Source organism: Streptomyces sp. NPDC047042 (assembly GCF_040644035.1).
Lineage (GTDB): Bacteria > Actinomycetota > Actinomycetes > Streptomycetales > Streptomycetaceae > Streptomyces.
In genome coordinates, this window is the sequence record NZ_JBEYVP010000001.1 from 225,029 (window position 1) to 340,371 (window position 115,343).

Below are 115,343 nucleotides of genomic sequence, written 5' to 3' on the forward strand. Positions count from 1 at the left end.
GTGATCAAAAAGCAGGTGCGCCACGGCTGAGGCCGGCCGGACCCCACAGGCTGCGCGTGGACGGGAAAGAGGTTGTCCTCGGACGGGCCTGAACGAGGTTGCGGTCAGAGAGAGCCTCCGGCGGGGGCGCTCAGACTCTGGGATGGACGGGGCGCCGTTCGCGAGTGCCGGTCCGTAGTGGTGTACGTGGGGAGCTTCCATCCCGACCACCATCGACCCAGGCAGAGCCGAGCAGACGAGGCCCAGGGCGTCAAGGTCGTTCGTACAGTGGCGCGCTCCACCTTGACGCCCTGAACCACGCCCGCTCCACGGTGTGTGGGTCGACGGCGGACGGGATGGAAGCTTGGGGTGAGTGGTGAGTTGCGGCGCGGTTGGATCCTGCTGGGATGTTTCACGTGAAACCGCCCTCGCCCGCAAACAGATCGATCCTGGTCAAGTTGCCGCGACTCAGCCTCGTTAAAGCGAGCTAGGTTGCACCCGTTCCTGACGTATCGCCACTTACTTCTATGCGCCTGACCTGCGGAAATGACGTGACTTCCGATGTTGTCAAAGGTGACCGGTAAGATGAGCGCAGCTACATCGCGAAGCTCTCATTGGAACTGCTCTTTGGGGGAGACGAGTTCACCGTCTCCGGCCCATGGCGGGTCGGTCTGGAGAGCAGAAGGATGTGGCTAGATGAACGAGAGCCCTAAGGCGCGCCGACGCAGGTGGACCGGCCCAGAGAAGTGGCAGGTTGGCTTGGCGGCTGTGGCACTGGTGTTCACGATCGTCGAGCGAGCGGGTTGGTTTTCCTGACCCGACAGGCAGCCGGTCGGAGGCGACACGTGATGAGCTGTGAACGCAGCGAGTCCGGTCGGTTTCAGCTCGACCGGACTCGCTAAGGCAAGGGGTTTGGTCCTGGTTGGCGCCGGGGCCAAACCCCCTCTGTCTACGGTAGTTACTAGAAAAGCCCTGATCAGGGCCCTAGCCGGAGACAATCTGTCTACTACAATACCTCCGCTTTGACCTGACTGGCCAGCCAAGACGGTCCCCCGTGTAGCTACAGCCGTACGGATCTCTCTCCAATTAAGCAATCATCAGTGAAGCGTCCAACTTGCCTGGTGTCCTCGCAGGTGCTCGTTTACGTCCATGGCGTGCACCCTTGTCTTGGAGGGACAGAGCCCGGTTTCGTCAAGGCCGGGAGGGTGGGCTGACATCAGTGGCTGACACCAACAGGCGCGGACAACGGCGACCGACACCGGACCTCAGCGGACGATCGGCCGATGTGCAGGAGTACTTGGCCGACGTCGACGGCCCCCCATGATCGACCTGATAAGGATGAGGCCACAGGTTCAAATCCTGTTAGCCCCACAGTGAAAAGGCCCCCAGCCAGTGATGGTTGGGGGTCTTTCGTCTGTCCTGGTGCTTCTCCTTGTGGCTTTGTACGCAAGTTCGCCGCTACGGGGGAGGGGAGGCGCTGCAGGGTCAGGGGGAAGGGGTGCGGGGTGGCGCCGGAGGGTCAGGAGAGCGGCTGGGGCGCTCTCTCCGCGTCCGTGTCGGTCTCCGGGGCGGCTTCCGTGTCCGCGTCCGTGTCCGCGGGTGAGCGGTGGCGGCAGCTCGGGGAGGAGCCGTGGGCCTCGGCTCCGATGCGCTGCTTCATCGTGGGGGGCAGGGACCGGGCGTAGGACCAGGCCCAGTCGGCTGTCGGTGGCAGCGCCGGGGATGCGGTGCAGTTGCGCGCCGGCCGGCTCTCGGCTACCGCCGTGTTGGCGGTCGTCGTGATCAGGCCGAGGGCCGTGCACAGCGCCAGGAAGGCGGTGACGACGACGTTCCACAGCTTCATGACCTTGTTCTGGGCCATGGCCCCTCACTTTCGGGTTGGGCGATTTGCGTACTTTCCTCATGATGTGTATGGCGGCCGGTAAGTGGTGGACCAACGCCCATGGCGCGTCGATCTTCTGATGAACACCACTCGGATGGGTGCAATGGAGCAGAAAAGGGGAACCCTGGGAGCAGAAGAGAGGATTTGTGGCGAAAAATCACTGAACGTGGAGATGTGATCACCCTCCGATCGGAGCGGTGTCGTCCACTTCTACTGCGTTGCTCCCGGCGGGAGTTGGCGACCGGCGTAGGTCACCGATCGGTCTCGGCCGGAGGGTATAGTCGGGCGCCAGAGGTCCCCTACGTCAAGGAAAGACGAGGTCGCACGGTGAAGAAGCTTCTCCTGGTCGCACTGGCCGCCATCGGCGGGCTCCTCGTGTACCGCCAGATCCAGGCGGATCGCGCCGAGCAGGATCTGTGGACGGAGGCGACCGACTCCGTGCCCACGGGTTCCTGAGTATCGACAGCAGTCTGTGAACAGACCCCGGCCGCCGACGCGGTCGGGGTTTTGTGTTGTCCGCGACGGCGTGGTTCACCGGCGTGAAGGAAAACCTTGCTGGGGCAAATCGGGGTGCCTCAGGGGCGCCTGTTTCGGGCGGTCGTGCGAATTGTGCGGTGGCGGGGCGGTCGGCGGGGCAGGATGAGGCGGCGGTCCGGGCACAGATCGTGCCCGGCCTGGCAGGGCCTCGCGGACGGCCGGGGCGGCGAACAGGACGAGGGGGGCGCGTGATGGGGCGGCGCACGGTACGGGGCGCGGTCGTGGCGGCGGTGCTGTGCGCGGTGGTGGGTGCGGGCGCGGGCCCGGGATCCGGCTTCGAGGCGGTCGCCGCGCCGGATCCGTACGCCTACGACTTCGCCGACGGCGCCCGCACCGTCGAGGGGGCCGCGAGCACCACGGACGCCGCGGGCCTGGAGCCCGGCGGCGTCTACCGCAGCACCCTCCCCGTCAACGGACAGCTGTACTTCCGCCTGGCACTGGACGCCACGTCGAACGCGTACGTCTCCGCCACCGCCGTCCCCCGGCAGGGCGCGACGGTGGCCTCGACCGACGGCGTCAAGGTGTCCGTGCAGGACACCGACGCCCGTTCCTGCTCCTACGACAGCACGCGCTTCGGGCCGTCCCGCAGCCCGCACCCCGTCGCCGCCTGGGCGTCCCGGGTGACCGACGGCGAGACGACGGCCTGCCAGAGCGCGGGTACGTACTACGTCGTCGTGGAGCGCATCGACTCGCCGGGCTCGTCGTCCGACGACTGGGACCTCGAGCTGACGTATGTGTCGGAGCCCAGCCTCGTGAACAAGAGTTCGACAGTGGCGCCCGAGTCCCCCGGGTCCGACGAGGCCTGGGGCTCCGCCTCGCCCGACCCGCTCACCGGCGACGCGGTCCGCCGCCCGGGAGGCGCGGGCTTCGCCACGGCCACCCCGGTGGGCAAGGGAGTCTGGCGGGACGACATCACGCCCGGCCGGACGCTGTTCTACCGGGTGCCGGTCGACTGGGGGCAACAGCTGTACGCGGTCGCCGAACTGGGCAGTTCCGGCGTCGATGCCGGCGGTGGCGGCCGGCACGTCAGCTCCGCGCTCGTCATGTCGCTCTACAACCCCGCGCGCGGGTACGTCGACGACGAGAGCCTCCTCTACGACGGCCGCCAGACCTCGGCCGCCCTCGATCCGCTGCCACCGGTCGCGTACGCCAACCGCTACGGCTCCGGCGACCGCGTGAGCGGAATGCGGTTCGCCGGCTCGTACTACCTGGTCGTCCATCTCGGCGAGCAGATGACGGAACGATTCGGCCCGGGGCCGTACGGGCTGACGCTGAGGGTGCAGGTGACCGGCGCGGCGCAGGACGCGCCCGCGTACCTGGGGCAGTCCGTGCCCCGGGACACGTTCGCGGTCACGGACCGGGACCGGGAGGCGGCCGCCGGGTGGGCGGACGTCACGGGGGAGGACCAGGGCGTCGCCGCCGGCCACGGCGGGGGGAGCGGCGGGGATGGTGACCCCGCGATGCGGGTGGTCGCGGTGAGCGGGATCGGCACGGGGAGCCTGCTGGTGCTGGGGCTCGGGCTGTGGACGGTGATCGCCCGGCGCCGGTCCTGGCGCGTGTAGTTCAGATCCGGAACAGGGCCCAGAAACCCACGGCGTAGCAGGCCAGGGCAAGGAACAGGACCGGTATCGCCACCTTCGCGGACGGCCCGGGACGACGCTGCCGCCGACGCCGGGCGCGGCGCTGCGGCACCGCCTGGGGGGACTGCTGGACCTGCGGCGACCGTTCGGCGTACGAGGAGGAGGCGTACGTGTCCTGCGGCAGCCTCGGAGTGGGGGTCGCGGTCGGGGTCTGCGTCTGGGTCGGCGCCTGGGTGGCGGTCCGGTGCGTGTGGGCCGTATGGGCTGGGTGGGGCCGGAGGGCCAGCGCCGGTGTGGGCTCGAACGGCTGGGCCGCGAAGGACGGTACTTCGTAGGGCGGGGGTACGTGGGGCGCGGCGGGCGCCGGGAGCGGGACGGCCGCGGGGGGAGTGGCGGCGCCGGTGACCTGGGGAGGGGGCAGATGGAAGCTGCCCGTGTCCGACATGCCGGACGGCTGGGGCGGGACCGCCGCCGGCGGGTGAGTGGGGCGCGGCGGCGCGGTGTCCGGGCGGGGCGGGATGCCGTTGCGCTGGGCGGACTGCGGGGCGGGGCGGCTCGCCGCTGAGTCGGCTCCGGGCCCCGTCGGGGTGGCGCCGGCAGGCTGCCACGGTTGGTCGGTGGCGGAGCCGGAGTTTGCGGGCTCGGGGGCCTTGGCGGGTCTGGAGGGTATGGAGGGTATGGAGGGTACGGCCCCCGGGCCTGGTACGGGCGGTGGGGAAACGTTTCCTGGAGGCGGCGGAGGGCCGGGCACGGGCCCCGGTGTCCGACCGGGCCACGGCCCCGGCGCCGAACCCGGCATCGGACTGGGCCCCGGCCCCGTGTGCGTACCGCCGGTCGCGGGCCCGGTGGGCGTGCCGTCCGAGTTCGGTTCGCGGTACGGGTCGTAACGGCGGACCGATCCCGGGCCGGTGTGTGTGCCCGTGTGCGAGTCCGAGTGTGAGCCGTGGTGTGAGCCGGTGTGCATGCCGTCCGGCTCGCCGCTTCCCGCGCCCGAGGCCGGTCCGCCCGCTGCTCCCGTGCCCGTCGCCGTGCCGGCGCGCGAGCCGCTCGTGGTCACGTCGGGGGACTGTTTGAGGGGGCCGGTGGGGGCGAAGCCTCCCGGCAGGGGGCCGAGTTGGTCGAAGATCTCGATCAGCTCGTCGTCCGGGCCCGGCTCGGGCAACAGTTCGGCGGCCTGGGCGAGGGCCTTGCGCGCGCCTGTGGCGGTGCGGAACCGTGCCTGCGGGTCCGGCTGCAGCAGCGTGGCCACGACCTGCCACAGCGGCTCCGGTATGCCCTGCGGCGCGCTGGGCGTGCCGTGTTCCACGAAGTACTCGATCAGGGCCTTGGAGTCCGGCTTGGCGCCCTCCAGGAGATACAGGGCGACCAGGCCCACGGCGAACAGGTCGGACGGGAAGTCCGGGTCCGCGCCCAGCATTTGCTCGGGGGCGAAGTAACCGGGCGTGCCCACCACGTAGTCGGTCTCCGTCAGCCGGGGCTCGCCCAGCCGCATGGCGATACCGAAGTCGGACAGCCGCAGCCGCGGGCGGCCCGTGCCGGTCGCCTCGAGCAGCACGTTGGCGGGCTTGATGTCCCGGTGGACGACACCCTCCGCGTGCACGGCGGCCAGGCCCGAGAGGAGCTGGTCGAGCAGGGTGCAGACGAACGTGGGCGGCAGCGGGCCGTAGTCGGCGATCAGATGGACGAGCGAGCCCCCGGCGACCAGATCCATGGTGAACAGGACCTTGTCGTCGTCGGCGGCCCAGCTGGCCGGGGCGAGGACATGCGGGTGGTCGATCCGCAGCGCCTGTTCGCGCACGAAGCGCAGCAGTGAGTGGGCGTCGCTCTGCTGCAGGACCTTGGCGGCCACGTACCGGCGGCGTCGGTGGTCCCAGGCGCGCCAGACGGCGCCGACTCCCCCGCGCCCGATCGGGTCGGCCAGTTCGTACCGGCCGGCGAAGACCTCACCCATGGCTCTGCGTCGATCCCCCTTCGGATCCCCGCTCGGTCGGTTCCGGACCGGCGGGTGGTACGGCTCCTCCTACCCCGCTCCGGAGCCCCCTGTCACCCCGCTCCTCCAGAACCTGTCTCCGTACCTGTTTTCCCCCAGGTGTTCTCCGTCTCCCCCGCCCCCCTGTGTGCTGAGCCGTAGCCCGGCCGCCGAACCCCCGGTCGGCGGCCGGGCCGGCGGCTCAGCTCTGGTGGGACTGGTAGTGCGTCACGGCGTCGGACGTGCGGCCCGCGCCGTACACCCGGAGGAACTCTGCCAGTTCCGGGTGGCTCGGGGCGAGAGTGTCAGCCGCCTCGATGATGTCCCCGGCGGCAGCCACCGAGCGCAGCAGTGACTGGATCTCGCGGACCACACGCTTGACCGTGGGCGCCCCCGAACTCGTCGTCGACTGCGCGGTGTTGCTGAGCACCGACCCCCCCTGCGACTTCTTGATCTCATCCATCCGCTCGGTCGCCTCGGCGGCGCTGACGCTGCCGTCCGCGACCTGGCCGGCCAGATCCTGCAGCAACTGCACACGCTGCACCACTGCCGGATTGCCGATCTTGGCCCGCTGGCCACTCATCAGCTGTGACAGCATCGGCGCGGACAGACCCAGTACCCCCGCGAGACGAGCCTGGTTGAGACCAAGATCGTCGATGAGCTTACGGAAGAGCGCCCCCAGCGGCTCCCCGTACCAGTTCCGCTGAAGCTCCCGCGCTCTTGCGGTTGCTTCCTGCTGTGCGGCATCCATTGCGTCTCCCCATCGCTTCCCCAAATACCGCGGTTCGCTGTCGCGAACCACGTCGAGCATCTTACGGAGAGTGGTCGTCCACGGGGACCCCAATCCTTTTGCGAGATACCGGGGATGAACCGGTACTCTGGTCTGCGGCGCCCACCAGTACCTGGTTGTTCTGGGCGGACGCCTCCCTTTCGGGGCCTTAGCTCAGTTGGTAGAGCGCTGTCTTTGCATGGCAGATGTCAGGGGTTCGACTCCCCTAGGCTCCACCCCCGAAATGCCCTCTGAACTGCGGAAACGCAGTCCGGAGGGCATTTTTTGCAAGGGTCGGCACCCGAGTGCGCCCGTGCTCACGGCGCGTGTTGTGCCAGGCCTGATCCACGACGCCGGCCCTGGCAGGTGGCGAGGGTGGCGTTGGGCCCTGCGGTGGCGGTGAGGCTCGAGAGGAGGTCGAGGACAGGAATCAGGGCACCTCGGTCCGGGCCGTAGTGCCGTACGGCTTCCTGTGAGATGCGCTGTTTTCGGTCAACCCGGCCGGAACGCGCACGGCCACGCCCCTCCGAGGTGCGGAGGGGCGTGGCCGTGAGGGGCGCCGCCGATGATGGCGACCTTCTAAAGCACGCTCACCTTGCCGATGTTCTCGTCGAACCGGCGGCGCAGATCGTCGGAGGGGAAGTTCCGCAGCCCCTCGTTCGTCGCGATGAGGTGGGCCACGCGCTGCCGCTCCGCCGGGTCGATCGTGCCGTCGGCCGCAACGACCAGGGCGGCGCACATCGCCGTGCTGGCGTTGCCCGTCGCCCTCCCGCTAGCCCTCTTCCTCTTCTCCCTCGTCGTCCCCCTCGAAGAAGTCGCCCACCTCGTCGACGACTTCGGCCGCCACCATCCCGCCGACGACACCGACAGCCAGCCCGGCCGCGCCCGCCGCGACGACCGTCCCCATGCCCGGCCCCGACGAACCATGCTGCCCGTACTGGTGCCCCTGAAGCCCGTACTGCCCGTATGCGTCCCGCCGGTGCTCGACCAGTTCCCGGACCCAGCCGTCGACCAGTGCGGTCCAGTCCTGGTGGGCGGCGACCTCGTGGGAGACGGTGAAGCGGGCCAGCGGGTCGTCGCCGTGAGAGGTGTGAGAGCCGCCGAGGCCGCCGTGGTCGCTGTACGCGCCGTACGGGGTGCGCTTGTCGGCCTCCAGGATCACTTCCATGCCGGACGCCGTGGCCAGGAAGGTCAGCTCGATCTCGTTGACCGCGTGCGCGTACTGCGGGGCCGGGGTGAGCTCGAGCTCCTGGTAGAAGGGGAGCCGCTGGCCGGTGCCGCCGATGCGCCCGTACTCCAGATCGGCGGACCTGAAACCGAAGCCGAGTTGGCCGAGGGCCTCCAGAATCGCCTCCTGTACGGGCAGCGGGGCCACGGCCAGCGGGTCGAGGTCGCCCTTGTCACGGGCGCCCGCGACCGACAACTCCGTGCGCAGACCGAGGACGATGCCCAGACCCTGCCCGTACAACTCGGTGATCGGCGTCTCCCACGGCAGGACCACGCCGAACGAGACGCTGAGCTGCTCACCCTCGGCCAGCCGGAAACCGCCCCCGACGACGAACCGCTCGAAGGCGACGGCACCCTCGCTCTCGCCCTCCGCGTGCTCGGCCTCGACCCTGGCCACCAGCTCCAGCGTGATCTGTTCGACGTCGAAGTCGGCCCCGCCGCCCCGGAGATGGACCTGCCCGGACAATGTGCCCCCGGGGCGGACCGGGCCAGGGTCCAGGACCGTGTCCACCGTGGGTCCGCCCACACCGAGCGATCCGAGCAGCCTTTTGAACACCATCGTGGCGTCCACTCCTTCATGTTCCGCGTCACCGATCCGCGTTCCTGATCCGCGACCGAGTGCTTCTACCAGTGCTTCTACGAGCACGTAGAAGGCTATGGGCGCGCCGGAACAGCGGGCGCGGGCACCGATCACATACGGCCAACTCCCCCGTCCGGTCCGTAGCGCCTCCCGGACCCCGAAGGTAGGGCTGGCTACACCCCCGTTCCGGGAGTACACGTCATCGTTTCCCCGAGCCCACGACGGCATCGTTGGACCCAGCCGATCCCCGTGATCCACAGAGGTTCACAGCCCGCCGCCCGGAAGGAAACCGCCGTGAAGTCGCTGCTCCCGTCGAACCCGAGGACGACCGGCGCGGCGCTGTCCGCAGAGGCGGCCGGAGTGACGGCCGGAGTGACGGCGACAGCCGGCGCCGCTGCCGCTCCCGGACCGCTCTCCTCCTTCGCGCGATTCGTGCTGTGCGGCGGTGGCGTCGGGCTCCTTTCCAGTGGAGCCGTCGCGCTGCTCGCCGTGACGATGCCCTGGGCGCTGGCGAACGCGCTGATCACGGTCGCCTCGACCATCCTGTGCACCGAACTCCACGCCCGCTTCACCTTCGGCGCCGGCCAGCGCGCCGGATGGCGCCAGCACTGGCAGTCGGCAGGCTCGGCCACCGCCGCCTACGTCGTCACCTGCCTCGCGATGCTGGTGCTGCACCTGGTCCAGCCCTCGCCCGGCATGCTGACCGAGCAGATCGTCTACCTCAGTGCCTCCGGCCTCGCCGGCATGGGACGCTTCCTGGTCCTGCGCCTGTTCGTCTTCGCTGCCGACCGGAACAGGCCCGCCCACCACGGCATTCGCCAGGCCCCGGCGCTGAAGGGGCTGGGCGGCAGCCTCAGGGTGAGCCCGCGGCTGGCCGTCGCCTGAGGTGTTTCACGTGAAACACCGCTCGAGACGCGCGGACATCGTCGCGGTGCCATGTTTCACGTGAAACATGGCTGTGGGGCGGGAAGCGCTCAGGCCTCCCGCCCCACGGCGGCATCACACGCAGGCATCACAGGTGACACCGCGCACGAACCACCACACACAAACCGTCAGCGGCGGTTCTCGTCGTCATCCGCCGACTCGGACTCGGCCTCCTTCGCCTGGACCTCCGGGTCCAGAACCGACTGGCCGGTGCCGTCCACCGACGTCAGACGGCCCGTCTCCGGGACCTCGGTCGCCGCAGGCGGCTCGACCAGCCAGTCGGGGTTGGCCTGCTTGTCCCACCACTTCCAGGCGGCGAAGGCGCCACCCGCCAGGATGCCCAGCGCGGCCAGCCCCTTGGCGAGCCGGCCCGCCCGCGCCCGCCGCTGGTGCTTACGGGCCAGTTTCCTGATCTCCTGCGGAGTGACCTGACCCCGCAGCGCGGCCAGCGCGGCGGCACCGCGAGCCGCCGCCTCCTCTCGTACGGGACCGGCCGCCGCGACCGCCCGCTCCACACGCGGAGCGGTGTACTCGGCGGCCTGCCGGGCGGCCTTGGCGGTACGGACGGCGGCTTCATGGGCGGCATGGTCGACCTTCGGCGGCACATGCGTACGGGCCTGCTCCAACCGCGGCGCGAGATGCGCGCCGTACTGGACACGGGCCTGTTCCGCAGCCTGGGACACCCTGGGCGCAAGCCGTACGCGTGCCTCGTGTGCGTACAGAGTGGCCTTGTCCTTGGCCGTGTCGGCGTAGGGCGCCACCACGTCCGCGGCGTGCAGGACGCTGTCCTTCGCCGAGCCGGTAGCGGCGCGCACGCTTTCAATGCGGGTCACGGGATCTCCTCCTCCTCGGTGGCGTACGGTATTCGACTCTCCACCCTTTTACGGATCATGCCCCGCAATACGCCGCGAGGCATGCGCGGGCGGGCATCCGGGTCATGGACGGGCCGGTCACGCGAAACCGAGGGCACCGAACCGAGCACATGAGACAGCGGATGACGATCACATGTAATAGCGCTGCAAACAGGGCAAGGGGAGCTTGTGGTCGACAATGCCACGGATCGTCGCCTCGCGCCCCCGTCCCGTACCCACTCGACCGGTTTCCTGGGAGCGGCCGCGCGCAAGCGAAAGCGCCGGATTTCCCTCGGAGGAGGGCGTCGGGCGACGGACGTTCGTGGACCGTGCGAGGATCGGGGCGTCACAAGAGGACAACGGAAGGCAGACCGTGGCCGAGCAGCTTTACGCCACCCTGAAGACCAACCAAGGCGACATCGAAATCCGGCTCCTGCCGAACCACGCGCCCAAGACGGTCCGTAACTTCGTCGAACTCGCCACCGGCGAGCGTGAGTGGACCAACCCGGAGACGGGTGAGAAGTCCACCGACAAGCTCTACGACGGCACAATCTTCCACCGGGTGATCAGCGGCTTCATGATCCAGGGCGGTGACCCCCTCGGCAACGGCACCGGTGGCCCCGGCTACCAGTTCGAGGACGAGTTCCACCCGGACCTCCGCTTCGACAAGCCGTACCTGCTGGCCATGGCCAACGCCGGCCCGGGCACCAACGGTTCGCAGTTCTTCATCACCGTCTCGCCGACTGCCTGGCTGACCCGCAAGCACACCATCTTCGGTGAGGTCACCGACGCGGCCAGCCAGAAGCTCGTGGACGCCATCGCGACCACCGCGACCAACCCGCGCACCGACCGCCCGGTCAACGACGTCGTCATCGAGTCGGTCGTCGTCGAGACCCGCCAGGCCTGAGACCAGCCAGGCCTGAGACCAGCAAGGTCTGAGACCCGCGAGAGCTGAGCCCGGTAGCCCTTCCGCAGGGAACCAAACGCCCCGCTCATCCGTAAGGATGGGCGGGGCGGTGCGTTGCATTGCACAAGACGACGGATTTGACCGACTTAGGGGATCTCATGGATCAGGCGCCAGGCAGCCCACAGGGCCCGCAGGACGCCCAGGCCCTGCCCACCTGCTACCGACACCCGGACCGCGAGACAGGCATCCGCTGCACCCGCTGCGAACGCCCGATCTGCCCCGAGTGCATGGTCAGCGCCTCCGTCGGCTTCCAGTGCCCGGAATGCGTGCGCAACGGCTCCGGCACAGGACACGCGCCGGACGCCACCACCCCCCGCACCCTCGCCGGCGGCACCATCACGGCCGACCCGCGGCTTCTCACCAAGATCCTCATCGGCCTCAACGTCGCCCTCTACTTGCTCCAGATGTCGCTCGGAGACGAGTTCACGGACCGTTTCCAACTCATCGGCAGCGCCTTCGTACCGAGTCTGGGCTCGATGGAGGGCGTCGCGGAGGGGCAGTGGTACCGGCTGCTGACGTCGATGTTCCTGCACGCCAGCCCCATGCACATCATCTTCAACATGCTCAGCCTGTGGTGGATCGGCGGCCCTCTGGAAGCAGCCCTCGGCCGCGCCCGCTACCTCACGCTCTACCTGGTCTCCGGACTCGCGGGCAGCGCACTGACGTATCTGCTCGAGTCCCCGCTCCAGCCCTCGCTCGGCGCATCCGGTGCCATCTTCGGCCTCTTCGGCGCGACCGCCGTGCTGATGCGCCGCCTGAACTACGACATGCGTCCGATCATCGCCCTGCTGGTGATCAACCTCATCTTCACCTTCGGGATGAGCAACATCGCCTGGCAGGCCCACATCGGCGGACTGGTCGGCGGAGTCGTCATCGGCTACGCCATGGTCCACGCCCCGCGTGAGCGCCGGGCCCTGGTCCAGTACGGCGTGTGCGGCGTGGTTTTGGTGGCGGTGGTCGTCATGACCCTGATCCGCACGGGCCAGCTCATCTAGCCGCCCCCACGATCACCAGGTTCCCCTGACCCCGCGTGACCTGTCACTGAGTGCCTGTTGTCCACAGTCCGTGGCGCCGCCTGTGCACAGTGTGCGAGAACAACTGTGCCCCCTGTCACCGACCGGAGTTTTCCCAGGTCAGACAGGGGGCGAACAGGCTTGCGATTGCCAGTGTGTCAGTCGTACCGGTGTCAACGCTCGATGAGTTATCCACAGATCGTCGTCTTTTCCCCAGGTGGGGTGTGGAAAATCAACCACGGCTGTGGATAACTCAGCGGAAAGCCCTGGGCAAAGCCCTACTTCCACTGAGTCGAGACACCGAACCCCGCGGCGATGAAGCCGAAGCCCACGACGATGTTCCAGTTGTCCAGTGAGTCGATCGGCAGCGTGCCGTCGGTCACATAGAAGAGGACGATCCAGGCCAGGCCGATGAGGAACATGGCCAGCATGACCGGTGCGACCCAGCCGCGGCTGTTCAGCTTGATGGCTGTCGCCTGCTTGGCGGGCGGCGGCGTGTAGTCGGCCTTCTTGCGGATACGTGACTTCGGCACGAGGGTCTCTCCTGTCGATGCGCTGCGTGGCCGCGCAGGGAACTGATTGGGGCTCCGGAGCAGCGTACAAGGGGACACTCAGCACTCCCCCGGGCGTCCGTTAGCGTAGTGCTTCCGCGGCGCCGAAGGAGATAAGGGTACGTTGAGCAATTCTGCCGACTCTCCCGGGACGGATTCCAGTCCGTCCCGTAACCGCCGTTTCCGCCCGGTGCGGGTGCTCACCGCGGGGGTCTTCGCCCTCGCGGGGCTGATCTTCTTCACGAGTTTCGACACGGCCAAGGGCACGAACATCCGCACGGACTCCTCCTTGCTGAAGCTCTCGGACCTCATTCAGGAGCGCAGTCACAAGAACGGCCGGCTCGACGAGTCCAACGCGACCCTGCGCGACGACGTCGAGGCGCTCGCCGAGCGCGACGACGGCAGCACCGTGGCCGAGGACGCCAGGCTGGCGGCGCTGGAGAAGGCCGCGGGCACCCAGAAGCTCAAGGGCGAGGCCCTCACGGTCACTCTCAACGACGCTCCGCCGAACGCCACCGCGAAGCTCCCTGGCTATCCGGAGCCGCAGCCCGACTATCTGGTCATCCACCAGCAGGATCTGCAGGCCGTGGTGAACGCGCTGTGGCAGGGCGGGGCCAAGGGCATCAAGGTCATGGACCAGCGACTGATCTCCACCAGCGCGGTCCGCTGTGTGGGCAACACCCTGATTCTGCAGGGACGCGTCTACTCGCCCCCGTACAAGATCACGGCTATCGGTGACCCGGAGAAGCTGAGGAGCTCGCTCACGGCGTCCAAGGCGATCCAGAACTACATGGTGTACGTCTATGTCTACGGGCTCGGTTGGCAGGTCGACGAGGACGGGACGGTGACTCTGCCCGGCTACTCGGGCACAGTGGACCTGCACTACGCGAAGCCTGTGGAGTAGCTGGGACAGCTGCTGAAGCAGCCGGTAGCTCACCGCTGGGGGGCCTGTGTCGGGGCGCGTGATCATCAGGACGGTCAGCGAGCTGTGCGTCACCGTGGGCACGGTGATCGTGCTTTTCGTCGTGTACGTGCTGTTCTGGACGGGCGTGAAGGCCGACAGCGTCATGGACGACCAGATCCACCAGTTACAGGAACAGTGGTCCAAGGGCGGCGACGCGGTGTCGCAGGGGCCGCCGTCGACACCGGCCACCCCGGCGAGCACCACGAGCCCGAGCAGCCCCACCGGCCCGAGCGGCCCGAAGCCCCCCGGGCCCTACACCTCGGGCAAGCCCTTCGCGATCATGTACATCCCGCGGCTTGGTTTCACGTGGAACAAGCCCGTGCTCGAAGGCACGAGGACGAGCACCCTGAAGAAGGGCCTCGGTCACTACGCGACCACCGCGCGGCTCGGCCAGGAGGGCAACTTCTCGGTCGCCGGCCACCGTCGCACGTACGGCGATCCGTTCAAGGACTTCCCGAGGCTGCGCCGGGGGGACGCGGTGGTGCTGACGGACGGGACGACGTGGTTCACGTATCGGATCGACAAAGGGCCTTACAAAACCGTGCCCACGGACATTGAGGTGATCGATCCTGTGCCACGTAAGAGCGGGTACACGCGTTCGGGCCGTTATCTGACCCTGACCACGTGCGATCCGGAGTGGGGACACAGTCATCGGCTGATCGTCTGGGCGCACCTGGATTCCACACAGCCTGTGGAGGCCGGGAAACCCGCGGCGTTGCGCCGTTAATCTGGTGAGGTACGGCGTGAGTCCGGTGCCGCGAGTCGGGTGCCGTGGGCGACGGAAGGGACGGCATGTACGGCTGGATCTGGCGGCATCTGCCAGGGAACGCGTGGGTGAAGGCGTTGCTTTCCCTCGTGCTGGCGCTGGCGGTTGTCTACGTGCTCTTCCAGTACGTCTTCCCGTGGGCCGAGCCTCTTCTCCCCTTCAACGATGTGACGGTGAACGACCAGTGAGCGCCCGGATTCTCGTTGTCGACAACTACGACAGCTTCGTCTTCAACCTGGTCCAGTACCTGTACCAGCTGGGTGCGGAGTGCGAGGTGCTGCGCAACGACGAGGTGTCGACGGCGCACGCGCAGGACGGCTTCGACGGTGTGCTGCTGTCGCCGGGCCCGGGTACGCCCGAGGAGGCCGGCGTCTGCATCGAGATGGTCCGCCACTGCGCGGCCACCGGGGTGCCGGTGTTCGGGGTCTGCCTGGGCATGCAGTCGATGCAGGTGGCGTACGGCGGTGTGGTGAATCGTGCGCCCGAGCTGCTGCACGGCAAGACGTCCCTCGTGGAGCACGGCGGCAGGGGTGTGTTCGCCGGCCTGCCGAGCCCTTTCACGGCGACCCGCTACCACTCCCTCGCGGCGGAGCCGGAGACGGTCCCGGCCGAGCTCGAGGTGACCGCGCGTACGCACGACGGCATCATCATGGGCCTGAGACACCGTGAGCTGCCGGTCGAGGGTGTGCAGTTCCACCCCGAGTCGGTGCTGACGGAGCACGGCCACCTGATGCTGGCCAACTGGCTGGCGGAGTGCGGCGACCCGGGTGCCGTGGCGAGGTCGTCCGGGCTCGCCCCGGTGGTGGGCAGGGCCACGGCGTGACCGCCCTGCGCCCCGAGCGCGAGTCCGGCTCCGCGTACGGAGACACCGGCGACCAGGCAACCTCGTACGGGCAGCAGCAGCCGTACGAGGTGCCCGGCGCGTTCGAGGCGGCGGTGGACGGCCTGGCGGACCCGCTGAGCGACCCGCTCCCCGGGCAGCGGAACGATCCGCCGCCGGTCCGCGCGCGCGGGCGGCGCAGCCGGCGCAGTCACGCGCGCCCGTACGACGCCTCGGCTGAGCGGGGGGCGGCGGAGCACCGGGACCCGGGCCCCGAGTCCGGGTACGAGTCGCGGGGGTACGCGCAGGACTGGCAGGTGGGGGTGTACGAGGAGCAGGCGCCGTATGTGCCTCCCACGGCGCCTGCGGAGCCTTCGGCCGCCGCGGCTCCTACGGCCCCGGCGCCCGTGGCCGCTCCCGCACCGCCCACCGTTGTCCTTCCGCCCATCGACGAGGAGACGGTGGCGCTCCGGCTGAAGGATCTGCCGCCCGATCTGCGTCCCGAGGCGCCGCGAATAGGCGATGAGGGCTCGACTTCCGCGGCCTCGGCCGTCACAGGGGCCACAGGCGCCTCTGAGGGCGCCTCGGTGGTCGGGGGGCGTGCGGCGCGCCGGAAGGCCGCCAAGGCCCGCCATGGCCGTCCTGGGGGCCCGCAGGAGGCATCGGAGGACGCGCCCGCCGAGTCCGCGGCGGCCGGAGCGCCTCTTTCGCGGATGGCGGCGCGGCAGGCCGCACGGGCGCAGAAGCCGGGCATGGCGGTGATGGCGAGCCGTGCGATCGGCGAAGTGTTCATCACGACCGGCGTGCTGATGCTGCTGTTCGTGACCTATCAGCTGTGGTGGACGAACGTACGTGCCCACGCGCAGGCCGGGAGCGAGGCGAGCAGCCTCCAGGACGACTGGGCGAGCGGGAAGCGTGCGCCGGGGGTGTTCGAGCCGGGGCAGGGTTTCGCCATTCTCGACATCCCCAAGCTGGACGTGGTGGTGCCGATAGCGGAGGGCACCAGCAAGAAAAAGGTGCTGGACCGGGGCATGGTCGGCCACTACGCGGAGGGTGGCCTCACCACGGCGATGCCGTCGGCGGCGACCGGCAACTTCGGGCTCGCGGGCCATCGCAACACGCACGGCGAGCCGTTCCGGTACATCAACCGGCTGAAGAAGGGCGACGCGATCGTCGTGGAGACGCAGGACAAGTACTACGTCTACAAGATGGAGTCGATCCTGCCGGTCACGTCGCCGAGCAACACGAGCGTGCTGAACCCGATTCCGAACGGTTCGGGGTTCACCAAGCCCGGCCGGTACATCACTCTCACGACGTGTACGCCCGAGTTCACGAGCAAGTACCGGATGATCGTGTGGGGCAAGATGGTCGAGGAACGGCCGCGCAGCAAGGGCAAGCCGGATGCGTTGCTGTAGTGGCGGCGATGGCGGCGGGCTCGCGCAGTAGCAGTTAGGGCAGATGAAGAGTGGCAGCGACGACGGACCACGACGAGCAGACCGCCGGCGCCCCGGTTTCCCCGTCGCAGGCCCGGCCGCGGCGCACGGGCGGCAAACTGGCCGCCGCGGTGAGCCTGTTCGGGGAACTTCTCATCACGGCGGGTCTGGTGCTGGGGCTGTTCGTCGCGTACTCGCTCTGGTGGACGAACGTCGTCGCGGACCGTGAGGCGAACAAGCAGGGTGACCAGGTGCGCGACCACTGGGCCGACGGCGACACGGACACGGGTCCGGGCACGCTGGACACCAAGGACGGCATCGGCTTCCTGCACGTCCCGGCGATGAAGAACGGCGAGGTCCTGGTCAAGAAGGGCACGTCGTCGAAGGTCCTGAACGACGGGGTCGCCGGGTACTACGTGGACCCGATCAAGTCGGCGCTCCCCGAGGCGAAGCAGGGCAATTTCACGCTGGCGGCGCACCGGGACGGCCATGGCGCCAAGTTCCACAACATCGACAAGCTGAAGAAGGGCGACCCGATCGTCTTCGAGACGAAGGACGACTGGTACGTCTACAAGGTCTACGACATCCTCCCGGAGACCTCGAAATACAACGTCCAGGTGCTGTCGGCGGTCCCGAAGGAGTCGGGCAAGCGCAAGCCGGGCCGCTACATCACGCTGACGACCTGCACGCCGGTGTTCACGTCGGAATACCGGTACATCGTGTGGGGGGAACTGGTGCGGGTGGAGAAGGTCGACAGCGCCCGGACCCCACCGAAGGAACTGCGCTGAAGGCCGCGCCTACTCCAGGACCTTGAGTGGTTCGCCCGCACTCCACTCCTCCAGCACCCCACGGTGCACGGCGGTGATCCCGGCCTCGGAGGCGATGCTCAGCGCCTCAGGCGTGAAGGGGCACGTCGCCACGTAGAGCGCGACTTCCGCGCGGTAAAGCACCTTGGCGGACCCCACGAACTTCTGGACGTCGGGGCTGGTGATGTTGAGGTAGGGCGCGAACCTCTTGCACTGGACGACGAGGCGCCGCCCGTCGGCGGTGAGCGCGATGATGTCGACGCCACGGTCTCCGTGACCGCCCTGCACGACGACGTTGGTACAGCCGTCGCGGCGCAGCAGTTTGGCGATGTGGTGCTCGAACGTGCGGCCGTTCATGGCGTCCATGGCTGCCATGACGCCGACGGCCGGCCGGTCGTCTCGCGTCCCTTCGAGCCGTTGCAGGCGGGCGTGGTGCTGGTGGAGCCGTCGTTCGATGCGTTGGACTCCGGCCCGCAGGGCGGTCAGCTCCTTGCGGTGATCGCCCGAGGTTTCGATCAGCGCGTTGAACATAGGGACGACGGTTTTGCCGAGGACGTGGGTGATGCGCTGGTCGATGCGGGCGTTGAGGGAGGATGTGTCGGGGGCGACGGGGGCTTCGGCAGGTTGTACGCGTGCCAGGTACTCCATGTCGAGCAGGTAGGTGCGTACCTGGCGGGCGATGTCGCTGTCGCGCAGGAGCATGGCGACGTTCAGGACCGCTCGGCGGGAGTAGACAGTGAGGCTACGACGGGCCTGTGGATAACATCCCAGCGAGAGTGACATGTTGTCACTCTCGAATTCCTGCAGGTCAGCGCCGCGCAATACCGACAACCCGTTGGCCGTGAGTTCTTCGCGGTGGCGCTTCGTCAGCTGCCGAACGGCCTCGACGAAGATGTGGTCGGACTTCGTACACGGGTATGGGTGAGCCCCGGTGCCTGGGAAGGCGCCGGGGCTCACTCGTGTGACAGACAGACGGTCAGCCGAAGGGGTTGCCGTCGTTTCCACCGTTGTTTCCGCCGTTGTTGCCGCCGCCGAAGTTGATGGTCTGCAGCGTGATCTGGGTGCTGCCCGGATCCTCGACCTCGTTGCCGTTGTTGCCCTGCGGATCCTGGGCGATGACGATGGCGGTGTCGCTCTGGTCGCTGCCGTTGGCGAACTGGATGTTGTTGAAGCCGGCCCCCTGCAGGATCTGCCTGGCCTCGCCCACGGTCTTCCGGGTGACGTCCGGGACGGGGGTCTTCTGGACCTCGGCCTTCTTGCCGATCTGGATGGTCACGGTGTCGCCCGGGTCGGCCTGGGTGCCCGAGTTCGGGACGGTGGAGATGACCTTGCCGACCTGGTTGTCGTCCTGGGTGTCGATCTCCGTGCACTCGCCGACGAGGTCGTTGGCCTGCATCTGCTGCTTGGCGGTCTCACAGTCCTGGCCGAGGACCGCCGGGACCGTCGACTTCTCCTCTTCCTTGGCGACGGTGAGGGTGATCGTCGTGCCCTTCTCCACCTCGTCGCCGACGTCCAGGGACTGTTCGAGGACCTTGCCCGGGTCCTCGGGGGACTCCTTGGTCTCCGTCTTGACGTCGAGCTGGTACTTGTCGCTCTCGAGTTCCTTGGTGGCGTCGTCCACCTGCTCGCCGAGCACGCTCGGTACGACGACCTTCGGCGCCCCGGTGGAGAGCACCAGCGCGATGGTGTCGCCCTTTTTCACGTCGGCGCCGGCTGCGGGATTTTGGGAGCAGATGTTGCCCTTGGGCTCGTTCTCGCAGGCCTTGGGGGTGAACGTCAGTTTCAGTTCGACGTTCACCGCCGCCTTCTTGGCGTCGTCCTCTGTCTGGCTGACGAAGTTCGGGTTCTTGAGGGTGGTGTCCTTCACACCCTGCCCGTCGAACACCCACTTGCCGATCAGGATGGCGCCGACCAGCACCAGTGCGCCCGCCACGGCCAGCAGGATCGTCGAAGTGTTCGACTTCTTCTGCTGCTGGCGTCGTCGGGGGCCCCGGTCGTCGTAGCCGAAGCCGCCGTCGTCCGGGCTCATCGGGGGGAGCATGGTGGTCGCGCCGGCGTCGGAGCGCAGGGCGGTGGTGGCCTGGTCGTCGGGGTAGCCGTAGGCGCCGTAGCCGACCGAGCCCATGGCCGCGGTGGCCGCGACGGGCTGGCCGTCGAGGCAGGCCTCGATGTCGAGGCGCATCTCGTCGGCGGACTGGTAGCGGTAGTCCGGGTCCTTGACGAGGGCCTTGAGGACGATGGCGTCCATCTCGGGGGTGATCTCGGGGTCGAACACCGAGGGGGGCTGGGGCTCTTCCCGTACGTGCTGGTACGCCACCGCGACCGGGGAGTCCCCGATGAACGGGGGCCGGACGGTCAGGAGTTCGTAGAGCAGGCAGCCGGACGAGTACAGGTCGGACCTCGCGTCCACCTGTTCGCCCTTGGCCTGCTCGGGCGAGAGGTACTGGGCCGTTCCTATGACCGCGGACGTCTGCGTCATCGTCATGCCGGAGTCGCCCATGGCGCGGGCGATGCCGAAGTCCATGACCTTGACCTGGCCGTTGCGCGTGAGCATGACGTTGGCCGGTTTGATGTCGCGGTGGACGATGCCGCTTCTGTGGGAGTACTCCAATGCCTGGAGGATCCCGATGGTCATCTCCAGCGTCCGCTCGGGCAGCAGCTTGCGGCCCGAGTGGAGGAGCTCGCGGAGGGTCGAGCCGTCCACGTACTCCATCACGATGTACGGGATCGACGTCCCGTCGATGTAGTCCTCGCCGGTGTCGTACACGGCGACGATCGCGGGATGGTTGAGCGAGGCGGCCGACTGGGCCTCCCGGCGGAACCGGGCCTGGAAGGAAGGGTCGCGCGCGAGGTCGGCGCGCAACGTCTTCACTGCCACGGTGCGGCCCAGGCGGGTGTCATGTGCGAGGTAGACCTCTGCCATGCCACCACGGCCGAGCACGTGACCCAGCTCGTACCGGCCGCCGAGGCGACGCGGCTCTTCCATAGCTTCCTACCAGCCCTCTCCGTCGGTCCCGACCGCACCTGTGTGTGGTCCGGCTGTGCCGTCCGGGCATACGGTACCCGGGTTCATTTGTGTGACCTGGCCAAGCCCGTCAGCCGATACCGGACCGGTATCGCAACGTGCACCGATGTGAAGGGGACGTGACGGGGCTCTCACCGCTTGCTCTGGATGACCGCCTCCATCACGCTCTTGGCGATGGGCGCGGCCAGACCGCCGCCCGAGATGTTGTCGCGGACGGCTCCCTCGTCCTCGACGACGACCGCGACGGCGACCGGTGAGCTGCCGTCGGGGAGCTTGGCGTAGGAGATGAACCAGGCGTAGGGCTTCTCGCTGTTGTCGACGCCGTGCTGGGCGGTGCCGGTCTTGCCGCCGACGGTCACGCCGCTGATCTGCGCCTTCTTGCCGGTGCCGTCCTTGACGACCGTCTCCATCATCGACTGGAGGGTCTGGGCGTTCTCGGTGGACAGGGGCTGGCTCATTTCCTCGGGCTCGGTCTGCTGGAGCACGTCGAGGTTGGGGGCCTGGAGCTTGTCGACCATGTACGGCTTCATCAGCTTGCCGTCGTTGGCGATCGCGGAGACGACCATGGCCATCTGCAGCGGGGTCGTCGCGGTCTCGAACTGGCCGATGGAGCTGAGCGCGGTCTGGGGCCTGTCCATCTTCTCGGGGAAGTTGGAGGCGGCGGCGCGGACCGGGATGAACTGCTCCTCGTTGAAGCCGAACTTCTTGGCCTCATCGAGCATCTTGTCCTTGCCGACGTCGACGCCCATCTTGCCGAAGACGGTGTTGCAGGAGTACTGGAGGGCGACGCGCATGCTCGCGTTCTCGCAGGGGATGTTCCCCTCGTTCTTCAGCTCGGTCCTGGTGTCCGGGAGGATGTAGGGGCGCGGCGAGTTCGTCTTCTGGTCGGCGTCCGTGTACAGGCCGTTCTCGAGGGCCGCCGCGGCCGTCACGACCTTGAAGGTGGAGCCGGGGGGGTAGATGTCGCGCAGGGCCCGGTTGAGCATGGGGTCGTTCGGGTCGGCCTTCTTCTGGAGCTTCTGCCAGGCCTCCGAGTCCTTGTCCGAGTTCCCGGCGAACGTCGAGGGGTCGTACGAGGGGAAGGAGGCCAGGGCCAGGATCGCGCCGGTGGACGGGTCGATCGCGGCCACGGCGCCCTTGCCGCGGCCCTTGAGGCCGTCGTACGCGGCTTTCTGGGCTGCGGCGTTGAGGGTGGTGACGACGTTGCCGCCCTGCTTCTTCTTGCCCGTGATCATGTCGAGGGTGTTGCGGAAGAAAAGCCGGTCGTCGTTGCCGGTGAGGATGCCGTCGTCGATGGACTCGAGCTGCGTCGCGCCGAACGCCTGTGAGGCGTAGCCCGTGACGGGGGCCCACATGGGGCCGTCCTTGTAGCTGCGCTTGTACTCGAAGTCGCTGCTGCTGGACGCGACGGAGCCGGTGATGGCATCTCCGTCGACGATGATGTTGCCGCGGGGTGTGGCGTACCGCTCGATGGCGACCCGTCGGTTGAGCGTGTCGTTCTTGAGGGCGTCCGCCCGGACGTACTGGATCCAGTTGTCGCGGACGAGCAGGGCGAGTACGAGCAGCCCGCAGAAGATCGCGATCCGGCGCAGGGGCTTGTTCACGGTCGGACCACCTGGGTCATCTCGGCGTCGGGGTTGGGGGCCGGGGCGGGCGCGGGACGGCGTGCGGTGTCGCTGATTCTGAGCAGGATGGCGATGAGGGCCCAGTTGGCGATGACGGAGGAGCCACCGGCGGCGAGGAACGGCATCGTCATACCGGTGAGCGGGATGAGGCCCATGACGCCGCCGGCGACGACGAAGACCTGGAGTGCGAAGGCACCGGACAGGCCGATGGCCAGCAGCTTGCCGAAGGGGTCGCGGGCGGCGAGGGCGGTGCGGACGCCGCGTTCCACGACCAGACCGTAGAGGAGCAGGATCGCCATGACGCCGGCCAGGCCGAGTTCCTCGCCGAAGGTGGCGAGGATGAAGTCGGAGTTGGCGGCGAAGCCGATGAGGTCGGAGTTGCCCTGGCCGAGCCCGGTACCGAGGGTGCCGCCGGAGCCGAAGGCCCACAGGGCCTGCATGGACTGCTCGGTGTGGCCGTAGACGCCCTTCTGGCTGAGCAGGTATTCGTTCATCGGGTCGAGCCAGGCCTCGACGCGCTGCTGGACGTGCGACTCGAAGCTGGCGACGCCGACCGCGCCGGCCGCCGACATCAGCAGACCGAAGACGATCCAGCTGGTCCGCTCGGTGGCGACGTACAGCATGATGATGAACATTCCGAAGAACAGCAGCGACGTACCGAGGTCGGTCTCGAAGACCAGGATCAGGATCGAGATGATCCAGACCACGATGATCGGACCGAGGTCGCGGCCGCGGGGCAGGTACAGGCCCATGAAGCGGCGGCTGGCCAGGGCCAGCGCGTCGCGTTTCACCATCAGATAGCCGGCGAAGAAGACCGCTAGGGCGATCTTCGCGAACTCGCCGGGCTGGACGCTGCCCAGGCCGGGGATCCTGATCCAGATCTTGGCGCCGAAGTTGTCGAAGCCGAGGCCCGGGACCAGCGGAAGGACCAGCAGGACCACGGCTCCGGCCATGGAGATGTAGGTGTAGCGCTGGAGGATGCGGTGGTCCTTGAGGAGGACCAGCACCGCCACGAACAGGGCGACGCCCAGTGCGGAGTTCAGTAGCTGGCGGGGGGCTGCTTCGACGTAGTTGGGAAGCCGCTGGAGCTTCGGGGACTGGTCCAGTCGCCAGATGGCGACCAGCCCGATGCCGTTGAGCAGCGTGGCCAGGGGCAGCAGCAGTGGGTCCGCGTACGGGGCGAACTTGCGTACGACGAGGTGGCCGACGCCGGCGATCAGGCCGAGGCCGAGGCCGTAGCTGAGGAGGCCCGCGGGGATCTTGTCGTCGATGGCCAGGCCCACGTTGGCGTAGGCGAAGACCGGGATGACGACGGCGAACGCCAGGAGCGCCAGTTCGGTGTTGCGACGGCTAGGGGTGCCGATCGCGCCGATCGTGGACGTGTGGTGTTGCGAGGTGTTGGTTGTACTGCTCATCGTATGAAGTGGCCCCTCACGGCTTGCCTACTGCTTACCGCACAGCGAGACCAGCTTCTGCTCTTCCTCGGAGAGGCTGGGGCCGGGTGTGGGAGTGGGTGCGGTTGCGGACGGGGACGCCGATCCGGACGGCGTCGGGCTCGGCGTTGCCTTGGACGCGGCGGCGTTACGGGTGGTTCCCGTGGTGCCTCCGGCCTCGCCCTCGCCGGTCTTGGCGTTGTTCGCGTTGTCGGCCGCGCGCCGTTGTTCCTGCTTCTTGCATGCGGAGGCCTGGGTGGCCAGTTCGGAGATCTTCGACTGGGCGTCCTTGAGGCCGCCCTCCGTGATGGTGCCCTCGACCTGCTTCTGCTGGTAGGCGGGCAGGTACTTGAGTTCGATCTCGGGGTGGTCCTTCTCGACCTTCGAGAGCGAGATCCAGGCCAGGTCCTGGTTGATGCCCCGGTACAGCGCGACGTGGTCGTCGCTGGCGCCGACGTAGTACTGCGTCTGGGTCCAGCGGTAGCCGCCGTACAGGCCTCCGCCGATGACGGCGAGGGCGAGGGTGATGTAGAGGGTTCTCTTGAACCACCTGCGGCCGGCGCTGGGTTTGACGAAGTCGTCGTCGCTGTAGCCGCCGAAGCTGCCGGTCTGGATGTAGCCGGTGGTGTCGCCGGAGCCGGGCGGGCCGAACTCGCCGCCGCCGCCGTGCGCGGGCCGCTGCCGGCCGAGCCCGGAGGCGCGTCCGGCGGGCGTCTGCATGGCGCCGCCGTCGTGCAGGTGGTGCTGGTTGTGCTGGTTCTCGGCGACCGCGCCGACGACGACGGGTACGTCTGACAGCTGGCCGGCGAGGGTGTCCCCGGTGTCGAGGTCCAGGACGTCGGCGATGATCACGGTGATGTTGTCGGGGCCGCCGCCGCGCAGCGCCAGCTCGATGAGCTGCTGCACGGTCTCCTGGGGGCCCTGGTAGCTGGCGAGGGTGTCCTCCATGGTCTGGTGGGACACGACCCCGCTCAGCCCGTCGGAGCAGATCAAGTAGCGGTCGCCGGCGCGGACTTCGCGGATGGAGAGGTCGGGTTCGACATGGTCGCCGCTGCCCAGAGCGCGCATGAGGAGCGAGCGCTGCGGGTGGGTGGTGGCCTCTTCCTCGGTGATGCGTCCCTCGTCGACGAGGCGCTGCACCCAGGTGTGGTCCTGCGTGATCTGGGTGAGGACGCCGTCCCGGAGGAGGTACGCGCGTGAGTCGCCCACGTGTACGAGGCCGAGGCGCTGGCCCGTCCACAGGAGGGCGGTGAGCGTGGTGCCCATGCCCTCCAGCTGGGGGTCCTCCTCGACCATCATCCGGAGCTGGTCGTTGGCCCGCTGCACGGCGGTGCCGAGCGAGGTGAGGATGTCGGAGCCGGGGACGTCGTCGTCGAGGGCGACGATCGTGGAGATCACCTCGGAGGAGGCGACCTCACCGGCGGCCTGGCCGCCCATGCCGTCGGCGATGGCGAGGAGGCGGGGACCGGCGTAGCCGGAGTCCTCGTTGCCCTCGCGGATCATGCCTTTGTGCGATCCGGCGGCGAAGCGCAGTGACAGACTCATGCGCACCTCGCCCGTCGGCTCCGGGTACATCCGCACGGTGCCCACCCTCCGGTCGGGAGCGCGCCGGGGCCCTTCGCATGGACCGCCGCCGCCTGCTCGCTCCGCTCGCGCCTATTCATGATGCAGCACTACTTCCGCAGCTCGATGACGGTCTTGCCGATGCGGATCGGCGCGCCCAGCGGAATCGGTGTCGGAGTCGTCAGCCGGGTCCGGTCGAGGTAGGTGCCGTTGGTGGACCCGAGGTCCTCGACGATCCACTGGCCGTCCCGGTCCGGGTAGATCCTGGCATGCCTGCTGGAGGCGTAGTCGTCGTCCAGCACGATGGTCGAGTCGTGGGCCCGGCCGAGGGTGACCGTCTGCCCCTGGAGGGCGACGGTGGTGCCCGTCAGGGTGCCTTCGGAGACGACCAGTTTGCTGGGGGCGCCCCGGCGCTGCCTGCCGCCGCCGGACGGCTGCTGCTGGCGCTGCTGGGGTGGCGCGGCGGTCTGCCGGGCGGTCGCCTGCTGCTGGCGGCCGCTGTCACGCCTCGACCCGCGCTGGGTGACACGCGTACCGAACAGATCGCTGCGGATGACCTGCACGGCCACGATCACGAACAGCCACAGTACGGCCAGGAAACCCAGCCGCATGACCGTGAGGGTCAGCTCTGACATTGCCCCCGCTTCACCCTTCGGCTTGCCGGTAAATGATGGTGGTGCTGCCCACGACGATCCGCGAGCCGTCGCGGAGCGTAGCGCGGGTGGTGTGCGTCCCGTCCACCACGATGCCGTTGGTGGACCCGAGGTCCTGGATCGTCGGGGGCGTTCCGGGCCGGATCTCGCAGTGCCGGCGGGAGACGCCGGGGTCGTCGATCCGGACGTCTGCCTCGGTGCTGCGGCCCAGTACGAGGGTGGGGCCGGAGATCTGGTGGCGGGCGCCGTTGATCTCGACCCAGGAGCGCAGTCGGCCCGCGCCGGCCGTGGGCCGCTGGCCCATGGGCGGGCCCGCCGGGGCGGCGCCGGGGCGTCCGCCGGGCGGCGGTGCGGCCGGCATCGGGGGCGGTGCGACGGGCGGATAGCCGTAGCCGCCGGCCGCGGGCCTGCCTCTGGGCGGGGCCGCGGGGGCGGCGGGGCCGGGTCCGCCGGGGGCCTGCTGGTTGGTGGAGGAGGCGAGCGTACGGCTGCGGACCCGGTACAGGCCGGTGTCGAGGTCGTCGGCCTTCTCCAGGTGCACCTTGACGTTGCCCATGAAGGTGTACCGCTGCTGCTTGGCGTAGTCCCGCACCATCCCGGCGAGCTCGTCGCCGAGCTGTCCGGAGTAGGGGCTGAGGCGCTCGTAGTCGGGTGCGCTCAGTTCCACGATGAAGTCGTTGGGTACGACGGTCCGGTCGCGGTTCCAGATGGTCGCGTTGTTGTCGCACTCGCGCTGCAGTGCGCCCGCGATCTCCACGGGCTGGACCTCGGACTTGAACACTTTGGCGAAGGTGCCGTTGACCAGACCTTCGAGACGCTGCTCGAACTTCTTCAGGACTCCCATGGGGCACCTCCTCCAGGTTGCTGCTCTGTCTGAGCCGTGCGTGCCGTGCCTGTCTTGCCTGTCGTGCCTGTCGTGCCTGGTACTGCTTACTGATCGTATCCACGCGCGGGGAAAACGGCTGGTTCCCCCTGTCAGCCCGGTCGACAGGTGTCGACGCCTGACGAAGTTCCCTGTGAAGCTCCCCTTCGAACTCCTCGGGCCCTACCCAGATCGTAGAGGCGGCGCCAAACCAGTGTCCCGCACCTGACTGTGCACCTTGCCCGCCTCCATAGGAGATGGGCTTGACCGGTACGAGGTTGATACGTGAACAGGCTCGTGTTGATACGTAGTCGCAGCCGGTCCGGCTTGGTCGGCGGGTCCGGGGTGGGTTCTGGGTGGGTTCGGGGTGGGCGGGGGCGGAGGGAAAGGGATGTGAACCCACCACCTCCAGCGTGCTAATCTTCTCGATGTCGGAAGGCCCCAGCACCGCAGGGAGCAGGGCTAGAGGACACACCCAATGCGCGGGTGGCGGAATAGGCAGACGCGCTGGATTCAGGTTCCAGTGCCCGCAAGGGCGTGGGGGTTCAACTCCCCCCTCGCGCACAAGTGAACGGCCCTCATCGTGATCACGATGAGGGCCGTTTCTCGTTGTGCTCGCGTCTTGCTCGTGGACCTCGTTGTGCGCGTGCATCTCACCTCGCCGTCGCGAGGATGTGAGGTCTCTCTCATATGAGGTGCGTCCACGGGCTGCCCGACTTATCCACAGGGTCTGACCTGATGGGGATGTGTGGCGGTACGGTCGTCGCCAGTTGATGTTGGTGGCGGTGCGGGGAGTGGGGAAGGCGGTCGCGATGACCGAGGTCAGTACGGAGTCGGCGGGGGCCACGGTGGTGCGCAGCCGGGCGCGGGAGCTTCCCCGGGTGCCTGGGTTCGCTCAGTGGGAGGCGGAGGGTTCCTCCCCGAAGGAGGAGGGGAAGGCGCTGCGGCAGCGGGTTCCGCGCGGCTCGCACGCCTTGTTCGACGCGGGAGCGGACGGTTCGCGTCCGGACGCGGAGACGGCGGTCAGGGAGTCCAACCGTGGTCGTATCCCCGAGTTGACCCCGATAAGGGTGGGCAGGATGGCGGCGACCCCGTTCGCCTTCCTGCGGGGTTCGGCGGGCCTGATGGCGTACGACCTGGCGCGTACGCCGATGACCAGGATCGGCGCGCAGATCTGCGGCGACGCCCATGCGGGCAACTTCGGTCTCTACGGTGACGCGCGTGGCGGTCTGGTCATCGATCTGAACGACTTCGACGAGACGGTCCAGGGCCCCTGGGAGTGGGACCTCAAGCGGCTCGCCGCCTCGCTGGTGCTCGCGGGCCGGGAGGCGGGCGCGGACGAGGACATCTGCCGCAAGGCGGCGCACGGCGCGGTCGGGGCGTACCGGCGGACGATGCGGCTGCTGGCGAAGCTTTCGGTGCTGGACGCGTGGAACGCTATCGCGGACGAGGAGCTTGTCTCCTACACGGACGCCCATGATCTGATCGGCACGCTCGAGCGGGTGTCCGAGAAGGCGCGGGGCAACACCAGTGGGCGGTTCGCGGCCAGGTCGACGGAGGTCACCGAGGACGGCGGGCGGCGCTTCGTCGACGCTCTTCCGGTGCTGCGGCGGGTGCCGGACGCGGAGGCCGCGGCGGTGGCTGCGTCCCTGGAGGAGTACGCGGGCACGCTCTCGGAGGACCGTCTTCCGTTGCTGGAGCGGCACTCGGTGCACGATGTGGCGTTCCGGATCGTCGGCACGGGGAGTGTGGGTGCGCGGTCGTACGTCGTTCTGCTGCTGGATCACAAGGGGGAGTCGCTCGTCCTTCAGGTGAAGGAGGCCCGTCCGTCGGCGCTGGTCCCGCATCTGGCGACCGCCGGCTGGGACCCGGTGGAGGCGGCGGGCGCGGTGCACGAGGGGCGCCGGGTGGTGCTCGGGCAGAAGCGGATGCAGGTCGTCAGCGACATACTTCTGGGCTGGACGACGGTCGAGGGACTGCCTTTCCAGGTGCGGCAGTTCCGCAACCGCAAGGGCAGCGTGGACCCGGCCGCGCTGTCCGCCGACCAGATCGACGACTACGGGCGGATGACGGGCGCCCTGCTGGCCCGGGCCCACGCCCACAGTGCCGATCCTCGTCTGATCGCCGGGTACTGCGGCAAGAGCGACGAGCTGGACGAGGCGATGGCGACGTTCGCGACGGCCTACGCCGACCGTACGGAGGCGGATCACGCGGTGCTGGTGGCGGCGGTGCGGGCGGGGCGGATCGCCGCGGAGATGGGGGTGTGAGGGGGGTTGGGGCGACCGGTTGCTGGGCCGGGTGTGAGGGCTGGGTCGGTGATCGCTGGGCCGGAATGCGCGGGCCGGGTCGGTGATGGCCGGGGCTGAGTGTGCGGGCCGGGTCGGTGATGCGCGGGGCCGTGGTCGTCGGGGCGGAGTGTGACGGGTGTGGGGTGACTTCGGGGTCTGTTCGGTGACCTTGGGTGGGCGCCGGAGCCGTGGCCTACGCTTGGGCGGGTGACGACCCCGGAAGCTGAGCAGTCCTCGTCCGTGCCCGAAGCCGAAGGGGCGCGGGAGTCTCCTGACGCGCCTGAGGCGCAGGCGGAGGCCGGTGCGGGCGGCCAGGCCGAGGGTGCTCGGCCCGAGGAGCGGTTGGAGCGGGCCGTACGGGTCGCCGAGCAGGCGCTCATCGAGTACGAGATCGCGGTCGAGACGTTCCGTATCGAGGTCGAGAACTTCTCCCGGCTGCACCACCAGAAGCTCGGCCCGATGTACACCCGCCTCGACGAGCTGGACGCCGAGATCGCCGAGGCGAAGGCCGCGCGCAGCGGTGACCCGGAGGACGCGCGGGCGGCGCGGGAGGCCCGGGCGCGGGTCATGCCGATGCCCGGCGTCGAGGAGCTGTTCCACGGCTGGATGGACTCGGAGGGACTGTTCCCGGAGGCCGCGGCGATGCTCACCGAGCAGCCGGTGCGGCCCCCGCAGCGGGTCCGCCCGAGCGACGAGGCCCGGAAGGTCTACCGGGAGCTGGTGCGCAAGGCCCATCCGGACCTGGCGCAGGACGAGGCGGAGCGGGCGCGGCGCGACGAGTTCATCGCCCGGGTCAACACGGCCTACGGGCGGGGCGACGAGGTGGCGCTGCGGGAGCTGGCCGAGGAGTGGGCGGCCGGTCCGGCGCCCGCCGAGTGGCAGCCGAGTCACAGCGAGGAGCTCTACGCGCGCCTCGAGTGGCTGGCCCAGCGCAAGGAGCTGCTCACGCTGGTCGCGAGGGAGCTGGAGGAGGGCGCGATCGGCGCGATGCTGAAGCTCGCTCCGGACGACCCCGACCGTCTCCTGGAGGAGATCGCGGAGCAGTTGCTGGCGCAGGTCGCGCAGCGTGAGGCGGAACTCGCGGCGCTGCTCGGGCGGTGACGTGGGTATCGTCGGGGCATGAGTTTCGGTTCTGGTGTGCCCACGGTCGAGGTCGCGGACCTCAAGGACGACGACTTCCTGCTGGATGTCCGTGAGGACGAGGAGTGGCAGGCGGGGCATGCCGAGGGGGCGTTGCACATCCCCATGAGCGAGTTCGTCGCGCGCTTCGGCGAGTTGACGCAGGCGGCGCCGCAGGACGGTCGGGTGAACGTGATCTGCCGGTCCGGGGGCCGGTCGGCGCAGGTCACGAACTATCTGGTCCAGCAGGGCATCGACGCCGTGAACGTCGGCGGCGGTATGCAGGTGTGGGAGGCGGCGGGCCGCCCGGTCGTCACCGACGAGGGTGCGCCGGGCTTCGTCGCCTGAGCCGAGTCCGGGGTGGGTGAGGGCTCGGCGCCGGTTTCAGGCCAGTTGGTGGGCCGAGAGCAGGTCGCCGAGTGTCTCCTCGTGTGCCGCCGCCGGGCCGAGGGACAGCTCCAGGTGTTTGGCCCAGGCGTGGTAGCGGTGCAGCGGATAGTCGGTGTCGGCGCCGAAACCGCCGTGCAGGTGCTGCGCGGTCTGCACGATCCGGCGTACGCCTTCCGAGGCCCAGATCTTGGCGACGGCCACGTCTCCGGAGACCGGCAGGGCGCCGCTCGCCCCGGTGCTGATGCGCCATGCCGCCTGCCAGAGTGTGGCCTCCATGGCGCGCAGGTCGATGTACCGGTCGGCGGCCTGGACGGCGACGGCCTGGAACGTCGCCAGCGGGTGCCCGAACTGTTCCCGTTTGCCGGTGTAGTCGCTGGTCATGCCCAGTACGGCGGTCCCCAGTCCTAGGGCCTGTGCGCAGGTGCCGACGGTGAGCAGATCGCGCAGCCAGGGCCAGGCGTCCTCGGTGTCGAGGACGTGGTGGTCCGGTACACGTACGGAATCCAGGCGTAGCTCGGCGAGCCGTTCGCCGGCGGTGGAGATCTGCTCGGCGAGGATCAGGCCGTCGAGCGGGGCGCCTTCGTGGAGGCGGGGGACCAGGGCGAGGACGGTCCGTTCGGTGCCGGTGCGGGCGGGTACGAGGACGAAGTCGGCGTTGTGCGCCCAGGGCACCGCCGTCTGTACTCCGTCGAGTACCCACAGGTCGCCGTCCCGGTTCGCGGTTACGGCGAGTTCGGCGGCGTCGTGGCCGGTGCGGCCGTGTGCGGCGACGGTGAGGACGAGGTCGCCGGTCCCGGCCCGGCGCAGCACCTCGTCCCGCAGTTCCCCGTCGCCGAATGCCTGTACGGCCGCGGCGGCGGCGCAGCTCTCCAGCAGGGGGACCCGGGCCAGTACCTTCGCGGACTCGCGCAGGACGAGGCACAGGGCGATGGCGTCGAGGCCGGCGCCGCCGAACTCGTCGTCGAGCAGCAGGCTCAGCAGGTCAGCACCGGCGAGCCTCTCCCACAGGGCGCGGTCGAAGTCGTCGGCGACGGCACCCGGGACGAGCGACGGGCTGGGTACGCCGTCCGGTGCGACCCCGCCGAAGACCGCCCGGGCCGCCTCGACCGCCGCCTGCTGCTCCTCGCTGAACCTGAAGTCCACGGTGCTGTCCTCTCGGCCCGGGGGCGGGTGACCTGACGGGGCGTCAAGATAGAACAGGTTCTAGAAGAAGGGAACGGATGGGACCGCGGGGTGCGCGGCGACGGCAGATTGTTCGATTTGTTCGAATCGGTGCTCCAACGGTGGGCCGTAGGGTGTCAGCGGGCTGTCCGGGCACCGTGCACGGCGTGTGCGGGTGTGCGGAGGGGGCTGCGCCGGGCGGGCGGCCCTGAGTACCGTGCCCGTGCGCACGCCGTGGTGCGATGGGACCGGGTAGCGGGAGGCGGGGCGCAATGGACGCGTACGAGGCAGACTCGACCGCCCGACACGGGCGCGACCAGCCCGGCGAGCCTGACCAGCCCGGCGAGGTCGGCCAGGTCGGCGAGCCCGGTGAGGCCGGTGAGGTCGGTGAGGCCGGAAGCTCCATGCTCGGCGGCACCCCGCCACCGCCCCGGGAAGCGCCGCGCCCGTCCCTGGCCGCTCTGTCGCTCCCGTACCAGGTGGGTGCGGCCCTGGCCGTAGCGGTGGTCGCCGTGGTCGTGTGTGTCCACCTCGGGATGGTCTTTCTGCACGTCGCGCCCTCGAACACGGTCACCAGGGAGCACGCGTCGGCGATCGACGACTGGATCTACCCGGAATTCGAACAGAACTGGAAGCTGTTCGCCCCCAACCCGCTGCAGCAGAACATCGCCGTCGAGGTCCGCGCCGATGTCCGTACGGCGGACGGCGGGGCCCGGACGACCGGCTGGTACGACCTCTCCGCGCTGGACGGCGAGGCCATCCACGGCAATCCGGTGCCGAGCCACACCCAGCAGAACGAGCTGCGCCGGGCGTGGGACTTCCTCGCCGGCTCGCACGACGCCCAGAACCGCCCCTCGGGCCTGCGCGGTGCCCTCTCCGAGGCGTACCTGCGCCGCATCGTCGTCCTGCGTCTCGAGCGCGAGGGCGCGGTAGGCCCGGGCGGCACGATCGACCGCGTCCAGGTCCGCTCGCGCAGCACGAACGTCCGACCCCCCGAGTGGAGCCAGGAGCAGGTGCCCGAGAAGCCCACGTACCGCGTACTGCCCTGGTGGCCCGTCCCCGACGACGAGGCGCCGCGGACGGCGGGCACGGAGGACAAGGCGAAGGGGGACGGCTCATGACCCCCGTCGAGCCGACGGCCTCCCGTTCGCTCTTCCGTTCGTTCTCGCGGGCGGCCTCCCTGGGTATCGGGCGGGTCACCGAGACCGTCCTGGGCCCCTATCAGGCCGCCGTCGTGCGGATCGGCTTCTCGGCGACGTGGCTGTTGTTCCTGCTGCGCGAGTTCCCGCACCGGCAGGAGCTGTACGGCCCCGACGGGCCCTGGAGCTGGGATCTCGCCCAGCAGCTCATCTCGGACAACGGCGCCTTCACCGTGCTCATGTGGTCCGGCAGCCGGGTCTGGTTCGAGCTCGTCTACGTCCTCGCCGTCCTCGCCAGCCTTCTTCTCCTGCTCGGCTGGCGCACCCGCACGCTGTCCGTGGTCTTCATGGTCGGGGTGCTCTCGCTCCAGAACCGCAGCATCTTCGTGGGGGACGGCGGTGACAACGTCCTGCACCTGATGTCCCTCTACCTGGTGTTCACGCGCTGCGGCCAGGTGTGGTCCCTGGACGCCCGACGCGCCCGCAGGGCACGCGCGCGTGTGCCGTTCGCCGCCCCCGACCGGGTGGGCCCCGCGCTCTGGGCCGTCCTCGGGTCGCTCCTCGTCGCCGGTACCGCGGCCGGGAAGCTCGACGGCGACCCACTGGTTCCGGTGATCCTCTGGGGGATGTGGCCGGCCATGGGCGTGTGGTGGGTCGTCGCGCGCCGGGCGCCGGGCGGCGAGCAGAACAGCGGGCAAGGCGGTGAGCAGGGAGGCGAGCAGCCCGGTGGGCTCCGGATGCTGCTCGACATCGTCGGCAACGTCGTCCACAACGCGGCCCTCTTCGTGATCATGGCCGAGGCCTGTCTGATCTACGCGACGGCCGGCTGGTACAAGATCCAGGGTTCGCGCTGGCAGGACGGCACCGCCGTCTACTACCCGCTCCACCTCGACTACTTCTCCCCGTGGCCCGCCCTCTCCGACCTGATGGCGTCGAGCGGCACGATGGTGATGCTGGTGACGTACGGGACGGTGGTCGTGCAGGTCGCTTTCCCCTTCACGCTGTTCAACCGGCGGGTCAAGAACGTCCTGCTGGCCGTGATGATGACCGAGCACGCCGTCATCGCCGTCGTCCTCGGGCTGCCCTTCTTCTCCCTCGCGATGATCGCGGCGGACGCCGTTTTCCTGCCCACATCGTTCCTGCGCCGGCTCGGTGACGGTGCGGCACGCGCACGCGTGCGCCTTGTCTCCCGGCTGCCGGGCCGTCGGACCGCCGGGGCGGCCGACGAGACGGCGGCCGACGAGATGGATGCGCCCGAGACGGATGCGCCCGAGACGGATGCGGACGAGACGGCGCACACGCGCACGTAGGCTGCACGGCATGACGGACTCAGCAACAGGGCCGGCGAGCGCCGCGGTGACCGACTGGCACCGGCTCGTGGGCGCCTCCGTCCTGCTCGACGGCTTCCACGCCCTCAAGCACGCCGTCCGTTTCGGCGCGCGCATCCCGGTGGCCGTGACCACCGACCGGCGTGCGGCCCTGGATCTCGCAGACGAGCTGGCTCCGGACGTACGGGAGACCCTGGACGCCCTGCTGGCCGAGGTGCCGGAGACGACGTACACCTCGCTGGTGCCGCGCGCGCATCCCACGGCGGTGGCCGCCCTGGCCGTACGGCCCTCGCGCGGCGCCAACCTGGAGGCCCTCGCGCGCATGCCCCGCAGTGCGCCCGTCGTCGTCCTCGACGACCCGCGCAACCTGGGCAACGCCGGGGCGGTGATCCGGCTCGCGGCCGGATTCGGCGCGACCGGGGTCGTCACCACCGGGACCGTCGACCCCTGGCACCCCACCGTCGTACGCGGTGGGGCGGGGCTGCACTTCGCGACCGCCGTGGAGCGGCTGACGGTGGCCGAGCTGCCGCCCGGGCCGGTGTTCGCGCTCGATCCGGAGGGCGACGACATCCGGGGGCTGAAGCTCCCGGACGACGCCGTCCTCGCCTTCGGCTCCGAGCGCAGCGGGCTGTCGCCCGAACTACGCGCGCGTGCCGACCGTCTGGTGTCCCTGCCGATGCGTTCCCAGGTCTCCAGCTACAACCTCGCGACCAGCGTGGCCATGACGCTGTACCACTGGAGCCTCACCGGCGGCGCGGACTTCTAGGGCCTGTCGTCAAATTCCCGCCTGCCTCGCGACGACATGCACGCACTCTCGCCGCACCGGACACAGACCCACGTACAACCAGTACGAGGGCCTGCGTCCGGCACGCCGAGAGCACGCACCTGCCGCCGCGAGGCCCGCCCTTCGGGCGGACGACGGGAATTTGACGACAGGCCCTAGGCCTCCCGGCGCACCTCGACCACCCGGAAGCGGTTCGCCACGAACGCTCCGTCGCAGAGGGCCGCGTTCGCGGCCGGGTTGCCGCCCGAGCCGTGGAAGTCGGAGAAGGCGGCCGTCTGGTTGACGTACACCCCGCCGGTCAGGTTCAGCGACAGCTGGGCGCACTCGTCGAAACAGGCCTCCTGGACGGTCTGTTCGAACTCGGGGTCGGTCGTGTACGCGCCGACCGTCATCGCGCCCTTGTCCCGGATGGTCCGCCGCAGCAACTGCACCGCGTCCGTCGCCGAGTCGACCGCGACGGCGAAGGAGACCGGGCCGAAGCACTCGTTCATGTAGGCGGCCTCGGAGTCGGCCTCATCCCAATATTTCCGTGTGCCGTCGAGCTTCACGATGACCGGCGTGCGGACCACCGCTTCGGGGAAGTCGGGGTTGACGATCTCCCGTGAGGGCAGGGCGACTTCGCCGAGGTCGGCCGCCGCCTCCAGCCGGGCCTTCACATCGGGGTTGACGATCGCGCCCAGCAGCCCGTTCGCGCGCGCGTCGTCGCCCAGCAGGCCGCTGACGGCCGCGGCGAGGCCGGAGACCACCTCGTCGTACGACTTGTGGCCCTCCTCCGTACGGATGCCGTCGCGGGGGATGAGGAGGTTCTGCGGGGTGGTGCACATCTGGCCGCTGTACAGGGAGAGGGCGAACGCGAGGTTCGACAGCATGCCCTTGTAGTCGCCGGTCGACTCCACGATCACCGTGTTGACGCCGGCCTTCTCCGTGTAGACCTGCGCCTGGCGGGCGTTGGCCTCCAGCCAGTCGCCGAACGACGTCGAGCCCGTGTAGTCGATGATCCGGATCTCAGGGCGCGTCGCCAAGGTCTTGGCGATGCCCTCGCCGGGGAGCTCGGCCGCCAGGGCGACCAGGTTGGGGTCGAAGCCGGTCTCGGTGAGGACCTCGCGCCCGACGGCGACCGTCAGCGCGAGCGGCAGCACCGCGCGCGGGTGGGGCTTGACGAGGACCGGGTTGCCCGTGGCCAGGGAGGCGAACAGGCCCGGGTAGCCGTTCCACGTGGGGAAGGTGTTGCAGCCGATGAGGAGGGCGATGCCGCGCGGGACCGGCGTGAACTCCTTGGTGAGGGCCAGCGGGTCGCGCTTGCCCTGGGGCTTGGTCCACTCCGCGGTGCCGGGGGTGCGGACCTGCTCCGCGTACGCGTACGCCACCGCCTCCAGGCCGCGGTCCTGGGCGTGCGGGCCGCCCGCCTGGAACGCCATCATGAAGGCCTGGCCGCTGGTGTGCATGACCGCGTGCGCGAACTCGTGCGTGCGGCGGCTGATCCGGCGGAGGATCTCCAGACAGACCAGCGCGCGGACCTCCGCGCCCGCGTCGCGCCAGGCGCGCTGTCCGGCCTTCATGGCGGGCAGCAGCACGTCGACGTCCGCGTGCGGATAGGTGACGCCCAGCTCGATGCCGTACGGGGACACCTCGCCGCCCACCCAGCCGTCGGTGCCGGGCTGGTCCAGGTCGAGGCGGGTGTTGCGGACGGCGTCGAAGGCGGCCTTGCCCGCGGCCAGGTCCAGGCTGCCGTCCTCCCCGTACGCCTTGGGGTGTTCGGGGTGCGGGGACCAGTACGCGCGCGTGCGGATCGCTTCCAGCGCCTGATCGAGGGTGGGCCGGTGCTGGGCGATCAGCTGGTGCGCGGTGAGTTCGGCGGCCATCGGGGGACCAACTCCTCGTCTCAAGAGCACTTCGTCGAGCTCATGACCTGGGCAGAAAAGGGACGACAGAGCTAGAGTAACCGAACGATCGGTCGGGACAAGGGGGTCCGCCGCATCTGTGGACAACCTCGTGCGGGAGGATCGCGCACATGACAGCACTCGACCTCAGCAGCCCCGTGGCCGTCGTCGGCACCGGCACCATGGGCCAGGGCATCGCCCAGGTCGCGCTGGCCGCCGGTCATCACGTACGGCTGTTCGACGCCGTGCCCGGGCGGGCCGACGAGGCCGCCGCCGCGATCGGCGCGCGCCTCGACCGGCTCGTGGCGAAGGACAGGCTCGCGCCCGCCGACCGGGACGCGGCGCGGGGCCGGCTGCACACCGCGGGGAGCCTCGCCGAACTCGCCGACTGCTCCCTCGTCGTCGAGGCCGTCCTCGAGCGGCTCGACGTGAAGCAGGAGCTGCTGCGCGCCCTCGAGGAGGTGGTCGACGACGACTGTCTGCTCGCCACCAACACCTCCTCCCTGTCCGTCACCGCCATCGGCGGCGTCCTGCGCAACCCCGGGAGGTTCGTGGGGCTGCACTTCTTCAACCCGGCGCCGCTGCTGCCCCTCGTGGAGGTCGTCTCCGGGTTCGCCACCGACGTCACGTCGGCCACGCGCGCGTACGAGATGGCCCGCGCCTGGGGCAAGACGCCGGTCGCCTGCGCCGACACCCCCGGGTTCATCGTCAACCGCCTCGCCCGGCCCTTCTACGCGGAGGCGTTCGCCGCGTACGAGGCCCAGTCCGCCGACCCCGCCACCATCGACGCGGTGCTGCGCGAGTGCGGCGGGTTCAGGATGGGCGCCTTCGAACTGACCGACCTCATCGGGCAGGACGTCAACGAGGCCGTCACCCACTCCGTGTGGCAGGCCTTCTTCCAGGACGTGCGGTTCACGCCCTCGCTTGCCCAGCGGCGGCTCGTCGAGTCGGGTCGGCTCGGCCGCAAGACCGGGCAGGGCTGGTACGAGTACGGGGACGACGCCGAGCGCGCCGAACCGCACACCGCGGAAGCGGCCCAGCCGCCCGCGTACGTCGTCGCCGAGGGCGACCTGGGCCCCGCGGCCGACCTCCTCGCGCTGATCCGCGAGGCGGGCGTTCCCGTCCGCGAGGACGAGGAGGACCACGGCACCCGGCTGGTGCTGCCCAGCGGCGGTCAGCTGGTCCTCGCCGACGGGCAGACCAGCGTCGAGTTCCGTGACGTCGTCTACTTCGACCTCGCCCTCGACTACCGGCGGGCCACCCGCATCGCCCTGTCCGCCTCCCAGGACACGCAGCCGCAGACCCTGACGGAGGCCATCGGCCTCTTCCAGGCGCTCGGCAAGGACGTCAGCGTCCTCGGGGACGCGCCCGGCATGATCGTCGCCCGCACGGTGGCCCGGATCATCGACCTCGCACACGACGCCGTCGCCAAGGGCGTCGCCACCGAGGAGGACGTCGACACGGCGATGCGTCTGGGCGTCAACTACCCGCTCGGGCCCTTCGAGTGGAGCCGCAGGCTCGGCCGGAGCTGGGCGCACGAGATCCTCGACGAACTCCACCAGCGCGACCCGAGCGGACGGTACGCGCCGTCCCTCGCGCTCTACCGCCACGCGTACGCCACCGACAAGCGGGAGGGCACCCCATGACCACCGTCAAGCGCGACACCTACACCCCGCAGACCCTGCTCCAGGTCGCCGTGCAGGTGTTCAACGAGCGTGGCTACGACGGCACCTCCATGGAGCACCTGTCCAAGGCGGCGGGCATCTCCAAGTCGTCGATCTACCACCACATCACCGGCAAGGAGGAGCTGCTGCGCCTGGCCGTCGACCGCGCCCTGGACGGGCTGTTCGGGATCCTCGACGAGGAGCACGCGCGCGTGGGGCCCGCCGCCGGGCGGCTGGAGTACGTCGTACGGCGCATGGTCGAGGTGCTCATCGGCGAACTGCCGTATGTGACGCTGCTGCTGCGGGTGCGCGGCAACACCGAGACCGAGCGCCGGGCCCTGGAACGGCGCCGCGACTTCGACCACCGGGTCGCCGAGCTGCTCAAGGCCGCCGCCGCCGAGGGGGACATACGCGGTGACGTGGAGGTGCGGCTCGCGACGCGGCTCGTCTTCGGGATGATCAACTCGGTGGTGGAGTGGTACCGGCCCGACGGGCGCGGCATGGGCGAGCGGGAGGTCGCCGACGCGGTGGTGCGGCTGGTCTTCGGGGGGCTGCGCCACCCGTAGCGGGACTGCCTGGGGTGCCTCAGCCCTCCAGGTCCAGGTCCTCCTCCTCGAACACCAGCAGTGTGCGGGTGCTGAGCACCTCCGGCATCGCCTGCAGGCGCATCAGCACCAGCTCGCGCAGCGCCTTGTTGTCGGGGGTGTGGACCAGCAGGAGCACGTCGAAGTCGCCGCCCACCAGGGCGATGTGGTCGGCGCCCGGGAGCTGCCTGAGCTGTTCGCGGACCGTGCGCCAGGAGTTCTGGACGATCTTCAGGGTGATGTACGCCGAGGTGCCCTGCCCGGCGCGTTCGTGGTCCACGCGGGCGCCGAAGCCGCGGATCACGCCGTCCTCGATGAGGCGGTTGATGCGCGCGTAGGCGTTGGCCCGCGATACGTGCACGCGTTCGGCCACGGAACGGATCGAGGCGCGGCCGTCCGCCTGGAGCATCTGCAGGATGTCCTGATCAATGGCGTCCAGCGGCCGTGGAGGCGGCAGGGCGGGGCCGCCTTCCGCGCGCTCGGCCATTTGTTCAGGTGCCATGTGCCCCCGCCTCCCTGCCATGGACGTACTGCGTCCATCTCAGGCTGTGGAGAACCGTTTGTCCACAGCCTGGCGGTGCCTGTAGCCAAAATGTGCCGACGACCGAACAATCGGTAGGTGAGGCGAGTCACAACCGTGGCCCGCCCGGAGCCGTCTCCCACGAGGAGGTGCCGCATGACGGTCATGGAGCAGCGGGGTGCGTACCGCCCCACGCCGCCGCCCGCCTGGCAGCCCCGGACCGACCCCGCGCCGCTGCTGCCCGACACGGAGCCGTACCGCGTCCTCGGTACCGAGGCGGCGGCGCGGGCGGATGCCGGACTGCTGCGCCGGCTGTACGCGCAGCTGGTGCGCGGGCGCCGGTACAACGCGCAGGCCACCGCCCTCACCAAGCAGGGCAGACTCGCCGTGTACCCCTCCAGCGTCGGCCAGGAGGCCTGCGAGGTGGCCGCCGCGCTCGTCCTGGAGGACCGTGACTGGCTCTTCCCCAGCTACCGGGACACGCTCGCCGTGGTCGCCCGGGGCGTGGACCCCGTACAGGCGCTGACGCTGCTGCGCGGTGACTGGCACACCGGGTACAACCCGCGTGAGCACCGGGTGGCGCCGCTGTGCACCCCGCTCGCGACGCAGCTGCCGCACGCCGTCGGGCTCGCGCACGCCGCCCGTCTCAAGGGCGACGACGTGGTGGCGCTGGCCATGGTCGGGGACGGCGGCACCAGTGAGGGCGACTTCCACGAGGCGCTGAACTTCGCCGCCGTGTGGCAGGCGCCGGTGGTCTTCCTGGTCCAGAACAACGGCTTCGCGATCTCCGTGCCGCTCGCCAAGCAGACCGCCGCCCCGTCGCTGGCCCACAAGGCCGTCGGCTACGGGATGCCGGGCCGCCTGGTCGACGGCAACGACGCGGTCGCCATGTACGACGTCCTCAGCGACGCCGTACGCCACGCGCGCGCAGGCGGTGGTCCCACGCTCGTCGAGGCGGTGACCTACCGCGTGGAGGCGCACACCAACGCCGACGACGACAAGCGCTACCGGGCCGACTCCGAGGTCACCGCCTGGCGCGAGCACGACCCGATCGACCTCCTGGAACGGGAGCTCACCGCGCGCGGGCTGCTCGACGAGGACGGCATCAGGGCCGCCCGCGAGGACGCCGAGGCGCTCGCCGCCGACCTGCGCGCCCGGATGAACCAGGACCCGGTGCTCGACCCCATGGACCTGTTCTCCCAGGTGTACGCCGAACCCACTCCCCAGCTGCGCGAGCAGCGGGCCCAGTTGCGGGCCGAGCTCGAGGCCGAGGCGGAAGGGGCGCACTGATGACCACCGTCGCCCTCAAGCCCACGACCATGGCACAGGCCCTCACGCGCGCGATGCGCGACGCCATGGCCACCGACCCCACCGTGCACGTCATGGGCGAGGACGTCGGCACCCTCGGCGGGGTCTTCCGGGTCACCGACGGACTCGCCAAGGAGTTCGGCGACGACCGCTGCACGGACACCCCGCTGGCCGAGGCGGGCATCCTCGGCGCGGCCGTCGGCATGGCCATGTACGGTCTGCGCCCGGTCGTCGAGATGCAGTTCGACGCGTTCGCCTACCCCGCGTTCGAGCAGCTGATCTCGCACGTCTCCCGGATGCGCAACCGCACCCGCGGGGCCATGCCCCTGCCGATCACCGTCCGCGTGCCCTACGGCGGCGGAATCGGCGGCGTCGAACACCACAGCGACTCCTCCGAGGCGTACTACATCGCGACCCCGGGCCTCCACGTCGTCACGCCCGCCACGGTCGCCGACGCGTACGGCCTGCTGCGGGCCGCCATCGCCTCCGACGACCCGGTGGTCTTCCTGGAGCCCAAGCGCCTGTACTGGTCGAAGGACTCCTGGAACCCGGACGAGCCGTCGGCCGTCGAGCCGATAGGACGCGCGGTGGTGCGCCGCCCGGGCCGCAGCGCCACGCTCATCACCTACGGGCCGTCCCTGCCCGTCTGCCTGGAGGCGGCCCGGGCCGCGGAGGCGGAGGGCTGGGACCTCGAAGTGGTCGACCTGCGTTCCCTGGTCCCCTTCGACGACGAGACGGTGTGCGCCTCCGTACGGAGGACCGGGCGGGCGTTGGTCGTCCACGAGTCGGGCGGTTTCGGCGGCCCCGGCGGGGAGATCGCGGCCCGTGTCACGGAGCGCTGCTTCCACCACCTGGAGGCGCCGGTGCTGCGCGTCGCCGGGTTCGACATCCCGTACCCGCCGCCGATGCTGGAGCGGCACCACCTGCCCGGCGTCGACCGCGTCCTGGACGCCGTGGGACGGCTGCAGTGGGAGGCGGAACGCTGATGGCACAGGTACTGGAGTTCAGGCTCCCCGACCTCGGCGAGGGGCTCACCGAGGCGCTGATCGTGCGCTGGCTGGTCGAGGTCGGCGAGGTCGTCGCCGTGGACCAGCCGGTCGTCGAGGTCGAGACGGCGAAGGCGATGGTCGACGTGCCGTGTCCCTACGGGGGTGTCGTCACCGCCCGCTTCGGCGAGGAGGGCACCGAACTGCCCGTCGGGTCGCCCCTGGTGACGGTCGCGGTCGGCACCCCGGCCCACCCCGAACCCGCAGGTGACGGGGCCGAGGGCTCCGGCAACGTGCTCGTCGGCTACGGCACCTCCGAGGCGCCCGCGCGACGGCGCAGGGTGCGGCGGGAACAGGCGGCGCCCGCTGCCGAGGCGGCCCGCGAGGGCACGGCCGGGCAAGCCCCCGCCCCTGCCACTGCTCCCGCCCCTGCCACTGCTCCCGCCCCCGCCCCCGCTTCCGGCCGCGTCGACGGGCCTGTTCCGGTCATCTCGCCGCTCGTTCGCAGGCTCGCCCGCGAGAACGGCCTGGATCTGCGGGACTTGGCGGGCTCCGGGCCCGACGGACTGATCCTGCGCGCCGACGTGGAGCGCGCGCTGCACGCGGGCACCGCCACGCGAACCGAGGCGCCGGCGTCGGCCCCCGCCCCGGCTCCTGTTCCTGCGGCGCACCCAGCCGCAGTCATTGCCGCCACCGAGGGCACGCGCGTGCCCCTGAAGGGCATCCGCGGTGCCGTCGCCGACAAGCTCTCCCGCAGCCGGCGCGAGATCCCGGACGCGACCTGCTGGGTGGACGCCGACGCCACGGAGCTGATGCGGGCACGCGCGCACATGAACGCCGGCGGGGCCGCGAAGGTCTCCCTCCTCGCGCTGCTCGCCCGTATCTGCACGGCCGCCCTCGCCCGCTACCCCGACCTGAACTCCACGGTCGACCTGGAGGCCAGGGAGATCGTCCGGCTCGACCGCGTCCACCTCGGCTTCGCCGCGCAGACCGAACGCGGGCTCGTCGTCCCCGTCGTCCGGGACGCGCACGGCAAGAACGCCGAGGGGCTCGGCGCGGAGATCGCGCGGCTGACCGAGGCGGCCAGGACCGGCAGCCTCACGCCCGCCGAACTCACCGGCGGCACTTTCACGTTGAACAACTACGGCGTGTTCGGCGTCGACGGCTCCACGCCGATCATCAACCACCCCGAGGCGGCCATGCTCGGCGTCGGCCGGATCGTCCCCAAGCCGTGGGTGCACGAGGGAGAACTGGCAGTGCGACAGGTCGTCCAGCTGTCGCTCACCTTCGACCACCGGGTGTGCGACGGCGGTACGGCGGGCGGTTTCCTGCGCTATGTGGCGGACTGCGTCGAACAACCGGCGGTGCTGCTGCGGACCCTGTGACGCGGGTGACGCGCACACGTTCCCTGTGATCGGCGGCGGCCCGCATACTCGGAGGGTGACCGCCTACGAGCCCCCGCCCCCAGGGACCCCTGGCGCCGACGGCTACGACGCCGTGGTGCTCGCGGGCGGGGCCGCCCGAAGGCTCGGCGGCGCGGACAAGCCCGGCGTACGGGTGGGCGGGCGCGCGCTGCTCGACCGGGTGCTCGCCTGCTGCACCGACGCCGGCACCACCGTGGTCGTCGCCGGCCCCCGGCCCACCGCACGGCCCGTGACCTGGGCCCACGAGGACCCGCCGGGCGGCGGACCCGTCGCCGCGCTCGACGCGGGCCTGCGGCACACCACCGCCGAACATGTCGTCGTACTCTCCGCCGATCTCCCGTTCCTCGGAGCGGCGACCGTACGACGGCTTCTCGGCGCCCTGCGGACGAGCGGCGCCGAGGGTGCTCTGCTCACCGACAGCGGCGGCCGGGAACAGCCGCTCGTGGCCGCGTACCGGGCGTCCGCGCTGCGCCGGGAGCTGGGCGCGCTCACCCTCGAACACGGCGGCCTCACCGGCCTGCCGCTGCGCCGGCTGACCGCCGCGCTGGAACTCACCCGTGTGTCCGACCCCGTCGCGTCCTTCGACTGCGACACCTGGGACGACATCGCCGCCGCCAGAGCACGCATCAGGGAGCATGGGCACGTGTTGGACGAATGGATTTCCGCAGCCAAGGACGAACTGGGCATCGACCTGGACGTCGACACCGGCCTCCTTCTCGACCTCGCCCGTGACGCCGCGCACGGTGTGGCCAGGCCGGCCGCCCCCCTGACGACGTTCCTCGTCGGATACGCGGCGGGCCGGGCCGGGGGAGGCCCCGAGGCGGTCGCCGAGGCCACCCGCAAGGCCGTCGCCCTCGCGCTGCGCTGGGCCGACGAGGCCAAAGCCGCCGACGCCGGGCCCGCCGCGGACCAGGCCCCCGACACCCCGGACGCCGGATGACCGCCCGCAGCGACCTGGACGACCTCGGCGCCGAGGAGGCCCTCGCCCTCGTGAACCAAGGCAACAGCGGCCGCACACAGGGCGCGGGACCCATCCAAGGAAGCGCGGCCCCCGCAGGGGACGGTGTGTACGACGTGGAGGCCGACCAGCCGCGCCCCGCCGGTACCGGCGACGACCGCGCCCCCGCGCCCGCCGCAGCCGCCGAACGCCACCGGGCCACCCCGTGGCCCCAGGCCCGCGCCATCGCCGAGCGCGCCGCCCGCCAGGTCTCCCGTACCGCCTCGGCCCCGACCTCCGTCCCCCTCGACGCCGCTCTCGGCCTGGTCCTCGCCGCCCCGCTCGCGGCCCTCACCGACCTCCCCTCCTTCGACACCTCCGCGATGGACGGCTGGGCGGTGGCGGGCCCCGGTCCCTGGGACGTGCGCGAGGCCGGTGTGCTCGCCGGGCACGCGCAGCCCGAGCCGCTCACCGACGGCGAGGCGGTACGGATCGCGACCGGCGCCCGTATCCCGCACGACACGACCGCCGTCCTGCGCAGCGAGCACGGCCGCACGGACGACAAGGGCAGGCTGCACGCCACCCGCGAGCTGAGCCACGGCCAGGACATCCGTCCGCGCGGCCAGGAGTGCCGCACCGGCGACCAGCTGCTGCCCACCGGCACCTTCGTGACCCCGGCCGTCCTCGGGCTCGCCGCGGCCGCCGGGTACGACACCCTCGCCGCGATCCCCCGGCCCCGGGCCGAAGTCCTCGTCCTGGGTGACGAGTTGCTCACCGAGGGACTGCCGCACGACGGTCTGATCCGGGACGCCCTCGGCCCGATGCTGCCGCCCTGGCTGCGCTCGCTCGGCGCCGACGTCATCGCCGTACACAGACTCGGGGACGACGCCGAGGCGCTCCACCGGGCCCTGAGGGACTCCCCCGCCGAGATCGTCGTCACCACCGGCGGTACCGCCGCCGGGCCCGTCGACCACGTCCACCCCACGCTGCGCCGCCTCGGCGCCGAGCTGCTGGTGAGCGGTGTCCAGGTGCGCCCAGGGCACCCCATGCTGCTGGCCAGGCTCAAGGAGAACCAGCACCTTGTGGGGCTGCCCGGCAACCCGCTGGCCGCCGTCTCCGGGCTGCTCACCCTCGCGGAGCCCCTGCTGCGGACCCTCGCGGGACGGGCGGCGCCGGAGCCGTACACGCTGCCGCTCAAGGACGAGGTGCACGGGCACCCCCACGACACCCGGCTCGTTCCCGTCGTCCTGCGCGGCGACCGCGCCGTACCCCTGCACTACAACGGGCCGGCCATGCTGCGCGGTATCGCGGCGGCCGAGGCCCTCGCGGTCGTCCCGCCCGGGGGAGCCCGCGCCGGTCAGGAACTCGAACTGCTCGACCTGCCCTGGTCGGCTGCCACCGAAGCCGGGGTGTGTTTCACGTGAAACATTCGGATCGCGACGGCGCCCGGCGGGGTGCCCCTGGAGGATGTTTCACGTGAAACTGCCGGGCCATGACGCCATCGCCCGCCAGGCGGACGAGCATCTGGTGACCCATCGGGTGAAACTCCCCCGGACCGTGGTGGAACGGCCGATCCGACAGGTCGGCAAACGCGTCGCCATGGCCCTGCTGGTGCTGGTCGCCACAGCCTTCATCGTCTACCTCGACCACGAGGGCTACAACGACAACGCCGACGGCTCCGTCAGCCTCCTCGACGCCTTCTACTACGCCACCGTCACCCTCTCCACCACCGGATACGGCGATATCGCGCCCGTCAGCGATGCCGCCCGCTTCACCAACATCTTCGTCATCACACCGCTGCGCGTGCTCTTCCTGATCATCCTGGTCGGCACGACTCTCGAAGTCCTCACGGAACGCACACGGGAGGAGTGGCGCCAGAACCGCTGGAGGGCGGCCTTGCGAGAGCACACCGTTGTCATCGGGTTCGGGACCAAGGGGCGGTCGGCCGTGCAGACCGTCTGCGTCACCGGACTGAAGAAGGAACAGGTCGTGGTCGTCGACCCCAGCGCCAAGGCCGTGGACGCCGCCACCGCCGAGGGATACGCCGGAGTGGTCGGCGACGCCACGCGCAGCGACGTACTGCTGCGGGCCGAACTGCAGAAGGCGCGGCAGATCATCATCGCCACCCAGCGCGACGACACGGCCGTCCTGGTCACGCTCACGGCCCGGCAGCTCAACCGCACGGCGAAGATCGTGGTCGCCGTGCGCGAGGAGGAGAACGCGCCGCTGCTGAAGCAGTCCGGCGCCGATGCCGTCATCACGAGTGCGAGCGCCGCCGGGCGACTGCTCGGGCTGTCGGTGCTCAGCCCGGCCGCCGGCATGGTCATGGAAGACCTCATCCAGCAGGGCAGCGGGCTCGACATCGTCGAACGGCCGGTCATAAAGGCCGAGGTGGGCAAGGGGCCGCGCGAGACGGACGACCTGGTGGTGAGCGTCGTACGCGGACATCGGGTGCTGGGGTACGACGATCCGTCCATCGGAGAGCTTCAGGTGGCCGACCGGCTCATCACCATCGTGCGGGCGACGCCGGGCGGGCATGTGGCGCCCGACGTCCGTCCGATCCGCGACAACTGATCCTCCGCCGCCTGGTCACTTGCGGTTGTAGAGCCTCATCGTGACGGGGCCGAAGACCAGCACCAGCAGGCCCGCCCACCCCAGCGACCAGGCGATCTCGGCGGTCGGCCACTCGCCGGCCATCAGCTCCCGTACCGCCGACGACACATGGGTGATCGGGCTGTTGTTGACGAAGGCCTGGAGCCAGCCGGGCATGGTGCTCGGGTCGACGAAGACGTTCGACAGGAAGGTCAGCGGGAAGATCACCATCATGCTGACGCCCATCACCGACTTCTCCGTGCGCAGCAGCAGCCCGAACATCGTCCAGATCCACGAGAAGGCGAAGGAGAAGACGAGGAGCAGGGCGATGCCGGCGACCACGCCCACCACCCTGCCAACCGTCAGCATCACCACGGACGCCATGGTTTGACGCCCTCTCCTGCCCGAGGGCGGGAGATTTCGGTCCGCACCGCTATACGCGGTACCACCTTGGGTTCCTGCTTCACTGGCCCTTGCCGGTCTCCGGGGGAGCTCGGTCTTACAGGGGCCTCCACAGGCGTCACTTCCCGCCCGTCCGGCGGTAGATCCGACAACTTCGTCGTCGGATGAGGCGATCTTAGCCATGCCGCTGCAGCCCTCCTGGCCGCAATGAGCAGGGTGCCCTTTACTACCACCCTGAAGGATGGAGCAACGGGCAAGTGTTCGGTAGCGCAGGGGGTCGCCGAGGAGATAGCCGACCATCACCGACGGCTGCCAGATCGGCAGCGTACGGAAGCGGTCGAAGACGCCCTCCTCGATATCCGTGTCGACCGAGACGCCCGTGTACATCGTGATCATCACGACCGACATCACCAGGATGCCCGGCATCAAGACTCGATGTACTCGCGTGGGCGTCGGCCCCCGTGTCGTGGCCGGTGAGGGCGAGGAAGACCTCGTCCAGGCTGGGCTGGCCCAGGGAGAAGTTGTCGACGGTGATGCCGAGGCGGGCCAGTTCGGCGAGGGCGCGGGCCGCCTGCTCGGCCGCGGTGTCGCCGACCGACGTACCGACGCGGGCCGTCAGCGCCACCGGATCGGGCTCGCGCTGCACGGACGCGTCGAGGGTCCGCCGCAGCACCTCCTCGGCCTGGGGCCGCTGGGCCTGGTCGCGCAGCCGCAGATGGACGGACCCGGCGCCGACGGACGCCTTCAGCTCGCCCTTCGTGCCCTCCGCGATCACCTTGCCCCGGTCGATCACGGCGATCCGGGACGCCAGCTGGTCGGCCTCGTCCAGATATTGCGTGGTCAGGAGCACCGTCGTGCCCTGTGCGACCACCGCGCGCACGATGTCCCACACCTGGTTGCGGCTGCGCGGGTCGAGGCCGGTCGTCGGTTCGTCGAGGAAGAGCAGGTCGGGAGTGTTGAGGATGGACGCGGCGATGTCGATCCGCCGCCGCATGCCCCCGGAGTAGTGCTTGACCTGCTTCGCCGCCGCGTCCGTGAGCCCGAAGGCCTCCAGGAGCTGGGCCGCGCGCTCGCGCGAGGTCCGCTTGTGATGGCCGAGGAGCCTGCCGAGCAGCACCAGGTTCTCGGTGCCGGTGAGGTCCTCGTCCACGGACGCGTACTGGCCGGTGAGGCTGACCCTGCCGCGTACCGTGTCCGCCTCGCGCACCACGTCGTGGCCGAAGACATGCGCCTCGCCGCCGTCCGGCCTGAGCAGGGTGGCCAGCATCTTCACGGTGGTCGTCTTGCCGGCGCCGTTCGGACCGAGGACCCCGTAGACCGTGCCCGTGGGCACGGCGAGGTCGACGCCGTCGACGGCCCGGGTGTCACCGAAGGTCTTCACCAGACCCGCGGTCTCGATCGCGAGGTCGGGCACCTCGGCCGCCCGGCCCGCCCTGGCTGCCTGTGGGCTCATGTCTCGGGTCCTTCCGGAGTCCTTGCGCGTACGGGGTGACGCAAGGGGAGACCGCCGGCCGGCCGAGAACTCATCGCTCGCGCGGCCGCACGTTTCTCCACGGTCTCTCCCCCGGACCGGTACCGCACCCCGATTTCCCCGGGGCGGGGAGTAGCGTCCACTCATGCGTGCGATCACGATTCCCGAACCCGGAGGGCCCGAGGCGCTGGTGTGGGCCGAGGTCCCCGATCCCGTTCCCGGCGAGGGCGAGGTGCTGGTCGAGGTGGTGGCCGGTGCCGTCAACCGCGCCGACCTCCTGCAGCGCCAGGGCTTCTACAACCCACCGCCCGGCGCCTCCCCGTACCCCGGTCTCGAATGCGCCGGCCGGATCGCCGGGATCGGGCCCGGAGTCTCCGGCTGGTCCGTCGGCGACGAGGTGTGCGCGCTGCTCGCGGGCGGCGGCTATGCCCAGAAGGTCGCCGTCCCGGCGGGTCAGTTGCTGCCCGTGCCCCGGGGAGTCGACCTGAAGCGGGCGGCGGCACTGCCCGAGGTGGCCTGCACGGTCTGGTCGAACGTCTTCATGATCTCCCACCTCCGCCCCGGCGAGACCCTCCTCGTGCACGGCGGCTCCAGCGGCATCGGCACCATGGCCATCCAGCTCGCCAAGGCGGTCGGCGCCAGGGTCGCGGTGACGGCGGGGACGAAGGAGAAGCTCGACCAGTGCGCCGAGCTGGGCGCGGACATCCTCGTCAACTACCGGGAGCAGGACTTCGTCGAGGAGCTCGGGCAGGCCACCGGCGGGACCGGTGCCGACGTCATCCTCGACAACATGGGCGCCAAGTACCTGGACCGCAACATCCGCGCCCTCGCCGTCAACGGGCGGCTCGCGATCATCGGTATGCAGGGCGGCGTCAAGGCCGAACTGAACATCGGCGCGCTCCTCACCAAGCGGGCCGCGGTCACCGCGACCTCGCTGCGCGCCCGCCCGTCGGCCGAGAAGGCGGCGATCGTGGCCGCCGTACGCGAACACGTGTGGCCGCTGATCGAAGCCGGTCAGGTCCGGCCGGTCGTCGACCGGGAGTTCCCGATGAGCGACGCGGCCGCGGCGCACCGGCTGGTGGAGGAGAGCACGCACGTGGGGAAGGTGCTGCTGGTGGTCCCGTAGGACGACGCCCCCGGGGTCACGTCCTGCGGGCTCGCAGGCGCAGCGCCAGGAAGGCGAGGCCCAGGCCGAGACCGATGAGGACCAGACCGCTGCCGAGCGGCAGTATCCGCAGCACCGGCCCGTAGACCGCGCCGGGCAGGGCGGCGGGGTCTCCCGGCTCGTCCGGGACGGAGGTGGGTACGGGGACGGGGTCGGCCGCACCGTCCGTCGCCTCGTCGGGCGGCGCGGACTCCCGCCGCCCGGGACGCTCCCGCCCCACGCCCGCCAGGCTGCCGGCCCGGGAGGCGTCGGGGGCGGGCCGGACGGCCCGGGTGGCGTCGTACGGGGTTGTCGTGCCGTGGGGGTGGGCGGCGAGCGTGGGTGCCGCCAGAGCCAGCAGGGTGCCGCAGATACGCAGGGTGCGGAGCCATGGAGTCATGTCGGTGGCCTCCTCCCGCTGCGGAGTCGCCGGTCGACGGTCACCCGTCACCGGGTTCGACGGGACCAGCCTCACACGCGGTCGCCCGTCCGGCACGTCGGACGGGTGGCCGGGACGGACCCACCGGCCACCGTCACCGTCCGGTGCGAGAGAATGTCCGCATGGAGATGCCGAGGAACGAAAGGTCGCCGGAGAACCCCCAGATCCTGGTCGTTGGCCAGGACGGGATGGCTCTCGGTGGTGGCGGTGACGACGACTCCCGAGAGATCCCGGTGACGGACATGGTGGAGCAGCCCGCCAAGGTCATGAGGATCGGCAGCATGATCAAGCAGTTGCTGGAGGAGGTGCGCGCGGCTCCTCTCGACGAGGCGAGCCGGGTCCGGCTCAAGGAGATCCACGCCAGCTCGGTGAAGGAGCTGGAGGACGGTCTGGCGCCCGAGCTGGTCGACGAGCTGGAGCGGCTGTCGCTGCCGTTCACCGACGAGGCGATTCCCAGTGACGCCGAACTGCGGATCGCGCAGGCCCAGTTGGTGGGCTGGCTGGAAGGCCTCTTCCACGGGATCCAGACCGCCCTGTTCGCCCAGCAGATGGCCGCGCGGGCCCAGTTGGAGCAGATGCGCCGTGCGCTGCCGCCGGGAGTCGGCGGCCACGAGGGCGACGAGGACCCGCGCACGGGCGGACGTACGGGCGGACCGTACCTCTAGGGCCTGTCGTCCCCTGATCTCATGGAGTGGGGCCCGGCCGTCGACCGACCGGCTGCCGGGCCCCGTTCCATGAACAACCGTCCAATCAGGACGGCGGGTAGCCCGTCGACACGTTCAGCTCGATCACCGGCATGTTCTCCGGGTCGGCGTCCGTGCCCGCGGAGGGGAACTGGTCCGTGATCATGTCCTTGCCGAACGTGTTCTCCGCGATCCGGGTGACCTTCATCCGCCAGCCCGCCGCCTGGAAACAGGACTTGACCGAGGCCAGGTTCTTGAAGCGGAAGTCGGGCAGCCGGATCTTGTCCGGGTCGGTGTACGACTCCGGCGCCTCCGAGCACTCCTCCGCGTCGATCGTCTTCGCCGGGTCCGGCCCCTTGTACCCGGACTCCGCTCCCGATCCCGTGTCCGTACCTGTCTCCGTACCCGCTTGCGACCCCGAGGTCTGCGAGGCCGAGGCGCTCGGGGTGCTGCCGCCGCCGTTGTCGGTGCCGTTTCCGCCGAACTTCAGGGCGAGGAGCAGCCCGCTGATGGCGACGAGCGAGACGACGATCGAGCCCACGATCACCGGGGTGTTGCTCTTCCGCCCGCCTCCGGACCCGCCGACCGGGGGCGTGTGCTGCGGGGCGTACGCGCCGGGCGCCTGGTAGGCGGCCTGCTGCGGATAGCCGTACGCCGGGACCGGAGTGGGAGCCGGTGCCGGGGTCTGCGGGGGCGCGTAGGCCGGGGGCGGGGTGGCGGCGTACGGATTCGCGTGCTGCGGATGCGACTGCGGGTGCGGGGTCGGCTGGTACGGGGTCTGAACGGGGCCGGGTGTCGGCGGAGTTGCCTGGTCGACCGGCGGGAACACCGCCGAGGCCACGCCCGCGCCGCTCGCCGCGGGGGCGCCCGGCACGATGTTCGGGGCGGCCGGGTGGAGGGAGGCGGCGACGCGCAGGCACTCGTCGCGCATGGCGACGGCGCTCGGGAAACGCTCGTTCGGGTTCTTCTTCAGTGCGCGGGCGACCAGTGCGTCCACTGCCGGGGGCAGCGCGCGGTTGACCGAGGAGGGGGCGACCGGCTGCTCCTGGACGTGCGCGTACGCGATCGCAAGGGGTGAGTCGGCGTTGAACGGCAGCCGTCCGGTCACAAGTTGGAACAGCATGATGCCGACCGAGTAGATGTCGGAGCGGGCGTCCACGCCCCGGCCGAGCGCCTGTTCGGGGGAGAGGTACTGCGGGGTGCCGACGACCATGCCGGTCTGGGTCATCGACGTGACGCCCGACTGCATGGCGCGGGCGATGCCGAAGTCCATGACCTTGACGACGCCGCGTTTGGTCGTCATCACGTTGCCCGGCTTGATGTCCCGGTGGACCAGGCCCATCTCGTGGCTGATCTCCAGCGCCGCCAGCACGTCCGCGGTGATCTTCAGCGCCTTGTCGGCGGGCATCGCCCCGAACTGCCGTACGTCCGCGTCCAGAACGGAGCCGAGCGGCTGCCCCTCCACGTACTCCATGACGATGTACGGGGTCGTCGTCCCCGCCACGTCGTCCTCGCCGGTGTCGAAGACCGAGACGATGTTCGTGTGCGTGAGCTTGGCCACGGCCTGGGCCTCGCGGCGGAAGCGCTCACGGAACGCCTGTTCACGGCCGAGTTCCGTGTGCAGTGTCTTGATCGCGACCTGTCGGTCCAGGACCGAGTCGTAGGCGAGGTGCACCGAGGCCATGCCGCCCTCGCCGAGGAGGTCGCGCAACTGGTAGCGCCCGCCGGCCAGCGACTGCCCCGCGTACCGGCCGTGTGCGCCGTCCTGGCTCATGTGTCAGCGTCCCCCGGGGCTTCTGCCGCAGCCGCACGTGATCGATTGGCTGATTCCGGGCCAAGTCTGCCGGAGGCCACTGGCACGTCAAGTTCGGTGCCCGTTCCGTGACCGTACGGGAAGGAAGCGTCGCGGAAGCGTTACAGGGGTTGCGCGGGCCGGGTGCGGAATTTGCACGACGATACCCGCAACGGGTTTGATGGCCGGTCCGCCCGGGACCCCGTTCCAGGGCTCCTCGCGGAGCTCCTCCCGGACCGCCTCCCGGACCGGAGGCTTGCGCGGAGGCTGTAGCGTGGCCGACGGAGACCGTAACAACACCGCGCGCACCGCGGGCAGAAACGACGGCGAGGACTGATGGCACAGCAGCGCGCTCAGGGCCCGTCCGACCCCGAGGCGGCGGGCGGCGGTATGTCAGACGCGCCTGAGTTGTGGGGCAACGGCGGACTTGTCGGGGACGGCCGGTACCGGCTCACCCACAGACTCGGCCGGGGCGGCATGGCGGAGGTGTTCGCCGCCGAGGACGTGCGTCTGGGACGGACCGTCGCGGTCAAACTGCTCCGCGCCGACCTCGCCGAGGACCCCATCTCCAAGGCCCGCTTCACGCGCGAGGCCCAGTCCGTGGCGGGGCTCAACCACCACGCGATCGTCGCCGTGTACGACTCGGGCGAGGACTTCGTGGGCGGCCAGTCCGTCCCGTACATCGTGATGGAGATCGTCGAGGGGCGCACGATTCGTGACCTCCTCATCAACGCCGAGGCGCCGGGGCCCGAGCAGGCCCTGATCATCGTCTCCGGGGTGCTGGAAGCGCTTGCCTATTCGCACCAGCACGGCATCGTGCACCGCGACATCAAGCCCGCCAACGTGATCATCACGCACGGTGGCGCCGTCAAGGTGATGGACTTCGGCATCGCCCGCGCGCTGCACGGCGCGTCGACGACGATGACGCAGACCGGCATGGTCATGGGCACGCCCCAGTACCTCTCGCCGGAGCAGGCCCTCGGCAAGGCCGTCGACCACCGCTCCGACCTGTACGCCACCGGCTGTCTGCTGTACGAACTCCTCGCGCTGCGGCCCCCGTTCACCGGCGAGACCCCGCTGTCCGTCGTGTACCAGCACGTCCAGGACATCCCGGTGCCGCCGTCCCAGGTCTCGGACGGCGCGCCGCCGGAACTCGACGGGCTCGTCATGCGTTCCCTCGCCAAGGAGCCGGACGACCGTTTCCAGACCGCCGAGGAGATGCGCGGGCTGATCCAGTACGGCCTGCAGATGCTGTACGACCAGGGCAGCCACACCGGCACCTGGAACACCGGGCCCGTCGACATGCACGACGGCCGGCACACCCCCTCGGCGGGTTTCGCCGGTACCGCGGTGATGAACCCCCACCCCGGCGATCACGCCGGCACCACCCAGATCCCGCAGCAGATCCTGCCCGCCGGATACGGCGGCGGGGACGACGGCGGCTTCGAGGGCCACGGCAACCGGGGAAGCGGCCGCGGCAAGCTGTGGATACTGGCGTTCTTCGCCGTGATCGCCGTCGCGGCGGGCGTCGCCCTCGCCCTCCAGGGCGGCAAGGGCACCGGCGAGAAGTCGGACACCACCAAGTCGCCGTCCGCCTCGCCGTCCGCGAAGACCGAGGACCCCACGGCGACTCCGAGCGAGGAACCCTCCCAAGAGCCTTCGAACACGACCACGGACGACGGGACCGGCTCGGGCTCGGGATCCTCCCAGTGGACGCCGTCGTCCACACCGTCGTACACACCCTCCTCGACCCCCTCCAGCCAGCCGTCGAACACGCCGTCGGAGGTGGAGTCGACGCCGGAGCCCTCGGAAACCGCGTCGGCGCCGTCCCAGGACCCGACGCCGTCGCAGGACCCGACGGACGACAGCGGCGGCGCCGACGGTGGCGGCGACGCGGACGGCGGTACGACGGAGGGCGGCGGCGGCACCACCCCCTGAGCCGCCGACCACCCCTCCGGGTGCACGAATCCCCGGTCGGTTGACGGAAACCAGCCTCCACGCGCGCGTGCGGCCCGAAGAGGGCTCACGCGCGCGTTGTGTTGCGACGACGTCGCCCCCGGTGGCGTCAGGCCACGAACGCCTCGCACACCGTGTCGTACTCGCGCGTCCACCACACCGCGAGTGCCGAGGCGGCCGGGAACTGGGAGTCGGCGCGGGTGTCGCCCCGCTCGTAGTGCCAGCGCAGCATCCAGAAGTCGTTCAGCCGCTCCCACCACACCCGGTGCACGGCGGCGGCGAGTTCGGAGGGCGTGGCCCCCGCCGTACGCCGGTACGCGCGCGCGTAGGCCCGGATCTTGGGCAGGTCGAGCGTGCCGGCGGGCTGTACGAAGAAGATCGCGGCGGCGCGTACGGCCTCCTCCGCGCGGGGCCGCACGCCGAGCCGGTCCCAGTCGACGATCGCCGCCGGGGCATCCCCCTTGTAGAGCACGTTGAACGGGTGGAAGTCCCCGTGCACCCAGCCGACCGAGCCGCCCGGCGGGGGTCGCCGGTCCACGTGCTGCTCGAGCAGTGCCCGCCGTTCCAGGAGGCGGTAACGGGCCAACTCGTCGAAGGCGTCGGTGGGACGGTGACGGCGGACGTGGGCCAGGAGGTCGTCGATGAGGGCGAAGGTGTCGGCGGGGTTGGCGGAGGGGGAGGGGTGGGCGTCGGTCGTGTCGGTGGTGTCGGTGGTGTCGGTGGTGTCGGCGGTGTCGGCGGAGAGGGCTGGGCGGGTGTCGGCGGAGGAGGCGGGTTGGGCGCCGGTGGTGGCGGCCGTGTCGGTGGTGTTGGTGGTGTCGGTGGAGAGGGCTGGGTGGGTGTCGGCGGAGGGGGCGGCGGGTTGGGCGTCGGTGGTGGCGGCCGTGGCCGTGGTTTCGGTGGTGTCGGTGGAGGGGGCGGCGTGGTGGGGGCGGTGGGAGTGGTCGGGACCGGTCGGGCGGTGCGTTTCGGCGGGGTCGCGGGGGCGGTCGGGGCCGTGGGGGTGGTGTGAACGGTGCCTGTCGGTTGTGGGCGAGGGCTCGACGGGCGTACCGGGGGCGTGGGCCGTACCGAAGGCCTCTTCGGCAGCTTCGGCATGGGTGACGCCTCGGTTCCGGCCGTCGGCGGAGGCGCTCCGGCGGGCGGCGGAGCGGTGGTGGGCGCCTCTGCCAGGGCGGCCCGCCACTCCCCCTCGGCCGGCGTCTCGTCGCGGGGCGACCGCCGCGACGCCGCCCTGTTCCGGGGGCTGCGGCAGACCGGCGGTCGCTGCCCTCGGGCCGGGCAGGGCCTGTCCTGCGGCCTTGTCCTTGCCTCCGGCCCAGGAGCCCGTTGCGGGCTTGGCCCCGGTTCCGGCCCAAGAGCCCGTCCCGGGCTTGGCTCCGGTTCCGGCCCAGGCCACACCCCAGCCCTGCTCGCCCACACCCCCGCCCTGCTCGCCCACCGCCCGGACCCCGCTCGGCATCACCCGTTCCAGGCTTGCGTGGACCACGCCCAGCAGCGCGCCCAGTCGGGCGCACTGGACGGTGGTGAGCTGGCCGCCGTGGCGGTGGCGGCCGTCGATCCAGGGGTGCAGGGCGTAGGCGTGGCCGCCGATGACGGCGACCGTACGTCCGTCGCGGCCGGGCAGCGGTGGGGCCACCGGGACGCCGAGATCCGCGAGACGCTGGGTCGCCCGGTGCTGGCGGGCGATCGCGGCGGGGTCGGCGGTCTCGGGGTCGAAGTGGTGCTTCAGGAAGTAGTCGCCGCGGGTGGTGGCGAGCCGGTATCCGCGGTTCAGCAGGCCCTGTTCGACGGGGCTGCAGGTCAGCGCGGACCCGGCGGAGTACTGGCGGAGAAGGGCGCCCAGAGGGGGCGCGTGGGTCGCAAAAGGTGGTACAGATGAGCGCGGCACGCGCCAGATGTTAGGGCACGAGCCGGGCGTGCGCGCGGGGCGCCTGTCGCACGTTGTCGCAGGTAATCACGTGCAGTCGCATGCAGTCATGGGCGGTCGGGGTCGATCACCGAATGCACCGTAGCGAACTGAGGTTCGATTTTCAGGTAGACGGGATCGAAGGGGACGCCGTCCACGGAATGGGGCGCGGGGCCGAACCGGTCGAGCTCGGCGGCGGTCGGTTCGACGGCCGCGCACTCCCCGACGACCTGCACGGACCACGATCCGCGACTCCGCGCGGACGGGACATCCGCGCCGTACGCGACCACGCCGCCCACGCACGCCCTGTGATACCCGTGGCCCCCGTGCAGGCGCAGCAGGAGCCGTCCGTCCACGACGATGTGCCGGGCGGACGCCAGACAGGGCAGTGCGCGCATGCTGGTCGCGACCCGGCCGTGTTCGACGCGGCCGAGGAGATCGGCGGCGCGCTGTTCGTCGGTCGGCATGCACCTACAGTGCGCACCGCGCGCAGGGGCACACCAGGGGCGCTCGCCCCGAGAAGAAAGGCCCTAAGTCCCGATTCGGGGATTCACCCCTCAAAACCCCTGCCGCTGCCCCCGCTGCCCCCGCTGCCCCCGCTGCCCCCGCTGCCCCCGCCGCCCCCACTGTCCCCCGGCCCCGGCTGCCCCTGGCGCTCCGCCTGCATCCGGGCCACGTACGCCGCCGCCTGTGCGCGCCTCTGCATGCCCAGCTTCGACAGCAGGCCGGACACATAGTTCTTGATCGTCTTCTCGGCCAGATGCAGCCGCTCGCCGATCGCGCGGTTGGTGAGTCCCTCGCCGATCAGCTCGAGGATCCGCCGCTCCTGGTCGGTGAGGTTCGCGAGCCGCTCGTCGCCCTTCGCCGGGTTGCCGCCGTCCCGTAGCCGTTCCAGGACGCGGGCGGTCGCGACCGGGTCGAGCAGGGACCTGCCCGCGGCCACGTCCCGCACGGCCGCCAGTAGTTCATGGCCGCGGATGGCCTTCAGGACGTACCCGGAGGCGCCCGCCATGATCGCGTCGAAGAGGGCCTCGTCGTCGGCGAACGAGGTCAGCATCAGACACTTGACGCCCGTGTCCTGGGAGCGGATCTCGCGGCACACCTCGACACCGCTGCCGTCCGGGAGCCGTACGTCCAGGACGGCCACGTCCGGGCGGGTGGCCGGAATCCGTGCCAGGGCCTCGGCCGCCGTGCCGGCCTCGCCGACCACCTCGATGTCGTCCTCGACCGAGAGCAGTTCATGGACTCCCCGGCGGACGACTTCATGGTCATCGAGGAGAAATACGGTGATTTTTCCGTCTTCAGGCACGGGGACAGTCTCACATACCGGCTCTTCCCGTGGGCCGGGTGCGCGGGATAACGTGCCGTTGTTCCGGCCCCCTGCAAGGCTGTGACCAGGGCCCCTTCCCCACTTGCTCAATTTACTTGGATTTCCAAGCAAAAACGCAGGTCAGGGGGGTTTCATAGAAATATGGCGCACTGGGTAACGTGAGCTTTGCGGGACGCTCGCCGGGGCACCTGTCACGCCTGTCCCCGGCCGAGCGGCACCCACCCCGTGCACGGGTCTCGGGAACAGGTGACCGCACTGGTTACCCGGCAACCCCGGGGCCGGACCGACGGAGGAGTACACGTGACCGTGGAGAGCACTGCCGCGCGCAAACCGCGACGCAGCGCCGGAAGCAAGACCGGTACCACCCGCACCACCGCGCAGAGCGCCGACGCACCGGCCGCCGACGCATCAGCCACGGCCGCGCAGCCCGCCACTGCCCCTGCCACCGCGACCAGGGCCACGGCCGCGAAGCGCACCACCACCAGCCGCACCGGCACTGGCACCGGTAGCAGTAGCAGTACCGGTACCGGCAAACGCGCCGCCGCCAAGAAACCGGCCGCGAAACCCACGAAGACGGCCGGGGCGGTCGCCGACCCGGACCTCGTCCAGCTGCTGACCCCCGCGGGCAGGCGCGTCGAGAACGCCGCCTACGACCCGTACGTCGCCGCCCTCACCTCCGAAGACCTGCGCGGCCTGTACCGGGACATGGTGCTGACCCGCCGCTTCGACGCCGAGGCCACCGCCCTTCAGCGCCAGGGCGAGCTGGGTCTGTGGGCGTCGCTGCTCGGTCAGGAGGCCGCCCAGATCGGCTCCGGCCGGGCCACCCGGCCCGACGACTACGTCTTCCCGACCTACCGTGAGCACGGCGTCGCCTGGTGCCGGGACATCGACCCGACCAACCTGCTCGGCATGTTCCGCGGGGTCAACCACGGCGGCTGGGACCCCAACACCAACAACTTCCACCTCTACACGATCGTCATCGGCTCGCAGACCCTGCACGCCACCGGCTACGCGATGGGCGTGGCCAAGGACGGCGCCGACTCGGCGGTCATCGCCTACTTCGGGGACGGCGCCTCCAGCCAGGGCGACGTCGCAGAATCCTTCACCTTCGCCTCGGTCTACAACGCCCCCGTGGTGTTCTTCTGCCAGAACAACCAGTGGGCCATCTCCGAGCCGACCGAGCGCCAGACCCGCGTCCCGCTCTACCAGCGCGCGCAGGGCTACGGCTTCCCGGGCGTACGGGTGGACGGCAACGACGTGCTGGCCGTCCTCGCGGTGACGAAGTGGGCCCTGGAGCGGGCCCGCAACGGCGAGGGTCCGACGCTGGTCGAGGCCTACACCTACCGCATGGGCGACCACACCACCTCCGACGACGCGAGCCGCTACCGCCACGACGACGAGCGGGCGGCCTGGGCGGCCAAGGACCCGATCGCGCGCCTGCGCACCTACCTCGAGGCCTCAAACCACGCGGACGAGGGATTCTTCGCGGAACTGGAGGCCGAGAGCGAGTCGTTGGGCAGGCGAGTACGCGAAGTGGTCCGTGCCATGCCGGACCCGGACCACTTCGCGATGTTCGAGCACACCTACGCCGACGGGCACGCGCTCGTCGACGAGGAAAGGGCCCAGTTCGCCGCCTACCAGGCGTCGTTCGCAGATGTGGAGGGGGCATGACCATGGCGGAGAAAACCGTGACGTCCAAGAGCATGGCCCTGGCCAAGGCGATCAACGAATCGCTGCGCAAGGCTCTGGAGACGGACCCCAAGGTCCTGATCATGGGTGAGGACGTCGGCAAGCTCGGCGGTGTCTTCCGGGTCACCGACGGGCTGCAGAAGGACTTCGGCGAGGACCGGGTCATCGACACCCCGCTCGCCGAGTCGGGCATCGTCGGCACGGCCATCGGCCTCGCCCTGCGCGGCTACCGCCCCGTGGTGGAGATCCAGTTCGACGGCTTCGTCTTCCCGGCGTACGACCAGATCGTCACCCAGCTCGCGAAGATGCACGCACGCGCGTTGGGCAAGATCAAGCTCCCCGTCGTCATCCGCATCCCGTACGGCGGGGGCATCGGCGCGGTCGAGCACCACTCGGAGTCCCCGGAGGCGCTCTTCGCGCATGTGGCGGGCCTCAAGGTGGTGTCCCCGGCCAACGCGTCGGACGCCTACTGGATGATGCAGCAGGCCATCCAGAGCGACGACCCGGTGATCTTCTTCGAGCCGAAGCGGCGCTACTGGGACAAGGCCGAGGTCGATGTCGAGGCCATCCCCGGCCCGCTCCACAAGGCCCAGGTGGTCCGGGCCGGTACCGATCTCACCCTCGCCGCCTACGGCCCGATGGTGAAGCTGTGCCTGGAGGTCGCGAACGCGGCGGCCGAGGAGGGCCGGTCCCTGGAGGTCCTCGACCTCCGGTCGGTCTCCCCGCTGGACTTCGACTCCGTGCAGGCCTCGGTCGAGAAGACCCGCCGTCTGGTCGTGGTGCACGAGGCGCCGGTGTTCTTCGGTTCGGGCGCGGAGATCGCCGCCCGGATCACGGAGCGCTGCTTCTACCACCTGGAGGCCCCGGTGCTCAGGGTCGGCGGCTACCACGCCCCGTACCCGCCGGCGCGCCTCGAGGAGGAGTACCTACCGAGCCTGGACCGGGTGCTCGACGCCGTCGACCGCTCGCTGGCGTACTGAGGAGAGGGACGTGACGACGATGACAGACGCGTCCGTTCGCGAGTTCACCATGCCCGATGTGGGCGAGGGACTCACCGAGGCCGAGATCCTCAAGTGGTACGTCCAGCCGGGCGACACCGTCACCGACGGACAGGTGGTGTGCGAGGTCGAGACCGCCAAGGCGGCCGTCGAACTGCCCATCCCGTACGACGGGGTCGTGCGCTCCCTGCACTTCCCCGAGGGCACGACGGTCGACGTGGGTACGTCGATCATCGCGGTGGACGTCACCGGCGGCGCCGGTGACACGGCTCCGGCACAGGCCGCCAAGGCGACGGTTCCGGCGCCCGCCTCCGCACCGACCGCGGCCGGGGAGGAGAAGCCGCAGGCCCGCCAGCCGGTCCTCGTCGGCTACGGCGTGGCCGCCTCCTCGACCAAGCGTCGCCCCCGCAAGGGCGCCGAGGTCCCGGCCCGTGAGGTCGCCGCCGCGGTCCAGCAGGAGCTGAACGGCCACAGTGACCTCGGAGCCCTCGCCGGCGGGGCCGCGGTCGCCTCCGCCCGTCCGCTGGCGAAGCCACCGGTGCGCAAGCTCGCCAAGGATCTCGGCGTCGACCTCGCGACGGTGACCCCGTCGGGCCCCGACGGCGTCATCACGCGCGAGGACGTGCACGCGGCGGTGGCCCCGGCGGCCCCCGAGCCGGTGCCCGCCACACCGGCCGCGGCTCCCGCCGTACCGGCACCGGTGGCCACGTACGACGGCGCGCGGGAGACACGCGTCCCGGTCAGGGGCGTACGGAAGGCGACCGCGACGGCGATGGTCGGCTCGGCGTTCACCGCGCCGCATGTCACCGAGTTCGTGACGGTGGACGTGACGCGCACGCTGAAACTGGTCGAGGAGCTCAAGAAGGCCCCCGAGTCGTACGGGATGCAGGGTCTGCGGGTGAACCCGCTGCTCCTGATCGCCAAGGCATTCCTGGTCGCCATCAAGCGCCACCCGGACATCAACGCGTCCTGGGACGAGGCGAACCAGGAGATCGTGCTCAAGCACTACGTCAACCTGGGTATCGCGGCGGCCACCCCGCGCGGTCTGATCGTCCCGAACATCAAGGACGCCCACGACAAGACGCTTCCGCAACTGGCGGAGGCGCTCGGTGAGTTGGTGTCCACGGCCCGGGACGGCAGGACGTCGCCGGCGGCCATGCAGGGCGGCACGGTGACGATCACGAACGTCGGCGTCTTCGGCGTCGACACGGGCACGCCGATCCTTCCGCCCGGCGAGTCCGCGATCCTCGCGGTCGGCGCGATCCGGCTGCAGCCGTGGGTCCACAAGGGCAAGGTCAAGCCCCGCCAGGTGACGACCCTGGCCCTCTCCTTCGACCACCGGCTGGTGGACGGGGAGTTGGGGTCCAAGGTGCTGGCGGACGTGGCGGCGATCCTGGAACAGCCGAAGAAGCTCATCACCTGGGCGTAGGCGCGCGAGGCAACGGCATGACGAAGGGGGCCCACCGAAGTGGGCCCCCTCTGTCATGCGTGCGTGCCGGGTGTCAGCCCAGGCGCGCGAAGCCGTAGTTCATCAGCTTCTTCGCGTCCGCCGTGCGGTTGGCGATCGACGAGGAGGCGAGGACCGTGCCGATGACCGTCTTGCCGTTGCGGGTCGCGGCGAAGACCAGGCAGTACTTGGCCTGCGGGCCGGAGCCGGTCTTGATGCCGATGGTGCCCGCGTAGCTGGTCATCAGCGGCTTGTTGGTGTTCTCCCACGCCATCCAACGGGTGCCACCGTTTGAGGTGGTGACCTTCTCCTTGAAGTTCTGCGTCCGCACGATCGCGCGGAAGGCGCCGGTCTTCATGGCGTTGCTGGCGAGCTTCGTCAGGTCGCGCGGGGTCGAGTAGTTCGACCCGTTGCCGATGCCGTCGAAGCTGTCGAACTTGGTGTTCGTCATGCCGAGGCTCCTGGCCGTGGCGTTCATCTTGCCGATGAACGACTTCACCCGGAGGGCACGCGTCGAGCCGGTGCCGAACTTGTCCGCCAGCGCGTACGCCGCGTCGCAGCCCGACGGCAGCATCAGCCCGTAGAGCAGCTGGCGGACGGTCACCATGTCGCCGACGATCAGCCGGGCCGACGAGGCGTTGTTGGCGACGATGTAGTCGCTGTACGCCTTCTGGATCTTCACCTTGGCGTTGAGGTTCAGGTTCGGCTGCGCCAGCACGACCTTCGCGGTCATGATCTTCGTGGTGGAACCGGTGGACAGTCTGGTGTCAGCGGCCTTGCCGTACAGGGTCGAGCCGTTGGCGTTGTTCATCAGATAGCCGCCCTTGGCGACGATCGTCGGAACGGCCACAGCGGCTTGTGCGGGCGCCGCGGTGAGCGCTCCGGTCGCGAGCACGGCGCCGGTGGTGACCACGACGGCTGCGGCTCTGCGAAAGCGGATGCCCTGGATGCCGGTTATCAACTTCAATACCCCGATTACGTATGAATCGTCCGAATGCCACTGGAGAGCGGCCGAGCTGGCCGAGCCGAGTCGGCGTACCGCCGCTCTCGTGTGACTCGTAACTAGCACAGTTGGTTGTGCGCGTACTGAGGCGGGTTCCCCGATTTTCCCTTTCCGAGGGACGCCGTACGGCTCTGCGTGGTTCCCGCGACCCTTCAGAAAGTTGAACTGCTGTCCGTGCGACGACGTCACGCCCAGAACGGGGATCCGTTCGCGGGATCGGTCCATATGGCGGACGGCCGCCCTTATGGGTACGTGATGTATCTATGCTGTCGCCATGAGCAGCCCGGCCGTTCAGCACGTCAAGCAACCTCCCGCCGCCGACCGCGTCTACGCACACGTCAAAGAGGGTGTCCTGGACCGCCGTTACGAAGGCGGGACCCTGCTCACCGAAGGCGAACTCGCCGAGGCCGTCGGGGTGTCGCGCACACCGGTGCGCGAGGCGTTGCTGCGGCTGGAGGCCGAGGGGCTGATCAAGCTCTACCCGAAGAAGGGCGCGCTGGTCCTGCCCGTCTCCGCGCAGGAGATCGCGGACGTCGTCGAGACTCGGCAACTGGTCGAGGAACACGCCATCCGCAAGGCCGTGCCCGCCTCGCCGCAGCTCATCGCCCGGCTCACGGAACTCCTCGAACGGCAGCGCGAACAGGCGGCCGCCGGCGACCTCGCGGGCGCGGCAGTGACCGACCGCTGCTTCCACGCCGAGATCGTCCGCAGCGGGGGCAACGAGATCCTCTCCCGGCTGTACGACCAACTGCGCGACCGGCAGCTGAGGATGGGCGTCGCCGTCATGCACGCCCACCCCGACCGCATCACCAAGACGCTCGTCGAACACCGGGAGATCCTCGAAGCACTGCGCTCGGGCGACTCGGAGGCGGCGGTCGCGATCGTGCACCGCCACGTCAGCTGGTTCTCCAACCTGGCGCGGGGCGAGGTCCGATGAGCTCCAGGTCTGCTGCCGCCGCCGGTGCCGGTTCGCTGCCCGGTGACCCTCCCGGTGGGCGTCGTGCCGTCCTGGTCTGGTCCGTCGGCGTCTGCGTGTACTTCGTCGCCGTCATCTTCCGTACGTCCTTGGGCGTGGCGGGGCTCGACGCCGCCGACCGTTTCCATGTCAACGCGTCCGCCCTGTCCACCTTCTCGATCCTCCAGCTCCTCGTGTACTCGGGTATGCAGATCCCGGTGGGGCTCCTCGTCGACCGGCTCGGCACGAGGAAGGTGCTGACCATCGGAGTGTTGCTGTTCACGGCTGGGCAGTTGGGGTTCGCGTTCTCCCCGTCGTTCGGCACCGCTCTCGCCTCCCGTGCGCTGCTCGGGTGCGGCGACGCGATGACGTTCATCAGCGTGCTGCGGCTGGGGTCCCGGTGGTTCCCGGCGCGGCGCGGGCCGATGATCGCGCAGCTGGCGGGGCTGGCCGGGATGGCGGGCAACCTCGTCTCGACGCTCGTCATCGCGCGGCTGCTGCACGGCGTCGGATGGACGGCGGCCTTCGCGGGCAGCGCCGTCGCGGGCGTGGTGGTGCTGGTTCTGCTGGTCGCCTTCCTCCGGGACCACCCGGAGGGACACGAGCCGGAGCCGTTCCCGCACCAGGGAGCCGCGTACGTGCGCCGGCAGATCGCCGCCTCGTGGCGTGAGCCAGGGACGCGGCTCGGGCTGTGGGTGCACTTCACCACCCAGTTCCCGGCGATGGTGTTCCTGCTGCTGTGGGGCCTGCCGTTCCTCGTGGAGGCCCAGGGGCTCACGCGGGCCACGGCGGGAGAGCTGCTGACGCTCGTCGTGCTCTCCAACATGGTCATCGGACTGGTGTACGGCCAGATCGTCGCCCGGCACCACACCGCGCGGCTGCCGCTGGCGCTGGGCACGGTGGGGGCCACGGCGGTGATGTGGGCGGTGACGCTCGCCTACCCGGCGGTGGCCGAGGTCGAACACGCCCCGATGTGGCTGCTGGTGACGCTGTGCGCGGTGCTCGGTGCCTGCGGGCCCGCGTCGATGCTCGGGTTCGATTTCGCCCGGCCGGCCAATCCGCCCGAGCGTCAGGGGACGGCGTCCGGGATCACCAACATGGGCGGTTTCGTCGCCTCGATGACCACGCTGTTCGCGGTCGGTGTGCTGCTGGACGCGACCGGGGGCAACTACACCGCCGCGTTCTCGTTCGTGTTCCTGCTGCAGGGGGTTGGCGTCAGCCAGATCCTGCGGTTGCGGAAGCGGGCGGCGCGGCGGGAACGGGAACGGTTGGTTGTCAGCAGGGTGTCGACAGTGCACGTTCCTGTGTAGGTGCGGGGTGTTGGTGTGGGCGTGTCTGGGGGCTGCCGCCCCCAGGCCCCCGCTTCGGCCTGAACGGCCTCGTCCTCAAACGCCGGACGGGCTGGTAGGTGACCCTCAGGGTGTCACTGAGAAGTGGCTCAGGATCGCCCTTGTCAGGCCCGGGTCGCCCTCCGCCTTTACTCGGTCGGCCACGGACTCCGGGGTCACCCGGCCGCAGGCCAGGCGGAAGTATGTCTCCCAGTCGAGGGCGAAGCTGGCGGCGGGGCCCAGGGCCGGGGCCGTTTCCAGGGTGCCGCGGCCGTTGATGTCGACGCGGATGGTGCGCAGGAACTCGATCGGGCCGTGCACGTCGAACACGATCGCCGAACTGCGCGGCGCCCCCGCGTCCTTGGCGACGACCTTCGGCAGCCGGGCCAGCAGCACGTCCCGCGCGACGTGCGCGCCGGGCGAGTCGAGGTTGCCGGGTTGGCCGAGGGCGGTGCGCAGGTCCTGCTCGTGCACCCACACGTCGAACGCGCGGTTGCGCATGGCGTCCACGAGGGCGGTCTCCTGGCCGTGCAGGCCGCGGATCATCGCGCCCGGTTCCCGTGACTCGTTGCGCAGCTGGCGGTTGCGGCGGATGACCGTGTACTCCAGCTCGGACGTCATCTCGGGGGCCGTGTGGTGCCGCCGTACGTCGACCTGCATCTCCGTGTAGCGCTGCTGCTCGTTGGTGACGTGGTAGAGGTCGCGCGGGAGGGTGTGGATGGGACGCGGGTCGCCGAGCATCTCCGTCTCCATGCCGATGACATGGGAGACCACGTCACGGACCGACCAGCCCGGGCATGGGGTCCTGCGGTTCCACTCGCTCTCCACGAGCGGTGCCACCAGCTCGGATATCGCTTCGATGGAGTGTGTCCAGGCGTCGGCGTAGGGCTGGAGAGTGGGATGCAGACTCACGGAACGGGACCCCTCGGGCGGTCGGTACGCGGGCAGTGGTGACGGCGGATGACGGCGGGTGTCGACGGCGTTGTCGGCGGTACGAAGGCGCGGGCGGGACGGCTGTCGGCGGGTGTCTTGGAACGTTAAGTTACGCTGCTGTGAGGCACCCCGGCAGTGCTTTCGTGTGACGATCGTAGGCCCGTGTGAACGGCTCGAATGTCAGGACGGTGGTAGTGTGCGCGCCTCGCTCATCCAGATCGGTGTAGAAGAGGGCGAATCGGTCGAAGCGCGCCGAAGGCGTGTGGCCTCGCTGGTGCGGGAAGAATCCGGCGCCGACCTCGTCGTACTGCCCGAGCTGTGGACGACAGGGGCCTTCGCCTACGAGCTGTTCGCGACGGAGGCCGAGCCGCTGGACGGGCCGACGTACGAAGCCATGGCCAAGGCGGCGAGCGACGCGGGCGTGTGGCTGCACGCCGGCTCGATTCCGGAGCGGGACCCCGATGGGCCGCTGTACAACACCTCCCTCGTCTTCTCCCCCGCCGGTGAGCTGGCCGCCGCCTACCGCAAGATTCATCGCTTCGGCTTCGACAAGGGTGAGGCCGTGCTGATGGGCGCGGGCGCGGAACTGGTCACCGTTTCCCTACCCGAGACGACTGTCGGCGTCGCCACCTGCTACGACCTCCGTTTCCCCGAGCTCTTTCGTGGTCTCGTCGACGCCGGTGCCGAGACGCTCGTGGTCTCGGCGGGGTGGCCTGAGCGGCGGCGGGCCCACTGGACGTTGCTGGCTCAGGCGCGGGCGGTCGAGAACCAGGCGTTCGTCCTTGCTTGTGGAACGGCTGGGACGCATGCGGGGGTTCCGCAGGCCGGTCACTCGATCGTGGTTGATCCGTGGGGTGAGGTGTTGGGGGAGGCCGGTGGGGGTGAGGAGGTTCTTCGGGTGGAGTTCGAGGCGGGGAAGGTCGGGGAGACTCGGGAGCAGTTTCCGGCGTTGAAGGATCGGGTGTTGGGGGTTGCGGTGCCGGCGCGGGTGCGGTGACGTGGGGTTTTTCGCCCCCGCCGCCCCTACCCGTCCCATCCCTTTCTGGGGGCTGTGCCCCCAGGCCCCCCTACGGCCCTGGACGGGCCTTGTCCTCAATCGCCGGACGGGCTGGGGGTGCGGGCCGGGGCTGAAAAGGATCTCAGGTGTCCGTACGTTCCTTCTCTGCCAGGTGGATTACGCAGATCGTCACCGCGATCAGTAGTGCCGGGTCCGTGTCCTCGCGTACCACGTCCACTCCGTAGGTTTCGCGGAGGTGGAGCCAGCGGCGGGAGATCTGGGCCAGGAGTTCGCCGTCGTACTCGACCGCGAACTCCCGGTCCAGGATCTTGCCGCTGACGTCCAGTTCCGTGCCGTCCACCAGTGTCACTCGGTAGTGGTTGCGCAGCAGGGACAGGCGTTTGCGTCTGATCGTCGCCAGCGGGGCGCCGTCCCGTTCGATCACCATCGTGTCCCGCACGGCGAACATCTTCTTGTGGATGTCGATCAGGACCCGGCCCTCGGTGTCCTTCAGCTCGAAGGTGTCCCGCAGTCGCATCGCCTTGCCGTCGACCAGGTACACCTTGGTGCCGTGCCGGTCCTCGATCCAGTAGTCGTCGCCGATGCCGAGCAGCCGGTCGCGTACGAGGAATCTCATGTCCTCACCGCTTCCCCGCCACCGCGTCCCCGACGCCGCCGGACGCCACGGGTACGCCGATGGGCGCAGAGTTCAGCAGAGTATGAGCAGAGTCGCGCAGCGCTCAGCCGTGGTGCCGGTCGTCGTCGATCACCGTCGTCGAGGGCGGGATCAGGACCCGCCTGCGCCTGGCCACACTGCGGAACGCCAGGGCGCCGATCAGCCCGACGATCATCAGGATGACCCCGACCAGGTCGAGGTTGACCCCCTCCATCTCCCAGTCGGTCGCGAACGTGAGGATGGCTCCCACGGCGATGAGGATGATGCATCCGCCGAGGCTCATGAGTGTTGCCTCCCTGTCCGGGTCCGGTCGTCGCCGGTCGGTCCGGTGTATCCGGTTGTTCCGGTGGCATTCGGGTGCCCGGCCCTGGGACAGGTATGCGCGGCGGTGTGACTACCCTTCCAGGAAAGCCACCAGGGCGTTGGCGAGCAGGTGCGGGTCGTCGGCGCCGCACAACTCCCGCGCGCTGTGCATCGACAGGATCGCCACGCCGATGTCGACCGTCTTGATGCCGTGTCTCGCGGCGGTGATCGGGCCGATCGTCGTACCGCAGGGCATGGAGTTGTTGGAGACGAAGTTCTGGAACGGGACGCCGGCCTTGTCACAGGCAGCGGCCCAGATCGCGCGGCCCGAACCGTCCGTGGCGTAGCGGTTGTTGACGTTGACCTTGAGGATGGGGCCGCCGTTGACACGCGGGTGGTGCGTCGGGTCGTGCCGCTCCGCGTAGTTGGGGTGGACGGCGTGGCCCGTGTCGGAGGAGAGGCACACGGTGCCCGCGAACGCCCTTGCCCGGTCCTCGTACGATCCGCCCCGCGCGAACACCGAACGCTCCAGCACACCGCCGAGCAGCGGGCCGTCCGCGCCTGTGTCGCTCTGCGAGCCGTTCTCCTCGTGGTCGAAGGCCGCGAGGACCGGGATGTACGGGAGTTCGTGGGAGCTTGCGGCTACGGCTGCCAGTGCCGCCGTGGCGGCGTGTACGGACAGCAGGTTGTCCATGCGCGGGCCGGCGACCAGCTCCCGGTCGCGGCCCAGGTACGCGGGCGGTTCCACGGAGTGGGTCATCAGGTCCCAGCCGGTGACCTCGCCCGGCGCGAGTCCGGACTCCTGTTCGAGGTAGGCGATCAGGTCGCCCTCCCGGACGTCGTCCGACATGCCCCAGATCGGCTGCATGTTGCGCTGCTTGTCGAGCTTCAGGCCGTCGGTGTTCACCGCGCGGTCGAGGTGGATGGCGAGCTGGGGGACTCGCAGCAGGGGCCGGTCGATGTTCACCAGGCGCGAGGTGCCGTCCCGGAGGGTGAGGCGGCCGGCCAGGCCCAGGTCGCGGTCGAGCCAGGAGTTGAGCAGCGGTCCGCCGTAGATCTCCACGGCGACCTGGCGCCAGCCGTGTCCGCCGAGGTCCGGCACCGGCTTGACGCGCAGGTTGGGGGAGTCGGTGTGGGCGCCGACGATCCGGAAGGGGGTGTGCGGCGCGGCGCCCTCGGGGACGTACCAGGCCACGATCGCGCCGCCGCGCAGCACGTACTTGCCGCCGCTGACCGCGGTGGAGGACGCGGCGCTCTCCGCGTCCCAGGCGTCCGTCTCGGCGACCTGGCGGAAGCCGGCCTTCTCCAGCCGCTGGGCGGTGTTCGCCACGGCGTGGTACGGCGACGGACTCGCCGCCAGGAAGGACATCAGGTCGTCGGTGAGGCCGCGGTCGAAGCGGTGGGGTGCGCTCATGGGGTTCACCTTAACGACGTAACGGCGCCCGCTCCCTGGGATGGCGAGCGGGCCCTCGTAACGGGGGTGTGAAGGCGGGACAACTGGCTCGGGAGTCAGTTTTCGGACACCGGACGGACCGTGGGGATGTGTCCTGGTTCAGCCGGAGGACCGACGGCGGCGGCCCGCCCCCGAGCATGAACCCGGGTGCGGGCCGCCGTACTTGTGCGATGACTGACCGGTGGTCGGCCGGTGGCAGGCCGGTGGCTCAGAAGGCCGCCTCGTCCAGGTCCATCACGTCGAGGTCCACGCCGGCCGCCAGCTTGCGGGCGCCGGTGACGCCCGGCAGGACGTTGGCCGCGAAGAACTTCGCCGCCGCGATCTTGCCCTGGTAGAACGGGACGTCCTTCGCGGACGCGGTCTCCAGCTTCTCGGCGGCCACGGCGGCGCCCTTGAGGAGCAGGTAGCCGACGACGACGTCACCCGAGGCCATCAGCAGGCGGGTGGTGTTGAGGCCCACCTTGTAGATGTTCTTGACGTCCTGCTCGGTCGCCGCGAGGTCCGTCAGCATCAGGCCGACGATCGCCTCCAGCTCGACGGCCGCCTTGGCGAGGTGCTCGCGTGCCACCGCCAGGTCCTCGCCGCCCGTGCCCGGCGCCAGGAACTTCTTGATCTCCTCGGCGAGGGAGTTGAGGGCCGCGCCCTGGTTGCGGACGATCTTCCGGAAGAAGAAGTCCTGGCCCTGGATCGCGGTCGTGCCCTCGTACAGGGTGTCGATCTTGGCGTCGCGGATGTACTGCTCGATCGGGTACTCCTGCAGGAACCCGGAGCCGCCGAAGGTCTGCAGCGACTGGGCGAGCTGCTCGTAGCCCTTCTCGGAGCCGTAGCCCTTGACGATCGGCAGGAGCAGGTCGTTCAGGGCCTCCAGGGCGGCGGTGTCCTCGCCGGCCGCCTCCTTGACCTGGATCTCGTCCTGGACGGAGGCCGTGTAGAGCACCAGGGCGCGCATGCCCTCGGCGTACGCCTTCTGCGTGATCAGCGAGCGGCGGACGTCCGGGTGGTGCGTGATGGTGACCTTGGGCGCCGTCTTGTCCATGAAGTTGGCCAGATCCGGCCCCTGGACGCGCTCCTTGGCGTACTCGAGGGCGTTGAGGTAGCCGGTCGACAGGGTCGAGATGGCTTTCGTGCCGACCATCATGCGGGCGAACTCGATGATCCGGAACATCTGGCGGATGCCGTCGTGCTTGTCGCCGATCAGCCAGCCCTTGGCCGGGTGGCGGTCGCCGAAGGTCATCTCGCAGGTGTTGGAGGCCTTGAGGCCCATCTTGTGCTCGACGTTCGTCGCGTACACGCCGTTGCGCTCGCCGAGCTCGCCCGTCTCGAAGTCGAAGAGGAACTTCGGTACGAGGAAGAGGGACAGGCCCTTGGTGCCGGGGCCGTGGCCCTCGGGGCGCGCGAGGACGTAGTGGAGGATGTTCTCCTCCATGTCGTGCTCACCGGAGGTGATGAACCGCTTCACACCCTCGATGTGCCAGGAGCCGTCCTCCTGCTGGACCGCCTTGGTGCGGCCGGCGCCCACGTCCGAGCCGGCGTCCGGCTCGGTGAGGACCATGGTGGAGCCCCAGGTCCTGTCGACCGCGATCTGGGCGATCTTCTTCTGTACGTCGTTGCCCTCGTCGAAGAGGATGCCGGCGAACGCCGGGCCGGAGGCGTACATCCACACGGCCGGGTTCGCGCCGAGCAGCAGCTCCGCGTAGGACCAGATCAGGGAGCGCGGCGCGGTGGTGCCGCCGATCTCCTCGGGGAGGCCGAGGCGCCAGTACTCCGACTCCATGAAGGCCTTGTAGCTCTTCTTGAAGGACGCCGGGACGGGCGCGGTGTTCGTCGCGGGGTCGAAGACCGGCGGGGTGCGGTCGCCGTCGGCGAAGGACTCCGCCAGCTCGTTCTCCGCGAGGCGCGTCATCTCCTCGAGGATGCTCCTGGCGGTGTCCGCGTCCATCTCCGCGAACGGACCCGTGCCGTACAGCTTGTCGCGCCCGAGGACCTCGAAGAGGTTGAACTCGATGTCGCGGAGATTCGACTTGTAGTGCCCCATGGCGACGGCTCCGTAGAGAGATCGGCGAGGCACTGGCTCCTCGCGCCTAATTCACATACCAACTAGTAGCTACCTTCCACGATGATGCTACCCGTCGGTAATAAGACGCAACCCCAATCAGGTCATGTGTGACGCGTAACGCCCCCGAGAGCCGTTGGATGGTGTCGAATGGTCTAGACCGGGACGGTGAGGGTGGCCGTGTAGCCCTTGGCCACGCTGCCCTCCACGGCGGCCAGCTGATGGTCGTAGCCGTCCCTGAAGACCATGTCGGAGTCGAGGGAGAGCTCGGCGAGGTTCCCCACGCTGTTGCTGTAGCCGTCCGACGCGTACACCGTGTCGCAGACGTCCTTCGGGAACGCGAGCTGCGAGGTGTTCGTTGTCGACGTGGCCGCGGTCGCGTCCGCAAGGCTGCCGTAGACCTCGAAGTGGATGTGCGGCCAGCGGCCCTTGTAGCAGCCCGGGAAGATGCTGGTGAAGGTGACCTGGCCCTTGTCGTCCGTCTCCTGGACGCCCCGGAGGTAGTTCTCGTCGGTGACTCCCTCTGTATAGAGGGAGTAGTCGCCCGCGCGGTCGCAGTGCCACAGGTAGACGGCGGCGCCCTTCTTGGGGGTCCCGCAGCCGGAGGCCGCGTCGACGACGGTGAGTGTGACGGTCAGCGGCACCCCCTCGGCCGTACCGCCCGCGGAGTTCCCGAAGCTGGACCTGATGTCGCTGCGCACGACCCCGCTCTCCTTGAGCACGTTCACCCCGTTCGAGCCGTCGGCCGGGTAGGGGCCGGCGGTCTCCTCCGGGATGGTCGCGCACTCGGCGGACGAGGACGAGGAGGAACTCGAGGATGCGGACGACGATGTTCCGGTGGTGGTGGAGGAGGACGTGGAGGCGTCGTCGGTGGTGCAGGCCGCCAGCGGCACCAGGCTCGCGCCGGCGAGCAGCCGGATCATCCGGCGGCGGGCGAGGACGGGGAGGTCGTAGGACAGACCCCTGTCGTGCTCGTGGTCCTCGTCGGCCCCGTGGTGCCCGTGATGCGCGTGGTTGCCGTGATGCGCGTGGTTGCCGTGATTCCCGGAGTCGTGGTGCCCGTGTCCGCTCATGTCGTCCGTCTCCCTCTGTCCGCGCCGCCGGCCCGTGCCCGCCGGTTATTGCCCGGCTTTTGCCGCCGCCCGGCGGTTTCTTTGTCGACGCCGACGATATGAGTGCCACCTGTGTGAAACCGGGACCGGGCCTGTGAGCTCCCGATGGAGCGTCCGGCGGGACCGGCCCGCCCCGGGGCCACCGCGCTCTCGGTACTCTTGCGGCCATGTACGGCTATGACCAGAACGCTGGAGCGCAGCAGCAGTACGCCCAGCCGCAGCAGCAGATGCCGGGCGGGTACGGCCAGCAGCCGCCGCTGTACCCCGAGCCGTCCCCGCCGTCCCTCGCGGACGCGGTGCGCGCCTTCACGACGGGCTCGATGTCGGCCGAGGACTTCCAGCAGGTCTTCGCCACGTCGAAGGTGTACTGCCCGCGCGGCGACAACCCCGGGTTCCTGGCGCTGCACAACACCCAGCAGCCCGTGATCCCGATGTTCACCTCGCTGAAGGAGCTGCGCCGCTACGCCGGCAAGGAGTCCAAGTACTTCGTGATCACCGGCGCCGAGGTCATCGACCTGCTGCCCACCGGCTACGGCTTCGTCGTGGACATGGAGGGCGAGCACCGCATGGTGTTCGACGCGAAGGCGGTCGAGCAGATGGTGGAGTTCGCGATGCGCAGGATGTACGGCTGACGGACGGTCGCTTCTCTCCACTCTCTCCACATTTCCCCCACCTGTTCGATAATCTCCACTGCGTTTGTCACAGGCATGCCATAGGGTTCCTTCAGGCAGCCGCGCCCCACTGGTGACCGCTTCGGCGGTCGCTTCTGGGTGTCGCGCGGCGCTCTCAGCTCCCGGCGGTGCCGGGTTCTTCTGTGGGGGTTCATTACTGTGCGCATGCGCAGCACTTCGACCGCGACGGCACTCGCCGTCCTCTTCAGCTCGGCGGCGCTCAGTGTCGCCGCCACCGGCACGGCCTCGGCGGCCGTCGCCAGCGTCCGCTCGCCCGGGGGGATCGTGGCGGACGGAACCTTGAAGCGGGTCTTCGTCGGTGACAGCGCCCTCGGCCGCGTACTCGCGACGAACTACTCGGGGACCGTCGTCGACATCGCCAGCGGTCTCGGCCCGGTCGCCGACCTGGCGCTGTCCGACGACGGCCGCACCCTGTACGCGTCCCTGCCCACGCGGGGACAGATCGTGGCCCTCGACCCGGCCACCCTCGACGCCAAGGCCCGCTACGACATTCCCACCGACGCCGGCCCGCGCCACCTCGCCTTCGCCGGCGGCAAGCTCTGGTTCAGCTACGGCGACCAGTGGGACGGCAATCTGGGCTCCATCGACCCGACGGTGACCGAGGACCCGGCTCCGGAACCGACGGACCCGGCTCCCGAACCGACCGAGCCGACGCCGGACCCGACGGCGCCGCCGTCCGAACCGCCGACGACACCGCCCGCGCCGGACCCCACCGACCCGAGCGAGGACCCGTCCGCGGACCCGTCCACGGAACCGTCCGCGGAGCCGTCCGCGGAGCCGTCCGTGGAGCCGCCGGCCGAGCCCACGACCGAGCCGACGCTCGACCCGCCCACCACCGAGACCTCCACCAGGTCTCTGGCGAACCGGGCCGCGGCCGCGGTCGGCCAGGTGTCCATGGGACAGCTCCCCGAGGGCACCAACGGCATCTGGGGCCAGGCGCTGCTCGACTCGAGCACGTCGGCGCCCGGTCTGCTGGCCCTCGCCGAGACCGGCGACTCCTCCTCGACGCTCGCCGTCCTGGACGTCTCCGGCGCGAAGCCCCGGCTGGTCGCGTACCACGACACCAGCTACGAGCTCAATTACGGCCTCGGTGACATCGACATCGTCCCCGGCGCCGCACAGGTGCTGGCCGACGGCACGGACCGGGACACCTACGCCAACGGCACCTTCAAGAAGACGGGCGCCTACCCGGCCGGCCAGCGCGCCGACATCGCCCCGGGCGGCCTGGTCGCCCAGGCCAACGGCAACAAGGTGGCCATCTTCCGGCCGAACGCGACGAGGCCGCTGCGCACGTACACGGCCGGCACGTACGCCACCGCCGACCTGGCCTGGGCGCCGGACGCCTCCCGCGTCTTCGCCCTGGTCGGGACCGCCGACGGTTACACCCTCAAGGCGCTCACCGACCCGACGAAGAACGCCCCGACCCTGACGGTGAACGCGCCGTCGACGGCCACCCGGGCCAGGAAGCTCACGGTCACCGGCAAGCTGTCGGCCTCGGTCGCGCTGCCGGCCGGCGTCAAGCTGAAGGTCACCCGGACCGACATGGAGAGCCCCAACGGCAAGACCCTGCCGCCGGCCCTGGTGAAGTCGAACGGCACCTACTCGTTCACGGACACCCCGCCCGCCGGTGGCACGGTCACCTACAAGGTGGCGTATCTGGGTGACGCGGCGCACCTCGCGACGAGCGCCTCCGACAAGGTCACGGTGTCCCGTACAGCGCCGACGCTGACCCTGAACAACAACAAGAAGATCTACAACTACGGCGCCGACGTCCGCTTCACCGCGCACCTGGGCTCCACGTACAAGAACCGTACGGTCGAGATCTGGGCCGACCCGTACGGCACCGACAAGCCGAAGAAGCTGATCAAGTCCGCCCGGGTCAACTCCGCGGGGAACCTCGCGGTGACCCTGGACATGACCCGCGACACCGCCGTCATCGCGGTCTACAAGGGTGACGCCCGCTTCGCGCCCAAGTCGGCCAAGGTCACGGCGTACGCGCGGGTGCGGATCTCCACGGCCGTGTCCCGGCACTACAAGACGGCCAAGATCGGCTCGACCTCGTACTACTGGTTCCACAAGAACACCTCGCCGCTGCTGACGACCTCGATGCCCTACTACCCGGGCCGCGAGCAGCGCTTCGACCTGCAGGTCTACTTCGAGGGCACGTGGTACTCCGCCGAGTCGCAGTACTTCGGGATCGGTACGAACGGCAAGTCGGCGGTCGAGCTGCCGGCGCCCGGTGAGTCGGGCATCCGGGCCCGGATGCGGTCGGTCTACGTCGACGGCTCCTCCGGCGACAACGTGAACACGACGACGGTCGGTGCGTGGAAGTACCTGTACTTCAGCAACTAGTCGTAACCGAGCAGGCGGCGAAGGCCCGGAGGGAATGTCCTCCGGGCCTTCGCCGTTAGGGGTAGCAGAAAGTTCAACAGTCAACTAAACTGGCCGCACAAGGAGGTCCCGACATGCCTGCAGTGACCGTCGAGAACACGCTGATCCTGCCCCGTGTGGCCGCTCCGGCCGAGGCCGTGGCGCGTCCCGTGCTCACCGTGACGACCGCGCCGAGCGGTTTCGAGGGTGAGGGATTCCCGGTGCGCCGAGCGTTCGCCGGAATCGCCTACAAGCACCTCGACCCGTTCATCATGATGGACCAGATGGGTGAGGTGGAGTACGCGCCGGGCGAGCCCAAGGGCACCCCCTGGCACCCCCACCGCGGCTTCGAGACCGTCACCTACATCATGGACGGGATCTTCGACCACCAGGACTCGCAGGGTGGCGGCGGCACCATCACCAACGGCGACACCCAGTGGATGACGGCCGGCTCGGGCCTCCTGCACATCGAGGCGCCGCCGGAGTCGCTCGTCATGTCCGGCGGTCTCTTCCACGGCATCCAGCTGTGGGTGAACCTCCCGGCCAAGGACAAGATGATGGCCCCGCGCTACCAGGACATCCGTGGCGGTCAGGTCCAGCTCCTCACGTCCCACGACGGCGGCGCCCTTCTGCGCGTCATCGCCGGCGAGCTGGACGGTCACCAGGGTCCCGGTATCACGCACACCCCGATCAGCCTGGTCCACGCGACGCTGGCGCCGGGCGCGGAGGTCACCCTGCCGTGGCGGGAGGACTTCAACGGGCTCGCGTACGTTCTCGCGGGGCGCGGCAGCGTGGGTGTGGACCGGCGTCCGGTCCACAAGGGCCAGACCGCGGTGTTCGGGGCGGGCTCGTCCCTGTCGATCCGTGCGGACGAACTGCAGGACGCGAACTCCCCGGACCTGGAGGTCCTGCTCCTCGGCGGCCGGCCGATCCGTGAGCCGATGGCGCACTACGGCCCGTTCGTGATGAACACGAGGGCGGAGCTTGAGCAGGCGTTCGAAGATTTCCAGAAGGGCCGGCTGGGGACGATCCCGGCGGTGCATGGAATGTCCGACGGTGGTCTGTAGAGCTAGAAGGTTCAGTACTGTACAAGTCGGCCCGAAGTCGCAACTTTGCCTTGCGACTTCGGGCCTGTCTTTCTTTGGGCTACTGGACTACGGCAGTACGTAGAACGGAGTGTCGTCCGGAGCACGGCCTACCTGGCGTACGCATCCCCTGCCGGGCCCGTGGGGTCCGTGCTGTCGCGGACCGGGGTGTGGGTCGGGTGGGCGTCGGACACCTCCAGCCAGTCGCCGTTGCCGCTGACTTACGCCAGGCGGTGAGGGCCGACGTGTCTCGGATGGCGCACCGACGACGTACGCGATGCAGTGCGCCGTGTGCGAGGAGTCCTCGGCGGTCGACTTCGGCGGGCGCGTCGGCGGGCCTCGTGGACGGTGTGAAGGAACGGGTCTGTCAGCTCAGATGGTCTCTGAAGACGCCGACCAGGATCCGGTCGTCGTACGCGGGGATCGGGAGCGAGAAGTGCACCCGGTCCCGGTCCCACAGGCGCTTGCCGTGCCACTCGCAGCGGTAGGTGCTGCCGCGGTAGGTGACGTTGCGCTCCGCCCAGGCCTTCGCGTTCTTCTTCGTGTTGGCGCTCTCGGGGGAGATGTCGAGGTCCATCGCGGAGAACCTGGCCATCACCTGGTTCTGGTCACCGGAGCATGCGGCAAGGGTCTGGGCGAAGTGGTCACTCAGGGCGCCCAGCAACTCCACCAGCCAGGGCAGGACATCGGCGTAGGAGCCCTTGAAGCGGCTCAGGTTCAGGGATTCGGCGAAGAGCAGGCCGGGAAAGGCGTCCTCGGTGAGGGTGAAGAAGCGGTCGGCGGAGACGGGCTCGTGGGTCTCGTGAGTGTAGACACCGCGCCAGAAACCGGGAGTGTCCTCAGGAGCGCGCAGCAGGTGCAGCTGGACCCCGTCGTGGCTGTCCTCCGTTTCCCGTTCCACCGTGATCCAGCCGGACGGCCAGTCCTCGCGCCCCGGGGCGTGCCAGGTCAGCAGGCAGGACGTCGCGCGGCCAGCCGCCGCGCGGGACACGGCGTGGGCGACACCCCAAGAGGGCTCCCGCCATGGCCCCTCGGCGACCCTGACGGGCTGGGGCAGGTCCGACTCCTCCGGTTCCACCATTCGGCACTTGTCGAGGAGGCTGCCCAGGAGACGGCGCTCGTCGGGTGGAAGGCCGCCGTCCCTGGTGTACAGCGCGTCGGTCAGGGTGACGGACGGCAGGCATTCTGTGCCGTACGCCGGTTCCAGGAACGCGGTCCTGCGGCCGTCGGCCAGCGGTTTCAGCACTTCGGCGAGGGCGTCGATGGCGTCACGGCGCTCTGCGCCGGTCAGCGTACGCCAGTCGAAACACTCCTCGCTGATGACGACGCGGTAGTCGTCGACACCGAGGCCGTCCTCCCGGTTGTTCACCGGATACTCCCCCCTGCTTCATCCGGATCGCCCGGCCTACGTCACCTGCCGCGCCGGGCGCGGGCCAGCCGTCCCAGGTCCATTTCGATCTGATCGAAGAATCCGTCGGGCCACCGGTCGAGTTCGCCCTTGTCGTTGATGCCGATGGGCAGGGACCGGTCGTGGTCGAAGTAATGAGTGATCATGTCCGACGCGTCAAGGGAGCGATCCTGGGCCACGGCCAGGCGGGCCCCATTGAGGACGTGGTCGCTGTGGGTCTCCACCACGACCTGCACTCCGCTGCCCGCGACGCGGGCCAGGAACCGGCCCAGCTTCGACTGACCCGACGGATGCAGGTGGGCCTCCGGGTTCTCGATGATCAGCAGGTCTCCGGGTTCGGTCAGCAGACCGGCGACGATGATCGGCAGAGCGTAGGAGACGCCGAAGCCGGTGTTGGCGGGGCGGAGGACCTCCTCGCCCTTGAGCCGGGTCTCGGCGAAGCGGATCGTGCTTGCCATGACCCCGACCGCGAGCTGGGCTGTGATCTGCACCGGGCGGATGATGTCCGAGGCCCAGGCCTCCGCCTGAAGGCGGGGCTGGGACACGGCGAGGCCGGGGTGGTGGAGTTCGGGGCGGACCGTCCTGCGTCGGCTCACCGAGCGGGTCTCCCGCAGGGCCAACACCTGGGCCGTGTACTCGCCTCTGACACCCACCCCGATGCTGTCGGGGTCGTCGGCGGAGACCTCCAGCATGTCGCGAGGGCCGAGGCGTTCGGCGCAGAGGTAGGTGAAGCCTGGGGAACAGGCGCCGATTCCGGAGATGTCGGAGGACGGCCTTTCCATGACGCTCAGGTGGAGTGCCCGTTCATCGTCGGGAACGCCGAACACGTACGCCCATGCGTCGGCGTCCCGGGGGCGCGGCCGTACTACGACGGTGTCCAAGTCTGTGGCATCCCAGTGCAGCACGTCCCGGACCTCGCCCAGCGCCAGTCCCATCGGTCCGTTCAGCTGGACACTGCCACTGTCTGGGCTCGTGGCCGCGATCCTGGCCAGCAGGAGCGCCTGAATCAGCGAACTCTTGCCACCGCCGTTAACGCCGGTCAGGACGGTGAGAGGGCGCATCTCGAAGGATGCCGAGGAGAAACACTTGAAGCGTTCGATCTCCAGGGTGCCGATCACAGGCCGGCCTTCACGTCTTTGCCTGCGGCCTTGAACCGGTAGTCGACGCGGTGTCTGTCAGCGGTGGAGGAGGTGATGGCGTTCAGGTACTGGACATCCACGGTCATGCGCTTGCGTGCGGCCTTCTGGATCGCCGTGCGGCGTGCGCGCAGGTCGGCCGTGGTGAACGAGGGGTCGGACAGGGCGATGGACCACGTCTCGAACAGGGCGCGGTTGATCGGGCTGCGCCAGTTCACGTTCGTGGGCCACTTACGGAACGCGTGCTCGCCGAAGACGAGGTAGGCGTGCGACATCGCCCGCTCGAAAGCGGACTCCAGTTCTGCCACCCGCTCGTCCGGTACTGAGCTCGGCTCGTCGAGCATCACCGTGGTGTCCATCAGGAAGTCCTCCATCACCGGACGCTTCCGGTACTCCTCCACTCCCTTCAACCAGAACGCCGCAAAGCGCAGGGCCATCTCCCGGTCGTTCATACGGATGTGGTCGGTGAGACGTCCCCCGGTGGCCTTTTCGAAGGCGTCCGTGTGGGTCATGCGTTTGAGGATGTCGCGGCTGCGCTTCTTGCTCATGCAGTGGCGGATCTCCTGGGCATTCAGCGGGGTGCCGCCGGTGTTGATCCGTTTGAAGATTTCGTACGTGACCCCGCGCGGTGTCGTCGGGTCGATCACGTTGACGATCAACTGTGTGTTGTGGATACGGCGTTGGAACGGCACCGGCAGGTCGGTGAAGCGCAGATTCTTCAAGTCCTTCAGGTGCTCCAGCTTGCTGAGAGAGAACCCTGCTGCTCCGCCCCTGACGAACGCGTGCAGAGTGGACAGCCGCTGAAGGCCGTCGACTACGCGGTAACTGCCGTCCTGGTCCTCGGCGAAGTAGAAGGCGGGCAACGGGATCTGCAACAGGAGTGACTCGATCAACAGGGACTTCTGGTCGGGGCGCCACACCCTCAGGCGCTGGAAGTCCGGCGCCAGCTCGATCGAGTCCTCGTCGATCTGGTCAAGGATGTTGCGTAGGGAGAACTGGTTGGTGCTCACCCGGATCTGCTCCGGATTCCAGGGTCGCTCGATCTGTGTCGTGTCCTCCTCGACGGACTCCACCTCCACATCTGTGGCGATGCCCTCGAACACGTCCTCCACCACGTCGGGAGCCTGCGGAGCACCCTCGGCCGTCACATCCTCCGTCGTCATACGGTCATCCTAGGGGCGGGTCTCACGCGATCACGTGGCGGCGGCGTCACGGGAACCGGCCCGGAAGCCAGACGCGCAGAGTGCGGTGCGAAGGTCGGAGAGGGGCGAAGCTACAGCCCATTCCTCAAAAGGGAAGTTCGGCGCTCATGGCTTCTCCGTCAATTTCTGTCCGAGGATGGGATGTGGTTCGTCGGTGACCGGGCTGTAAGGTCCACTTCGGGCCTGTCCTGTTGTCGGTGCACTACTAAGGCAGCACGTAGCAAGGCGCCCCGTCCGCGGTGCATCCCGTCTGCCGCATGCACCCGCGTTTGAGCAGCATGCGCGGACGAAATTCTTCGTCTTCCAGGGGAGCCAGGAGCTGCTGGGGCGTCACCTTCCGTTCAGGGTGGCGGAACCTGAGGGACTGGGCGATGTTCTGGAGCGCCTCGGCGACCTGTTGCGGCGTGGCCTTGGCGGCGGGGCCGGTTGCCGGGGGTCGTGCGAGAGACGGTTCCAGGGAAAAGGGGTCGTCGCGCTGAATAGTGGCGATGACTTCGGAGACCCAATTTTCGACGGGCTCCGCCTCCGGTTTCGTGCAGCCGTTGACCAACCCCTTCATGTCTCGTCGCTGCTCCCGAGCTGCGGGAACGCTGAGACGGTGCCTCAGGAGCACACTCTCAACACTGGCGAAGTTGGTCGCGTCGGCGACGTTCCGCAGAGCGGAACCGACGTATGTGTATTCCAGGTTCTTGCACACGTCGACGGCCGGGAACCAGTGCGTCCCGTCCGGCAGGGTCAGCTTCTGTACCCGGGCCTCTGTGGCCGCGTACACGAAGTCGACTGTTTTCTGCGAGGCGGGCCCCGGTGTTCATGTCGGGGAGGAATGGCATCCGGGTGTTGCGACGCGGCGCGTCGCCGCATCCGGTTCTGGGTGTGGAGCGCCGGTACCGCTGCTGACATCTGTCGGTAGCGGTACGGGGGTGCGAACGTGTGTGCCTGTGGTCGCTGGTTGGGGTGGTGGCCGCGGGATCGGGGGGGGCGTGTGTGCGGCTGTCGTACATATGGTCCGTCGCGGGGTTCGGGACGGAACGGTGTCCCGGCCGGGGACTGTGGGGGGCGGGATGACGCAGGCGAGCGCTGTGGAGGCTGAGCATGCCCGCTACACGTACCGGCTGCGTGTGTCGTGTGCTGCCCGTACCGCCCTGGCGGCGGAGTGGGACCGGTGCCGCTGGGTGTGGAACGAATGCGTCGCCAAGTCCAGGGCCGTACACGCGCACAACAAGGCCACCGGCCAGGAGGTGACGTGCGGCCCCGCGCAGCTCGACAGGATGCTGACCGAAGCCCGGGCCCGTACGCCGTGGCTGCGTGAGGGCTCATCAGTGGTCCAGCAGCAGGTCATCCGGGACTTTGGCCGCTCCCGCGCCAAGGCGCACAAGGACATCCGCGAGCGCCTGCCCATCGCGCGCCGGGCGGGGATGCCGACGTGGAAGACCAGACGCGAGGCGCTGGCGACCGTCAACTACACCCGGCGCGGGTTCGGGTTGAAGGACGGCCGGCTGCACCTGGCCGGGGGCATCGTCGTGACGGTCGTGTGGTCGCGGCAACTGCCGGCGGAGCCGTCCTCGGTGCGTGTGTACCAGGACAGCCTCGGACACTGGTACGCCTCGTTCGTCGTCCCGGCCGAGGTCCAGCCGCTGCCGAAGACCGGTCGCGTGCTCGGCGTCGACTGGGGCGTGAGGGAGACCGCGACGACCACGTCCGACGCGCACGACCTGCCGCACGCCGGGCACGGCAGGAAGGCCCAGGCGAAGCTGACCCGGTACGACCGGATGATGGCCCGCCGCAAACCGAAGAAGGGCCGCCCCGGATCGAAGGGCTACCGCGAGGCGAAGCACCTGCGGGCGAAGGCGCACAAGAAGGTCGCCAGGCAGCGCCAGGACACCGGCCGCAAGTGGGCCAAGAAAGCCGTCCGCGACCACGATGCCATCGCCATCGAGGACTTCCGTCCGAAATTCCTGGCCAAGACCACCATGGCCAAGAAGGCCGCGGACGCCGCTATCGGCGCCACCAAGCAGGCCCTGATCGAGATGGGCCGCAAACACGGGCGGGACATCCGCCTCGTCCACCCCGCGCACACCACGATGGACTGCGCCAACTGCGATGCGAGAGCCAAGCACCGCCTGCCGCTGGGTGAGCGCACCTACACCTGCACCGCATGCGGAAACATGTCCCCACGGGACAAGAACTCCGCACGCGTGATGCTCGTCCGGGCTGGTCTCAACCCGGCTGGTACCGATGGCAGAAGACCTCCTGGAGCGCTGCTCCAGGAGGCAGCCTGAGCCAGGAATCCCCTCCCTTCAAGGAGGGGAGGATTCAACCGTGCCTCCCCCGCCGCCTGCAGTGTCACCGCCGCCGTTACCGGGATGTCCCTGTCCGGTGTTTCGAGGTCGTACTCGCGTAGGAGTACCGCCAGGGCGAGGACCGACTCCAGCATTGAGAAGTGGCGGCCGATGCATGCGCGCGGGCCGCCGCCGAACGGGAGCCAGGCGTAGCGGTGGCGGGCGGATTCGCGGGCGGGGGTGAAGCGGTCCGGGTCGAAGCGGTCGGGGGTGTCCCAGTGGGCCGGGTGGCGGTGGGTGACCCAGGGTGAGATCAGGACGTCCGCGCCCGCCGGGATGAGGTGGCCGTCGATCTCTGTCTCCGTCACCGCCCGTCTGCCCATCAGCGGGGCGGCCGGATACAGGCGCATCGTTTCCTTCAGGACCATGGTCAGGTACGGGAGTTGGTCCATGGTTGTCGCCGTGTACGGGGTGTCCGGTGGAAGCGCGGCTACTTCAGCGTGGGCCCTCGCCTGTGCCTCGGGGTGGCGGGCCAGGAGGTGGAGGGCGAAGGCCAGTGATGTCGCCGTCGTCTCGTGGCCCGCGAGGAGGAACACGAGGACCTGGTCGCGGAGTTCGCCGGCGTCGAGGCTGCCGTCCTCGTCGTTCCGTGCCCGGGAGAGGAGGGAGAGCAGGTCCTCGCCCTGGTGCTCGGTCCCGGTTCCGTCGCTCCGGCGCGTCGCGATGATCCGGTCGCAGACCTCGTACACCGCTCGGGTCGCCGCGTCCGCGCGTCTGTTGGAGGGGGTGGGCCAGGTGCGCGGGAGTCTGAGCGGGGAGTAGGCACGGCCTGTGATGTACGCGCTGACGACGGGGAAGTTGACCCGGACGACGTCCACCGCGGCCTCGACGTCCGTTCCGAACAGGACACGGGCGACCGTGCGCAGCGCCAGGCGGTCGGTCTCCTGTACGACGTCCACCTCGGGGCGGTCGCGCCAGCGTTCCGCCGTCGCCTCGGCCTCCTGGATGATCGCCGTGGCGTAGCCGTCGACCCGTTTCTTGGTGAACAGGGGCTGGATCAGCCGGCGTTGGCGGAGGTAGTCGTCGTCCTGGCTGGTGAGGAGGCCGTTGCCGGCGGTCTGGCGTATCTCCTCGTAGAAGACGTTGTCCTTGCGGAAATCGGCGGCCTGTGTGGCCAGGACCTGCTGGGCGCCCTCGGGGGAGAAGACGCAGTACATGACCGTACGGAGGCCGGGCGGGCCCGCTGCCACGCGGACCACGTCGCCGTACTCCCGCTGGGCGCGGACGAACGTGCCGAGGGGGTCCCTGCGGAGGTCGAGGGCCGAGCCGAGGAGGGGGTGGCCGGTGGGGCCGGGGGCGGGAGGAGTTGTTCCCGGGGGTGTGGTCGTGCGTGCGGTCCTGCGTGAGGTGCGCGTGACAGCCATCTTCGTATCATCCGCTTTTCGCGGTGCCCTGGGGCGTGGTTTGCCCCATCTCCCCTTCTTTCCGCTCCCTCTCGTACAGCTCGAACCAGATGCTCTTGCCCTCGCCCCTCGGGTCGACTCCCCATGCGTCCGCCAGCATCTCGATCAGCATCAACCCCCGGCCCGACGAGGCCAGTTCGCCCGGGCGGCGCTTGTGCGGGAGGTCGTCGCTGACGTCTGTTACCTCGACGCGGATGCGGCGCGCGCCGGGGTCGCCCATGACCTCGGCGACGACCAGGGCGTCGGCGTCCGTGTGGACCAGGACGTTGGTGGCCGTCTCGGAGATCAGGAGGACCGCCGAGTCGACCTGGTCGGGGCAGGGCCAGTCGTGGAGCTGTTCGCGGAGTTGCCGGCGGGCCACGGAGACGCGCTCGGGTTCCGCCTGGGCGATCGTCAGCATGGTGCGGCGGACCGTGGGGCGGGCGGCGGGCGGCAGTGTGCCGTCGGTGGCGCGGTCGGCCGGCCGGCTCAGGAGCAGCAGCGCTATGTCGTCCTCGCGGCGGTCGGCCAGCGGGCCCGTGGTGTGGTGGGAGGAGGGGCCGTGCACGGCCTGGACCAGGGCGTCGGCCAGTTCCTCGAGTCCGTCGTCCTTGATGTCCCCCTTGTGTTCCTCCAGGGTCCTGCGGATGCGCTGCCAGCCCGTTTCCAGGTCGTGGCCGCCCGTCTCGATCAGGCCGTCGGTGCACAGGAGCATCGTCTCGTCCGGTTCGAGGGCGAGGAGGGTGGTGGGGTAGTCGGCGTCCGGGTCGATGCCCAGGGGCAGGCCGCCCGCGGTCGGGCGGGTCAGTACGGTGCCGTCCGCCATCCGGATCGCCGGGTCGGGATGGCCGGCGCGGGCTATCTCCAGGACCCCGGTCGCCGGGTCGACCTCGACGTACAGGCAGGTCGCGAAGCGCAGGTCGCCGCCGCCCGTGTGGTCCGCCGAGTGGGTGATGCCGTGCAGGAAGCGGGAGGCGCGGGAGAGGACGGCGTCGGGGCGGTGGCCCTCGGAGGCGTAGGCGCGCAGCGCTATGCGGAGCTGGCCCATCAGGCCGGCGGCGCGGACGTCGTGGCCCTGGACGTCGCCGATGACCAGGGCGAAGCGCCGGCCGCCGGGCAGCGGGATCATGTCGTACCAGTCGCCGCCGACCTGGAGGCCGCCGCCGGTCGGTATGTAGCGGGCGGTGACCTCCATGCCGGGTATCTCGGGGCCGAGGGTCGGCAGCATGGAGCGTTGCAGTCCGTCGGTCAGTTCGCGTTCGGACTCGGCCACGCCCGCCCGGGAGAGGGCCTGGGCGAGCATGCGGGCGACCGTCGTCAGGACGGAGCGTTCGTCGGGGGTGAAGGTGACGGGGTAGGCGAAGCCCGCCATCCAGGCGCCCATGGTGCGGCCCGCGACGGTCAGCGGCAGGAACGCCCAGGACTGGCGGTCGAACACCTGGGCGAGAGGCCAGGCGGTGGGGTAGCGGTCGCGGTAGGCCTCGGGTGAGGAGAGGTAGACGGCCCGGCCGGTGCGGACCACCTCGGCGGCCGGGTAGTCGGTCTCCAGGGGCATGTGGGAGAAGGGTCGCTCGTCACCGGGGCGCTGGCCGTGGTGGCCGATGACGGTGAGACGGTCGCCCTGGACGCCGAAGACGGCGAGGCCGTCCGGTGAGAAGCCCGGCATCGACAGACCGGCCGCGACCCGCAGCACCTCCTCCGTGGACCGCGCCTCGGCCAGTGCCCGGCCCGCGTCCAGCAGGAACGCCTCGCGCGAGCGGCGCCAGTCACCGGTGACGGGGGTGCGCGCGGCGGCACCCGGCGGGGGCTCGGTGACCTCCTGCAGGGTGCCTGTCACGTCGTACGCCTTGCGGGCGAGGTCGAAGGTGGGCTTGGCGCGGCTGCGTGCGGTACGGATCACCCGGCCCTGTTCGTCCATGACCCGGACCCGGACCTCGGCGATGCTGTCCTCGGCGACGGCGAGCTGGATGACGCCGACGATCTCGTTCCAGTCGACCGGGTGGAGCCGGGCCCGGGCGGCGGCCTCCGTGAGGGTGGCCGGCTCGGCGGGCAGGCCGAGCAGGCGGGCCGCCTCGGCGTCGAGCGTGACCAGTTTCGTTGCCGTGTCCCAATGCCACAGGCCGGTTGCGAGGGCGACCAGAACGTCCCCCACGGCGGGCAGGGGCTCACCAGTGCGCATTGACCTACTTTATGGAGAGGTGATCGCAGCGTGCCACCCAAGCTGTACGGGGCATGCTGTGAAGGAGCTCCACAGGCTACGTGTGCGAACAATTGCGGGGAAGCGGTCTCGGGGCGGCCGGTACCCTTGGGTCTGTGTTTTCGGAGGATCCGGTGTTTCACGTGAAACACCGGCCAGGATCCCCGATCCCCGACCCGCGAAGGCTGGATGAACGACGATGCATCGGTACAGGTCCCACACCTGCGGCGAGCTCCGCGCCTCTGACGTCGGCAGCGACGTCCGGCTGAGCGGCTGGCTGCACAATCGGCGCGACCTGGGCGGCATCCTCTTCATCGACCTGCGCGATCACTACGGCATCACGCAGCTCGTCGCCCGTCCCGGCACGCCCGCCTACGAGGCCCTCGACAAGGTCTCCAAGGAGTCGACGGTCCGTGTCGACGGCAAGGTCGTCTCGCGTGGCGCGGAGAACATCAACTCCGAGCTGCCCACCGGTGAGGTCGAGGTCGAGGTCGGCGAGGTGGAGCTGCTCGGCGCCGCCCAGCCGCTGCCCTTCACGATCAACACCGAGGACGGGGTCAACGAGGAGCGGCGCCTGGAGTACCGCTTCCTCGACCTGCGCCGCGAGCGCATGCACCGCAACATCATGCTGCGTACGGCCGTCATCTCGGCGATCCGTCACAAGATGACCGGGCTCGGCTTCAACGAGATGGCCACTCCGATCCTCACGGCCACCTCGCCGGAGGGCGCCCGTGACTTCGTCGTGCCGTCCCGTCTCAACCCGGGCAAGTTCTACGCGCTGCCGCAGGCCCCGCAGCAGTTCAAGCAGCTGCTGATGATCTCCGGCTTCGACCGCTACTTCCAGATCGCGCCCTGTTTCCGTGACGAGGACGCGCGCGCGGACCGTTCGCCGGGCGAGTTCTACCAGCTCGACGTCGAGATGAGCTTCGTCGAGCAGGAGGACGTCTTCCAGCCGATCGAGCGGCTGATGACCGAGCTGTTCACCGAGTTCGGCAAGGGCCGTGAGGTCACCTCGCCCTTCCCGCGCATCCCGTTCCGCGAGTCGATGCTGAAGTACGGCTCCGACAAGCCGGACCTGCGCGCCCAGCTGGAGCTCGTCGACATCACCGACGTCTTCGAGGGCTCGGAGTTCAAGGCCTTCGCCGGCAAGCACGTACGCGCCCTGCCGGTGCCGGACGTGTCGTCGCAGCCCCGGAAGTTCTTCGACCAGCTCGGCGACTACGCCGTCACGCTGGGCGCGAAGGGTCTGGCCTGGGTGCGGGTCACGGAGGACGGTTCGCTGTCCGGACCGATCGCGAAGTTCCTCACCGAGGACAACGTCGCCGAGCTGACCAAGCGGCTGTCGCTGTCGGCCGGCCACGCCGTGTTCTTCGGCGCGGGCGAGTTCGACGAGGTCTCGAAGATCATGGGCGCGGTGCGGGTCGAGGCCGCCAAGCGCGCCGGGCACTTCGAGGAGGACGTCTTCCGGTTCTGCTGGATCGTCGACTTCCCGATGTTCGAGAAGGACGAGGACACCGGCAAGATCGACTTCTCGCACAACCCGTTCTCGATGCCCCAGGGCGGCATGGAGGCCCTGGAGACCCAGGACCCGCTGGACATCCTGGCCTGGCAGTACGACATCGTCTGCAACGGCATCGAGCTGTCCTCCGGCGCGATCCGTAACCACGAGCCCGACATCATGCTGAAGGCGTTCGGGATCGCGGGCTACGAGGAGGAGACGGTCGAGCGCGAGTTCGCCGGCATGCTCCGCGCGCTCCGCTTCGGCGCCCCTCCCCACGGTGGCATCGCCCCCGGCGTCGACCGCATCGTGATGCTGCTCGCCGACGAGCCGAACATCCGCGAGACCATCGCCTTCCCGCTCAACGGCAACGCCCAGGACCTGATGATGGGCGCGCCGACGGAGCTGGAGGAGACGCGGCTGCGGGAGCTGCACATCTCGGTACGGAAGCCGCAGCCGAAGTAAGGCATGAAGTAAGGCAGTACATGAAGTAAGGCAGTTCATAAGGTACTTGTCGTAGGGATGGCTCGGAATCGGTGGCGATTCCGGGCCATTCGTATGTCTGTGCTGGAATCCGGCGCAGGTTCCGGGCGCTTCGCGCGACGGAAAAAAATTCTTGCTGCTACTCGGCAACTTTCCTGTGTCCAGCGACAACTGATGAGCCGTAAGCCCCGCCCCCACCGGAGCTTCACGAACCGCACGTGATCCACAACCACGTAAGGACTCATCCGTGGCATCCCGCTCTCACCGCCGGTCCCTTCGCAAGCGGCGCACAGTTCTCGTCTCCACCGCGGCCGTGGCCGCCGCCGGGCTCGGCGCCGCCGTGCTGGCCATGAACGCGAACGCGAACCCCGTCGTCGACCTGGCCCACCAGGTGCTGCCCGCCAAGGACGGCTGGGCCGCCTCCGGTACCGGTACGACCGGTGGCGCTAAGGCCGACTCCGCGCACGTCTTCACCGTCAGCACCCGTGCCCAGCTGGTGAAGGCGCTGGGCAGCGCCACCAACTCCACGGCGAAGATCATCAAGATCAAGGGCACCATCGACGCCAACACGGACGACACCGGCAAGAAGCTGACCTGCGCCGACTACGCCGCCGGTACGGGATACTCGCTGGCCGCCTACCTCAAGGCGTACGACCCGGCCACCTACGGCAAGAAGGCGCCCGCGGGCACGCAGGAGAAGGCCCGGGACGCCGCGAAGCAGAAGCAGTCGAAGAACATCGTCTTCAGGGTGCCCGCGAACACCACCATCGTGGGCGTGCCCGGCACCAAGGCCGGGATCACCGGCGGCAGCCTCCTGGTGACGGGCGTCGACAACGTCATCATCCGCAACCTGACCCTCTCCGCCACCGAGGACTGCTTCCCGCAGTGGGACCCGAAGGACGGTTCCACCGGCAACTGGAACTCCGCGTACGACTCCGTCACCCTGCGCGGGGCGACCCACGTGTGGGCCGACCACAACACGTTCAGCGACGCGCCGTTCTTCGACAAGGCCGAGAAGACGTACTTCGGCCGCGAGTACCAGATCCACGACGGCGCCCTCGACATCACCAACGGCTCCGACCTGGTGACCGTGGAGCGCAACCAGTTCACCAACCACGACAAGACGATGCTGATCGGCAGCAGCGACACCGACAGCGTCGGCAAGCTGCGCGTCTCCATCCACCACAACGTGTGGAAGGGCATCACCCAGCGTGCCCCGCTGGCCCGTATCGGCCAGATCCACATCTACAACAACGTCTACGAGACCGCGACCCTCAACGGCTACGTGCCCCAGTACAGCATCAACTCCCGCGCGAAGGCCCAGGTCGTCGCGGAGAACAACGCCTGGATCGTGCCGGCCGGCGCGAAGATCGCGAAGCTGCTGAGCGGTGACGGTACGGGTTCGATCGCCGGCGGCGGCAACCTCGTCAACGGCAAGGTGACCGACCTCGTCGCCACGTACAACGCCGCGAACTCGAAGAAGCTGAAGACGACGGTCAACTGGAAGCCGACCCTCACGGCCGGCCTGGAGACCTCGGCGAAGAACCTGGTGACGGAGCTGACGGCCACGGTGGGCACGGGCATCCTGTCGTAGAGCGATCTCGTAGAGCGATCTCCTAGAGCAATCTCCTGGAGCAGGGAGGCGCCCGGGGTGCGTTCACGGGCGCCTCTGCGCTTCGCGTGCCTGCGGACACCGGAAGTTCGCAGGTGGGGCACAGGGTTCTCGTCGGGGGCGCACAGTGACGGGGCGTCTCATGGCCTCATGGGCACTGTCGCGCTCGCTCTCGCCGGAGGACTGGAGGACGTCATGGGAATCGCCGTTCCGCTCACGCTGCTGTTGATCGTCGGAGCGGTGGGTTCCGTCTCGTTCGTCCTGCTGCGCAGGCGGGCGGGGGCGTTCACGGTTCCGTCCGGCTTGGCCGGGCTGGACGCCGAGGTCGAGGCCAATCGGTGGGTGGTGCGGCTCGGCGGGAGTCTGGCCGGTCTTCGGCCGGGGGACGACGAAGGCGCCGCGCGGGCGTTGGCGCTGGCCGCCGGGCGGCATCGCACCGCCCGGGGCCAACTGGCCGACGCCCGCACCCCCGCCGAGTACGCGCTTGTGAGGCAGACCGCCGAGGAGGGGCTGCGGTACGTCAGCGCCGCCCGCAGCGCGCTTGGGCTCGAGGGCGCTGCGGGCGATGCCGTGGGCGGTAGAAGTGGCTACTCGGACGCGCCGCCGAAGCGCTCCTTGTACGCCTCCAGGTCGTCGTCCGTCAGCTTCGCGAACAGCACCGGCGGGACCGTGAACGGCGTGCCCGCGGGGACGGCGGACAGGGACTTCGCCTCGTCGGACGTGACCCACGTCGCCGTGTCGACCGGCGGCGCGAAGGCCGCGCGCATCGTCGCCGCCGTCGTCGGGATGAAGGGTTCCGAGACCACCGAGTAGAGGTGGATCAGGTTCATCGCCGTACGGAGGGTCAGGGCCGCGCCGTCCTGGTCGGTCTTGATCTCCAGCCAGGGCGCCTTCTCCTCCAGGTAGGAGTTGCCCGCCGACCAGAGTGCGCGCAGCGCCGCCGCCGCCTTGCGGAACTGGAGCGCCTCCATCTGGCTCTCGTACTCCGCGAGAAGCTCGGCGATCTGCGCGCCCAGCTTCGCCTCCGCCTCGCCGGCCGCCGAGCCCGCCGGGACCTCGTCGCCGAAGCGCTTCTTCGAGAAGGAGAGGACGCGGTTGACGAAGTTGCCCAGGGTGTCCGCCAGGTCCTTGTTCACCGTGGCGGTGAAGTGCTCCCAGGTGAAGGACGAGTCGTCGGACTCGGGGGCGTTGGCGATCATGAAGTAACGCCAGTAGTCGGCGGGCAGGATCTCCAGCGCGTCGTGCGTGAAGACACCGCGCTTCTGGGAGGTGGAGAACTTGCCGCCGTAGTAGTTCAGCCAGTTGAAGGCCTTGATGACGTCGACCTTCTTCCACGGTGCGCGGGTGCCCAGCAGGGTCGCCGGGAACATCACGCTGTGGAAGGGGACGTTGTCCTTGCCCATGAACTGCGTGTAGTGGACGTCCGCGTCCGACTCCCACCACCAGGAGCGCCAGTCGCGGTTCTCCGGGTCCTGGTCCGCCCACTCCTTCGTCGAGCCGATGTACTCGATCGGGGCGTCGAACCAGACGTAGAAGACCTTGCCCTCGGCGGCCAGCTCCGGCCAGGTGTCGGCCGGGACCGGGACGCCCCAGTCGAGGTCACGGGTGATCGCGCGGTCGTGCAGGCCCTCGGTGAGCCACTTGCGGGCGATGGAGGAGGCGAGGACCGGCCAGTTGTCGGCGCGCTCGTCGACCCAGGACTCGACCTCGCCGGCCAGCGCGGACTGGAGGAGGAAGAGATGCTTGGTCTCGCGGACCTCCAGGTCGCTGCTGCCGCTGATCGCCGAGCGCGGCTCGATCAGGTCGGTCGGGTCCAGGACGCGCGTGCAGTTCTCGCACTGGTCGCCGCGGGCCTTGTCGTAGCCGCAGTGGGGGCAGGTGCCGATGATGTAGCGGTCGGGGAGGAAGCGGCCGTCGGCGTTCGAGTACACCTGGCGGATGGCCCGCTCCTCGATGAACCCGTTCGACTTGAGCTCGCGCGCGATCTCCTGCGTGATCTCGTGGTTCTGGGGGGAGGAGCTCCGCCCGAAGTAGTCGAAGGCCAGCGCGAAGCCGTCGTACACCGCCTTCTGCGCGTCGTGCGCCTGTGCGCAGAAGTCCGCTACGGGGATGCCCTGCTCCTTCGCGGCCAGTTCGGCCGGGGTGCCGTGTTCGTCCGTCGCGCAGATGTAGAGGACGTCGTGGCCGCGCTGGCGGAGATAGCGGGAGTAGACGTCCGCCGGGAGCATGGACCCCACCATGTTGCCCAGGTGCTTGATCCCGTTGATGTACGGAAGGGCGCTGGTGATGAGGTGTCGAGCCATTGCGGGCTGCTCCCAAGTCGCTACATGGAGTGACGGTGTTGGTGTGTTGGGACCGTCTACGAACCTTGAAATCGTAGCCGACCGGTATGGGGCGCCCGCCTCCCGTTTTCGCTGGGGGAGGCGGGCGTTGGTTCCCTTTTGTTAATGGCGTTGTCAGGGGCGTCGTTAGGGGCGTTGTTACGGGCGCCAGTTCGCCAGTACGCCCTCGTACAGCTCCGTGTCCGTCAGCTCGCGGGGGGTCGGGCCCGCGTGGAAGAAGGATGTGTTGTCCGTCTTCAGCTTGCGGAGGTAGTCGAAGGCCTTGTTCTCCGGGTCGCCGAACGCGACGAACGAGAAGAAGATCGCCGGGTGCTTCGCCGCGGCGTCCGTGAGGGACTGGGTCGCGGGGGTTTTCGCGTCCGGGGCGCCGTCCGTCTGGAAGACGACGAGGGCGGGGAGCTTGGTGCCGGACTTCTCGTAGTGCGTGACGATCTCCTCCACGGCCGCGTGGTAGCTCGTACGGCCCATGCGGCCGAGGGAGGCGTGGAGTTCGTCGATCTTGTTCTCGTGGTCGGTGAGGGTGAGGTCGCCGGTGCCGTCCAGTTCCGTGGAGAAGAAGACGACGTGGACGGTCGACTCGGGGTCGAGGTGGGCGGCGAGGGCGAGGGTCTGCTCGCCGAGGGCTTGGGCTGAGCCGTCCTTGTAGTACGGGCGCATGGACGCGGAGCGGTCCAGGACGAGGTAGATCTTGGCGGGGGTGTTGGTGAGGTTGAGGGTGGTGAGGGTGGTGGTGGCGGAGTTGTAGGCGGTGAGGAGGGTGGGGGGGACGGCCTCGGCTTCGCCTTCGGCCGGGATGGTGTTCCCACCCGCACCGCCCGTGGCGCCTTCGTTGTCGGGTGCGGGTGGCCCCTGTGGGGCGTCCTGTGCGTCGGCGGCTACCGGTTCGGGGGCCGGAACTTCGGCTTCGCCGTCAGCCTCAGCCTCAACCTCAGTTTCGGGTGCGGGCTCCGGCTCCGGGGTCGGGGCCGGGGCCGGTTCGGGGGTCGCTTCGGCGGCAGGCTCTTCTGCGACGGGCTCGGATTCGGCCTCGGGCTCCGGGGAGACCTCGGCCACGGGCTCGGTTTCCGGCGTCGCCTCGGCGGCCGGTTCGGTCTCCGGCGTGGGCTCGAGGACCGGCTCCGGCTCGGGCTCGGCCTCCGGGGTCGCTTCGGCGACCGGCGTGGGCTCGGCGACCGGCTCCGGCTCGGGTTCCGGGGTCGCCTCGGCGACCGGCTCCGCTTCCGGCGTGGGCTCGGCGACCGGCTCCGGTGCCGTCTCGGCCACTGGCTCGGGCTGCGGCTCGGCCTCCGGGGTGGTGTCGGGCGCGGGTTCTGCCTCTGCGTCTGCCTCTACTGCGGGCTCCGGCTCGGCTTCGGTCTCTGCCGCAGCAGCGGCTGCGGGCTCCAGCTCCGCTTCGGTCTCTACCTCTGCTTGGGCTGCGGGCTCCGCCTCGGCCTCTTCCTTGGCCACCGGCTCCGGTGTGGTCCCGACCTCTACCTCGGTCTCGGCTACCGGCTCGGCCGCAGGGGTCTCCGCCTCTGTCACCGGGTCAGCCGATTTGGCCGCAGGCGTCTCCGGCTCAGCGACCGGCGTCTCCGCCTCTGCCACCGGCACCGCCGGAGTGTCGTTGGCGTCAGCGACGGGCTCCGCCGGAGCGTCGTTGGCCTCAGCGACGGGCTCCGCCGGAGCGTCGTTGGCCTCAGCGACGGGCTTCGCCGGAGTGTCGTTGGCCTCTGCCACCGGCTTCGCCGGAGTGTCGTTCGGCTCTGCCACCGGCTTCGCCGGAGTGTCGTTCGGCTCTGCCGGAGCGTCGCCTACCGGTGTTGCCTCGGTGGCTGGCTCCGTCGGGTCGTCGACGGGCCTTGACGGCTTGGGGACCGTTACGTTGTCGAAGGCTGCTGAGACCAGGTCTTCGGCGACCGACGGGGCTGCCGTGGGGGGCAGGGTCGGTTCCGGGGACGGGGCCGGGATTTTCGGCTCCGTGGCCTCCTGCTGGGGAGTGGACTCCGCCTCCCGCGTTTCGGGCGCCGCCTCGGCGTCACGCCCCTTGCGTGACTTGCCGAACGCGTTCCGCAGGAGAGTGAGAATGCCCATGTGCGCAACCCTTCACGTGAGTTGTAGCCGTCAATCCCTGGCCAGGACGGACACGTAAGGTTAGCGGGCCGTACTGGCGATCTTGGGCAGGGTCTTTCACGTAACCCGGCGGCCGTCAAGGGCGCCACTCCGCCAACCTCGCGCCCCACCCCTCGCGCATCCTTCTCGCACCCCCAACCCCCTTACCGCTCCCACGGGTTCACTCGTCGTTCACCCGGCGGCCCCACCCTCGCACCCCCACCCCCCTAGCGTCGCGCTGACACCAAAGGCACGTATAGGGACGTCCAGGGGAGAGTAAAGTGCGCAAGCTGCTGCCGTTGATCGGATCGTCGTCCGGATCGCATCCGGGCGGGCGGTCCGCGATGACCTGCCGTTTCCGGTGTGGTAATGCCTGCTTTCACGAGGTTCCCAACACCAGCGCCAACGAATACGTCGGCGATGTGATCGCCGGCGCCCTCAGCCGCCGTTCCGTGATGCGTGCCGCCGCCGTCGTCACCGTGGCCACCGCGACCGGTACTGTCGCGAACGTCGTCGGAGCGGAGGGTGCCGAAGCGGCCACCCGGCATCACCCGTCGCACCACCCGCACCACCCCCACCACTCCTCCGTGCCGCGTGGGCTGCGGTTCAGTCCCGTCGCGCCCAACACCGCCGACGCCGTGACCGTCCCCGGCGGGTATGGCCAGAACGTCGTCATCCGCTGGGGTGAGCCCATTCTGCGGGGCGCCCCCGCCTTCGATCCCGAGAAGCAGACGGCCGCCGCGCAGGCCGGCCAGTTCGGGTACAACAACGACTTCCTCGCACTGCTCCCCCTGCACGGCAACCAGCGGCTCCTGGTCGCCAACCACGAGTACACCGACGAGATCCTGATGTTCCGCGGCTACGACGCCGCCAACCCCACCCGCGAGCAGGTCGAGATCGCCTGGGCCGCGCACGGGCTGTCCGCCGTCGTGGTCGAGGGCGACCGGAGGACCGGGAAGCTCACGCCCGTATCCCGCCATCCGCTGAACCGGCGTGTCACCGCCACCACCGAGTTCCGGATCACGGGGCCCGCCGCCGGGTCGGATCTTCTCAAGACCTCCACCGACCCGACCGGGCGGAAGGTCCTCGGCACCCTCAACAACTGCTCCGGGGGTACCACGCCGTGGGGGACGACCCTGCACGGCGAGGAGAACTTCAACCAGTACTTCGCCAATGCCTCCCGTGACACCGACAAGCGGTACGGCATCGGCACCGGCGCCACCGAGCGCAAGTGGGAGCGGTTCGACAAGCGGTTCGATGTGGCGCAGGAGCCGAACGAGGTCCACCGGTTCGGGTATGTCGTCGAGTTCGACCCGTACGACCCCTCCTCCACGCCCCGCAAGCACACCGCCCTCGGCCGCTTCAAGCACGAGGCCGCCACCATCCGGCTCACCTCCGACGGGCGTCCCGTCGTCTACACCGGTGACGACGAGCGTTTCGACTACTTCTACAAGTTCGTCGGCAGCAAGCGGATGCGGCACGGGGACTCGCGGGCCGTCCGGGAGCACAATCTCTCCCTCCTCGATGAGGGCACGCTCTACGTCGCCAAGCTCACCGGTGACTCCCCCGCCATCGAGATCGACGGGAGCGGGAAGCTGCCCGCCGACGGTGAGTTCGACGGCAGCGGTACGTGGATCCCGCTGGCGACCGCCACCGCCAAGGGCGCCGTCTCGCACGTCGACGGCATGACCGCCGAGGAGGTGTTCGTCTTCACGAGGCTCGCCGGTGACAAGGTCGGCGCCACCAAGATGGACCGGCCCGAGGACATCGAGCCCAACCCGGTCACCGGCAGGGTCTATGTCGCCCTCACCAACAACACCAACCGGGGCAAGGCCGGCCTCGCCGCCGCCGACGAGGCCAACCCGCGCAACTCCAACAAGCACGGGCAGGTGCTGGAGCTGACCGAGCGGTGGAACCGGGCTGAGAGCACCTCGTTCGCCTGGTCGCTCTTCCTCGTCGCCGGTGACCCGAACGACCCCGCGACCTACTTCGCGGGCTTCCCGAAGGAGCAGGTCAGCCCGATCTCCTGCCCGGACAACGTCGCCTTCGACCGCCACGGCAACCTGTGGATCTCCACGGACGGCAATCAACTCGGTTCACACGACGGGCTGTTCGGCGTCGCGACCAAGGGCGCGCGGCGCGGTGAACTCAAGCAGTTCCTGACGGTACCGACCGGCGCCGAGACCTGCGGCCCGGTCATCGGCGAGCGCCAGGTGCTCGTCGCCGTACAGCACCCGGGCGAGATCGACGGCGCCACGGTGGAGAAGCCCGCCAGCACCTGGCCCGACGGCCCGGGCAGGATCGTCCGCCCGGCGGTCGTCGCGGTGTGGCGTACGGACGGGTGCGACATCGGCGTCTGAGCGGCTTCAGAGCCGGTCGTTGAGATCAGACCGAACAGGTCGCGACCGTCCTCGGAGTAGCGGAGGCCCGTGTGCGTCAGCCGGCAGCAGCTGACGCACACGCTGGTCGCGGGGCCGGCCGCAATGGGAGACGACTCGAGTAGCAGCGTCGGCGGCGGTTCCCCAGGTTCCCGTTGAGCCGATGCACGACATGACAGCCGAGGAGTGGCGCCGGCCGCCCTGTACTGGGACGCTCAGCTGCCGAAGCTCCTTCGCCCGATGACGATCGGCGGGTTCGTCGCCGGCGGGTATGACAGCCAGGAGGGGAGACAGCCTCCTGTGCCGGGGCCTTGAATTCTCATCCGAGGCTGCTCGTCGCCGTCTTGTACTCGGCGGCCTGCGCTGGTGTCAGATAGTGCGACACCCGAACTAGTAACACCCCGTCGACATAGTCGTACTCGGCGAGCGCGGGCAGCGACTTCGTGACTGTCTGGATGTATTTCGCGCGGGCCTGGGCATCCGACTCAGAGTCGAACACCTCGATCGCACCCCCGAGCTCGACGGCACCCTTCTCCGCGCCGACAACATCGGACGCCTTCACTCGAGTGTCTGTGAAGGTGGTCTTCGACGTGTACTGGCCGGGCCGGCCGAGGAGATGGTTCGGGTCGCCGGCGGCGGTCACGGTGCCAGATGCCTTGGCCGTGGTCACCTTTTGGACGATCTGCGTGAGCGCGCTGCTCGCGGTGATCGCGGTCTTGGCAGTTGTCGCCTTGGCCGCGTTGTCCGTGGACGTGGGGGACTTGCTGCTGCACGCGCTGAGCCCGGCGACGAGGAAGGCCGCGGTGGCGACGGTGAGGGTTCGTCTCATGCGGGTGATCATGGAGGGCGCGGACGTCCGGTGGGGTGATGTGGCTATTTCGTGACGATAGGTTCGATTAGTAGGGTTTTGCGTACGTAGTCGGCTGGCGCTGGCGGCCTCCACTGAGGAGATGTGTACGTCATGGTGGCCGCTGCGTACCCGTCCGCCATCTTGAGCCTGTGTACGAGGACGGGCAGGCGTTCGTACGGTGGCCGCCCCCGATCGGGGAACAGGGACGGGCACTTTCTGCGCGCCGGCGTATGTCGTCCAGGTCGTCGATAATTCGCACGCGGGAGAACGGCGCGCTCCGCTCGGCTTTCGCGCGCACGTTGACGTCCACGGATGGGCGGGCTCCGGCTCCGGGAGGACGCCGGCCGTGAACGCCTGGGAGCGGGCCCCTGCCGGTCGGAGCCGTAGCCGCGGCGCACCTCCATGCGGAAGGCGGTTCGCTCGAACTCCGAGAACAGGTGGGTGATCTTCTCGAAGGGGATCAGCGCTCGGGGTCGGTGAGCTGATCGCCCTGGACGACGATGTCTCCGGTCTCCTCGACCTCGTACAGCGAGGGGTAGAAGTTCACCGCGTGACGAAGGCCCCGCCCGGAAACGAGCGGTCCGCTCTACGCCCGGCCGGCGACCGTCTCAGTACCCCTGGGCTGCAACATCAGTGATCTTCACTGACAACTCCGTCCCCGACGACCGCCGTCTCGATCACCGGCCCGGAATCGCCACCGCGGATCTCATAGGTGATCTCATACGTCGCGCCGGGGTCGATGTCCGCGCTGTCGACAAGCAGCGTCAGGTCCGGCTCGACCGTCAGGTTGCAGCCCGCTGATCCGAAGCACTGCTTTGTCTTCGTCTTCAGTTCGATGGTGACTGCACGACCACGACACCCGTGGCGACGACGGCGGCGGCCGAAGCGATGATGACGAGGTTGGTGCGGGACTTCTTCGGCGCCTGCGGAGGCGGGAAGTCGGGCATGGGTGGCGGCGTGCTGTCGGTCATGGTCCCCCCAAGGATTTCGGTGTACTGGTCATACGTGACCCTTGGAGAGGTATGCCTGTGTTGTGCGTGAATGCTTGACTAATTAAAGTAGTCAAAGAATGGCTACCATGACTACATGAAGCAGTCGTCGCACATCGAGCTCTACACGGCCCCCTCCCTGACCGGAGAGGACAAGGCGGTGCTGGGCGAGATCCACCAGATGCGCAAAGACATGCGACATGTGCTGCGCACCCCTCGCCGGTGGGAGGGCGGCCTGCGCCGTTCTGTCCTTGCCAAGGCCATCCAGGGCTCCAACAGCATCGAGGGTTACGTCGTTGAAGAGGACGACGCTCTTGCGGCGCTCGATGATGACGAGCCCATGAGCGCCGATGAGAAAACCTTTGAGGAGATCAAGGGTTACCAGCGAGCCATGAGCTATGTGCTCGCCGTAGGTGGCGACAACCTTGCCACGTACAACGCCACTGAGCTGCGGGCCATGCACTTCATGATGCTGCAGCACGAGCCGTCCAAGTCGCCGGGACGATTTCGCAGGGGACCGATCTACGTCCACAACGAGGCCACCGATGAGCAGGTGTACGAAGGGCCCGGCCATGAGCTGGTGCCTGACCTCATGGACGTGCTGGTCGAACATCTCCGCACCGACCACGATCACGACCCTGTTGTCCGCTCTGCGATGGCACACCTCAACCTGGTCATGATCCATCCGTTCCGAGACGGCAACGGACGTATGGCTCGCGCCGTCGCGACGCTCGTGCTGACGCGCTCGGACATTGGCGACCCGGCCTTTTCATCCATCGAAGAGTGGCTTGGCGTCACTGCCAACACGCTGGACTACTACGCGGCACTCGGTCACACCGGGCACGGTGTGCGGGCGCCCCGCCCTGACGCTCAGCTGTGGCTTTCGTTCTGCCTGCGCGCTCATCACATGCAGGCTCAGACGATGGCTCGGCGTTTCGAGGATGCCAGCCGTTACTGGGCACATCTCGACGGCTTGGTTGAGCGCCACTCGCTTCCGGAGCGCGTGATGGATCTATTGTTCGACGCGGTCCTCGGGTACCGGATTCGACGCAGCGGGTACATGAAGCGCGCCGAAATCGAAGGACAGATGGCCACCCGCGACCTTGCTCACCTGGTAGCCCTCGGTCTCCTGGCCGCACACGGGTCGGGGCGAGGAAGGTACTACACGGCTGCGGGCTCGATTCTGGAAGCCCGCGCCGATGTCCGCGCACAGCGTTCAGCGATCACCGATCCGTACCCTTGGATGCGTCCCAAGTTGGCCGAGCCTGTCGTCTTGGTCAAGTGAGCGGTTGCGCCAGACGCGTTCTCAGAAAGCGGCTTGTGCGTGTGGGAGGGCCGGCACCGGGGATTTTGCATCCCTCTGTGCCAGCCACTCCCGGTAGGCAGGTGCCTGGAGTGCCACCTCCTCGTATGCCTCCGCCAGTGCGGGGTGCACTCCGTCGAGGTCTGTTTCTGTGCGGGCCGCCAGTAGGAGGCGTACGCCGAGAGGGTCGCCGTGCAGGCGGCGTACCGCCATTTCTGGGCGGGGCTGGCAGGTCGCCTGGCAGACGGTGACCACCTCGCCGGTTGCCACCAGTGTGGCCGTGGTGTGGTAATCGCCGTGCAGGACAGGGGGGTTGAGACCGGCCGCGCGCAGCATGCGCAGTACGGCGTCGTACTCGCCGTCGACCGTCTCGTCCACCATCCAGCGGTCCTCGGCCAGCTCGGAGAGGTGGACCACTGGTCTCGCGGTGGCCGGATGGTCGGCGGGCAGGGACACGAACTGGGGTTCCCTGTCGACCAGTACGCGCAGGCACAGGCCCTCGGGGATCCTGAGCGGGCACCCTTCGACCTCGTGGACGAACGCCACGTCCAGCTGTCCGTCGGCGACCATGCGCAGCAGCGCGTTCGCGGAGACGTCCATGCGGAGCGTGGGTTCCTGCTGGCGTCGGCGCAGGCGGCGCAGCCAGCCGGAGAGGGCCCTGCTGGCCGTCGAGCCGATGCGCAGCTGGGGTCCCTCGACCGCGGCGGCCCTCGCCTCCGTCACCAGCGAGCGCATCTCCGCGACCAGGGGGCGGGCCCGGCTCAGTACGACCCTGCCGAGCGGGGTCGGGCGGCAGCCCGCCTGGGTGCGGGTGAACAGCTCGCCGCCCAGTTCCAGTTCGATCCGGCGCAACTGGGTGCTCAACGAGGGCTGGGCCACGCCCAGTTGGCGGGCCGCCCGGTGCAGGCTGCCGGTGTCGGCTATGGCGCAGAGCGCCCGTAGGTGCCTCACCTCTAGCTCCATGCGACCGGCTCCGCGTCGCGAATCATGCGCATGCACATGTCCATGCCATCGCACCCTAGGCGGGAACCCCGCCTTCCGACAGACGCACACAGGTGTGCAAATCCGGATGATTCCCCAGGTGATAGGGCCGGGTTATCAGGACTTGCCATCATCACAGCCGCCGCACGGACGCCGACACTCACCGTACGACCGACTGACTCATCCCCCACCCAAGGAGTCATCGATGAGAAAGCCCATCTCCGGTGTCGTGGCGGCGGCGTTAGGCCTCAGCCTGGCAACTCTCGCCCTGGGTACGGCAGTTCCCGCCTCCGCCGCACCCGCACCCACGTCCGCGCCCGCCGTGAAGGTCGCGAAGGCCGCGTACGCCGGGTCGGCCGAGGAGGCCGCCGCCAACAAGGCGTTCTTCGAGGCCGTACTGAAGTCCGTCGCCGAGAAGCGCGCCGCCAACCCGCGCTCGGCCGCCGCGGTCACCGTCATCTACAACGCGTCCCGCGCACCCTCGTTCAGCGCCGAGATAGCCCGCTCCACCTCGATCTGGAACAGCTCGGTGACCAACGTGAAGCTCCAGGCGGGCACCGCTGCCGCCGCCGACTTCACCTACCGCGAGGGCAACAGCTCGCAGGGCTCGTACGCCTCCACGGACGGTCACGGCAGCGGGTACATCTTCATCGACTACGCGCAGAGCCGGCAGTACAACCCGACCCGTATCACCGCCCACGAGACCGGCCATGTGCTCGGGCTGCCCGACCACTACTCCGGCCCGTGCAGCGAGCTGATGTCGGGCGGCGGTCCCGGCACGTCCTGCACCAACGCCAACCCGAACGCCGCCGAACGCTCCCGCGTCAACCAGCTGTGGGCCAACGGGCTCGCGGCGGCCATGCGGTAGTCAGGCCCAGTAACCCCAGTAACCCCAGTAGCCCCAGTAGCCCACCCCCCACAGGCGCGGGTCGTCCCTCTGCACAGGGACGGCCCGCGCGTTGTTTCGCCGTCGGGGGCGGTCACTTGGGCGAGGTGATCGCCCTCGCCGCCGCGACCTCCTGGCGGAGCGGCTCCAGGACGCTGTCAGCCGGTCCGCCGAGGTCCGTACGGACCGCGTACAGCGTCTCGACGCGGCGCAGGCCGTCCGCCAACTCCCGCAGCTGGGCGGCGATATGAGTGATCTCGGCCTCGGACGGCGGCTCGGCGCCGTGCTTGACGTGGACCCGGGCCGCGGTCGTCGCGTCGACGATGCGTTCCACCGCGACGACCAGGGGCCACCAGGCCGCCGCCCGTCGTCCGGTGGGCGGCGGTTCGGTCAGGGCGCGCTGGAACTCCGTACGGACGACGGACAGATCGCGGTACAGGCGTCGCCGCATACGCGCCCGGGCCGCGCCCTCGGTGTCCGGGCGGAACGCCGACTCCACGTAACGGGCGGTGTCCGACACGGCGTTGGCGAGCCGGTCGCCGACGCGGGTGTGCCAGCTCTCCGGCCACAACAGGTACCCGGCGACAAGGGCGATCCCGCACCCCATGAGGGAGTCGAGGAGCCGGGGCAGCAGCAGTGCCGTGCCCTGATGGTTGAGGACGTCGGAGAGAAGGAGGATCACCGGGGTGATGGCGGCCGTCTGGTAGCCGTACCCGCGCGGGGTGAGCGCCGGGATGAGCGTGGCGAGCAGCAGGATCACGGGTACGTCCCACCAGCCGCGCGGCACCTGGACGAGCACCCCCGCTGCGACGACCAGCCCCACGACCGTGCCGAGGGCGCGCAGCAGGGCCCGGGAGAAGACCGAGCCGAAGTCGGGCTTCAGGACGAAGGTGATGGTCAGCGCGACCCAGTACGAGCGTGGCACCGGGACGGTCGAGACCAGGATCTGCGCGAGGCCGATGCACAGGGCGAGGCGCAGGCCGTAGCGCCAGGAGCCGCCGGACAGGAGGACGTCGCGGGCGGCGCCGGCGGCGCGTACGCGCAGGGTGGCGGGTCGGCCGAGCCGGTCGTCCGTGGAGCCGGTGATGCCGGTGGTGCTTGTGGTGCCGGTGACGCCGGTGACGCCGGTGGTGCTTGTGGTGCTCGTGATGCTTGTGGTGCGCAGGTCGGGGGAGCGGCTGCCTACCACCTCGGCGGTGTGGCGCAGGGACTGTTCGACCGCCCGGGAGGTGTGGTCGGCCGGGGCGGGGAGGCGCAGCCCGATGGGACCGCTGTAGCCCGTCTCGACGGCGTCGGCGAGGTGCAGGACCGCCTCCGGGACCTCGGGCGGCAGTGGGCGTCCGGCCTGGTGGGCGGCGGGCGCGGCCTCGACGACCGGGGTGATGGCGTTCAACTGGGCGAGCAGGCGTACGAGTTCGGGGCTGCGGCCGTGATGGCGGGCACGTCGGGCGAGGACGAGGTCGTAGGACTGGTTGAGGGACTGGGTGACGGCGTACCGGGCGTCCTCGTAGCCGTCGGTGGCGCAGGCGGCGAGCAGTTCGGCGACCCTGCGGTAGGTCCGCCCGACCGCCGCCCGCTCCGGCACCCCCGACCGCAGCGGCCAGGCGAGCAGGGCGAGGGCGAGGACGAGCAGCCCGCCCCCGGACATCAGCGCCGGCGCCAGCCACCATGCTCCCGGCAGCGGCAGCCCGGCGCCGATCACCGAGTTGAGGAGCAGCAGCAGCCCGGAGACGGAGGCCACCGCGCCGATCGTCGAGATCATCCCGGAGACGAGCGCCACGCAGGTGACGGCGGCGACGGCGGTCCAGCCTTGCCCGTACACCAGCGAGCCGAGGGTGACGCCGAGCGCGCCGAAGAGCTGGGGGATCGCGATGTTGAGGATGCGCATCCGGTACGCGTCGGCGGTGTCCCCGATGACGCCCGAGAGGGCGCCCATGGAGGCGAGGGCGCCGTAGGAGGCGTGGCCGGTGGCGAGGCCGACGGCCAGGGGCAGCGACATGGCGACGGCGGCGCGGGCCACGGCGGGGCGGTTGACGGGCGGGGCCGGCTGGGGCCGGAGGTTCCGCACCAGCCAGTCGGGAGGTGTGAGGCCGATGGGGAACTCGCGGGACATGGCCTCATTATCGCCATGCCCCTTTCAGGGAGCGGCGGTGTCGATCCGCGTCTCCAGGAACTCGGCGAGGACCTTGTTGAACTCCGCCGGGCGTTCCAGGTTGGGCATGTGGGCCGCGCCCTCGATCACGTGGAGCGTGGAGTCGGGGAGGGCCGCGTGCATGGCCTCGGCGTCGGAGACCGGCGTGAACTCGTCGTCGGCGCCCACGACGACGAGGGCGGGGACGGTGAGGCGGGTCAGCAGGGGGCGGTAGTCGGGGCGCTGGGCGCGGCCCCGGAGCGCCGCCGCCGCGCCCCGGGGGTCCGTGGCCGTCATCATGCGGTGGACGTGGGCCTTGACGTTCGCGTCGGCGGCCGGGGCCACCATCTTCTCCAGCACCTCGTCGGCGTACCCGCGCATGCCCTCGGCGAGCAGACGGTCGGCCATCGCGTTGCGGGCGAGGTGGCCCTCGGGGGTCTCGGGGGAGGGGAAGGTGTCGGCGAGGACGACGCCCCGGACGCGCTCCGGGAAGCGGTCGCAGCACTCCATGACGATCTGGCCGCCCATCGACAGCCCGACGAGCACGCACGACTCGACCTGGGCCTCGTCGAGCAGTTCCTCGATGTCCTGGGCGAATTGGGAGAGGGGGGTTGCGGCGTCGAGGGCCGCCGGGAGGGCTGCAGGGACAACCGCCGGGGCGGTGCCGTAGCCGCGCAGGTCGGGGGCGATGATCCGGCGGGTGGCCGAGAACGCCTCGATCTGGGGGTTCCACATCGTGTGGTCGAAGGGGTGGCCGTGCACGAGGACAAGGGGGATGTAAGGGGTGATAGGTGTGCGAGGGGGCATGTGAACGACCCTAGATCGGTTCAACTCCTCGGTGCAATAAGATCTTTGCACTCGGTGCAATGTCCGAGAACGAGTTACGGGCACGACGGGCACGACGGGTACGGGGGATATATGGACGACGACTATCGGCGCCTCGCCGACCGCATAGCCGACGACATCGCCACCGGGCGGCTCCGCCCCGGTGAACGGCTGCCTCCGCAGCGGGCGTTCGCGCGGCGGCGCGGGATCGCCGGGTCGACGGCCGGGCGGGTGTACGGCGAACTCGTGCGGCGCGGACTGGTCGTCGGCGAGGTCGGACGCGGCACGTTCGTGCGGGCCGCGCCCTCCGAGCCGGGCGGGCGCGCGCTCGCCGAACCGACGGTGAGCGGTGAGGCCGCGACGGTCAATCTGGAGCTCAACTACCCTTCTGCGCCCGGCCAGTCGGAGCTGCTCGCTCCCGCGCTCGCGCCCCTGCTGCGGCCCGATGTGCTCACCGAGGCGCTGCGGCCGGCGCCCGCCACCGGTACCGCCGAGGCGAGGTCGGTGGTCGCCGGGCTGCTCGCCACCCCGGGCTGGCGGCCCGACCCCGACGGCGTCCTCTTCACGGGCAACGCCCGGCAGGCGATCGCCGCCGCCCTCGCCTCCCTGGTCCGGCCGGGCGGCCGGGTCGGTGTCGAGGCGCTGACGTATCCGCTGGTCAAGGAGATCGCGGGCCGCCTCGGCATCATCCTCGTGCCGCTGGCCATGGACGAGGAGGGCCTGCGTCCCGACGCCCTCGCCGCTGCCCACCGCTCCGCTCCCCTGGCCGCGCTGTACGTCCAGCCGACGCTGCACAATCCGACGTCGGTGACGATGGGCCGGGCGAGGAGACTTGAACTTGCCTGTGTGGTGCGGGAGTTGGGGCTGCCGGTGGTGGAGGACCGGATCTGGTCGTTCCTCGCGGACCCGGAGAGGGCCGGTTCGGGTCCGGAGGGGACCGGCTGGGGAGACCCGCTCGCCGCGTACGTTCCCGAACTGGTCCATGTCGTCGACGGGTTGTCGAAGCGGGTTGCCCCCGGACTCACCGTGGGCTTTCTCGTCGTACCGCCGGACCGGGCGGAGGCCGTGGCGGCGGCGGTGCGGTCGGGTGGGTGGAACGCGGGGCGGTTCGCGCTGGAGGCCGGGGTGCGGTGGGTGAGGGACGGGACGGTGGCACGCCTCGTGGCCGCCAAGCGGGGGGACGCGGCGCGTCGACAGCGGTTGGTGGCGGAGGAGTTGGCGGGGGCCGGGGGCACGGTGCGATCGGACCCGTACGCCTACTACGTCTGGTGGGAGCTGCCCGCGTCCTGGCGCGCGGACACCTTCACGGCCGCAGCAGCGGCCCACGGAATCGCAGTCACCCCGGGCAACGCGTTCGCGGTGAGCCCGGTGGGGTCGGTGCCGGCGTCAGGGTCGCCGGGGGTGCCGGGGTCGGTGGCGGGGTCGGCGGGGGCGCCCGGGACGCCGGGGATGCCGGGGGCGTCGGGGGCGTCGGGGTCGCCGGGTCTCTCGGGGCTGCGAGGGGCGACGGGTCCGTCGGGTCTGTCGGGTTCGTCGGGACCGCTGGATGGCTCGGGGTTGCGAGGCCCGTCGGGTCCCTCGGGTCCCTCGGGTCCCTCGGATCCGTCGGGGGCGTCGGGTGCTTTGGGTTCCGCGAGTTCCTCGGATCCGTTGCGTCCGTCGGGTCTGTCTGGGCCGTCCGGGCCGTTCAGGTCGTCCGGGGGGTCGGGTCCGGCTGGGGTCGCTGGTTCGTCGGGCTTGCCGGGTGCTTCTGGGCCCTCTGGGCCCCCTGGGGCTTCTGGGGCTTCGCGGGCAGTGCGGGCCTTCGGGGCGCAGCGGGGGCCCGATGCCGTCAGGCTTGGGCTTGCGTCGGCTCCGGAAGGGGAGTTGGTGCGGGCGTTGCGGATTCTTGCCGCAGTCGCGCGGCGCGGGCGTACCGGTCCGTGACCCACATGCCGGCGGCCACGGTGAGGCCGAGGGCGAGGAGCAGCCAGGAGACCGTACGGAGGGTGGCCGTCAGGGCGTCGTAGACGGCACCGGCGGCGGGCGCCGAGACGCCCGGCGGCAGGTCGGCCAGGGTGAGGCGGCGGACGATCGCGAGCGCGACGCCGAGCAGCGCCCCGCCGAGGGCCGTACCCAGCGCGGTCGCCGTGATCGCCCGGCGGCGCTGCACGGCGAGGGCGATCCCGCTGACGGCGAGGACTCCGGCCGTCACCGGAAGCCAGAAACCGGCGACTTCGAGCACGCGAAATCCCTTCCGGAGCGGTACGAGATCCTGCGCGGGCAGAACCGCCACCTTGGTGTGCGCGATGGGGATACGGCTCGCCAACGGCACGTTGTCGTCGGTGAGTTGCCGCTTGACCTGGGCGGTGACGGGGGCGAGGTCGATGGTGACGGCCCCCTCCTCGCCGTACTGGCCGTAGTTGCGGCGGTGGTTGTCGCGCAGGGCGTGCAGGACGGCCTCGTGGGTGGCGCGGTTCGCCGTGTCCCACGCCGTGCGGAAGGCCTCGGTGCGGGTGAACGAGTGGACCGCGTCCTGCACGAAGTGGTTCACGGTGTCCTCGAGCGGACCGACGTCGACCGCGTGCACGATGCCGGCGCCGACGTTGTCCGCGATCGCGTCCTGGACGTACGGGTTCTCGGCGAGGGGAGCCATCGCGGTGACGTACCGGCCGGTGTCGGCGAGCCCGTACGCCGCCCAGGCCGAGAGCGCGCCGAAGGGCAGCAGCAGACACGCGAGGGCGATGAGCGCGGCCGACAGGGCGTTCCGGAGACGGTGAGGCACCCCTCCAGGCAAGGGCCCGGGGGCGTGCGGCGCGAGCCGGTTGACTGCAAATGGGCGTGCGGGACAGCCTCTTCGGTGGAGCCTCCGGTGGAGCGTTCACCCGAACGGGTGTTTCCTGGTTTTGGTGGGACATCAACGTATTCGGGGACCAGGAGGCGGTCATGCGCATCACCCCGGTACTTCCGGCACTGCTCACCGGTGGAATCCTCGCCGCGTCGCTTTCGGTCCTGCCGGTCGGTACGGCGTCGGCGGCCGTGGCGGGTGACTCCGGCGGGTCCCACGGCCACGGGGTCCGGGGCACCGTCGTCTCCGCCGGTGAGCTGAACCTCCGACAGCAGCCGACCACGGACTCGCCCGTCGTCGGGCGGCTGGCGCCGGGCAGCCACGGCCGCGTCGAGTGCTCGGTCGTCGGCCAGAGGGTGCGCGGCAACTCGCACTGGTACTGGCTGAAGGGCGTCCACGCATGGGCGAGCGCCGCCTTCATCGACACCGGGGGACGGTCGGTGCCCCGTTGCACCGACCCCTGCCCGGAGTGGAAGGACGGCGGCGGCGACGGCCACGGCGACGGCCACTGGAGCGTCTCGGGGACGTGGAGCTTCAATCTGGACGTCACCTTCGGCTGATGGCCGCTGAGCACCGCCGCACGCAGCTTCTCACCCTGTCGGGAAATCAGCTGACCCGGCGACCGGCCGCGTCCTCGTGTGTGTAGTAGTGGTAGAACAGCGTCGCCGTCACCGCTCCCGCGACCATCAGCGAGTTCCCGGCCGACCGCAGCACACTCGCCCCGGTCTGGCTGTACAGGAACCCGAACGCGATCCCGGCGAACGCACCCCACACCACCGCGTGCAGCTCCCGCTTCAGCCGCGGCGCCACCGCCTGCACGCCCATCATCAGCACCATGAACGCCAGCGCGCTCACAAAGCCGAAGAGGACGTTCCAGCCGGTGATGGGACCGCCGTCGCGCCGGTTGGCCGCGGCCCAGAAGCCGTAGACCAGGCCGAGCGCGACGGGCAATACCCGGTGCACGGCCAGGTGGGTCCGGGCACTGAAGACGTCGGGATTCCTGGGCCGACCGGGACCACCTGCCCCACCCGGCCCACCCGTCCTGCCTGGCCTGCCTGCCATACCGTGCGTTCCGGACGTTGTCTGAGCCATGAGAGTGTTCCTCTCTCCTCGCCCCCGCCCTCCAGAGCACACCTGGGAAGGCCCCCTGGCAAGTCGACAGCGGGGACCGGCCGTGTTTCGCTGAGTTCCATGAAGCCGGTGCGCCTGATGGGCCCGGTGGGCCCCGTGGATCCGGTGGGCGCGGACCAGGGCCCGGCCTTCTCGTCGCCCGCGTTCTCGTCGTCCGCGTTCACGTTCGCCGGACGGAGCGTCGGCTGGGTGCCGCCGCTCGTGCTGCTCGTCGGGATCGCGGTCCTCGACTGGAACACCACCGGCGAGTTCCGGATCATCTCGTGGATCGTGCTGGTGCCCGGGATCGCCGCCGCGCTGTGCCGGGTCGCCGGCACCGTCGCCTTCGCGGTCCTGTCCCTGTGCACGTACGTCTTCGTCGACGGTGCCTGGCCGCACCAGTACCAGACCGGGCTGCCCGACTTCATCCTCGTCGCGCTCGGCGGGGTGCTGGCCGTTCTCGCCTGCGCGGTCCGGGTGCGCGGCGAGCGGCGCATGCTGCACATGCGGGACGTCGCCGAGACCACCCGTCGTACGGTGCTGCGTCCGCTGCCGCCGGGCTGGGGCGGCCTCGACCACGCGGCCGTCTATCTCGCCGCCGACGCCGTCGCCCGGGTCGGCGGCGACTTCTACGACATCCAGCCCGGCCCGTACGGCACCCGGGTGCTCATCGGTGACGTCCAGGGCAAGGGGCTCGGCGCGGTCGAGGCGGCCGCCGCGATGCTCGGCACGTTCCGGGAGGCCGGCTACCACGAACCGGCGCTCGCGACGGTCGCGGAACGCCTCGAGGTACGGATGCTGCGGCACGTCCGTTACCGGGCGGCCGTGGGGCGGGACGAGGGGGACCGGTTCGCGACGGCCGTCCTCATCGGCTTCCCGGCGGGACAGGGGCAACAAGGCCGGGACGCGGATGCCTCCGGTGTCTCCGATGCCTCCGGTGCCTCCGGTGCCTCCGGTGTCTCCGGGGGCTTCGTCGAGGTCGTCAACTTCGGGCACGAGCCTTCCCTGATCGTGTCTCCCGACGGGGTACGGAGTCTGCCGCCGGGGGACGGACTCCCGCTCGGGCTCAGCGAGTTGAGCCCTGGTGGGGGTGGGCGGCCGTCCGTCGTCCGGGTGCCGCTCGCCGACCGGGAGACCCTGCTCCTCGTCACCGACGGCGTCACGGAGGCCCGGGATTCCGGCGGTGCGTTCTTCCCGCTGCGCGAACGCGTCGCCGAGGCCGTGGCCGCCGATCCGCGCGTCGCCGAGCCGCGGCGGCTGGTCGCGTTCGTACGGGACGGCACGCTGCGGCACTGCGGGGGGCGGCTCGGCGACGACACGACGGTGTTCGCGGTGCGGGTGAGTGGGCCCGGTGGTGGGTGACGGGGCCCGGCCTCGGTACAAGTTCCCCATAGGGGGTGATAGCCGTACCGGCGATCCCTCTTCGCAGTCGCACCCGTTACGGTGCTGCCTAGGGTTTGTGACGGGCGTGAGGGACGTGAGGGGCGGGGCCATGGCTGGATCGACAACCGGGACCGCGCTGCTGCTTGCCGCCTCGCCCATGGGCAAGGGGTGTCTCGTGGACGCGGCGTCCGTGTTGCCCGTTCTCGCCGCGGTCTCCCCCGCCGTGCTGTCCGGTACCGACACCGCGAACGTCGTCGAACTCGCCGACCCGCTGGAGCCACAGGCCGTGCTCACCCGGCTGCGCGCCGCCGCGGTGACGCCCGGGCCGCTCACCGTGTACCTCACCGGGCAGCTCCAACTCGACCGCAAGCAGCAGCTTCCGCATCTCGCGCTGGCCCGTACGACCCCCGCGACGATCCGCTACACCGGGTTTCCCTGGCACTGGATCGCGGAGGAGCTGCGGTTGCGGGTGCCGGGGAGTACGACGCTCTTCCTCGACCTGCACGCCGATGCCGCCGCGTGGCGTCATGTCACCGGGCGGGTGTTCGATGCGGGGCGGGGGGTGAGTGTGTACGGGCGGGTGGCTCCGCCGCCGCCTCGGCGGGCGGTGGGGGTGCCGGCGTACATGAAGACGGTCGCGACGATTCTGCGCAGTGGGTATCGGCCGGATGCGGGGCGGTTGCATCAGGAGGCGCTGGGGCGGTTGTCGTCGGAGGGGGTGGCGTACGGGGATGTGGTGCTGGCCTGGGACGCGGTGTCCGGCGCGGGGGTGAACGCCGGGTTTGTCTCGCCCCCGCCGCCCCTACCCGTCCCATCCCCTGGGGGCTCCGCCCCCAGACCCCCGGCTGCGACCGGGTGGGCGGCGGCTCGGGCCGAAGAGGCGCCCAGTGCAGCCGGAGTTGCCGGTGTTGCCGGTGTTGCCGGTGTTGTTTCGCCTCGAGCCGAAGTCGCTTCGCCCACTGTCGAAGGGGTACCGCCCCGCGACGCCGACGCCGACGCCGAAGGCGTGAAAGGTGGGGATCCTCACTCCTTCATCACGTCGGCCGTTCAGGCCGGGCGGCACGGCGATGCCGATGCGGTGGCCGCTCAGTGGGAGCAGGCCGCCCTCCGGGCGTACGGGGCTGCCTCCGAGGAGGCTCTGCACTGGAGCGAGGTTCGGGCCGATCTCGCCATGTTCGCCGGGGATCCCGCCCGGAGTTGTCGGGCCTGGCTGACCGTCGCCGGTACGCGGCTCGGGGCCGGGCAGGCGGCGGACGCGCCCGCTGTCGAGGCGGCCGTCGATCGGGCCCACCATCAGTGGACGAGCCTCGGGGAGAGTGCCGACGCGCGTGAACTCGGGGCGGTGCTAGTGGAGTTGAGGCGCCGGGTGCCTGGTCGGCGGGAAGGTGCGGTTCGGCATGCCGAACGGCAGTTGCGGAAGCTGGAGTCTGTGCAGCACGTGCCGGGGTAGGTCGGCACGGGGTATTCGGGTGCGTTGTGTCTGCGGGTGGGTGGGGGTTGTTCGCGCAGTTCCCCGCGCCCCTGAGGGGCCGGGCTGGGCCCGTTTGTTGGCTGCGGCCCCGGTGGGGGTTGTTCGCGCAGTTCCCCGCGCCCCTGAGGGGCCGGGGCTGGGCTGGGTCGGGCTGTCTAGGCTGGTGGCAGTACGGACAACGCTCCCGATACCAGCGTCCGCACGCCCGGGCCCACCGTCGACAAGTCCGGGGCGAACAGGGGGCTGTGGTTGCTCGGGACCGACGCGAGTCTTGTCATCAGGTCGTCGCCGCCCTCCGCCGCGTTCCACACCTCGTGCGGTGTTGTCGTCACGAACCAGTAGGAGTACGGGAGTTGGTCCGGGGCCAGGTGGGCGAAGTCCTCGCTGCCCATCGCCGGGCCGGGGTCGAAGACCGTGCCCGCGCCGAAGACCTCGCGGTGGGTCGCGGCCACCCGTTCGTCGAGGGTCGCGTCGTTGACCGTCACCGGGAACGCCGCGCCGACCCGGATCTCCGGCTCGCGCGGGCAGCCCGCCGCCACGCACTCGCCCTCGGCGATACGCCTGATCGCGGCCAGCATGCGGCCCCGTACGTCCTCGGACTGGGTCCGCAGGTTCAGCCCGATACGAGCCGTCGCCGGGATGATGTTGTGCCGGGTGCCCGCCTCGATCACGCCGACCGTCAGTACGGCGGAGTCGCGGGCCGCGATCTCGCGCGAGACGACACTCTGGAGCCGCGTGACGATGTACGCCGCCGTCACCACCGGGTCGACCGTCGTTTCGGGGCGTGAACCGTGTCCGCCCCGGCCGTGCACGATCACGTCCACGTCCGTCGACGCCGACATGATCAGGCCGGGCACGTGCGGGTACAGGCCGGCCGGTCCGGGCGCCGCGTGCTGCGCCAACAGCGCGTCCGGGCGCGGGAAACGCTCGTACAGGCCGTCCGCCAGCATCGCCCGCGCACCCTCGCCCGTCTCCTCGGCGGGCTGGCCGACCAGCACCAGCGTGCCGTTCCACGTGTCCCGGCCCGCCGCCAGAGCCTGGGCGGCCCCGGCCAGCCAGGTGACGTGCAGGTCGTGGCCGCACGCGTGCATCACACCGGGGACGGTGGAGGCGTACGGCAGGGCGGTCTCCTCGTGGACCGGGAGCGCGTCCATGTCCGCGCGCAGCAGGACCGTCGGGCCTTCGCCGTTGCGCAGGACGCCCACGACGCCCGTGCCGCCGACGCCCTCCGTCGTCTCGTACCCCGACTTCCGGAGGGAGTCCGCCAGCAGGCCCGCCGTGCGGTGTTCCGCCAGGGACAGTTCCGGGTGGCTGTGCAGGTCGCGGTAGAGGGCTTCCAGGGGCGGGAGGGGGAGGTCGGCGGTCAGTTCCAGCGCGGTGCGGGCGGCGGTTGAGGTCACCCGGGCAGCGTATGCCTCCGGTGCGTTGGGCGGAGGCGGTCAGTCGGAACGACGAAGGGTGCCGCCGGTGGGACGGGGCGGGGGAGCGTGGGTCCCACCGGCGGCTGTTCAGGACGGTCGTCCGGTCACCGGGCGGGTGACCAGTGACCGGTCACCGGACTCCGCGTCAGAACGCGGGGATGGCCGCCGCCGCCCTGCTGTCCGCGTTCCGGGCCTTGTTGATGTTGGCCTGGAAGTTGCCGGTCAGCGGGAAGTTGGCGTCGCCCCACTTGGAGTTCCACAGCGCGTTGCGCGGCGCGTCGGCCATGTTCTCCATGGTGACCAGGGCCGGGGTGTCCCAGCCGCCGTCGCTCCATGCCTCGGCGGTCTCGCCCCACTGGGCGAAGCGGAAGGCGTGGGTGCTCGCGCCGTCCTTGTGGTAGACGATCTTGACGTGGTTGCCGTCCATCGGCACCTCGTTGATCGGGTGGGTGCTGTAACCGCCGTGCCGGGAGGCGGAGAGGTAGCTGGGTGCCTCGGCGCCCTGCTTCTGGAAGACCACGACGGACTCCCAGTCGTGGCGGTGCCCGAAGGCGTCGGCGCCGGCCAGCGTCTGGTCCTTCTCGAAGTAGAGCGCGTAGAGGTACGCGCACCAGCCGTTCTTGCACCAGCCCTGCGAGTACGTGTTCGCCTTGCCGAGGTGGTCGGTCCGGCAGCCGCCGGTGATCGAACCGCTGTTGTTGAGGCCCCCGTTGAGCTTTCCGCTCGCGTCGACGGCCGCCGCGGGGAAGCAGCTGTCGGTGTCGTAGTCGAAGACCGGCCGGTACTTCTTCTGGAAGGTGCCGGCGTTCTCCGGCAGCGGGTTCAGGATCGCGGCGGAGGCGTTCGTCGAGATGCCGACGGTCAGTACGCCGGCGCTGAGCGCGACGAGTGCGGCCCGGCCGAGACGGGCGGTCCTGCGGCTGTGCGTGGATGCCTTGAACATGTGCGGGTGCTCTCCACTGGGTCGTGCCGGGAACACGGCTCGGTCGTGCCGTCGTCCGGCTTGGCGGCACCGAGACTTGCAGCCGAAAAGTTGACTGGCACCCCTTTCATCGGACCGTTCAATTCCGTCGTCGTGAGTTCGTCTTCATCGCCCCGTCCGTTTGCGTTGTGAACAGAGACGGCGAGCGGACCGTTTTTCCCTGTGATGTGGCCCCTGCGTCATATGGGTATGGGGATGGTTGTGGGGAGGGGGAGTTGATGGGGCGTCCCGAGAGACCCGTGGACCCGCAGGCCGGTCCGGTGCAGCGGTTCGCCCATGAGCTGCGGGAGTTGCGGCGGACGGCGGGCGGGCCCTCGTACCGGCGGATGGCGGAGACGGCCGGGTTCTCGGCCGCGACGCTGTCCGAGGCGGCGCGGGGGGAGCGGCTGCCGTCGCTCGCGGTGGTCCAGGGGTATGTACGGGCGTGCGGGGGCGACCCGGGTGAGTGGGAGCCGCGCTGGAAGGACGCCGAGACGGAGACCGCGTGCGCCGCGCGCGAGGAGGACGGGGAGACCACGGCGCCCTACCGGGGGCTCGCCCCCTTCGGTACGGACGACCGGGAGTTGTTCTTCGGGCGGGACGAACTGGTCGGCGAACTGGTGCGGTTGGTGCGGGAGCACAGGTTCGCGGTGGTGTTCGGGGCATCGGGGAGCGGCAAGTCGTCCCTGTTGCGGGCGGGGCTGATACCCCGGCTGCAGCAGGGGCCCGGCCCCACGGCTGTGCGCGTGTTCACGCCGGGGGAGCGGCCCGCCGAGACGTACGGGCAGCTGCTGGTTCCGGCTGAGGGAGAGGGAGAGGGAGAGGGGGAGGGGGAGGGAGCGGGGGAGTCGGATCGGTGGGTGGTGGTCGACCAGTTCGAGGAGCTCTTCACCCTCTGCCACGACCGCACCGAGCGGACCCGGTTCCTGAACCTCCTCCTCGCCGCCCGGAACCCGGACAACCGATTGCACGTACTCGTGTCAGTAAGGGCCGATTTCTACACCCACTGCGCCGAGCAGCCGGAACTCGCGGAC

Annotated in this window: 91 protein-coding genes, 2 tRNA genes and 7 pseudogenes (1 of these 100 cut by a window edge); 50 read left to right on the top strand and 50 right to left on the bottom strand. The window is 70.0% G+C overall.

The window, feature by feature from the left end:
* Positions 1-1,498: 1,498 nt before the first annotated feature.
* A complete protein-coding gene (locus ABZ855_RS01150) occupies positions 1,499-1,840 on the bottom strand; it encodes a DUF6344 domain-containing protein (protein WP_360798919.1) in 342 nt (113 codons plus the stop codon).
* Between the two features lie 348 nt (positions 1,841-2,188).
* Here ABZ855_RS01150 and ABZ855_RS01155 point away from each other — a divergent pair, with 348 nt between their 5' ends.
* On the top strand, positions 2,189-2,317 hold the full coding sequence (locus ABZ855_RS01155; protein ID WP_003999697.1) for a DLW-39 family protein: 129 nt from the start codon (positions 2,189-2,191) through the stop codon (positions 2,315-2,317).
* Positions 2,318-2,589: 272 nt separating this feature from the next.
* Entirely contained in the window at positions 2,590-3,960 is a 1,371-nt protein-coding gene (locus tag ABZ855_RS01160) for a hypothetical protein (protein ID WP_360798924.1), read from the top strand.
* 1 nt (position 3,961) lies between these two features.
* On the opposite strand, the gene ABZ855_RS01165 is transcribed toward ABZ855_RS01160, so the two are convergent.
* Both ABZ855_RS01165 and ABZ855_RS01170 read right to left on the bottom strand, forming a co-directional pair.
* Positions 3,962-5,929 carry a protein kinase gene (locus ABZ855_RS01165; protein ID WP_360798927.1) on the bottom strand — a complete coding sequence of 656 codons (1,968 nt, stop codon included), beginning with the start codon at positions 5,927-5,929 and terminating at the stop codon, positions 3,962-3,964.
* 220 nt (positions 5,930-6,149) lie between these two features.
* Complete coding sequence (locus tag ABZ855_RS01170) at positions 6,150-6,698, bottom strand: DNA-binding protein (protein ID WP_360798930.1); 549 nt, start codon at positions 6,696-6,698, stop codon at positions 6,150-6,152.
* Positions 6,699-6,879: 181 nt separating this feature from the next.
* On the opposite strand from ABZ855_RS01170, the gene ABZ855_RS01175 reads away from it, so the two are divergent.
* Positions 6,880-6,952 (top strand) — tRNA-Ala (locus ABZ855_RS01175).
* Positions 6,953-7,316: 364 nt separating this feature from the next.
* Here the strand turns inward: ABZ855_RS01175 and ABZ855_RS01180 are convergent.
* Positions 7,317-7,472: pseudogene (locus ABZ855_RS01180) on the bottom strand (TerB family tellurite resistance protein); the annotation flags it as partial.
* 16 nt (positions 7,473-7,488) lie between these two features.
* Complete coding sequence (locus ABZ855_RS01185; RefSeq protein ID WP_360798933.1) at positions 7,489-8,502, bottom strand: sporulation protein; 1,014 nt, start codon at positions 8,500-8,502, stop codon at positions 7,489-7,491.
* A gap of 381 nt (positions 8,503-8,883) precedes the next feature.
* Here ABZ855_RS01185 and ABZ855_RS01190 point away from each other — a divergent pair, with 381 nt between their 5' ends.
* The gene (locus tag ABZ855_RS01190) at positions 8,884-9,408 is read left to right on the top strand and encodes a GtrA family protein (RefSeq protein ID WP_360799262.1); all 525 of its coding nucleotides are present in this window, start codon (positions 8,884-8,886) and stop codon (positions 9,406-9,408) included.
* 167 nt (positions 9,409-9,575) lie between these two features.
* Here ABZ855_RS01190 and ABZ855_RS01195 read toward each other — a convergent pair whose 3' ends face one another.
* Positions 9,576-10,280 (bottom strand): DUF5324 family protein, encoded by a 705-nt coding sequence (locus ABZ855_RS01195; protein WP_360798936.1) that lies wholly within the window; start codon positions 10,278-10,280, stop codon positions 9,576-9,578.
* 391 nt (positions 10,281-10,671) lie between these two features.
* On the opposite strand from ABZ855_RS01195, the gene ABZ855_RS01200 reads away from it, so the two are divergent.
* Complete coding sequence (locus tag ABZ855_RS01200) at positions 10,672-11,205, top strand: peptidylprolyl isomerase (RefSeq protein WP_319206135.1); 534 nt, start codon at positions 10,672-10,674, stop codon at positions 11,203-11,205.
* Positions 11,206-11,363: 158 nt separating this feature from the next.
* Positions 11,364-12,260, top strand: a complete 897-nt coding sequence (locus ABZ855_RS01205; RefSeq protein WP_360798939.1) for a rhomboid family intramembrane serine protease — start codon at positions 11,364-11,366, stop codon at positions 12,258-12,260.
* Positions 12,261-12,556: 296 nt separating this feature from the next.
* Here the strand turns inward: ABZ855_RS01205 and crgA are convergent, their stop codons facing one another.
* Positions 12,557-12,811, bottom strand: a complete 255-nt coding sequence (crgA, locus tag ABZ855_RS01210; protein ID WP_006383246.1) for a cell division protein CrgA — start codon at positions 12,809-12,811, stop codon at positions 12,557-12,559.
* Between the two features lie 142 nt (positions 12,812-12,953).
* Between crgA and ABZ855_RS01215 the strand changes: the two genes are divergently transcribed.
* From ABZ855_RS01215 to ABZ855_RS01240, 6 genes are read left to right on the top strand one after another with little or no spacing between them, the layout of a single operon-like run.
* Entirely contained in the window at positions 12,954-13,733 is a 780-nt protein-coding gene (locus ABZ855_RS01215; protein WP_360798943.1) for a DUF881 domain-containing protein, read from the top strand.
* A gap of 46 nt (positions 13,734-13,779) precedes the next feature.
* Entirely contained in the window at positions 13,780-14,520 is a 741-nt protein-coding gene (locus ABZ855_RS01220) for a class E sortase (protein WP_360798946.1), read from the top strand.
* A gap of 44 nt (positions 14,521-14,564) precedes the next feature.
* A complete protein-coding gene (locus ABZ855_RS01225) occupies positions 14,565-14,747 on the top strand; it encodes a hypothetical protein (RefSeq protein ID WP_198539328.1) in 183 nt (60 codons plus the stop codon).
* The gene (locus ABZ855_RS01230) at positions 14,744-15,382 is read left to right on the top strand and encodes an aminodeoxychorismate/anthranilate synthase component II (protein WP_360798949.1); all 639 of its coding nucleotides are present in this window, start codon (positions 14,744-14,746) and stop codon (positions 15,380-15,382) included. The genes ABZ855_RS01225 and ABZ855_RS01230 overlap by 4 nt, the downstream gene beginning before the upstream one ends.
* Positions 15,379-16,794: a class E sortase gene (locus ABZ855_RS01235; protein WP_360798952.1), complete on the top strand. Its 1,416-nt coding sequence runs from the start codon at positions 15,379-15,381 to the stop codon at positions 16,792-16,794. The genes ABZ855_RS01230 and ABZ855_RS01235 overlap by 4 nt, the downstream gene beginning before the upstream one ends.
* 50 nt (positions 16,795-16,844) lie before the next feature.
* Positions 16,845-17,600, top strand: coding sequence for a class E sortase (locus tag ABZ855_RS01240; protein WP_360798955.1), 756 nt, complete (start codon positions 16,845-16,847; stop codon positions 17,598-17,600).
* 9 nt (positions 17,601-17,609) lie between these two features.
* On the opposite strand, the gene ABZ855_RS01245 is transcribed toward ABZ855_RS01240, so the two are convergent.
* The 7 genes from ABZ855_RS01245 to ABZ855_RS01275 all read right to left on the bottom strand — a co-directional run bounded on the left by ABZ855_RS01245 (position 17,610) and on the right by ABZ855_RS01275 (position 26,761).
* Positions 17,610-18,401 (bottom strand): restriction endonuclease, encoded by a 792-nt coding sequence (locus ABZ855_RS01245; RefSeq protein WP_360798958.1) that lies wholly within the window; start codon positions 18,399-18,401, stop codon positions 17,610-17,612.
* 193 nt (positions 18,402-18,594) lie between these two features.
* Positions 18,595-20,604: a Stk1 family PASTA domain-containing Ser/Thr kinase gene (gene pknB / locus ABZ855_RS01250; protein ID WP_360798961.1), complete on the bottom strand. Its 2,010-nt coding sequence runs from the start codon at positions 20,602-20,604 to the stop codon at positions 18,595-18,597.
* 170 nt (positions 20,605-20,774) lie between these two features.
* Entirely contained in the window at positions 20,775-22,247 is a 1,473-nt protein-coding gene (locus tag ABZ855_RS01255) for a penicillin-binding protein 2 (RefSeq protein WP_360798964.1), read from the bottom strand.
* Positions 22,244-23,683 (bottom strand): FtsW/RodA/SpoVE family cell cycle protein, encoded by a 1,440-nt coding sequence (locus ABZ855_RS01260; RefSeq protein ID WP_360798967.1) that lies wholly within the window; start codon positions 23,681-23,683, stop codon positions 22,244-22,246. The genes ABZ855_RS01255 and ABZ855_RS01260 overlap by 4 nt, the downstream gene beginning before the upstream one ends.
* Before the next feature lie 27 nt (positions 23,684-23,710).
* On the bottom strand, positions 23,711-25,246 hold the full coding sequence (locus ABZ855_RS01265; protein WP_360798970.1) for a Stp1/IreP family PP2C-type Ser/Thr phosphatase: 1,536 nt from the start codon (positions 25,244-25,246) through the stop codon (positions 23,711-23,713).
* Between the two features lie 128 nt (positions 25,247-25,374).
* Entirely contained in the window at positions 25,375-25,899 is a 525-nt protein-coding gene (locus tag ABZ855_RS01270; RefSeq protein ID WP_319097717.1) for an FHA domain-containing protein, read from the bottom strand.
* 10 nt (positions 25,900-25,909) lie between these two features.
* Positions 25,910-26,761 carry a DUF3662 and FHA domain-containing protein gene (locus ABZ855_RS01275; RefSeq protein WP_360798974.1) on the bottom strand — a complete coding sequence of 284 codons (852 nt, stop codon included), beginning with the start codon at positions 26,759-26,761 and terminating at the stop codon, positions 25,910-25,912.
* Between the two features lie 498 nt (positions 26,762-27,259).
* Between ABZ855_RS01275 and ABZ855_RS01280 the strand changes: the two genes are divergently transcribed.
* The 4 genes from ABZ855_RS01280 (at position 27,260) to ABZ855_RS01295 (ending at position 30,534) form a co-directional block, all read left to right on the top strand.
* Positions 27,260-27,343: transfer RNA gene (locus ABZ855_RS01280), tRNA-Leu, on the top strand.
* A gap of 248 nt (positions 27,344-27,591) precedes the next feature.
* The gene (locus ABZ855_RS01285; protein ID WP_360798977.1) at positions 27,592-29,046 is read left to right on the top strand and encodes a DUF2252 domain-containing protein; all 1,455 of its coding nucleotides are present in this window, start codon (positions 27,592-27,594) and stop codon (positions 29,044-29,046) included.
* A gap of 228 nt (positions 29,047-29,274) precedes the next feature.
* The gene (locus tag ABZ855_RS01290) at positions 29,275-30,168 is read left to right on the top strand and encodes a hypothetical protein (RefSeq protein ID WP_360798980.1); all 894 of its coding nucleotides are present in this window, start codon (positions 29,275-29,277) and stop codon (positions 30,166-30,168) included.
* Between the two features lie 36 nt (positions 30,169-30,204).
* Entirely contained in the window at positions 30,205-30,534 is a 330-nt protein-coding gene (locus tag ABZ855_RS01295; RefSeq protein WP_360799265.1) for a rhodanese-like domain-containing protein, read from the top strand.
* Positions 30,535-30,570: 36 nt separating this feature from the next.
* Here ABZ855_RS01295 and ABZ855_RS01300 read toward each other — a convergent pair whose 3' ends face one another.
* Positions 30,571-31,719: an acyl-CoA dehydrogenase family protein gene (locus ABZ855_RS01300; RefSeq protein WP_360798984.1), complete on the bottom strand. Its 1,149-nt coding sequence runs from the start codon at positions 31,717-31,719 to the stop codon at positions 30,571-30,573.
* A gap of 290 nt (positions 31,720-32,009) precedes the next feature.
* Here ABZ855_RS01300 and ABZ855_RS01305 point away from each other — a divergent pair, with 290 nt between their 5' ends.
* From ABZ855_RS01305 to ABZ855_RS01315, 3 genes are read left to right on the top strand one after another with little or no spacing between them, the layout of a single operon-like run.
* Entirely contained in the window at positions 32,010-32,858 is an 849-nt protein-coding gene (locus ABZ855_RS01305) for a DUF5819 family protein (protein ID WP_360798987.1), read from the top strand.
* The gene (locus ABZ855_RS01310) at positions 32,855-34,186 is read left to right on the top strand and encodes an HTTM domain-containing protein (protein ID WP_360798990.1); all 1,332 of its coding nucleotides are present in this window, start codon (positions 32,855-32,857) and stop codon (positions 34,184-34,186) included. The genes ABZ855_RS01305 and ABZ855_RS01310 overlap by 4 nt, the downstream gene beginning before the upstream one ends.
* A gap of 10 nt (positions 34,187-34,196) precedes the next feature.
* On the top strand, positions 34,197-34,970 hold the full coding sequence (locus tag ABZ855_RS01315) for a TrmH family RNA methyltransferase (RefSeq protein ID WP_360798993.1): 774 nt from the start codon (positions 34,197-34,199) through the stop codon (positions 34,968-34,970).
* 173 nt (positions 34,971-35,143) lie between these two features.
* Here ABZ855_RS01315 and paaN read toward each other — a convergent pair whose 3' ends face one another.
* A complete protein-coding gene (gene paaN, locus ABZ855_RS01320) occupies positions 35,144-36,850 on the bottom strand; it encodes a phenylacetic acid degradation protein PaaN (protein ID WP_360798996.1) in 1,707 nt (568 codons plus the stop codon).
* A 149-nt stretch (positions 36,851-36,999) separates the two neighbouring features.
* Between paaN and ABZ855_RS01325 the strand changes: the two genes are divergently transcribed.
* Entirely contained in the window at positions 37,000-38,514 is a 1,515-nt protein-coding gene (locus ABZ855_RS01325; protein WP_360798999.1) for a 3-hydroxyacyl-CoA dehydrogenase, read from the top strand.
* Entirely contained in the window at positions 38,511-39,098 is a 588-nt protein-coding gene (locus ABZ855_RS01330; RefSeq protein ID WP_360799002.1) for a TetR/AcrR family transcriptional regulator, read from the top strand. The genes ABZ855_RS01325 and ABZ855_RS01330 overlap by 4 nt, the downstream gene beginning before the upstream one ends.
* Positions 39,099-39,117: 19 nt before the next feature.
* Here ABZ855_RS01330 and ABZ855_RS01335 read toward each other — a convergent pair whose 3' ends face one another.
* A complete protein-coding gene (locus ABZ855_RS01335; protein WP_360799268.1) occupies positions 39,118-39,603 on the bottom strand; it encodes an Lrp/AsnC family transcriptional regulator in 486 nt (161 codons plus the stop codon).
* A gap of 189 nt (positions 39,604-39,792) precedes the next feature.
* Here ABZ855_RS01335 and pdhA (ABZ855_RS01340) point away from each other — a divergent pair, with 189 nt between their 5' ends.
* The 6 genes from pdhA (ABZ855_RS01340) to ABZ855_RS01365 are packed head-to-tail and all read left to right on the top strand — an operon-like array spanning position 39,793 to position 46,865.
* Positions 39,793-40,926: a pyruvate dehydrogenase (acetyl-transferring) E1 component subunit alpha gene (pdhA, locus tag ABZ855_RS01340; RefSeq protein WP_360799005.1), complete on the top strand. Its 1,134-nt coding sequence runs from the start codon at positions 39,793-39,795 to the stop codon at positions 40,924-40,926.
* Positions 40,926-41,930, top strand: a complete 1,005-nt coding sequence (locus ABZ855_RS01345; protein ID WP_360799008.1) for an alpha-ketoacid dehydrogenase subunit beta — start codon at positions 40,926-40,928, stop codon at positions 41,928-41,930. Before pdhA (ABZ855_RS01340) ends, ABZ855_RS01345 begins: the two co-directional genes overlap by 1 nt.
* Positions 41,930-43,315, top strand: a complete 1,386-nt coding sequence (locus ABZ855_RS01350) for a dihydrolipoamide acetyltransferase family protein (RefSeq protein WP_360799011.1) — start codon at positions 41,930-41,932, stop codon at positions 43,313-43,315. Before ABZ855_RS01345 ends, ABZ855_RS01350 begins: the two co-directional genes overlap by 1 nt.
* Before the next feature lie 55 nt (positions 43,316-43,370).
* Positions 43,371-44,294: an NTP transferase domain-containing protein gene (locus tag ABZ855_RS01355; protein WP_360799014.1), complete on the top strand. Its 924-nt coding sequence runs from the start codon at positions 43,371-43,373 to the stop codon at positions 44,292-44,294.
* Positions 44,291-45,715 (top strand): molybdopterin molybdotransferase MoeA, encoded by a 1,425-nt coding sequence (locus ABZ855_RS01360; protein WP_360799017.1) that lies wholly within the window; start codon positions 44,291-44,293, stop codon positions 45,713-45,715. The genes ABZ855_RS01355 and ABZ855_RS01360 overlap by 4 nt, the downstream gene beginning before the upstream one ends.
* A gap of 43 nt (positions 45,716-45,758) precedes the next feature.
* The gene (locus ABZ855_RS01365) at positions 45,759-46,865 is read left to right on the top strand and encodes a potassium channel family protein (protein WP_360799020.1); all 1,107 of its coding nucleotides are present in this window, start codon (positions 45,759-45,761) and stop codon (positions 46,863-46,865) included.
* A 15-nt stretch (positions 46,866-46,880) separates the two neighbouring features.
* On the opposite strand, the pseudogene ABZ855_RS01370 reads toward ABZ855_RS01365, so the two are convergent.
* From ABZ855_RS01370 to ABZ855_RS01380, 3 pseudogenes are all read right to left on the bottom strand, one after another.
* A pseudogene (locus tag ABZ855_RS01370) lies at positions 46,881-47,234 on the bottom strand (ABC transporter permease); the annotation flags it as partial.
* Between the two features lie 315 nt (positions 47,235-47,549).
* Positions 47,550-47,714, bottom strand: a pseudogene (locus ABZ855_RS01375) (ABC transporter permease); the annotation flags it as partial.
* Between the two features lie 25 nt (positions 47,715-47,739).
* Positions 47,740-48,738, bottom strand: a pseudogene (locus ABZ855_RS01380) (ATP-binding cassette domain-containing protein); the annotation flags it as partial.
* A gap of 163 nt (positions 48,739-48,901) precedes the next feature.
* Between ABZ855_RS01380 and ABZ855_RS01385 the strand changes: the two are divergent.
* A complete protein-coding gene (locus ABZ855_RS01385; protein ID WP_360799023.1) occupies positions 48,902-49,882 on the top strand; it encodes an NAD(P)H-quinone oxidoreductase in 981 nt (326 codons plus the stop codon).
* Between the two features lie 16 nt (positions 49,883-49,898).
* Here ABZ855_RS01385 and ABZ855_RS01390 read toward each other — a convergent pair whose 3' ends face one another.
* Positions 49,899-50,300: a hypothetical protein gene (locus ABZ855_RS01390; RefSeq protein WP_360799026.1), complete on the bottom strand. Its 402-nt coding sequence runs from the start codon at positions 50,298-50,300 to the stop codon at positions 49,899-49,901.
* Between the two features lie 161 nt (positions 50,301-50,461).
* Between ABZ855_RS01390 and ABZ855_RS01395 the strand changes: the two genes are divergently transcribed.
* Positions 50,462-51,004, top strand: coding sequence for a bacterial proteasome activator family protein (locus ABZ855_RS01395; RefSeq protein ID WP_006381368.1), 543 nt, complete (start codon positions 50,462-50,464; stop codon positions 51,002-51,004).
* 85 nt (positions 51,005-51,089) lie between these two features.
* On the opposite strand, the gene ABZ855_RS01400 is transcribed toward ABZ855_RS01395, so the two are convergent.
* Positions 51,090-52,796 carry a protein kinase gene (locus tag ABZ855_RS01400; protein WP_360799029.1) on the bottom strand — a complete coding sequence of 569 codons (1,707 nt, stop codon included), beginning with the start codon at positions 52,794-52,796 and terminating at the stop codon, positions 51,090-51,092.
* Positions 52,797-53,147: 351 nt separating this feature from the next.
* On the opposite strand from ABZ855_RS01400, the gene ABZ855_RS01405 reads away from it, so the two are divergent.
* Positions 53,148-54,752, top strand: a complete 1,605-nt coding sequence (locus tag ABZ855_RS01405; RefSeq protein ID WP_360799271.1) for a protein kinase — start codon at positions 53,148-53,150, stop codon at positions 54,750-54,752.
* A 127-nt stretch (positions 54,753-54,879) separates the two neighbouring features.
* Here the strand turns inward: ABZ855_RS01405 and ABZ855_RS01410 are convergent, their stop codons facing one another.
* The 4 genes and pseudogenes from ABZ855_RS01410 to ABZ855_RS01425 all read right to left on the bottom strand — a co-directional run bounded on the left by ABZ855_RS01410 (position 54,880) and on the right by ABZ855_RS01425 (position 57,988).
* Entirely contained in the window at positions 54,880-56,232 is a 1,353-nt protein-coding gene (locus tag ABZ855_RS01410; RefSeq protein ID WP_360799274.1) for a phosphotransferase, read from the bottom strand.
* Positions 56,227-56,661, bottom strand: a pseudogene (locus ABZ855_RS01415) (phosphotransferase); the annotation flags it as partial. The pseudogene ABZ855_RS01415 and the gene ABZ855_RS01410, both read right to left, overlap by 6 nt.
* Positions 56,662-56,747: 86 nt before the next feature.
* On the bottom strand, positions 56,748-57,146 hold the full coding sequence (locus tag ABZ855_RS01420) for a pyridoxamine 5'-phosphate oxidase family protein (RefSeq protein ID WP_360799032.1): 399 nt from the start codon (positions 57,144-57,146) through the stop codon (positions 56,748-56,750).
* A gap of 83 nt (positions 57,147-57,229) precedes the next feature.
* Positions 57,230-57,988, bottom strand: coding sequence for a response regulator transcription factor (locus tag ABZ855_RS01425; RefSeq protein ID WP_360799035.1), 759 nt, complete (start codon positions 57,986-57,988; stop codon positions 57,230-57,232).
* A gap of 321 nt (positions 57,989-58,309) precedes the next feature.
* Between ABZ855_RS01425 and pdhA (ABZ855_RS01430) the strand changes: the two genes are divergently transcribed.
* Genes pdhA (ABZ855_RS01430) through ABZ855_RS01440 form a run of 3 tightly spaced genes read left to right on the top strand, consistent with a single transcriptional unit; the run spans position 58,310 to position 62,125 of the window.
* Entirely contained in the window at positions 58,310-59,680 is a 1,371-nt protein-coding gene (pdhA, locus tag ABZ855_RS01430; RefSeq protein WP_360799038.1) for a pyruvate dehydrogenase (acetyl-transferring) E1 component subunit alpha, read from the top strand.
* A 2-nt stretch (positions 59,681-59,682) separates the two neighbouring features.
* Positions 59,683-60,678: an alpha-ketoacid dehydrogenase subunit beta gene (locus tag ABZ855_RS01435; protein WP_319206064.1), complete on the top strand. Its 996-nt coding sequence runs from the start codon at positions 59,683-59,685 to the stop codon at positions 60,676-60,678.
* Between the two features lie 10 nt (positions 60,679-60,688).
* A complete protein-coding gene (locus tag ABZ855_RS01440; protein WP_360799043.1) occupies positions 60,689-62,125 on the top strand; it encodes a dihydrolipoamide acetyltransferase family protein in 1,437 nt (478 codons plus the stop codon).
* 73 nt (positions 62,126-62,198) lie between these two features.
* Here ABZ855_RS01440 and ABZ855_RS01445 read toward each other — a convergent pair whose 3' ends face one another.
* A complete protein-coding gene (locus ABZ855_RS01445) occupies positions 62,199-63,104 on the bottom strand; it encodes a D-alanyl-D-alanine carboxypeptidase (protein WP_360799277.1) in 906 nt (301 codons plus the stop codon).
* A 316-nt stretch (positions 63,105-63,420) separates the two neighbouring features.
* Here ABZ855_RS01445 and ABZ855_RS01450 point away from each other — a divergent pair, with 316 nt between their 5' ends.
* Together ABZ855_RS01450 and ABZ855_RS01455 are read left to right on the top strand one after the other, a co-directional pair.
* Entirely contained in the window at positions 63,421-64,083 is a 663-nt protein-coding gene (locus ABZ855_RS01450) for a GntR family transcriptional regulator (protein WP_360799046.1), read from the top strand.
* Positions 64,080-65,411 (top strand): MFS transporter, encoded by a 1,332-nt coding sequence (locus ABZ855_RS01455; protein WP_360799049.1) that lies wholly within the window; start codon positions 64,080-64,082, stop codon positions 65,409-65,411. The genes ABZ855_RS01450 and ABZ855_RS01455 overlap by 4 nt, the downstream gene beginning before the upstream one ends.
* Positions 65,412-65,516: 105 nt before the next feature.
* On the opposite strand, the gene ABZ855_RS01460 is transcribed toward ABZ855_RS01455, so the two are convergent.
* A complete protein-coding gene (locus ABZ855_RS01460; RefSeq protein WP_360799052.1) occupies positions 65,517-66,341 on the bottom strand; it encodes a maleylpyruvate isomerase family mycothiol-dependent enzyme in 825 nt (274 codons plus the stop codon).
* Positions 66,342-66,558: 217 nt separating this feature from the next.
* Between ABZ855_RS01460 and ABZ855_RS01465 the strand changes: the two genes are divergently transcribed.
* On the top strand, positions 66,559-67,359 hold the full coding sequence (locus ABZ855_RS01465; RefSeq protein ID WP_360799055.1) for a carbon-nitrogen family hydrolase: 801 nt from the start codon (positions 66,559-66,561) through the stop codon (positions 67,357-67,359).
* 142 nt (positions 67,360-67,501) lie between these two features.
* Here ABZ855_RS01465 and ABZ855_RS01470 read toward each other — a convergent pair whose 3' ends face one another.
* From ABZ855_RS01470 to ABZ855_RS01490, 5 genes are all read right to left on the bottom strand, one after another.
* The gene (locus ABZ855_RS01470; RefSeq protein WP_360799058.1) at positions 67,502-67,996 is read right to left on the bottom strand and encodes an LURP-one-related family protein; all 495 of its coding nucleotides are present in this window, start codon (positions 67,994-67,996) and stop codon (positions 67,502-67,504) included.
* Between the two features lie 103 nt (positions 67,997-68,099).
* A complete protein-coding gene (locus ABZ855_RS01475) occupies positions 68,100-68,318 on the bottom strand; it encodes a DUF6458 family protein (protein WP_319206050.1) in 219 nt (72 codons plus the stop codon).
* A 111-nt stretch (positions 68,319-68,429) separates the two neighbouring features.
* On the bottom strand, positions 68,430-69,752 hold the full coding sequence (locus ABZ855_RS01480; RefSeq protein ID WP_360799062.1) for a M18 family aminopeptidase: 1,323 nt from the start codon (positions 69,750-69,752) through the stop codon (positions 68,430-68,432).
* Positions 69,753-69,999: 247 nt separating this feature from the next.
* Positions 70,000-71,826 carry an acyl-CoA dehydrogenase gene (locus tag ABZ855_RS01485; protein ID WP_360799280.1) on the bottom strand — a complete coding sequence of 609 codons (1,827 nt, stop codon included), beginning with the start codon at positions 71,824-71,826 and terminating at the stop codon, positions 70,000-70,002.
* A 173-nt stretch (positions 71,827-71,999) separates the two neighbouring features.
* Positions 72,000-72,767 (bottom strand): intradiol ring-cleavage dioxygenase, encoded by a 768-nt coding sequence (locus ABZ855_RS01490; RefSeq protein WP_360799283.1) that lies wholly within the window; start codon positions 72,765-72,767, stop codon positions 72,000-72,002.
* 356 nt (positions 72,768-73,123) lie between these two features.
* Between ABZ855_RS01490 and ABZ855_RS01495 the strand changes: the two genes are divergently transcribed.
* From ABZ855_RS01495 to ABZ855_RS01505, 3 genes are all read left to right on the top strand, one after another.
* The gene (locus ABZ855_RS01495) at positions 73,124-73,588 is read left to right on the top strand and encodes an SseB family protein (RefSeq protein ID WP_235476750.1); all 465 of its coding nucleotides are present in this window, start codon (positions 73,124-73,126) and stop codon (positions 73,586-73,588) included.
* Between the two features lie 204 nt (positions 73,589-73,792).
* Positions 73,793-76,000, top strand: a complete 2,208-nt coding sequence (locus ABZ855_RS01500) for a PT domain-containing protein (RefSeq protein ID WP_360799065.1) — start codon at positions 73,793-73,795, stop codon at positions 75,998-76,000.
* Positions 76,001-76,113: 113 nt separating this feature from the next.
* Positions 76,114-77,085 (top strand): pirin family protein, encoded by a 972-nt coding sequence (locus tag ABZ855_RS01505; protein WP_360799068.1) that lies wholly within the window; start codon positions 76,114-76,116, stop codon positions 77,083-77,085.
* 385 nt (positions 77,086-77,470) lie between these two features.
* Here the strand turns inward: ABZ855_RS01505 and ABZ855_RS01510 are convergent, their stop codons facing one another.
* From ABZ855_RS01510 to ABZ855_RS01525, 4 genes are all read right to left on the bottom strand, one after another.
* On the bottom strand, positions 77,471-78,472 hold the full coding sequence (locus ABZ855_RS01510) for a hypothetical protein (protein WP_360799071.1): 1,002 nt from the start codon (positions 78,470-78,472) through the stop codon (positions 77,471-77,473).
* A 41-nt stretch (positions 78,473-78,513) separates the two neighbouring features.
* Positions 78,514-79,629 (bottom strand): DUF3696 domain-containing protein, encoded by a 1,116-nt coding sequence (locus ABZ855_RS01515; protein ID WP_360799074.1) that lies wholly within the window; start codon positions 79,627-79,629, stop codon positions 78,514-78,516.
* Positions 79,626-80,810: a DUF262 domain-containing protein gene (locus ABZ855_RS01520; protein WP_360799077.1), complete on the bottom strand. Its 1,185-nt coding sequence runs from the start codon at positions 80,808-80,810 to the stop codon at positions 79,626-79,628. Before ABZ855_RS01520 ends, ABZ855_RS01515 begins: the two co-directional genes overlap by 4 nt.
* Positions 80,811-81,054: 244 nt before the next feature.
* On the bottom strand, positions 81,055-81,621 hold the full coding sequence (locus tag ABZ855_RS01525; protein WP_360799080.1) for a BRO family protein: 567 nt from the start codon (positions 81,619-81,621) through the stop codon (positions 81,055-81,057).
* Between the two features lie 289 nt (positions 81,622-81,910).
* Here ABZ855_RS01525 and ABZ855_RS01530 point away from each other — a divergent pair, with 289 nt between their 5' ends.
* The gene (locus ABZ855_RS01530; protein ID WP_360799083.1) at positions 81,911-83,128 is read left to right on the top strand and encodes a transposase; all 1,218 of its coding nucleotides are present in this window, start codon (positions 81,911-81,913) and stop codon (positions 83,126-83,128) included.
* Between the two features lie 38 nt (positions 83,129-83,166).
* Here the strand turns inward: ABZ855_RS01530 and ABZ855_RS01535 are convergent.
* Positions 83,167-84,552 (bottom strand): annotated as a pseudogene (locus ABZ855_RS01535) (cytochrome P450); the annotation flags it as partial.
* 7 nt (positions 84,553-84,559) lie between these two features.
* Positions 84,560-86,749, bottom strand: a complete 2,190-nt coding sequence (locus ABZ855_RS01540) for a SpoIIE family protein phosphatase (RefSeq protein ID WP_360799086.1) — start codon at positions 86,747-86,749, stop codon at positions 84,560-84,562.
* 217 nt (positions 86,750-86,966) lie between these two features.
* Between ABZ855_RS01540 and aspS the strand changes: the two genes are divergently transcribed.
* Complete coding sequence (gene aspS, locus ABZ855_RS01545) at positions 86,967-88,730, top strand: aspartate--tRNA ligase (RefSeq protein ID WP_360799090.1); 1,764 nt, start codon at positions 86,967-86,969, stop codon at positions 88,728-88,730.
* A 265-nt stretch (positions 88,731-88,995) separates the two neighbouring features.
* Positions 88,996-90,342 carry a polysaccharide lyase family 1 protein gene (locus ABZ855_RS01550; RefSeq protein WP_360799093.1) on the top strand — a complete coding sequence of 449 codons (1,347 nt, stop codon included), beginning with the start codon at positions 88,996-88,998 and terminating at the stop codon, positions 90,340-90,342.
* Positions 90,343-90,947: 605 nt separating this feature from the next.
* On the opposite strand, the gene metG is transcribed toward ABZ855_RS01550, so the two are convergent.
* Both metG and ABZ855_RS01560 read right to left on the bottom strand, forming a co-directional pair.
* Positions 90,948-92,663: a methionine--tRNA ligase gene (gene metG, locus ABZ855_RS01555; protein ID WP_360799096.1), complete on the bottom strand. Its 1,716-nt coding sequence runs from the start codon at positions 92,661-92,663 to the stop codon at positions 90,948-90,950.
* A gap of 177 nt (positions 92,664-92,840) precedes the next feature.
* Positions 92,841-94,775: a VWA domain-containing protein gene (locus tag ABZ855_RS01560; RefSeq protein WP_360799099.1), complete on the bottom strand. Its 1,935-nt coding sequence runs from the start codon at positions 94,773-94,775 to the stop codon at positions 92,841-92,843.
* A 299-nt stretch (positions 94,776-95,074) separates the two neighbouring features.
* On the opposite strand from ABZ855_RS01560, the gene ABZ855_RS01565 reads away from it, so the two are divergent.
* Positions 95,075-97,153 (top strand): PhoX family protein, encoded by a 2,079-nt coding sequence (locus tag ABZ855_RS01565; protein ID WP_360799102.1) that lies wholly within the window; start codon positions 95,075-95,077, stop codon positions 97,151-97,153.
* Positions 97,154-97,490: 337 nt separating this feature from the next.
* Here the strand turns inward: ABZ855_RS01565 and ABZ855_RS01570 are convergent, their stop codons facing one another.
* Together ABZ855_RS01570 and ABZ855_RS01575 are read right to left on the bottom strand one after the other, a co-directional pair.
* Positions 97,491-98,000, bottom strand: coding sequence for a hypothetical protein (locus ABZ855_RS01570; protein WP_360799106.1), 510 nt, complete (start codon positions 97,998-98,000; stop codon positions 97,491-97,493).
* Between the two features lie 848 nt (positions 98,001-98,848).
* Positions 98,849-98,992, bottom strand: coding sequence for a hypothetical protein (locus tag ABZ855_RS01575; protein ID WP_360799109.1), 144 nt, complete (start codon positions 98,990-98,992; stop codon positions 98,849-98,851).
* 115 nt (positions 98,993-99,107) lie between these two features.
* On the opposite strand from ABZ855_RS01575, the gene ABZ855_RS01580 reads away from it, so the two are divergent.
* Positions 99,108-100,295, top strand: a complete 1,188-nt coding sequence (locus tag ABZ855_RS01580) for a Fic family protein (protein WP_360799112.1) — start codon at positions 99,108-99,110, stop codon at positions 100,293-100,295.
* Between the two features lie 21 nt (positions 100,296-100,316).
* On the opposite strand, the gene ABZ855_RS01585 is transcribed toward ABZ855_RS01580, so the two are convergent.
* Positions 100,317-101,276 carry a LysR family transcriptional regulator gene (locus tag ABZ855_RS01585; RefSeq protein WP_360799115.1) on the bottom strand — a complete coding sequence of 320 codons (960 nt, stop codon included), beginning with the start codon at positions 101,274-101,276 and terminating at the stop codon, positions 100,317-100,319.
* Between the two features lie 223 nt (positions 101,277-101,499).
* Between ABZ855_RS01585 and snpA the strand changes: the two genes are divergently transcribed.
* Entirely contained in the window at positions 101,500-102,162 is a 663-nt protein-coding gene (snpA, locus tag ABZ855_RS01590) for a snapalysin (RefSeq protein ID WP_360799118.1), read from the top strand.
* Between the two features lie 112 nt (positions 102,163-102,274).
* Here the strand turns inward: snpA and ABZ855_RS01595 are convergent, their stop codons facing one another.
* Together ABZ855_RS01595 and ABZ855_RS01600 are read right to left on the bottom strand one after the other, a co-directional pair.
* Complete coding sequence (locus tag ABZ855_RS01595; RefSeq protein ID WP_360799121.1) at positions 102,275-104,293, bottom strand: FUSC family protein; 2,019 nt, start codon at positions 104,291-104,293, stop codon at positions 102,275-102,277.
* Positions 104,294-104,317: 24 nt separating this feature from the next.
* Positions 104,318-105,118 (bottom strand): alpha/beta hydrolase, encoded by an 801-nt coding sequence (locus tag ABZ855_RS01600; protein ID WP_360799124.1) that lies wholly within the window; start codon positions 105,116-105,118, stop codon positions 104,318-104,320.
* 111 nt (positions 105,119-105,229) lie between these two features.
* Here ABZ855_RS01600 and ABZ855_RS01605 point away from each other — a divergent pair.
* Positions 105,230-106,504: pseudogene (locus tag ABZ855_RS01605) on the top strand (PLP-dependent aminotransferase family protein); the annotation flags it as partial.
* A gap of 463 nt (positions 106,505-106,967) precedes the next feature.
* On the opposite strand, the gene ABZ855_RS01610 reads toward ABZ855_RS01605, so the two are convergent.
* Entirely contained in the window at positions 106,968-107,900 is a 933-nt protein-coding gene (locus ABZ855_RS01610) for a hypothetical protein (protein ID WP_360799128.1), read from the bottom strand.
* Positions 107,901-108,061: 161 nt separating this feature from the next.
* On the opposite strand from ABZ855_RS01610, the gene ABZ855_RS01615 reads away from it, so the two are divergent.
* Entirely contained in the window at positions 108,062-108,523 is a 462-nt protein-coding gene (locus ABZ855_RS01615; protein WP_360799131.1) for an SH3 domain-containing protein, read from the top strand.
* A gap of 46 nt (positions 108,524-108,569) precedes the next feature.
* Here the strand turns inward: ABZ855_RS01615 and ABZ855_RS01620 are convergent, their stop codons facing one another.
* Positions 108,570-109,025: a hypothetical protein gene (locus ABZ855_RS01620; protein WP_360799286.1), complete on the bottom strand. Its 456-nt coding sequence runs from the start codon at positions 109,023-109,025 to the stop codon at positions 108,570-108,572.
* A 129-nt stretch (positions 109,026-109,154) separates the two neighbouring features.
* On the opposite strand from ABZ855_RS01620, the gene ABZ855_RS01625 reads away from it, so the two are divergent.
* Both ABZ855_RS01625 and ABZ855_RS01630 read left to right on the top strand, forming a co-directional pair.
* Positions 109,155-110,435: a PP2C family protein-serine/threonine phosphatase gene (locus tag ABZ855_RS01625; RefSeq protein WP_360799134.1), complete on the top strand. Its 1,281-nt coding sequence runs from the start codon at positions 109,155-109,157 to the stop codon at positions 110,433-110,435.
* A 130-nt stretch (positions 110,436-110,565) separates the two neighbouring features.
* Positions 110,566-111,906, top strand: coding sequence for a hypothetical protein (locus ABZ855_RS01630; protein WP_360799137.1), 1,341 nt, complete (start codon positions 110,566-110,568; stop codon positions 111,904-111,906).
* A gap of 176 nt (positions 111,907-112,082) precedes the next feature.
* On the opposite strand, the gene ABZ855_RS01635 is transcribed toward ABZ855_RS01630, so the two are convergent.
* A complete protein-coding gene (locus tag ABZ855_RS01635; protein ID WP_360799140.1) occupies positions 112,083-113,327 on the bottom strand; it encodes an amidohydrolase in 1,245 nt (414 codons plus the stop codon).
* A gap of 166 nt (positions 113,328-113,493) precedes the next feature.
* Entirely contained in the window at positions 113,494-114,291 is a 798-nt protein-coding gene (locus tag ABZ855_RS01640; RefSeq protein ID WP_319206002.1) for an NPP1 family protein, read from the bottom strand.
* Between the two features lie 257 nt (positions 114,292-114,548).
* On the opposite strand from ABZ855_RS01640, the gene ABZ855_RS01645 reads away from it, so the two are divergent.
* Positions 114,549-115,343: the 5' portion of a hypothetical protein gene (locus ABZ855_RS01645; protein WP_360799145.1), read on the top strand. The gene runs 3,357 nt beyond the window's last position; only the first 795 of its 4,152 coding nucleotides appear in the window; its start codon is at positions 114,549-114,551; its stop codon lies off the right edge, out of view.

Bases quoted from the DNA above. Each gene is read 5' to 3' on its own strand.
- ABZ855_RS01450 (WP_360799046.1), top strand. From the start codon at position 63,421: ATGAGCAGCCCGGCCGTTCAGCACGTCAAGCAACCTCCCGCCGCCGAC.
- ABZ855_RS01325 (WP_360798999.1), top strand. From the start codon at position 37,000: ATGACAGCACTCGACCTCAGCAGCCCCGTGGCCGTCGTCGGCACCGGC.
- ABZ855_RS01540 (WP_360799086.1), bottom strand. From the start codon at position 86,749: ATGCGCACTGGTGAGCCCCTGCCCGCCGTGGGGGACGTTCTGGTCGCC.
- ABZ855_RS01570 (WP_360799106.1), bottom strand. From the start codon at position 98,000: ATGAGACGAACCCTCACCGTCGCCACCGCGGCCTTCCTCGTCGCCGGG.
- pknB (WP_360798961.1), bottom strand. From the start codon at position 20,604: ATGGAAGAGCCGCGTCGCCTCGGCGGCCGGTACGAGCTGGGTCACGTG.
- ABZ855_RS01275 (WP_360798974.1), bottom strand. From the start codon at position 26,761: ATGGGAGTCCTGAAGAAGTTCGAGCAGCGTCTCGAAGGTCTGGTCAAC.
- ABZ855_RS01265 (WP_360798970.1), bottom strand. From the start codon at position 25,246: ATGAGTCTGTCACTGCGCTTCGCCGCCGGATCGCACAAAGGCATGATC.
- ABZ855_RS01455 (WP_360799049.1), top strand. From the start codon at position 64,080: ATGAGCTCCAGGTCTGCTGCCGCCGCCGGTGCCGGTTCGCTGCCCGGT.
- ABZ855_RS01350 (WP_360799011.1), top strand. From the start codon at position 41,930: ATGGCACAGGTACTGGAGTTCAGGCTCCCCGACCTCGGCGAGGGGCTC.
- ABZ855_RS01260 (WP_360798967.1), bottom strand. From the start codon at position 23,683: ATGAGCAGTACAACCAACACCTCGCAACACCACACGTCCACGATCGGC.
- ABZ855_RS01170 (WP_360798930.1), bottom strand. From the start codon at position 6,698: ATGGATGCCGCACAGCAGGAAGCAACCGCAAGAGCGCGGGAGCTTCAG.
- ABZ855_RS01530 (WP_360799083.1), top strand. From the start codon at position 81,911: ATGACGCAGGCGAGCGCTGTGGAGGCTGAGCATGCCCGCTACACGTAC.
- ABZ855_RS01600 (WP_360799124.1), bottom strand. From the start codon at position 105,118: ATGCCCCCTCGCACACCTATCACCCCTTACATCCCCCTTGTCCTCGTG.
- ABZ855_RS01245 (WP_360798958.1), bottom strand. From the start codon at position 18,401: ATGTCACTCTCGCTGGGATGTTATCCACAGGCCCGTCGTAGCCTCACT.
- ABZ855_RS01485 (WP_360799280.1), bottom strand. From the start codon at position 71,826: ATGGGGCACTACAAGTCGAATCTCCGCGACATCGAGTTCAACCTCTTC.
- ABZ855_RS01615 (WP_360799131.1), top strand. From the start codon at position 108,062: ATGCGCATCACCCCGGTACTTCCGGCACTGCTCACCGGTGGAATCCTC.
- ABZ855_RS01490 (WP_360799283.1), bottom strand. From the start codon at position 72,767: ATGATCCGGCTGCTCGCCGGCGCGAGCCTGGTGCCGCTGGCGGCCTGC.
- ABZ855_RS01470 (WP_360799058.1), bottom strand. From the start codon at position 67,996: ATGAGATTCCTCGTACGCGACCGGCTGCTCGGCATCGGCGACGACTAC.
- ABZ855_RS01285 (WP_360798977.1), top strand. From the start codon at position 27,592: ATGACCGAGGTCAGTACGGAGTCGGCGGGGGCCACGGTGGTGCGCAGC.
- ABZ855_RS01500 (WP_360799065.1), top strand. From the start codon at position 73,793: ATGCGCAGCACTTCGACCGCGACGGCACTCGCCGTCCTCTTCAGCTCG.
- ABZ855_RS01365 (WP_360799020.1), top strand. From the start codon at position 45,759: ATGTTTCACGTGAAACTGCCGGGCCATGACGCCATCGCCCGCCAGGCG.
- ABZ855_RS01625 (WP_360799134.1), top strand. From the start codon at position 109,155: ATGAAGCCGGTGCGCCTGATGGGCCCGGTGGGCCCCGTGGATCCGGTG.
- ABZ855_RS01575 (WP_360799109.1), bottom strand. From the start codon at position 98,992: ATGACCGACAGCACGCCGCCACCCATGCCCGACTTCCCGCCTCCGCAG.
- ABZ855_RS01480 (WP_360799062.1), bottom strand. From the start codon at position 69,752: ATGAGCGCACCCCACCGCTTCGACCGCGGCCTCACCGACGACCTGATG.
- ABZ855_RS01495 (WP_235476750.1), top strand. From the start codon at position 73,124: ATGTACGGCTATGACCAGAACGCTGGAGCGCAGCAGCAGTACGCCCAG.
- ABZ855_RS01400 (WP_360799029.1), bottom strand. From the start codon at position 52,796: ATGAGCCAGGACGGCGCACACGGCCGGTACGCGGGGCAGTCGCTGGCC.
- ABZ855_RS01595 (WP_360799121.1), bottom strand. From the start codon at position 104,293: ATGTCCCGCGAGTTCCCCATCGGCCTCACACCTCCCGACTGGCTGGTG.
- ABZ855_RS01150 (WP_360798919.1), bottom strand. From the start codon at position 1,840: ATGGCCCAGAACAAGGTCATGAAGCTGTGGAACGTCGTCGTCACCGCC.
- metG (WP_360799096.1), bottom strand. From the start codon at position 92,663: ATGGCTCGACACCTCATCACCAGCGCCCTTCCGTACATCAACGGGATC.
- ABZ855_RS01630 (WP_360799137.1), top strand. From the start codon at position 110,566: ATGGCTGGATCGACAACCGGGACCGCGCTGCTGCTTGCCGCCTCGCCC.
- ABZ855_RS01360 (WP_360799017.1), top strand. From the start codon at position 44,291: ATGACCGCCCGCAGCGACCTGGACGACCTCGGCGCCGAGGAGGCCCTC.
- ABZ855_RS01160 (WP_360798924.1), top strand. From the start codon at position 2,590: ATGGGGCGGCGCACGGTACGGGGCGCGGTCGTGGCGGCGGTGCTGTGC.
- ABZ855_RS01205 (WP_360798939.1), top strand. From the start codon at position 11,364: ATGGATCAGGCGCCAGGCAGCCCACAGGGCCCGCAGGACGCCCAGGCC.
- pdhA (WP_360799005.1), top strand. From the start codon at position 39,793: ATGACGGTCATGGAGCAGCGGGGTGCGTACCGCCCCACGCCGCCGCCC.
- ABZ855_RS01165 (WP_360798927.1), bottom strand. From the start codon at position 5,929: ATGGGTGAGGTCTTCGCCGGCCGGTACGAACTGGCCGACCCGATCGGG.
- ABZ855_RS01585 (WP_360799115.1), bottom strand. From the start codon at position 101,276: ATGGAGCTAGAGGTGAGGCACCTACGGGCGCTCTGCGCCATAGCCGAC.
- ABZ855_RS01560 (WP_360799099.1), bottom strand. From the start codon at position 94,775: ATGGGCATTCTCACTCTCCTGCGGAACGCGTTCGGCAAGTCACGCAAG.
- ABZ855_RS01390 (WP_360799026.1), bottom strand. From the start codon at position 50,300: ATGACTCCATGGCTCCGCACCCTGCGTATCTGCGGCACCCTGCTGGCT.
- ABZ855_RS01330 (WP_360799002.1), top strand. From the start codon at position 38,511: ATGACCACCGTCAAGCGCGACACCTACACCCCGCAGACCCTGCTCCAG.
- ABZ855_RS01385 (WP_360799023.1), top strand. From the start codon at position 48,902: ATGCGTGCGATCACGATTCCCGAACCCGGAGGGCCCGAGGCGCTGGTG.
- aspS (WP_360799090.1), top strand. From the start codon at position 86,967: ATGCATCGGTACAGGTCCCACACCTGCGGCGAGCTCCGCGCCTCTGAC.
- ABZ855_RS01640 (WP_319206002.1), bottom strand. From the start codon at position 114,291: ATGTTCAAGGCATCCACGCACAGCCGCAGGACCGCCCGTCTCGGCCGG.
- ABZ855_RS01410 (WP_360799274.1), bottom strand. From the start codon at position 56,232: ATGCCGAGCGGGGTCCGGGCGGTGGGCGAGCAGGGCGGGGGTGTGGGC.
- ABZ855_RS01620 (WP_360799286.1), bottom strand. From the start codon at position 109,025: ATGGCAGGCAGGCCAGGCAGGACGGGTGGGCCGGGTGGGGCAGGTGGT.
- ABZ855_RS01580 (WP_360799112.1), top strand. From the start codon at position 99,108: ATGAAGCAGTCGTCGCACATCGAGCTCTACACGGCCCCCTCCCTGACC.
- snpA (WP_360799118.1), top strand. From the start codon at position 101,500: ATGAGAAAGCCCATCTCCGGTGTCGTGGCGGCGGCGTTAGGCCTCAGC.
- ABZ855_RS01185 (WP_360798933.1), bottom strand. From the start codon at position 8,502: ATGGTGTTCAAAAGGCTGCTCGGATCGCTCGGTGTGGGCGGACCCACG.
- ABZ855_RS01315 (WP_360798993.1), top strand. From the start codon at position 34,197: ATGACGGACTCAGCAACAGGGCCGGCGAGCGCCGCGGTGACCGACTGG.
- ABZ855_RS01475 (WP_319206050.1), bottom strand. From the start codon at position 68,318: ATGAGCCTCGGCGGATGCATCATCCTCATCGCCGTGGGAGCCATCCTC.
- paaN (WP_360798996.1), bottom strand. From the start codon at position 36,850: ATGGCCGCCGAACTCACCGCGCACCAGCTGATCGCCCAGCACCGGCCC.
- ABZ855_RS01310 (WP_360798990.1), top strand. From the start codon at position 32,855: ATGACCCCCGTCGAGCCGACGGCCTCCCGTTCGCTCTTCCGTTCGTTC.
- ABZ855_RS01420 (WP_360799032.1), bottom strand. From the start codon at position 57,146: ATGCCGACCGACGAACAGCGCGCCGCCGATCTCCTCGGCCGCGTCGAA.
- ABZ855_RS01395 (WP_006381368.1), top strand. From the start codon at position 50,462: ATGGAGATGCCGAGGAACGAAAGGTCGCCGGAGAACCCCCAGATCCTG.
- ABZ855_RS01345 (WP_360799008.1), top strand. From the start codon at position 40,926: ATGACCACCGTCGCCCTCAAGCCCACGACCATGGCACAGGCCCTCACG.
- ABZ855_RS01435 (WP_319206064.1), top strand. From the start codon at position 59,683: ATGGCGGAGAAAACCGTGACGTCCAAGAGCATGGCCCTGGCCAAGGCG.
- ABZ855_RS01520 (WP_360799077.1), bottom strand. From the start codon at position 80,810: ATGACGACGGAGGATGTGACGGCCGAGGGTGCTCCGCAGGCTCCCGAC.
- ABZ855_RS01335 (WP_360799268.1), bottom strand. From the start codon at position 39,603: ATGGCCGAGCGCGCGGAAGGCGGCCCCGCCCTGCCGCCTCCACGGCCG.
- ABZ855_RS01270 (WP_319097717.1), bottom strand. From the start codon at position 25,899: ATGTCAGAGCTGACCCTCACGGTCATGCGGCTGGGTTTCCTGGCCGTA.
- ABZ855_RS01305 (WP_360798987.1), top strand. From the start codon at position 32,010: ATGGACGCGTACGAGGCAGACTCGACCGCCCGACACGGGCGCGACCAG.
- ABZ855_RS01505 (WP_360799068.1), top strand. From the start codon at position 76,114: ATGCCTGCAGTGACCGTCGAGAACACGCTGATCCTGCCCCGTGTGGCC.